Below are 115343 nucleotides of genomic sequence, written 5' to 3' on the forward strand. Positions count from 1 at the left end.
ATCAACGACGGTTAGCCCTGAAATAAACACATAGTGGTCATCGATTACCATGTGGCTACCGGGGAAGCTTGGGGTGGGCATGGTAGGGTCATTCATAAATGTGGGCATGCTAGCTCCTTCTAAATACTGATCACGCTTGCGGATAGTTAGGCAGGGTCTAAAAGTGATTATTTATTGTAAAGTGGCTGAGTGGATGTGACCAGCCCAGATAAGGAATAATACCCTAAACTTGGAGAACCTACATGACCACGAGAAAGCTGTACTCAAAGAAATTTGAGCTGGACGCCATAAGTCTTGAGTCGGAGCCGGGATATTCGTGAGCCCACGCGGCGCGAAGTCTGGGGGTCAACCCGAATATGCTGGAGCATCGGTTAAAGGAGCATGAATCGGTCGATGGGCAGGCTTTCAAAGAGAATGGCAAACTGATCGCTGAACAGTTTCTGAACCTATCGTCGCAGAGCGCGTTTACCCATGCCCAAGGACGTACGGGTCGGTGTAGATGAGCATCCTTAGTTAACCATCAGGCCAGCAGCTTTTCGCTTGAACTCAAACGAAAAGAACGTCGTTTTTTGGTCATCAGACACCTCACTTAAGGCGGCTATATTACCACTTTGGTCAATGTCCGAAAACATTGAAACAAAGCAGTTTCCAAGAGCCTAGAAAGCAATTCTTTAGAGAATCAAGAATCATCAATTGAGCCGATGTTAGTCAGTAAATTATTCCTCTTTATACGCTTCAACCAAGTGTGATTGCTGCCAAAGCCGGGCCACCAGCTCTTGAATAAAGGTGCGCACAATGAGCGAGGGGCGTCGGCCTGTTCGGGTAACAACACAAAACGGCGAAACAATCTCAACGAGATCAGGCAGCAGCGCTTTGAGTTCACCCCTCTCTACCCAGTGATTGGCGTAATAGTGGGGTAGATTGCCAATAAAGTGGCCGCTTAAAATTAATAGCGCTTGGGCTTCCATATTTGACGCATGGGCGCCTACTTCTGCATTGGGAAAGCTTTTAAGCTCTTGCAGGTTGGCGTATGGGCGCACCACAAACGGATGATTGATGACTTCTTCTACCGTTAGCTGGGCGCTATCGCGTGCAAACAGTGGATGCCGTTTAGCGCAATAAATCCTGTGCACCTCAGTGTATACTTGACGATGCTGCAAGCCTTCAATTTGTGCCATTTCCGGTAAGATGCCTAGCTGCACTTCACCATTGGCGATCTCGCCGATCAAGCGATCAGGACTACCCACGGTAATATTGAGTCGCGCTTTAGGGTTCTTGCGCAGAAACTCGCCAATCACACCCTGTAGGTCAAGATCCACATCCATAATGGTGTTATCAACCACGCCTAGACGCAGCGTGCCATAAACGGAACTGCGCAGCTCATTCATCTCGCTATCAAAATCGTCCACAGATGCGAGCAACACCTTGGCACGCTCATACACAATGGTGCCCCGCTCGGTTAGCTCAAACCCCTGCCGACCCCGGCGGCATACGGTAAACCCTACCCGCTCTTCAAGTGCGCGGATATGAAAACTGACTGCGGACTGGCTCATATGCAGCGCAGTTTGCGCACCCGCAAACCCTCGATGCTCGGTCACAGCATGAAATACAGAGAGACTTTTAAGATCAGCGGCAGAGAGTTTCATCGGCATGCTCTACGTTAGTGCAATTAACATCAATAAAACGGGTATATACATCCGAATATAACGATTTTATTGTTACATAATTCCTGATTTACTCAAAGAGTTGTTCAGCAGGCCTTTGCCGCTGATTCGAGTATCACTACCCTGAGGAGCATCCCCATGCAACGTATACCGACCATTATCGCTGGCCTTCTACTCAGCGCCAGCTTCGCCACTCCGGCCCACAGTGATTTACTCGACGACATTCGCTCAGATGGCACTTTTACCGTCGGCACCGAAGCGCGCTACGCTCCGTTTGAATACGTTGAAGATGGCGAAATTATCGGCTACTCCGCCGATATCATGAAACACATCATGGTAGAGCTTGAGGGCGTCGAGTTAATCCGCATGGACCTTCCCTGGCAAGGTATTCTGCCGGGCTTAGAGCGCGAGCGTTTTGACTACGTAATCACCTCGGTCACCGCTACCCCAGAGCGCATGGAACGTTATCACCTCAGCGCCCCAATTGCTGATGCCACCATGGCAATTCTTAAGCGAGCAGGCGAAGAGGGCATCAGCTCACCTGAGGATATCGCCGGCAAAGTAGCCGCTGCTCAGGTGGGTTCCGCACAGCTGGAAGCGCTAGAGGCATTAGCAGCACAGCTTGAGGAAGCGGGCACCCCCGTTGCCAACATCCGTACTTACACAGGTGTTGACGAAGCCTACGCTGAGCTGGGAACCGGCCGTGTCGATGTGGTGATCGCTAGCCTACCCAACCTGCTCGAAGCAGAGCGAACCCGCCCCGATGTATTTGAAGTGGTTGGCACTTTCGGTAATCCCGTTTATTTCAGCTGGGCGGGACGTAATGACGAAAAGAGCGCGACGCTTAATGCCTTTATGGATGAGCAAATTCGACGCCTCAATGAAGACGGCACTCTGGAAGAGCTACAAATAAAATGGTTCGGTGGCCCGATGGAGCTGCCTTTAGAACTGCCAGCGGCCGAGTAAAACGGCGCGGGGTTCGCTAAGCCGATCCACTTTTTTTTGCAGGTGCTACATGTTTGAGATTCTACTCAACCACTACCCTGTGCTGTTCAAAGGTTTGGCCACCACGTTGGTGGTCTCACTTTCCGCCATCGCATTAGGACTGGTATTGGGTGTTTTACTGGCCTTTGGTTTGACCAGCCGGTATCGCCTAGTGCACTGGCCCTGTGGGCTTTACCGCAGCTTTTGGCGTGGAACCCCCATCTTGCTGCAACTACTGCTGGTCTATTATCTGTTGCCTGAAATTGGCATTGAAATAGCGTCTATTTTGGCCGCCATTTTGACCTTAACGCTTAATACCGCTGCCTTTCAGGCAGAAATCTTTCGCAGCGGCATCAGCCATATTCCCACTGGGCAAATAGAAGCGGCACGCATGGCGGGTATCTCCGCTTGGCACACCCGAAGGCGCATTATTATGCCCCAAGTGTTTCGTCTTACCTTGCTGCCTTTAACCAACGAGGTCATCACAATTGTCAAAAATTCATCGCTGATCTCGGTGATCGCGGTCACCGAGCTGATGCGGGTCAGCGAACAAATCGCTTCACGCACCTTTCAGCCGCTAGAAACCTACCTTGCCGCTGCAGTGCTTTATCTCGCGGTCAACCTGGTGCTAGCACGTCTCAGCGCTTATTTAGAACGCCGCATGGTCGGCGGCCTAGCCACCGAATAGGGGAATGTCCGCTATGTTTGATATTGCCCTGCTATGGGAAGCGCGAGGCCTGATTCTGCAAGGCTTGTGGAACACGCTGTGGATCTGTTTTTTTGGCTGTCTACTCGCACTTTCTTTAGGCATGGTGCTCGCAGCACTACGGCTCACTAATCCGCGCATTTTCGGCTACCCAGTAGCCTGCTATGTAGAAGTGTGCCGTGGCATTCCGCTGCTCATCCTGCTGTTTTTACTCTATTACGGTGGCCCCAGTATTGGCCTTCGGTTAGATGCCGAGATCGCCGGTGTCGCGGGCATCGGCCTCTATGGCGCAGGTTACTTTGCTGAAATTTATCGTGGTGGCTTCAAGTCGATTCCTAAAGGTCAGCTTGAGGCGGCGCGGATGCTTGGCATCTCCCCTTGGCACGCGCTAATACGTATTCAGGTTCCACAAATGGCGCGTTTAATCGTACCGCCTGGTACCAATCAGTTGATCATTCTGGTGAAGGAATCCGCCCTTATCTCGATTATCTCGGTAGACGATCTGACCAAAAATGCCACCACAATCGTTAACCAGACGTTCCAAGTGATCGAGCCCTACCTGGCGGTCGCGCTGCTCTACTGGCTAATCATTGAATTGATTGCCCGCAGCGGCTATGCACTGGAAAAACACTTAGCCAATCGTCAACCGCGTCAACTGCGTCAACAAGGAGCTACCCCTCATGCCAATGGTTGAAACGCTCTCGCCGCCATCGCTTACCCGTCAAAAGACAATGGTTGAGGCACAAGGTATCAGCAAGCAGTTTGGCAATTTGGAAGTATTGACCACCATCGACTTCCGCCTCGCCTCTTCTGAAGTGGTCTGTGTAATTGGTCCTTCCGGTTCCGGCAAATCGACCCTGCTACGTTGCCTGGCATTTTTAGAGCCCTATGACCATGGCAGCGTCTACATCGACGGCCAACTATTGGGCTACGAAGACCGCGGCGGCAAGCGCGTCCGCACTAGTGAGAAGCGTGTAGACCAAGTGCGTGCCTCAGTCGGCATGGTGTTCCAGCACTTTAATCTATGGCCGCATCGCACCGCGCTTGAAAACGTGACCGAGGCGCTGCGCTTAGTCAACGGTTTGTCCCGTCGCGAAGCCGACGTAGAAGGCATGGCCATGCTAGAGCAGGTTGGCCTTGCCGATCGTGCCGGGCATTTCCCCGAGAGCCTTTCCGGCGGTCAGAAGCAGCGCGTAGCCATCGCCCGGGCGCTCGCCATGAAACCCAGGGTGATGTTCTTCGATGAACCCACCTCGGCGCTTGACCCTGAGCTGGTCGGCGAAGTGCTAGATGTGATGAAGAAGCTTGCCGCCGATGGAATGACCATGGTGATCGTCACCCACGAGATGGGCTTCGCAGCTAAAGTTGCCGACCGCGTGATCTTTATGGATCAAGGTCGCGTGGTGGAGAGTGGCCCGCCCACCACGCTGTTCCGACAGCCAAAAAGCGAGCGCCTTCAGCAGTTTTTGAATACCTGGCGCGAGCGCCATATTGATTGACGCAAGGGTTAAATGCATCGGTTAGACCACATTATAAATACATATGGAGAATCCTATGAGTTCTGAAACACGCTTTGATCACGCTCGCATTGAGCAACTGCCACGCAGCAACAGTGAGCCCTGCGGTCACAATCACACGTTAGAAAATCCGATCTCTACCGATGGCACCCCAGTGCTCGGCGAGCGCTACGAAGTTGCCGCACGTGGCGGCCGAGCAGTACGATTAAAAGCAGGGCAAACCATTAGGATCATCAACACTCACGGTACTCAAGTGTGCGATGCCTGGGCATTTAGCACCGACAATCTCAACGAATTTATGTCATGGGAACACGGTCGTGCTTGGTTGAGCGGGCTGATTCCCCACGTAGGCGACCCACTAATGAGTAATCGTCGCCGCCCGATCATGACGCTCACCGCCGACACCTCGCCGGGTATCCACGACACGCTAATGGCGGCCTGCGACCTGTTCCGCTATATGACCTTGGGGGTAGAGGGCTACCATGATAACTGCGCCGATAACCTGCGCTTGGCCATGCGAGCGATTGGCACTGAAGTATCCGAGGTACCACAGCCGTTCAATCTTTGGATGAATATTCCGGTTAACGCACAGATGAAAGTCGACTGGTGTCCACCGGTTTCCAAACCAGGTGACTATGTTGAACTACGCGCTGAAATGGACTGTGTTGTAGCCATGTCCGCCTGCCCACAGGACATCATTCCCATCAATGGGGCTGACTGTGTGCCAGTCGAGGTGCATTTCGAAGTTTACGAATAGAAAACATACATGGAGAGCCTGATGCAGACACACATCAACTACGAAACCGATTGCCCCATCATTGATATTGCAGCTATTGCGGCAGCAGTAAGCTCGGAACGTCTAGCCAATGACCTAGCAACGGTAGCTATGTTCGGCGGACGCTCGGATGGCGGTGTGGCCCGCCTGGCACTTGATCGCAACGACACCCGAGCGCGACTGTGGCTAATCGAGCAGGCCAGCGCGCTGGGGGCGAAGGCAAGCGTAGACGCAATCGGCAACGTGTTTCTTGATGTTCCCGGTAGCGAACACGAGCTGGACCCCGTGGTTACCGGTAGTCATTTGGATAGCCAACCGACGGGTGGTAAGTACGATGGCGCGCTGGGCGTACTGGCTGGGCTTGAAGCCCTGCGAGCACTTAAAGATGCGGGCTTTACTCTCCGCCGGCCGCTCTCTTTAGTGAGTTGGACCAATGAAGAGGGCGCGCGCTTCTCGCCCGGCACATCAGGCTCGGCGGTCTTTTGCGGCGTGCGCAAGCTGGATGAAACACGCTTGCTTGAAGACAGCGACGGCGTCAACCTTGGAAGTGCGTTAGATACTTGCTTGGCGGAACTGGACGCTGCGGGGGTGGCCCGTCGCCCGCTGGCAACGCCCATGCACGCTTTTATTGAACTGCATATTGAGCAAGGCCCTATATTGGAGCGTGATGGCGCTTCAGTGGGTGTAGTGGAAGGTATTCAGGGCGTCAGTTGGTTTCAAGTAACGGTGACGGGAAGCGCTAACCACGCTGGCACTACCCCGCGTGCCCAGCGCCGCGATGCATTCGAAGGTGCCTGCGCCTTGGCAACGGCGCTACGGAAAGCCACTTGGGACGATGAAGACCGCGTGCGTTTTACCATTGGCACGTTTTCGGTCAGCCCTGGATCAGTGAACACGATTCCTGACCAAGTCACCTTCAGTATTGATTTACGCCACCCTGAAACGGAGACCCTCAAAGCGCTGGAAGCCACGTTTAATCAACTTTCTCAGCAAACCTGGGCCGGTTGTCGCGCAACGCTGATCCCGCTATCACGGGTTGAACCGGTTGCTTTCCCGACAACCCTAACGGCACTACTTGATGACACCGCACACGAGCTGGGCATAACAGCACCGCACTTAGTATCCGGTGCTTTTCACGATGCCATCCATCTTGTCAAACACTGCCCAACGGCAATGATATTTATACCTTGCCGCGATGGCCTCAGCCATCACCCGGATGAGCATATCGAGCTAGACGATGCCGTTGTGGGCACTCAACTGTTAGCCGCCAGTTTGGCAAGATTGACCTGTTAAGAAAAGAGCAATGACCAGGGGCACAGACGGTGCCTTGAAGGGACTTGAAATTGCTCTGGTCAGGATTCACTTTGACGGTGGAGTTAGTAATCGCCCTGGCACCCACCACGGCCCACGAAAAATTCGCAATCAATCAACCATAATGCGCGGTCTGCATCACCTTACCCGGTTAGACCCGTTTGCCCAGCGGCACATTGCCGATATCGGCAATGTGCGCTTTTCATTTATCTACCACTTTGAGTAAGTTTCCAATGATATTGCCGCTTGCTACAGCGTCGTTCACCAAGCAAGTGTTATCCCGCTTAGCTCCGGTGGCGACCATTCAATCACCTACCCCATCTTGCCTGGTTTAGCAGCCGATGGTCCGGCCTGGTTGATCCATATCTATGCCCATGCTGAAACCTGGGACGAGTTTCATCGCTCGAAATTTCAGCACGGCGGCCCGGTTTAAGTTAATCAACTAAAACCATAAACTGCGATTCTCAGAATCGTCTATGTCCAATTTTCGGACACTCAAATCGTAACGCTTGCGAACAAACTAGCAACGCACAAACTCTGTAAATAGGTGGTTAAAGGCACTGATCAAAAGTTCCATTTACAGATAATCATTTCGTATCAGTTTTGTGCTTAAAGTTGTCGTTAATCGGTCAATATTTTGATAAAAAGGCATTTTTATATTACAAGTTACGTTCTAAGTATCTGATTTTAATTACTTATATAGATTTAGCTCTCTTACAAACGCACTGTAGCGGTACTCTCCGAAGGCAGTGGTCACAGGTTCGAATCTTGTCGAGCGCACCATATTTGCAAGGTCTTACGTGGAAGCGTGAGGCCTTTTTTATTGGCTGTACCCAAACGGTGCCCTGGGAGTGTTCAAAATTCTAAGCTGCTTTTTCTTAATCCTGAAGCTACGACCCCTGCCCTGAATGTGGAAACTCCCCCCTGTCGGGCACAGTTTTCACCAGCTCAACCAATCACAACTTCATCGTAAAGCAACCAACCACACTGAGTTCGTCTTGAGATTGAAAACGAAGTGATAAGATCACTATCGTTTCAATAAAAGCCAAATCGCTTGAGCATCGATTGCCTCCGTCCCTTTCGCCTAAAAGCGGTCGTTTTATGGCCATCAGACACCTCGTTTATGATGGCAATGCTACCACCTACGTTAGTGTCCGGAATTATCGAACCACTACAGTTGATCACTACACACTCACCAACACCCGGATTCGGCGCAGGAAAAGGCGGCAAGGCAGGCCTGCACATCCTGACGTTGCACGCTGATGCACTGGAACATCCCCGGATCACCTGACCAGTAGTGGTCTTGTCCGGAGCTACCAGGCGGTTGACTAATAGTTCGACGGAAAGAGTGCACGCAGTGCCTCATCGTCCCGTTCTTTCTTGAACGGGTGGTCAGCGCCGACCAGTCTTGCGCGACTCGCCGCTGGCCGGTCTTCGACAACCTCGAACCAACGCTTGATATTGGGAAATGCCGCCAGTGGATTATCATCGCCTGAAAATACACGACCCGCCATGCTGATCCAGCCCCAGGCAGACATGTCAGCGATAGAATAGTCATTCCCAACGATGTATTCCCGGCCGTTAAGGTGAACTTCCAGTACCTGGTAGTGACGTTCGGCTTCCCGACGATAGCGGTTAATAACGTAGGGTAGTTTTTCCGGCGCCGCGAGTTGAAAGTGCACCGCCTGACCGGAGAAGGGACCAAGACCCGTACCGATGAAAGAAAGCCAAGACAACAGTTCCCCGCGATCTTCTGGCGCGCTATTAAAGCGCCCGGTTTTCTCGGCGAGATACAGTAAAATGGCGGTGGAATCGAAAACACGCACGGCGTTTCCACCCGGGCCGTCAGTATCCACAATCGCGGGCACCTTGCCATTAGGGTTGATGGCGCGGAACTCAGAGGTGTGTTGCTCGCCCTTGCTGGTGTCGGTGGGTACTACCTCGTAATCCAGACCGGCTTCTTCCAAGAAGAGCGCGATCTTGGCCGGATTGGGGGTCGGATGGAAATAAAAACGGATCATTTAAGAAAGCTCCCGCTCTGGCTGGCTGAATTTTTTTGCGGCCAGAGTCTATTGTTGACCTAAGTTTTTGATCAATCGTTCTAAGAAAAGTTAGGTAACCAAATTCTGGGAGACCCGAGGCCAGCCAAAACTTCGGGAGTGTCCAGCCCGCGGAGCGTGCGACGGGGGAGCCTGACATTCAGTTCCCCTTAAACCCCGCGCCTAACGCATGCTACCGAGACATAGGTATTTGAGTTCCATGAACTCATCCAAGCCGTATCGTGAACCTTCCCGGCCAAGTCCGCTTTCCTTAATACCGCCAAAGGGGGCCGCCTCTGTAGAAATAATCCCGTCGTTGATACCGATCATGCCAGTTTCAAGAGCTTCAGCCACATGCCATATACGTCTTATATCATTACTGTAGAAGTAGGCAGCTAAACCAAACTCCGTGTTATTGGCCATGGCGATCGCCTGCTCTTCAGTATCAAACCGAAACAGCGGCGCCACTGGGCCAAACGTCTCTTCACTGGCTATCACCATTTCCTGCGTCACATCCGTAAGGATGGTAGGCTCGAAAAATGTCCCGCCAAGCGTGTGTGCCTGCCCTCCCAAAACGACTTTCGCTCCCTTAGTCGTTGCATCAGAAATATGCCGCTTAACCTTGTCCAGAGCTGCCTGATTGATCAACGGCCCCTGATGCGTCTCACCGTCGAGACCTGCACCTACAACCATCTTGCTGACAGCAATCTTTAGTTTCTCAACAAATGCGTCATAGACTCCGGACTGGACATAGATACGGTTGGCGCAGACACAGGTCTGCCCGGTATTGCGATACTTGGATGCCATAAGCCCGTTTACTGCCGCATCAAGATCCGCATCGTCGAAGACGATAAACGGGGCATTGCCGCCCAGTTCCAGGCTCACTTTCTTGACAGTGCCGCTAGCCTGGCGCATCAGCAACTTACCAACCGGCGTTGAGCCGGTGAACGATACTTTGCGAACGATCAGGCTCGTTGTTAACTCCTCACCCACCTCCGGCGCTCGGGCTTTAGAGCAGGTTATTACATTGAAAATTCCTGCTGGAACTCCCGCCTCCGCTGCCAGCACCGCCAACGCGAGGGCGCACAAGGGTGTATCTTCCGCAGGCTTAACGACAACAGGGCAACCCGCTGCAAGCGCGGGCGCTACTTTGCGAGTAATCATCGCCACTGGAAAGTTCCACGGCGTGATGGCTGCTACTACCCCTATAGGCTGCTTGATAACAATAATTCGCTTATCCCGACCGTGACCCGGAATAACATCGCCATAGGCTCGCTTGGCCTCCTCGGCAAACCACTCGATAAAACTCGCCCCATAGGCCACTTCGCCCCGTGCTTCCGCAAGTGGTTTACCCTGTTCGGCGGTCATCAGCCGTGCCAGGTCTTCCTGATGATGCATCACCAGATCAAACCATCGGCCAAGGATACCCGCACGCTCCTTGGCTGTTCGTGCGCGCCATTCCGGCCATGCAGCCTCCGCAGCTCGAATTGCCAACGCCGTGTCTTCCGCATCCATGTCCGGCACAGTGGCCAAGCACTCTCCATTGGCAGGATTGATAACCGAGAAAACTTCACCGGATTGGGCCTGAACCCAACTTCCGTTAACGTAAGCACTTTCACACAAGAGTTTCGGGTTCGCTAAACTAATAGTCATTACAGTCCTCACAAGGGAGATTCAACGTTTCCAAAGCAAATAGTTTTCAATCATGTCTGCTCCTGCAGCGATGATTCCAGGCCAGATTACGCGACCGACAAGAACCTCTCCTGAGTGGCCTGGTCAGCTCGCAGCTCGTCACTAGTGGCCTGATGGACAACCTGCCCCTTTTCCAGAATGTAGGCTCTCTGGGAATGTTTCAGTGCGAATCGAACATTCTGGTCAGTGAATAGTATGGTCGTAGTCTGACTAAGATCGTCAATCAACTCCCCGATCTGCTGCACAATAACCGGGGCCAGCCCCTCATTGGGTTCATCCAGCAACAGCAACCGTGGCTGAGTCATCAACGAACGAGCTACCGCCAGCATTTGCTGCTGTCCGCCAGACAAAGTAGCTCCGTCTTGGTCTTCTCGCTCTCCCAGCATTTCGTATTTCTTGAGGATATTATCCACTGTCCAGTGTGTGGCACTCCCCTTGCGCTGATACGCGGCCACTTCGAGGTTGTCTCGAACGCTCAAACTGGGAAAAATTCGGCGATCCTCCGGCACATAACCAATGCCTGAACGGGCAATTCGGTGCGGCGGAAAACCCTGAATTTGCTTGCCGTTGAAGATCACCTCACCAGATCTCGGAGGCGTTAAGCCAATGATACTTTTTAGTGTTGTACTCTTTCCGGCTCCGTTCCGGCCGAGTAGACAAACAGTCTCCCCCTCTTCCAGCCGAAGAGTAACGCCCTGAAGCGCCTGGCTTTCGCCATAGAACGTCTGGATATTGCGAACATCAAGAATCATGCGCTGGTCTCCCCGGTCACTTCGTCTTCTTCCTCACCCAAGTAGGCACGCCGAACCTCAGGATGGATCTTCACTTCCGCTGGAGTGCCTGCAAACAACTTTTCGCCACGGTGCATGACGAGAATACGATCCGCTAAATCGAAGACCACATCCATATCATGCTCGGTGATGAGGAACGTATAGTCGCCACTGTCTGCCAGACTTTTGATCAGTTTTGTGGTTCGTCGGGTTTCCTCCGGCGTCATCCCTGCCGTTGGCTCGTCTAGCAGAACCAATTTTGGACGCGTCGCCAGAACCATAGCTATCTCTAACAGACGCTTGTCGCCATAACTGATGACTTCGGCACGTCGATCCTTGAGGCTATCAACACCCAGGCGCTTGAGGAGTTCTTCCGCTTCCTGCTGGATGCCGGCGTTACGAGAGGCAATATTAAACAGCTTGCGACTGTGGCCGTGATAAGCCGACAACACCACTTCAACGTTCTCTTGGACCGTCATCTCAGGAAAAATGTTGTTGATCTGAAAAGAGCGTGAAATTCCCAATTTGCTAATTTTATGGGGTGGTAGGCCAGTGATGTCTTTACCGTCAAGCGTGATATTGCCCTCAGAGGGCTGCATCCGACCAGAAACCATGTTGTAAAACGTCGTCTTGCCAGCGCCGTTGGGGCCGATGATAGCCATGGTCTCCTTCCGTATGACGTCCAGATTGATGTTCGAAACCGCAGCGTTTCCGCCAAAACGTTTGGTAAGGTTTGATATGGTAAGAATTGGACTAGTCATTTCTTTATCTCCATCCACCAGTCAAGGACGGTACCTAGTAGGCCCTTGCGGAAGAAAATAACCATTAGGGCGAGGATAATACCGAGAACAAGCATCCAGGATTCTGTAAAGCTGGTTATCCAGGTCTCCAGCAGTACAAACACCGCCGAGCCAACGAATGGTCCCAAAAAGTAGCCTGTGCCACCCAGGATAGCCATCAGTATCGGTTCTGCAGACATCGACCAATGCAGCAGTTCAGGGCTCGCAACTCGAAGGAATGGAGCAATTAGACCACCGGCTAAACCAGCAAAAGAGCCTGCAATCACGAAGGCCACCAACCGATAAGTGCGCACATTCAGGCCGGCAAATGACACCCGCTCAGGATTCTGGCGAATAGCCCTCAGAATCATGCCGAATGAACTACTACAAACCAGATATAGCAACGCCGAGGCAATAACAACAATGGCTAGCACCACGTGATAGTAGACAGCTGGATTCGCCAGGGTCAGATCAAGCCCGAGCCCGAATGAGCCGAGGGAAAAGCCAGCTAGTCCGTCACTGCCATTGGTGACTGAGCGCCACTGGTATGCAATAGCAAAAACCATCATGCCAAAGGCAAGAGTCAACATGGCGAAATACACTTCATTCAGCCGAACGCAGAAAAAACCAATGATCAAGGCCAGTAGCGCGGAGACACCCATGGATACCAGCAGGCCGACGACGAACGGCCACTCCAGATGGATTAGCACTAGCGCCATCGCGTAGGAGCCGATACCGAAGAAGGCTGCATGCCCGAAACTCAGCATTCCTGTATAGCCAAAAATCAGATTAAAACTGGCTGCGAACAATCCTAAAATAAGAATTTCGGTAAAAATGAAAATGTAAAAGTAAGAGGCAATCCATGGCACCGCAATCAACCCGGCAATCACCAAAGCTAGCAACGCCCATAAAATCTTGATCTTCATGCCGCTGCCCCTTTGCCCATAATGCCATTAGGTTTGAACAGCAGAACCAGCGCCATTCCCAAAAATGGCAAAAGCATGTTTACCTCTGGAAAATAACGACCACCAAAGCCATGGATCAGCCCGAGAATAATGGCCCCGAGCAAGGCGCCTGGAAAGCTTCCAAGACCACCAATAACCACCACAATGAAGGATTCGATAATAATCTTGTCACCCATGCCAGGATCCAGTGCACGCATCGGTGCGGCAATTACACCGCCGACAGCCGCAAGCCAGGCGCCAAAGGCAAACACACCCGTCACCACCAGCCGGGTATTGATACACAAGACCTCTGCCATATCGCGATCCAGCGCGGCAGCACGCATGATTCGACCGATTCGGGTCCGGTTAAACAGGAGCCAGAGGCCAGCCAGTAGCGCCAGGCCCATAACAATCACAAACAGGCTGTATGTCGGTATGGAACTACCCATAATATCCATCGACCCGGCCAGCAGCTGAGGTGGTTGAACAACCTGAATTCCACTGCCCCAGATCATTCGCACGCTCTCGTTAATAATTAACAGAAGTGCGAAAGTGAGTAACAAACTGTCTGCTATATCTCTGGAATAGATATACCGTAATAAAAATCGGTCGATGAGAACCGCCAATATAGCCACGCCAAGCGGAGCCAATAGCAGCGCTGCCCAAAACGGCATTCCTACTATGTTGATCAGGGTAAATGCCAGGTATGCCCCCAGCATGTAGAGCGCTCCGTGAGCAAAGTTGATGATGTTTAAAACACCAAACACGATATTCAGTCCCACTGCGATAATGAACAGCAGAAGCCCGATATCCAGACTGTTCAGCAATGCTGATCCGATGCCAGACATGAATTACCTCATTTCGTTAGAGCCGGTTTCGTGGCGCCCTGCAAGGGCGCCACGGCAAGCATTTTGACAACCGTTAGTTCAGAGCTTGCAACCGGTCTCTTCGATAGAGCGAGCCACATCCTCGCCGTTAAAAATCTGCAGATCAGTCAGTGTGCGGATACCGTACTCAGGATGCATCGGGCCTGAAATGCCCCAGTTCGGACCAACCATTGCCTGATTATCTCCTTTTCGGAAAGTAACCGTTCCGTTCGGGGCTTCTATGCTCATACCACTAAGTGACTTTGCAACCGCAAGGCCATCGGTAGTGCCAGCTGTCTCCATTGCTTTTTTATAGGCATAAATCGCCGCATAGGCGCCTTCTGCGTTATAGCTAGGAGGGCCGTCGTAGGCATCGACATAAGCCTTAACGAAACGAGTATTGATGTCGTTATCATAACCATCGAACCAGTACCGAGTAGAAAGGTGTACGCTTTCTGGCATCTCGTCGCCCAGGGCCGATAGCACTTCGGTTGCTGCACCCACAGTAAAGAGCAGCTCGAGGTCTTTTTCAAAGAATCCGCGATTGTTGGCCTGGCGAACAAAGTTGACCAGGTCGCCACCCCAAACAGAGATAAGAACACCGTCGGCATCTGAATCCATCACTCGATCAATGAAGGGCGTAAAATCTTCAGCTCCAAAACGTGGGAAATTGGTCTCCGACATCAGGTTGACGTCAGGTTTGATCTGTGTGAGGTAGTTTCCGAAAAACTCCCAGGATTGGTGACCGAAAGCATAGTCAGGGCCGATAGTCGTCCAGTTAGTGGCATCAAGTTTTTCAGCCACCAGAGCAGCGGCCTTCATGTTCTGGGCAACGTTTACGCTAATACGATAGGTAAACGCATTGCACAGCTTTCCGGTTACATCGGGAGTGGCTGCATGGGTAATAATGAGTGGTTTCTGCAACTCAGGCATTGTCGGCACCATGCCCTGGGCTACACCGGAACTATCCAGCCCTACCAAGGCGTCAACACCTTCCGAGTACACTAATTTGCGGGCTGCTTGTATGGCCACCGACGCCTTACCCTGGCTATCTTCGTAGACCATCTCGACTTGACGGCCCAGAATTCCGCCAGAGGCGTTAATTTCATTGACCGCGAGGTTAATGCCCCTCTGGGCAAACTCACCATAGGTCGCAGCGCTGCCAGAGAGAATGTAGATTCCCCCTATGCGAATTGGCTCCTCAGCGTAACTGGTGCTTGCGGCACCCATCGCAGTGGCTGCGGTTATCGCAACTAGGATTTTTTTTACATGTGTTTTTATCATTGTAATGCCCTTTCATTATTGTCTTTATTTTTAATGGCTTAAAAACGTTCTACTTGCTATCGCAACCTCCTTCTGACCACGGTCAGACTTGATATGGGAACAGCGAGTCCCGGAGAATGTTTTTGCGGACCTTACCAGTAGCGGTTTTCGGCAATTCACCAAACACGACCTTCCTGGGCGCCTTGAAATGCGGCATGTGCTCTCTACAAAACGCTATGATGTCAGCGGATGTTATCTCTTCACTATTGTCAGTCAAACTGACAAAAGCACAGGGTACCTCCCCCCACTTTTCATCGGCTATTGCCACGACAGCAGCCTCGGAAACCTGCGGGTGCCGGTAAAGCACCTCCTCAACTTCAAGGCTGGAGATGTTCTCTCCGCCAGATATAATGACATCCTTGGCCCGGTCCCGAATCTCGACGTAGTGGTCAGGGTGCATGACCGCCAGGTCGCCCGTGTGAAACCATCCATGACTAAAAGCATCGGCTGTGGCTTCCGGATTTTTCAAATAACCCTTCATCACGGTGTTTCCCCGAATACAGATCTCACCCATGGCTTTGCCATCGGCAGGCACGTATTCACCACTCACCATATCGAGAACAGCAATCTCATCCAGCCCATGTGTGGAAACGCCCTGACGGGACATTTTCAATGCTCTTTGTTCCAGGGGAAGAGCCTGCCAATCGGGCTGAGGCATGCACAATGCGGATGGACCAAATGTCTCGGTCAAACCGTAGAGGTGAGTAATCTGAAAACCGATCTCTTCCGCTTTTCGAATCACACTGCTCGGGGGTGCTGCACCACCCAAAGCGAACTGGGTCGAACGGGACAGCTTCAGCTCTTCTCGCCCGAGCTCCTGCAGCAACATATTCATGACCACCGGAGCCCCACACATATGGGTTACTCCGTACGTCTCGATATGGCGATAGATGTTCATCGAGTCCACACTCCGGAGACACACATGGGTTCCACCTACGGCCGTTATCGCCCAGGTGTAGGCCCAACCATTACAATGGAACATCGGAAGCGTCCACAAGAAAACCGTCTCAGGAGTCATCTGAAACACCATGGCGTTTGTCATCGCGGCCAGAAAAGCACCACGATGGTGGTAAACCACGCCTTTTGGATTACCTGTGGTGCCCGATGTATAGTTCAGAGCAATAGCATCCCATTCGTCATTGGGGCGCTGCCAACAGGTCTCTGCACTCCCCTCTAGCAGAAAGCTTTCATAATCCTGTTGCGCAAGCCCGTCACTTTTGCCCGCTTTACTCTCGATAGAAATCAGCAGTGGCGGCACGTCTAGCCCCGAAACCGCTGCGCGCACCACATTCTCCCAGTCTGTGTCATAGAACAGTATGCGCGCCTCACCATGTTCTAAAATAAAGGCAAGCGTTGCGGCATCCAAGCGAATATTAATCGTATTGATGACGGCACCCGCCATCGGCACGGAGTAGTGAGACTCAAGCATCTCGTGGCTATTCGGGCTTAATATGGCGACCGTATCTCCGGGATTAACGTCCCTGCGCCGCAGCGCATCACTCATCTGGCAACAGCGTCGGTATAGCTCACCATAGGAAAGCACCAGATCAACATCGATTACGGCCTGCTTATCCGGATACACGGTTGCCGAGCGCTGTAGCAACGTAAGTGGTGTCAGCGCGGAAAAATTGGCGCGTGTTCTATCAAACTTTTTGTACTTATTCATGTTTCATCACTTCAGATAGCCCGAGCTGTTTATTCCCAAACGAGCGTCCGTTAGAGCTCGGAGCACTTCACGCAGAGCCTTGTCTCAACCATTCAGCCAACAATCGCAAATCGTCTCGCATCGGCGAGAGATATCCAGCCATTACTGACAGTAATCCCGTCGATTTTTAATCCACATCAGTCGGCTCCGGTTATCTCATAACAAACATGTCACTCAAACAACCCGAGTTTTTTAATATTCAAAGGGCCGCCCAACAAACGAGTCAGCTTAGACTTTGCCTGTTAGTTTCATGAATTCGCGTAAAATCGGGCCAATCTTTCCTGAATATTCGGGATCACGTTTAGAGAGTTCGTCGACTACCTCTAGCGATTTTAAGCGAAGAATTTCAACTGAATCGTTGTTCATGTAAACAATTTCGCCATTATGTTCAGTTTGAAAGTCTTTCATTCGCTGGAGATCGCGAATCATGAACATGCCAGCGGCTTCAAGGTGTGTGGCCAAAACTGCATCTTCGATCACGCGTTTGAAATCGTCTCCCAACTGATTCCAAGCTTCTAAAGAGAAAAACACCTCACTATTTTGATGCGCTGCTAGGTTGGGTTGAATGATATACTTGCTTACTTCTTGTAAGTTCATTCCCCATCCAGCGGAAATGCCACCCCAGTGAGCGCCGTCTACAACACCTGTTTGAAGGGCCTGATAAAGCTCACCACCACTAATAGACACAGGAGCTGCACCCATTTTTTCAAAAACTTGCGCAGAACTACCATTAGAGCGAACTTTAAAACCCTCGAAATCTTTTGGCGTTTCGAGACGTTTGTTACTATAAATTGCGGTGCCACCGTTCGAAATTGGTCCTACCTGGTAGATACCCCTGCTTGCGTAAGCCTCACGGATAATTTTAAGAGCCCCCATATCATGTAAGAAGAATTGCATCTCCTCCATAGAATCCCAAGTACCAAAATTACCGTTTAGATGCCCTGCCGCCGGGATATCTCCAACCCAATAAGCGGGATAAATCATCGCGCCCTCCAGCGTTCCACGGCGAACGCCACGCAGTACATCTCCGGTGGAAACGATGGAGTTTGGTTGATGTGTTTCAATTTCAAGCTCACCATTAGTAGCTTCTTTAATACGACGGGCAAACCCCTCGAAAAGAGGATCGTAATACCAGTTTCCAACAGGCCAGTGGGTTTGCATTCTCCACTTGATCTTCTGTTTTGGGGAAGCGATGACAGCCGGTGCTGAAAGACCAGTTACGGCAACAGCGGCAGCAGCCGTTGCACCAGTGGTCAGAAACGATCGGCGGTTTATGGTTTTTGTATTTTTCATGGCAACCTCTTTTAGTGCTTGCATTTATTTTAGGACTACGTGAGTATTTTAACGCCTTCAGTGATAATGCTCGGAAATGCCAATAAGAAAACGCCAAACAAAATCATTATCACAACAAAAGGAAGCACGCTTTTATAAAGCTCTAGAATGGGAGTTTTTGGGCTTAACGTCTTCAGATAAAATATGTTATATCCAAACGGCGGAGAAATATATCCTACGCACAAGTTAAGCTGGAATATAACGGCAAACCAAATTGGGTCAAAACCTAATTCAATAACAACTGGCATGAATATAGGCATGACCAACAATATAATACCAATAGGATCGAGAAACATCCCTAAAACAAATCCAGCTATTTGCATTATTACAATCAAAAGCCAGGGGGATAACTCAAGCGACAACAGGAAAGACTGTACAAAATTTATCCCATTGGCTGCCGAGTAAACTGATACAAATGCGCTTGCGCCAAAAATAATCCAGATAACCATGCCACTCATGGAGGCGGTTGAATAACTGACGTCTTTAATGAAACTCCAGCTAAACTCCCCGCGAACAGCAATAGCAATCAATACGGCAGCCGCACCAACCGCTGCGGCCTCTGTTGGTGTGGCCATGCCAAGAAAAATGGAAAGCAGTACAATCGCTACAATTGCAATTGGAAGAACAATAGAGCGCAAAGAGCGAATTTTCTCTATGAATGGGATACTTTCTTCCGATGCGGGGGCTTTCTCTGGCTGAAGGTTGGCGATCAAAATGACATAAGCCAGAATAACGAGCAACATTCCTATCCCAGCAATCAGCCCCCCCATAAACAATTTGCCGATCGAAAGGCCCGTAGTCATACCAATCACAATCAATGTAATCGAAGGTGGAATAAGTATTCCCAATGTGCCTGCCGCTCCAATAGTGCCTAGCACAAGCCTTTTGTCGTAATTGTGGCGTTCCATTGCTGGCATACCCACCATGCCTGTCGTCAATGTAGAAGCTGCACAGCTACCGGTCATAGCAGAAAGAAGAGAAGCAAACCCGGTTGTGCCAATCAGTAGTCCCCCGTTAAGTTTGCCAGACCACAGATAGAAGGCTCTGTAGAGATCAGAGGCAATCTTAGATTTTCCAAGTGAGACCCCCATTATCACAAACAGTGGGATGGCGGCTAAAGAAATTGACCACATACTTCCAAATGTTGCAGATAAAATAGGGAAAAGTCCGCTTGTTCCATTCATGATGACTGTAAAAATGACTGCAACTGAACCTAGAGCGAATGCAAGTGACACACCTGCAAGAATAAGAACGAGCAACAAGCCAAACATACCAGCGGTTAGCAATTCTGGAGACATGGACTTACCCTTCGCTTTGTTGTTTTGGTTTGATGAATTGAAGACTGGACGTGAAAATTCCGCTTAATCCCTGAATCAGGATCAACGCTGATCCAACTAATAGCGTCAAATTAACCGGCCACATGGGGTGGCGTAAAGCGCTAGCGTCCAGCTCATTGAACATCCAAGCATCTTGAAAATAAAACCAAGCTTCGTAGGTAAGAGCCATTGTCCATATCACAAGTGCAATATAATTAATGACATCAGCAAAGGCATTCCATCTAAGTGACCGAGTATTTAAGAAAATATCAACCCGCACATGACCCCCTTTTATAAGGGTATAAGCTCCAATTAAAATAAAATAACCAGCGAATACACGTTGTGTATAGCCTGGCGCCCACACAGAAGGAGCGTTAAAAACGTATCTGGCTATCACTTCGTAAACAACGATCGCCATGCCAATGAAGACAAAAAAACTAAATAGTTTTCCAACCGCTAGATTTATTGCTTCGATGATTTTTATGGGGTTCATATTCTGCTCTATTATTTTTGTGTGGCCCATTCATGTCAGCTGTCGCTGGGGACTAGCTCCACTGGTAATGGTTGAAATCCTCTCTCAACATTTTTTTACTTACCTTTCCTGTGGCTGTATGAGGCAGCGTTTCAACAAATTCGCACGCGTTTGGAATCCACCACTTTGGAACTTTTCCTTCCAGATAACTAAGCAGCTCGCCGGGTGTTAATACTGGGTTATTATCATTTGGGACTACAATCAAGAGGGGACGTTCACTCCAGTGCTGGTGGGCTATTCCAATCACAACCGCTTCGCGCACTCCAGGATGAGACATAACTACGTTTTCTATTTCGATAGAACTAATCCATTCCCCGCCCGACTTGATCACATCTTTCACTCGGTCTGTTATGCGCATGTAACCGTTAGGATCGATGGTTGCAACGTCACCGGTGTTGAACCAGTCGTGTTCCTGGGCTTTTCCATAATAGGCGCTGCATGTCCATGGGCCACGAATTTCAAGCACGCCAGTTGTATGGCCGTCATGAGGTAGGCTGTTGCCGTCTTCATCAACAATGCGCATTTGAACGCCAAACAAAGGCCGTCCAGACTTGAGGCGCTGTTCTATACGAGCGTCGTCTTGGAGCTGATGATGCCAAGATAATTGTCGATTGTAGCTGCCGATAGGGCTGAGCTCGGTCATTCCCCAGCCATTCTCCAGCGTGACGCCGTGGCTATCCATTTCTTCATACAGCTTGAGTGAGCCTGCTGCACCACCAGTAACGCCTCTAACAAGGCTGGGTATGCTAACGCCTGAGCTTTTCAGATATTGGTTAATGCCACTCCACAAGGTTGGCACAGCAAGTGAAAACGTAACCTTCTCTTGATTGATAAGGTCAACCATTGCGGAGGCGTCGGACACATTCGGGCCAGGAAGAACCAGTGCAGCGCCGGCCATCGGTGCGCTATATGGCATGCACCACGCATTAACATGGAACATTGGCACCATTGGCATTACTGCGTCTTCGGATGTGAGGCCTAGATTACTGGCCATATTTTGAGACATGCACTGCAAAACAATACTGCGATGACTGCCGAGAACACCCTTGGGATCACCCGTGGTGCCCGAGGTATAGCAGAGATTGCTGGCTCTATTTTCGTCTAGAAATGGCCAGTCATAGATGCTTTTTTCGCAAGCAAGAAGGCTTTCATAAGACTTCAGATTTGGTAATTTACTTATAGGTAAACTATCAGCAGAGCAAAGCGCTATCCAGTGCTTAACAGATGGAAGCTGATCCATCATATCCTCAATTACAGGAATAAATTGAGGATCAATGAAAAGCGCCTCGTCCTCTGCATCATTAATTATAAACTTGATTTGCTCAGAAAATAATTTCGGATTGATCGTATGGCAGATACGGCCGCTGCACGGAACAGCATAATGCAGTTCAAAATGCCGATTGTCGTTCCAGGCTAAGGTTCCCACTCTCGCATCTGCGTTCAGATTTAAGCAATCCAACGCATTTGCCAGTTTTGCAATTCTTACAAAAGCCTGATGATACGTCAGCCTACAGACACTGCCGTCTGCCCGACGGGAAATAAGCTTGGTATTCGCTGCGGTCGTTTGCGCATGACACATTATCGTTGTGATGCTCAGCGGAGCATCCATCATTAAGCCTCGCAAGATAGGCCTCCGGTTATAAATTTTGTTGGGCGACCGTATGTCACCACGGAACGATGGATAAAGTGATGTAATGAAGGTGTATTGAGCAGGATGCATGCCAGCTTGCCTCTGTTGACTCTAACAGAGGCTTCGGGAGAGGTTTTTTAGATCTAAGTAGGTGCGGGGTTGACCCCCATTTGTTTCACAATTGAAACTCTTGTCGCATTGGCTGGACGTGCGATTCACAACAGGGCTATGTTTTTGGACGCCATCAGCGAAGTCTGCGCCAGAGTGTCGAGCGGCTAATACCCAGTGCTTTTGCCGTTTTGGCCAAATCACCGTTATGCGAGTCGAGAACCTTTTGGATGTGCACAATCTCGGCCGCCTTACCGGAGGCTTTTAAGCTTTCTTTTGGTTTTTTTGAACTGAAAGATTGATTAAATGAGTCTGAAAATAACTCAGGAAAAAGGGCTTCTGTTGAATGGTTCTGGTTCGGAAACTGGCTCACTAGATGAGCTCGTTCGACGAGATTTTCTAGTTCGCGGATATTCCCTTTCCAAGGGTGTTGAACCAACTGAGGTGTGAGGGCCTTTAAAACCTGATTCGTTGCCTTCTCTTGGTCAACGTTGCCTTGGGCGAGGTTTTTCGATATTCGCATCATAAGAGAGTTAATGTCAGACGTTCGCTCGCGTAGGGGTGGAACGGAGACTCTGAGAATATTCAGTCGATAATACAGGTCTTCCCGAAAACACTTATTTATGATCTGTTTTTGAAGATCCTGGTGTGTGGCAGCAATAACCCGAATGTTGAGGGGGGTCGGTTCGGATGCCCCCAATCTAAGCACCTCTCGCTCCTGCAACACTCGAAGCAACCGAGTTTGGAGGTGAGTCGGCATGTCACCTATTTCATCAAGAAAGATCGTGCCGTTGTGCGCGGCTTCAAACAAACCCGGTTTACCTCCCTTTCGGGTTCCGGTAAACGCCCCATCTTCGTAACCAAAGAGTTCACTTTCCAGCAGCGTTTCAGGGAAGGCGGCACAATTGATGGCAACAAAGGGCATCTTCTGCCTGTAACTGGCATTGTGAATACTTTGTGCAAATAGCTCTTTGCCCGTTCCGCTTTCACCTGTAATTAGAACAGTGGAGTCTGAATGAGCGTAAAGTTTTGCCAGCTGAACGGCTCTTTTGAAGCGGCTATCCTGTCCTAATATCAGGTCAAAGTGATACTTTGCTATGAAGTGGCTGGGTCGGCTTTGAGAGCGTAACCTCCTCTCTGCGCGTTGAATTTCATTAATTTCCTGGCATGTCAGAATCGCTCCGTCGACCAACCCTTCTTCCAAGATTGGAATGACGCTGATCGCCAGCCGCTGGCTTCCCCGGATGCTCAAACGATTTTCAATGGCGGTTCCAGTGCTTAGCACCTTACTTATATCGACGTCCGGGAAATGCTCTGCAGCGGTTTCGCCGATGGCGATCGGTCGAATAAGTTTTAGCAAGTTGTTCATGCTTGTATTCACCGAGAACACTTTTCCCAGTGCGTCCAGAGCGATTACGCCCTCATTCAGGTGCTTCAATACGGAGTGAATACGCTGATGCTTCCATGTTTCTTGTGACCTGCTGTGGCAAATGGCAAGAGCCTCATCCAGCGTACGTCGCACAGCGTCCGCGTTAATTGCAAACACGCCCTCTGCCCCTGCAGCTTCTGCCAGGTCAACGACCGTGGGCGAGCCGATAATCACTCGATAGCCTTGCTCAACGAAAGTTTGAACTTTCTGGCGGGCATCTTCTAAAGATGTATAGACAGCCTGTGACACCTCGACGGTGAACAAGCTGGACAGCTCATCCAGGTCTTTCAATGTGTGCTGGTGGGTCAGAATACCTGCCTTAGTGCCGCGCTCTTTAGCCAGGTTAAGGGCTCGAATCAAATCGTATTCACCCATTCTGAAAGACAAGATGGTTGTTGAGATTTTCTTACGCAAAAATTCCGCAGATGCGCCAGAACAAAGCAGAATATCCGCCTCCTGCTCATATTCTATGGCTCTAGCCGTCTCTAATAATTTATCAACCGATGTTTCTACAATGCGTATTTCCGCCTGCTGTTCATAGCGGGGCATTATTTCCTGGAGGATTCGCGTCAGCTTGCTGGGCTTGCCATCGAATGTGAGGTGGTTGATAAGGGTAACGATCAGTGGTTTGCGTTTTGCAAAAGCCATGTTTAATTCTTTTGGTCTTGGATTTAGGCTCCATTCTAGCTGCAGTGCGAGTATTTCAAAAGTGACTTTAAACGTTTCATTGATGAACCATCAATATTTTAACTTACTATTCTAGTCTTTCAACTGATTGCAGAAGCTTGAATTTAAACAAAAATATAAATCTTGGCAGATGGCACCGTACTTGCAGGAATCCAAGGTATGGAAACATGATTTCAAAGAGAGTAGCTAATGAACATTTCGCAGAATAGCTTAGCTTCACAACAGGATATTCCGGAGGCACCACAGGGTTGGCAGCAAAGCCTAGAACGATATTTCTCAAATGTCGTTTTAAATGGCAAAGCTACTATCACTGATATGAAGCGTCTTTCTGGCGGCGCCATTCAAGAGAACTGGCTGCTAAGTGTTCTTGTGCAAGGCGGTGATTCCGCTGGCGAGAATAGGTGGGTTTTACGGACAGATTCTTCATCTGTTGTACAGGTGAGTATGTCTCGCGGGCATGAATACGCTGTTCTCAATGCTGTTTACGAAGCCGGTGTTCAAGTGCCTGCGCCTTTGTGGCTCTGTAGTGATTTGGATGTTATTGGGCGTGAGTTTTTTGTGATGCAGGCTGTGGATGGCACGGCCACTGGTCACCGTTTAGTGAAAGACGATTCACTGGTCCCGGATCGCTCCGCCCTCTGCCGTGAGCTCGGACGAAATCTGGCAAAGCTTCATACCATACGCCCCCCTAGAGAGTCGCTCGCTTTTCTACTTGCCCCAGGAGCTGACCCAGTAAGATCAATTATTGCGCAGTATCTTGATTTTTTGGATGAGCTGCCTCAAGCGTTCCCTGTTATCGAATGGGGGTTACGTTGGTTGCACACAAACAAACCGAATCCCATCGAACCCTGTCTTATCCACCGTGATTTTCGAACCGGTAATTTCATGGTTGATCAGGGATCTATTTCTGGGATTCTGGACTGGGAGTTTACTGCTTGGGGAGATTGGCGCGAAGACATTGGATGGCTAACCGCAAAGTGTTGGCGCTTTGGCAATAACGCCAACGTGGCCGGAGGGATTGGGAATGTGAGCGATCTGATGGCAGGATATTCCGACATATGCCCACGTGAAATATCGCCGGAAGAACTTCGCTACTGGCAAATTATGGCACACGTTCGGTGGGCCATAATTGCTGTTCAACAAGCTGAGCGTCATCTATCAGACCAGCAACATTCGCTGGAGCTTGCGCTAACAGGGCGCCTGGTTCCGGAGCTTGAACATAATATTCTGACCTTGATTGGAGATTACTGATGAATCGTCCGGATGCGCCGGAGCTGCTTGCTGCCGCTCGTGAAACACTTATGAACGATGTTTTTCCATCGATTCCCGAACACTTACGTTATGAAGTACGCATGATCGCCAGTGCTATGGGAATTGCGGCTCGCGAAGCTACGGCTCAAAGTCAGACTGAGGCCGCGCTATTTTCCAGGGTTCTGCCGGAGTCTATTGCTGGTAGCACTTCATCTTCAGACGACGCGCGCCGCACCATAGCGAAGGCTATTCGAGCCGGTGTGTTTGATACCCCCGGGGCCCAGCAAGAAAGGCTACAGGTAGCTTTAGCGAAGACGGTCTACAACGCGCTAATGATCAGTAATCCGAAAGCCGCTCAATCATCGAGAGGGCAGCGATAGTGACGTCGCATTCAAAAGATTATGCAGATTCAGGGCGCCGCCGGTTGTACCTGATTCGGCATGGACATGTGAGTTACTTTGACGACTCGGGTCGCCCACTGGATCCTCGCAGTGTGCCATTGTCAGCTGACGGTGAAGCCCAAGCGTTGGCTCTGAGTGATGTTCTAAAAGACGTAACCTTTGATAGAGCCATCAGCTCTGACTACCCAAGAGCCATACAAACACTTGAGATGGCGTTATCAGGAGCTCCCACCCATGTTTCCACTGAAACAACTCCTGAGTTAAGAGAGGTTCGTGGGGGCCGCCTCAGCCAAATACCGCGCGATGTTTACAGCACGGAAGTTGCCGGAGCGTATCACTTGTCTCTTCAGCCTGAAGCAGGTTTTTTGCGGGGCGAGCGATGGAACGATTTCGGCGAGAGAGTTTTGGCCTGGTTTCGCTTGATACTTGCTGATTCGCAATGGCAGAACCTTGTGATCGCCAGTCACGACGCGGTGAACCGTGTCCTTATTTCATGGCTGATGAATGGAAATTTATCCGCACTACCTCTTCTTGAGCAAGATCACGCCTGCATTAATATCGTCGATATTGATCGCTCTGGCGATGACTCTTCAATAACGGCGTATTTGCGTCTACTGAATTTTACACCCTACAACCCCCTCAAGACTGGCGAACGTTCGACTGTGATGGAGCGTTTGGCTCAGTCCATGTCGCGGATGTGAAATTCAATAAAGTATTAGCGCACCAATAATTAATGGATCAAGCGATCAGGAGATCAACATGAATTTCGAATTGAGTGACGACATCAAAGCATTGCAAGCAAAGGTACGCCGCTTTATTACTGAAGAAGTGATGCCTATGGAGTCTGATTCGCGACAAACGCCACATGGGCCAACCGAAGCTCTACGCGACGAGCTGGTTGCCAGTGCGCGTAAACACGGGCTGCTTACTCTTCATGCCTCGCAGGAGATGGGTGGTGCAGGGCTGTCCCATGTTGCAAAGGCAGTGATTTTTGAAGAGGCCGGATATTCCCCTTTGGGCCCTACGGCGATGAACATTCACGCGCCAGATGAGGGTAACGTGCATCTGATGGACGTAGTGGCGTCGGAGGAGCAAAAAGAGCGCTGGCTTCGCCCTATGGTTGAAGGCAAAACGCGGTCTTGTTTTGCGATGACTGAGCCCGCACCCGGCGCAGGATCTGACCCTTCAATGCTGGAAACAACAGCGGTTCGTGACGGCGATGACTACGTTATTAACGGCGAAAAATGGTTTATCACAGGTGCGAAAGGGGCCAGCTTTGCAATCATAATGGCCAAAACAGAAGATGGCAATGCGACCATGTTTTTAACCGACACCAGCCGCCCCGGGTTCATTGTTGAACGGCTGATGGACGTTATGGACTCCTGCTTTACTGGCGGGCACGGGGTTGTTCGCTTCGAGAATCTACGAGTACCAGCAACCAACATACTTGGCGAATTGGGAAAAGGGTTTCGCTACGCGCAAATCCGTTTGGCGCCTGCGCGCCTTACGCATTGTATGCGTTGGCTGGGAGCTGCGCAGCGGGCCCACGATGAGGCGTGCCAGTATGCTCGGACACGACAATCTTTTGGCAAGCGTTTAGGCGAGCATCAGGGCGTTGGGTTTATGTTAGCTGACAATGAAATGGATATGTTGACCACACGTCTCTCGATCTTGCACTGCGCCTGGGTATTAGACAAAGGTGAGCGCGGTAATCGCGAGTCCAGCATGGCAAAAGTCATCAGTTCTGAGGCTATTTGGCGAGTAATCGATCGAAGTGTTCAGATCCTTGGGGGACAGGGTGTTTCAAGCGAAAACATTGTAGAACGAATTTTTAAAGACGCTAGGGGTTTCCGAATTTACGATGGACCAAACGAAGTGCATCGGATGAGTTTGGCGCGAAAGATTATTGCTCGTGAGGCGGATAAGGCAGAAAGATAATCATGTCTGATATTAATCATCTTTTTAGCATGGCGGGCAAACGTGTATTGGTCACAGGTGCATCAAGTGGGCTTGGGCGACATTTCGCGCGAACGCTGGCACGAGCGGGTGCAAGAATTGCAGTTGGGGCGCGACGGACGGATCGGCTTCAGACGTTAGTCGAGGAAATTCGCTCTGATGGGGGTGAAGCGATCGCATTGGCTTTAGACGTATCGTCACGCAAGTCCGTAATTGCCTGTCTTGACGCTCTTAACGATCAGTTCGGCGGGCTAGACGTTGTGGTTAATAACGCGGGAGTCAGTGACACTAAGGCGGCCCTGGATTACACCGATGACGATTGGGACAACATTTTACAAACTAACCTCAAAGGTGCCTGGATGGTCGCCCAAGAGGGCGCGCGCAGGATGGTCAAAAACGGCGGTGGTAGTATCATAAATGTCACTTCGATTTTGTCCAGCCGTGTGACAGCTGGTGTCGGCCCTTATTGCGCTGCCAAGGCTGGGCTGGCTCATTTAACTCGCTCGTTGGCCCTAGAGCTTGCACGTTACGGCGTGCGCGTTAACTCGCTAGCACCGGGCTACGTTATGACTGAGATAAACCGGGAATTGCTGGAAAGCGATGTCGGCGAAAAACTGAAAAAACGGATTCCAGCGCGTAAGTTCTGCGAAGTTCAAGATTTGGATGGCGCTCTATTGTTGCTTGCTTCTAATGCAGGGAGGGCAATGACAGGCTCTGAGATTGTTGTTGATAACGGTCACGCCTGCTCAGGATTATGACGCTGATACCGATCCTACTCGACTAGTTAGTTTGAAAAAGTTACGCGTCACTTATGCTTTTTTCATTAAGAGTTGTTGGCACCTGTGAATATTATTCGAATACAGAAGGGAGGGTATGCTTTCACTTAAAGCCATTTCGAAATATTACACAGCCAGCAGAATTTGAACCTGCGCATCCTATTGCGTGGCGAAACTCGCAAGTGCCCAGCCATCACATCTCGTGATTGATGGTAGTGACCGATCTGGTTTTCTCATTGCACAAACGGCCAGTGGCCAGTCTGTATCTTGCATTAGCTCCGGGCAATTACTATGCACTGCAGCTTAATTCAAATTCAAAAGGGTGTGTCCTTACCCCTTCCATTGGAAGGGGTTTTTTAACGACCTAACAAAGTGTAGTGGTTCAATGATTACCGCCACCTATTAATAAACTCCACAGTCGCAGGATTAACATGCTGCGGATCAGATGCGCTCAAGAAATGCTGACCGCCATCAACGATTTTTAACTGCGCGTCTGCTGATTGACTAAATCGCCTAATCCCATCTTGAGCATTGGCGACCGAATACACCGCATCAGCGGTACCGTGGATCCAAAGAACAGGACAGGTGACGCTGCCGACCCGTGCGTGCAGACTGTCTCGGTCACGAAGATTAATGGAGGATATACGCAAGCGTTCACGCCCCGCATCCCCTTTGTAGTTCCGTCGGTACTCATCAAGCCAGAATGCGCGATCCTCTGCGGTCACCGTATCGCCCAGCCCAGCGTCGAGAACGCCCACAACGAATTCGTCCGGTACCGTCCAGTCATCAGCAACCGGTTCCGCTAGAGCATCGATGGCCGGGGTACAAAATTCTATTCCGTTCCAGCAACCCAACTTACGGCTAAGTTGACTCTCACTATCCATCGATGTGCCGAGCGGAATGATCCCCTTGATCCGGTCTGGCGCAAGCATCGCTGTCTGCGCAACAATCCAACCGCCCTGCGAAGTTCCCAGAGCAAATGCTTCAGCGATACCAAGAGCATCGAGTACTTGAAGATTCGCGATTGCGCTGTCCCAATACGTGAATTGTCGATATTCCGGATAGGTTTTGCCATGGCCATAGGGTTCGATGGCAAGAAGATTGGCCACTTTCATCAGCTTTGAATCTGCAAATTGTGGCCTGAACAACTCCACTGACGTCGTGAACGAATTGTTCATAATAAGCGTCGGTAACGAGGGATCGTACGGCTTACCAAACCTGTAGCCAACTTTTGAACCGCCCAGATGGGAAATATCAATTGTTTTCATAACTTCGGTCATTTGCGATTCCTTTTTTATCGGTTTTGGACTCTGGCATTTAGACTTTTAGCGTAAGTGAGAGCGGATTATCTTGCCGATTGAGTGACAGTCGAATTAACCTAAGAGTCGAACCTGAGATATGCCAAGCATCAACGAGGAACTGACAATTCGATTCTGACTCGCTTTAACCTTCCCGCGGATGCCCGGCATAGAGCGCCACTTTCGCTTCAGACACTTCCAACTCTCTTTTCGTAAAATATCTACGTTTTTGACGTGAGATTAAGCATTCTACTTCGTCAGTACCGTCACTCTTGAACGTTGTCTAGTCGCCTCACGTTTGGAGGTAATTCTTGATTTGTCGGCCCATCGAATAAGTGAAAGTGACGTCACCATAGAGCACTGAGGGTGTCTTAAGTGGCAATACGGGAGCAAGACTGGCAGCCGGGTGACCCTCAGGGAAGTCGAACGAAATATCGTCAACCGTTGCTTCGTAAAGGTCGGCCACAAAGGGGAGAGGAAGTTCAATTAATTCGCTTATGGCTGCAGCACCGCCTTCAGGGCGTGGAAACTCCCGGTGAGCGTAGTAATTGAGGTGCCCCCCTAAAGTTCCAGCCGGAACATCCGTCACTAATGCTCGCGCCGTTATGACGTCCCTGTTATCGACAGCTAGCGTGGATACAAGGGTCCCGTCGACGGTTTCGATTCTTCTGACACCATGCATTGCCGGGATTCCAGCCACCTCGCGCGCATATGCCAGGACGCGCGGTGAGCTATTCCAGTAGTATGCGAAAAATCGACCCGGGATTGGGAACGTGCCCTCTGCAGCCAGGCTGTCGTGGCCGTCGATCTCTACCGTCAGGTATGTCAGGGAGAAAGTCCCAAACCCACTTGTGTTGCTCGCGTCGATCTCATACATATTCATCTGAACAAGGTTGTTCGGATGAGGTTTTAAACCGTCTGGAAGCACAGCCTTGAGAGCCTCTGGGTTGGCTTTGTAACCAATAATGAGCATTCTAGCGCCGCGGATTAGTTGAGGCGCTGGGGGAGTCCATATAGACGCAGGCATGCCGCGATATGGAGTGCTTGTATCAGACATTATTTACTCCTTTTGAAGCTTGGATGAAAGCACTTTCCCACAGCCGCACAGTTTCCCGAGAGTTTTCCACCATCGGGTAATGTCCGGCGTTATCAATAGCCACCAACGTGCCTGAACTCAGTGAGGATGCCGTATTTGAAAGATATTCAGCTGTCACGAATGGGTCACTGTCGCCATAGGCGAGAGTGACCGGGGTAGAACAGTTTTTTAACGTGTTAAAGAAATCCGCCTTAGTCCAGTTCTCAAGATAAGCTTCCCAAACAGATTGATTCATCGTCGCTCGCGAGTACCCGACGATGTTGTCCAATTGTTCTGCAGTCAAGTGTGGTGCGAGGCCCCTTAATACAGGGCTTGGGTCTGCCCATGCTGACTTAAAGGATTCATAGGTCGCCTCATCCAAGGGAGTTCCTTGGGGGGATACGGGAGTCAGCGCTACGACGGCAGAGACTCGTTCCGGCGCGAGGGTCGCCACTCGCAACGCCGTTGCCCCGCCCATTGAGTGGCCGAGAATATCGAAGTGATCCCACCCTAGTGAAGCAGCAGCAGCCAGTGCTGACGCTGCCATTCCTTCCATCCCGTCGGCGAGCGTGGCTGAGCGATTGGACCCATACCCGGGGAAATCGAAGTAGGCGTAGGTGAAACGTGTATGGTCAATCAACGCGCGGGTGTCGAGCCAGACTTTACTGTCCAGCGCCCACCCGTGTAAAACAAGGACGCGTTGCGCTCCTGAACCTTCCACTGCTGCGATGCCGTTCACTGATAGCTCCCCTCTTCTTCTTTTTGATTATTGTTTTCAAGTATTGCTCTTATCGTAGGTTGACTAAATACGATGCGCCGAATTGTGTTGTTCACACGTTCGCAACTGTTTAACAGATGACCCTAATGAGCTAAGTTTAGGTTTACTCGTATGTCAAACAATCTGTGCTATCCATACTTACTATTAATAATCAGGGTTCAGTAGGCCTAAAAATGCATATTGTAGTGGTCAACTAATCCCGGACAGTATTTTAAGTTTTTCTTCCGCAATTACGGGTGGCATGCCGTCATTGAAGGTATGAGGGCGTTGCCGGTTGTAGTAGTTCATCAAGTAGTCGCCAATATCCTTCCTTGCATCAGGAATCGAGCGGTACCCAAGTGAAGAGACCCATTCGCTCTTCAAGCTTCGGAAGACTCTTTTCATCGGGGGCATTGGCCGACAGGTCAGTGCAAAGGCAATTACGCCAATCCCAGCACGGGTCAGGCCAATACGATGTTCATAAGCATAGTAGACTGAGTGTCCCAGCAATTTCCCCGGCGACTCATGCTTTGCTCAATGCAATAACGCCAGAGCCGCTGACGGAATAATCGACTGGCATACTGACTGCCCTGGTCGGAGTGAAACAGAACCCCAGTTGGCTTTCCTCGTTGCTCGTAAGCACGATCCAGCGCCTTTACACCAATTCAGCATCAGGCCGGTAGACAGTGCCCAGCCAACAATACGGCGGGCGTAAAGGTCCAGAACGACTGCCAGATAGCTCCATTTCTGGCCAGCCCAGATGTATGTGATATCGCCGTACCAGTCCTGGCCTGGGCGACTGACGCTGAACTCATGATTCAGTCGATTGGGAATGTCCGGCCTCACCACTGTTGCCTGTTTGTATGCATGCGGCCCTGGCTGTTTGCAGATCAGCCTCAGTTCACTCATTAGTCGACGGAACTTGAAGCGTCCAATCAAAACGCCTTCGTTGTTGAGCATGTTGGTGATCATCCGGCTTCCTGCCGAGCTACGACTCATGCGAAATATCCGGTTTACATCAGCTCGCAGAACCACTCGTTCGGCATCTACTACAGACCGCCTGCGGCGATAGTCGTAATAGCTGGACCGAGATACATCAAACGCTTTGCAGACCATCTCAACCGGCTACTGCTCACTTAACTGGTCTATCAGCGCGTACGATTCATCTCGTCCGACATCAAGAGAGCGGCCGGAGTGCCGGACCAAACCTTTTTTAGTATCGACTTCTCCCGTTCCAGCCGCTCACAACGGGCTTCCAATTCCTGAATTCGCTGCTGTTCCAGGGTCAAAGCTTTGGATTTTGGGGTGATGCCGCAACGCTCCTCAGAGAGCTGCATTACTGATCGCCTCAAGGCATTTTCGCCGACATCCAAAGAGCGGCTGGCTTCGGCAATAGAGTACTCTTGGTTAAGCACCAGACAGGCGGCTTCCTGCTTGAACTCCGGCGTAAAAGATCGTCTTTTTCTGGTCATCAGACACCTCGCTTATGGCAGCAATATTACCACCTACGTTGGTGTCCGGAATCATTGAACCACTACAAAGAGAGTCGAAGAATACTCTTCGAGATATGGGATAATCGCTTATCCTCCAGCACTTGATCTAAACCAAGCAAAGCGCATCGAATCGAGCATTCTGTACTTAAATCCGTGTATTTACACAGCATCTACTTGGGGAAATTAGGTACATGGAAAGCGCTGTTTTCGGCATTGATAAAGGTCCGCTTTGAGAACCGAGCGGCTAATTTATGGGATCAATACCACACTATCTCGCGACCGGTCATCTTAATTGTCGCCGAACAGCGGGGGTTTGGAACCGATTCTATAAAAAAAATCCTCACAGTTTCTCTCTAGCGGCAACACTTTTTATGCTCTGAACTGGTTCTACAGCGCCAACTCCCGCACAGAACTAGGTATGGTCCGGGAGCTAAAAAGCAGGCAGTCTGATGAAGCCGCAAAATAAAACGAGTCGGTTATGATCCAGAGTTATCAAAATGACCTCCGCCTATGAAACTCCGGTGATGGCCCATGCTATCGAGTTCCATGGACTTGCGCTGGAAGGGCATCATCACCGCGGCGTAGACGACGTGCGTAACATGGTGCGCTTATTGCCCTTTATGGATTGGACGTTAGAAGCGGAATTGTTAACCCCACCGGGAGAAGACCTGTGAGGATCGTTTGTATTTCCGACACCCACAGTCTGCACAGGCAAATACCGGAAATTCCGGACGGCGATGTTTTGGTTCACGCCGGTGACAGCCTGGGGCAAGGCACGCTAGAAAACGTGAAAGATCTAAACGAGTGGCTGGGCACCCTGCCCCATCGACACAAAATCGTGATTGCCGGCAATCACGACTGGGCGTTTCAAGAAACGCCGGCGCTGGCTCGGGAGGCACTGACGAACGCCGTCTACCTGAAAGACAGTGGCATTGAAATCGAAGGCGTTCGGTTTTGGGGCTCACCGTGGACACCCACCTTCATGGATTGGGCGTTTATGCTCGAGCGAGGTAAGCCGCTGTATGACAAATGGACGCTGATCCCTGACAACACCGATGTTCTGATCACCCATGGCCCGCCCAAAGGCTTTGGCGACGAGGCAAACCTAGGGTTCAAGTGCCAGAACGTAGGGTGTGATCAACTGCTGGACCGAGTCCGACAGCTCGCCCTGAAAGCGCACATTTTTGGCCACATTCATGAGGGGTATGGGGAATACTGCCTGGGTAAAACCCGATTGGTTAACGCGAGCACCTGCACTGTTCGGTATCAACCATGCAATGCTCCCGTGGTTTTAGAGCTTTTTTCCAGCGGACATTTGTCCTATGAGGAAGCTCTCGTTGATGTGGGAAAAGCACGGCTCGATGAACCCAGTATTCGAGTGGGCCTGAACGACCTGTGAAGCTACCTATGATGGGCAGAAGAGGTTATAGATGACGACGGAAGAGTTATTGCGCAACTGAGCGCATTGCCTCCAGATACACCTGTGTTGGTCGAGGGCTACGAAACCGAGTTTGATAGGATTGTCGATCTGATACCCCAAAAGATTATCCGGTACCGGAATGCTCAGGGGTGGGATGGAGAGTATCAAGCGACGGACAATTTCTCCGATCCAGAAACTGGGGCGCTTCAAGCTATTGTTGGAGAATATTAAAGTTTGAGAATTCACAATAATGTTTGATAAAAATCGCCAAAACCCGCGTCTCTCAAGGAGCTGGTAAGCTGCCAGGTACTCAGAGCGCCCAAAAAACTATCAAGCATTAGGTGGAAATACCGGCTGTTGTCCGCATTGCACTGCCGTGAATTTATCAAACTTTAATATCATCGGACACGTGTGACAGCTGTGCCTCCCGGTCTCATGGTCAACACACGGGCACTACGTTGCTCTTTAAAACGCACATAACTAGCTCGTATGTCCGTTTTTACGTACAATTGAGCTTGATCCCTCCTCGATGTGCACTATACTGCACTTACATGCCTATTTTGTACGTCTTGGTGACCAATGCCCAAATCAATTGAAGCTCAAACCTACCAAATCCGTCAGGTGAACGATGCGCTAAAGGCTACTGGCCGCCTGATCTCTATCGCTCGCAAACACCGTAAGTGGAGTCAGTCCCAGCTGGGCGACCGCCTTGGCGGCGTAGACCGCAGGCACATCAGCGCTATCGAAAAGGGAGATCCCAATGCGGAATTCGGACTGGTGGTCAGTGCCTTTTGGTTGCTGGATATCCAAGCACTCGCTACGTTGCCGCCACAGAGGAATCAACCATTGTCGGATAGGATCAAGAGCCTTTTGAGTGTGATGGATGCCACTAACTCTGACGACACAACGCTCCTGAGAAGGACTAAACGAATGCTGGGTTCGACAAACACAGAGAAGAAGGTGGTTAACAATGATTTCTGATGAGGCGTACCTTTGGCTCTATCTTCCCGGGGAAACCAGCCCCGTAGTCTGTGGAGTGGTTGCCTTCGATGGGGTTGAGCACCTATTCCGGTACGCCGCCAGCTATCTGAATCGTGAGGCGGCCATCCCTCTGGCGCCGCCTAACTGCCTTCTCGGGGAGCTCACAGACGCGCCTATTCCTCTGGACTTCGAACTGAACAGCGTTATTCGGGATGCCTCTCCAGACGCCTGGGGCCGTAACGTCATGATCCGAGAGTATGCAAACGCACCCGGGCATAAAGAAAGCGACCTCGGTGAAATTGATTACCTGCTCCGGGCAGGCCCGGATAGGATTGGTGCTCTCGATGCCACCAGCGATCCGAGGCAATACATCCCTAAAGCGAGCCAAGCCCCGCCTCTGGAAGACCTTCTTGAGGCCGCTGACCGCATTGACCAGGGGCTTCCCTTGGAGCCCCATCTTGACGTAGCTCTGAATCACGGCACTAGTGTTGGAGGTGCCAGGCCGAAAGCGCTGCTCCAGGATGACGGAGAGTATTGGATCGCCAAATTCGGATCCAGCAAGGACGCCACGGACATGGTCGGCATTGAAGCGGGCGGCATGCAACTGGCCGAAAAGGCCGGAATCAATGTGGCAGACACCCGGGTGGTTGGGGTTTTAAACAAACGCGTTATTCTGGTTCGACGATTTGACCGGGTGGTGGCACCCGGAGGCACACGCCGACGGATCATGCTCAGCGCCATGACACTGCTGGGTCTCGATGAGTATGCAATCAGAGCAGGCTACTCTAGTTATCTTGATCTGGCGGACATATTGAGACAATACGCTTTGGATTTTCAGCGCGACGGTACTGAGCTGTTTCGTCGCATGGTGTTCAATATCCTGATCGGCAATATCGATGACCATGCCCGCAATCACGCCTGTTTTTGGAATGGGTACACCCTGGAGCTGACACCGGCCTACGACGTTTGCCCACAGCCCAGGTCGGGTATCTCTGCGGATCAGGCGATGACGGTGGGACTTTGGGGACGAAAGGCTAACCTACAGAATGCGATCAGTGATTGCGCCCGATTTGGGCTTGGTGAACAAGAGGCGTTGGACCTGGTGCGGGTCATGCATGATGTTGTCCGGAACCACTGGCTCAGTGTCTTCACTGAGGTGGGCGTGCCCAGGGCCGATCTCAACTACCTCTCTCAAGCGACTATTCTCGGCGAATCGATCTTCTACAAACTGGTGTCCGATGATATTAAAGTTTGATAAATCCTCGGCAGTGCTAAACAGACAGCAGCCGGTATTTCCGCCTGATGTTTGATAGTTTTTTGGGCGCTCTGAGTACCTGGCAGCTTACCAGCTCCTTGAGAGACGCGGGTTTTGGCGATTTTTATCAAACATTATTGTGAATTCTCAAACTTTAATATTCTCCAACAGCTGCAGTGATTCGAGGCCGTAGAGAATCAAGAAGATAGTGTTATGACCAGCCGCTCATTCTGTCAATGTGGCGGCTAATCATCTTGAAGTCCTCCAAATCGCCGTTGAGCAATCTATCAATCGGGCGGTGTCCGGAAAAAACAGGGTGCGCGTTTGGTTTCGCCATGAACCCGTAAACGCCCAGAAAACATAGCTATTCGACTTTTTAGCTCAGAGAAGCTGAAAGTAAAAATTCACTGCAATTAATTCTGTAGCGACGTGATCTGCCCATAGTCAGCCAGTAACCTTTCTTGCCGGTTCTCATTACTTTACTTAACAACTTCGCATATATAGTACAAGTTGAGCTGGTGAAGCTGAACCGGTGCTTCAGCGGCCAAGACCCTTGGCGAAAATGCGACACCTGAGACCAGACAATTTTTAGAGTCGCTTAGCCCTGTATTTCGGCAAATTCATCGAGAAGTAGCGATTTGGGCAGAACTCAAATTGGGCTGTCACCGCCACAGTAATACTGGACCTGTCCGCCAAGGTACGCCTGTTCATCGATCTCTTACGTGAAACGCTACAACCTAAAGCGGATGAGCTGTCCTTGAGGCAAGCTAAATAACTCAACAGGAGCGCGACTCGGAGGGGAAGGGGGTAGCTCTTACTGTTGATAACAGCGAATTTTATCGCACAGGGAATACAGCATCTTTTCCATCTTTTCTTCCCAAAAGGCTAAAGGCACCCTGTACTGATTGAGAAATAATTAGAAACCTTATATTTCAAGCTAAAATAAAAATACAAATTTCAGATAAATTAGAATTAATTGAGTCCGTAATTATCGAATCGATATCAAACCTTAAAAGTCCTGTCTTCATAGACTCCAAGAAAACTATTTCTGCATATTCATCGAAAAAATTTGCACTCGGATCATTCAGTACATATTCCAATTATTTGAGAGATGAAAAACACCTCTGCTCATTATTTGAACTACGCATGTATATTGAGTAATCAGCTGCCGAACTAGCTGCAGTTAACAGGACTGACAATCATGTTCACCGTATAAAAGAAGCTTTAGATGTAATGGAAAATGAAATAAATGCAAGAAGTCCTGATAGTGAGAGTAGCATTATTGCAGATATCAATTTTCATAAAACTCTAGTTGATGCTAACAACAACTCTTACTTCCAAAAATTAATTATATTTCTCGATGAAAACTTCAGAATAAAAATCAAAAAAGGAAATGCGAACAGTGCAAAAATAAATAATATATCCGAAAAGGTATAAAAGGAGCATACTTGCATATACAAAGACATAGTTAAAAAAGATATTACTGTGGCAAATAGCGCAATTCGTCGACATGTTTTTAATTCGGCAAGCAGACTTAATTTAACTGTAGAGCTAATAATGCTAAAAATTAATATCTTTTTCACGGATCGCAATCCTTCGTATTCGCGTGTCTTCGGAGCACAGCAAGGACAAATTCAAAAAGGGTGTAAGACCTGCTGGCGGGCTGGGTCAGTCGCCGCTGTAATATACAGTTCAAAAACCCTTGATTGCGCTCAAGCGCATACCCTGCGTTAACTGCGCCTCAAATTAAACTGTTAAACTAATTTAAAAGCCGTTTTAAGAATTAGCCAGTCGTTTCAATACGGCAGAGGTCAGAACTTAAAATATGTCCTTTATCTTTACATATTGACGTGAGCAATTGCCGCACAGGTGATAAACTTTCAGTCTCAAAGTGTAAGGATTCCTTAAATGGCCCCCTACCGAACGATTTTGAGCTTTTTGTTGTTGTTCATCTTGAGCTTTGCCGCTCAAGCGTCGTCGATTCTGACTATCGGCCAGGAAGCGATTCGGTTAACAGATTTTCGAGTTGAGTATTTCACTGACGATTCGCAGTCGCTGAGCTACGAGGAAGTTCGTAAGCAGACCTTTCAGGAGACGACCAGCAGCACGTCGCTTGGTGCCAAGGCGGCAGTGACCTGGTTCCGTTTTACTCTTCGCAATTCGAGCCTGAAGGCAAGGGCTCTTCTTCTGCACTTGCCCAGTGCTTATCACGCCCGTTCAGTCGATATTTTTCAAGAGCGTTCTCAAAATCTGATTGACCAAGCATCGGTTGACCTTAACGATGCCAGTGACCATCTCCTTATGTACCAGGGAACGGTGGTCTATCCGTTCACGGTGCCTCTGGGAGAAACCGTGGTTGTTTACGTTCGCAGCCATGTTTATTCGCACCAATGGTTTTCATTGGAAATCTATGACAATGCGCGATCTCGCCAAGCACTCGTTGGTGGTCATCTGGACATCGCGTTGTTGGTGGGCATATTGTTGGCAATGGTTTTGTACAACGCCCTTTTGTACTTCGCCACCAGCAAAAGCGAGAACATTTTCTATTCTTTGTATCTGATATCAGGCCTGGCTTGGATTGCGCTCTCCTACGGGCTGCTTGGCAAAGCATTCAATATCTACGGCGATGCCGTTTTCGTGTTGAATCTGGCGCTTATCACCATGCCGATTTTTCTATTGTTGTTCATGATGTCGATTTTCGAGACTGAAGAGTTTTACCCCACCGAACACCGCGTGCTGCAGGGCATGTTGGCGTTGTTGGCCATCACGCTAGTATATGGCTTGTTTGATGCTGTCGGGGCACTGAAACCCGCAGCCAGCCTCGCGGTGCTATTAATGGTGGTGACCTTTTCGGTCGGTATCTCGTTGTTGCGTAAAGGTCACCCCTTGGTGAAGTACTTTCTTGTCGGCCACACTTTTTTTGTGGTGTTCAACGGGATTGCCGTGCTGTATTACAAAGGCCTGGTCGCGCCGAATTACATAAACGGCCATGGTGTCGGGATTGGCATTGTGCTGGAAGCACTAACGCTGGCGTTCATCATCTCGTACCGGATAAAAGTGCTGGAGAATATCCGCTCCAAACAGAATGAATTCAAACAGCAAGCGGCGACCGACCCGCTCACTCAACTTTATAACCGCCGACAAATTGTGTCTGAGGGTGAATATATAGGTGAAAAGGCGAGAGCCGCCGGGGAACCCTTGTCTGTTATCGCACTTGATATTGACCATTTCAAAGCGGTGAACGATGAACACGGCCATCATGTTGGCGACTCGGCATTGGTGGACATAGCCGGCATTTTACGACAATACAGCCGGGATACGGATCTGGTCGCCCGAGTTGGCGGCGAGGAGTTTGTGATTCTTTTGCCCGGCGCTGACCATGCGGAAGCCCGGAGTTGTGCCGAACTTATCCGTAGGGGCGTTGAAAGGCATGTTGTTGATGCCGGTGATGGGTTAGACGTGCGTATTACCGTAAGCATAGGCGTGGCGGAAGTGGATACCGCCATGGAATCGGTTGAGAGTGCCGTCAATCGAGCGGATAAGGCATTGTACGAAGCCAAGGCCTTAGGGCGAAATCGGGTGTGCTGTTCTGAGGCGGTTGCCGGCGGGGCGAGTTTTTAAGATAAGGAACAGATTTAAGACCCGTCCTTGTCCTTAGTCAAGTGGCAACTTTTAGCGCCTTCCACTAAGCCTTCTTCCTTTTTTACTTCGCAAACTATACATTACTCGCAAACTGGGGACAGATTTGAAATCTGTCCCCTATCCCTTGACAGCTGAGCCTCACCATGACGAACGTTCATAAACCTGACCTGATTCTGGTTGGTGTTACGCTGCTTGCTGCCACCAGCTGGATATTCTCTAAAGAAGCTATATTGCTGATGCCGCCGTTGTTGTTTATGGCGCTGAGATTTTTGATCGCAGGTGGCTTTTTAGCGGTTTTCGCTTACCGGTCACTGGCACGTTTGAGTGGGGATCAAGTCAAACGCGGCGTGGGTGTTGGCCTGGTGTTCGGCGTTGCCATGAGTTGCTGGGTGATGGGCCTGTTTCATGCCAAAAGCATGGGTGAAGGGGCATTTATAACGAGCCTGGGCGTGGTAATTGTTCCCATTATTGCTCGCCTCCTTTTTAAAGAGGCACAACCTGCCAGCACTTGGTTTGCCATTCCCGTCGCGGTAGCCGGGCTGGCGTTTCTGTCGCTTGGTAACGGTTTTCAGCCAGAGCCTGCGCAGATTTTTTTCGCAATGGCCGCCTCTATTTTTGCGCTGTATTTTACATTGAACACCCGCGCTGCAAATCAACGTACTGCCGTTAACCGGCATGGCAACACCATCGCAAAACAGCGTATTCCAGCACTGCCGCTGACGGCTATTGCGCTGCTTACCGTCGGCTTGGTGACGTTGGTGGAATCGCTGGTTACAGAACCCTGGCAGCCAACGTTCAGTGACCCGCCACCGCTTCTGATCTGGTGGATTCTTGCCAGCGCAATTGTGGGCACCGCAGGGCGCTTTCTTGCCCAAACGTATGCGCAGAGCTTGTCTACGCATAGTCACGGCGCCGTTATTCTGGTGATTGAACCGGTTTGGGTGTCTTTGTTCGCAGCAGGATGGTTTGATGAAATCATGACCCCAGTTCAGCTGGCCGGCTGCGGTTTGATTTTTGCGGCATTGATCGTGAACCGCTGGGGCGTGCTCAGCTCAGCTATTCGAGCTTCGCTGAGAAAGAGGCGGAATTAGGGCTGGGCGAATTGAAAAGCGGGGACGGATTTTAAATCCGCCCCCTGTCTTGGGCTAGCCAAGCGGCACCGCGGACGCCACTGGAGTCGCCGTGTGTCGCTTGACGTATGGGTGTTTCGCACTCACTCCCTAAAACATACGCCGGTAAACGCGTTGCCAACTCGTCGTAAAGGCTCGGTACGTTTGACATGCCGCCGCCCAGTACGATGACGTCTGGGTCCAGCAAGTTGATGACTGCCGCCAGGCCGCGGGCCAGGTGATCTGCGTAATCGTCGAGTGAGCGGACAGCGCGGGGATCGTTTTGAAAACGCTCAACGATGTTTCGGGCATCCAACTGCTCATCCCACAGCAAGCGATGTGTCAGGGCCAGCCCGGTGCCAGACAAGAAAGTTTCGTTGCAGCCAAAGCGGCCACAGAAGCACGGGCGCTGGTTTAGTTCTGCTTGTGGTGTCCATGGCAGTGGGTTGTGGCCCCATTCGCCCGCAAGACCGTTAGGGCCGCTGAGCAGTTGGCCGTTAACGGTGATGCCAGCGCCACAGCCGGTGCCCAGAATGGCCGCGAACACGACTTTGTAGCCTTGCCCCGCGCCATCGCTGGCTTCCGACAGGGCCAGACAGTTGGCGTCATTAGTCAGGCCAACCGGGCGTTGCAGCAGGTGGGTTAGATCAGCGGCCATGGGTTGGCCATTAAGCCACGTCGAGTTGGCGTTTTTGACCAGGCCTGTCAGGCCCGAGACGGAGCCGGGAATGCCCACACCTACAGGCAATGAAGCTCCGCCGACCCGCAATTCAGCGGCTTCGACCAATTCTTTAATGGAATTCAGGGTGGCTTCGTAATCTCCCTGAGGGCTTGCGATGCGAGCGCGGAAGTGAATTTTGTTGGCGCCGTCTAACAAGATGACTTCGGTTTTTGTTCCACCAAGATCGATGCCTACCCGCCAGCGGCTGTTCATGGGCTTATCACTCTGCTTTGTCATTTCCGGAATGGTTACAGGATTCTGCGCGGAGCGCAAAAAATCTGATACCCTGTCGGTCCTTAGTTGCGAATCGATCGTAAGTAAGTGCGAAAACATATTTTAATACTGACCGCCAAGGCTTATTTCATGAGAATTGTCATTCGTTATTTTTTCCGCACTTTGCGGCTTATTCTGACCCCGCTTGTACTGCTCAACGAGCAAATCGGAGGTGGCAAACCCGTGCAGCGTAACGCCCAAGAGCAACAGAAAGTAGACGAAGCGTGCCGGGACCTGGCGCTGTATCAGTTCAGAACCTGCCCGTTCTGCGTCAAAGTTCGTAAAGAAATCAAACGCATGAGTTTGAATATTGAACTGCGTGACACCCAGCATAACACTGAGCACCGCGCTGAAATTTTAGCCGGCGGCGGTGCCGTGAAAGTACCCTGCTTGCGGATTGCCAAAGCGGACGGCAGCCACCAGTGGCTGTACGAATCCAACGACATTAACGCTTGGCTGAAGCAGCACTTCGAACCGGGCTGATTCGCTAAACCGCTCTTCCCGCACGTCCGTCGTGCCACGGCGGTGGTTCAAAAGCCACCGCCGACTGCTTTGTACAAATCCACGCTTGCCAGCAGATGATTCAGCCGCGCTTCGCTGCGCCGTACTCTGGCATCGAACAACGTGCGCTGGCTGTCTAGCAGGGTGATCAGTTCTTCTGCGCCCTGGCGATAGCGAACTTCACTCAAGCGCAGAGTTTCTTCTGCCTGCTGTTCAATTTCCGCCAGTCGCTGTTCCTGTTCCCGGAACAGATTGATGCGCGCCATGGCGTCTCCCGCTTCTAAAAACGCGCTCAATAGGGATGAGCGATAGCTTTGTACCAGGGCAACCTGGCGCGATTCGCTGAGCGCCACATTGTTGCTTCGAGTACCACCGTCGAACAGGGTTTGGCTAAGGGCGAGCAAACCACTGGCCGTAGTCAGCGGACTGGATAGGCTAAGCAACCCATCGGAAGAGAGTCCCAGGGCCGCGCTTAATGACACCGCCGGCAAGAGCGCAGCTCGGGCCTGGGCGATGTCGGCGTCGGCCGCCTGCAAGCGGGCTTCGACGGCGGCAAGGTCTGGCCTTCGGGTGATCAGCTCTGCCGGCGAGCCTGCATTGATGTCCGGAATACGGATTTTTCGTAGCTCACCCTTTAATTCACTCCTTAATTCACCGCCGGATTGGCCTAAGAGTTCTCCCACGAGTACATCTACGGGTGCATCTTGGGATGCGTTGACGCTTTCCATCCAGGGCGGCTCGCCACTAAGCACCTGCAGTGCCGCTTCGCTCTGGCGCAGGCCATACACTAGCGTGGGCAAGGCGTTACGCAACACCAGCACGGTTGTGCGTTGGCGAGCTAGTTCGGAGCGGTCGGCAACGCCGTTGCGATAGCGCGCATCCACAATGCGCAAGGTTTGCTCTGCCAGTTCCAGGTTTTGCCGGGCGATGTTCAGGCGCTGGCGTAACTCCAACAGTTGAAACCAGTTACTGGCCACTGCACCGGAAAGACTGAGCTGCGCGGCGGCGAAATCAAACGTGCTGGCATCGCGGCGGAAGCTAGCGGCGTCTTCTGCTGCGCCCAGCCTGCCCCAAAGATCCACCTCGTAACTGATCGATGTGGATACTGATGTGGAGCCACTGCTTAGCCAGTCACCGCCGCTTGGGCGCCTCGTCTGTTCGCCGGTACTACCGCCTAAACCAATGCCCGGTAGCAGGCTGGCGCCGGCGTTCTGCAGCTGTAAATCGGCTTGCACCAGATTCTCGGCCAGAATGGCCAAGTCTGGATTGGCCGCCCGCGCTTTTTCAATCAACGCTAGCAGGTTGGGATCGCCATATGCCTGCCACCATTGTTCGTCAGTGACAGCGGGCCCGGTGAAAGCTGTTGAGTTCAGCTCTGGTGCCCAAGCCAACACATGCAGAGATGCGCCGTTCATCGGCACCGACGCCGGTGTGGCCACCTGAGTAGCACAACCTGCCAGGGCAAGGCCGGCCGTTAACGTGCACACACACAATGCCAGCCGCCGTTTAGGCTTTGCTGCAAGGCTCCGTGTCTGTTGTGAGCGATGGATCATAAGATTACTCCGCGGCCAGGGCCTGAACAGGGTCCAGATGAGCCGCTTTACGCGCGGGCAAATAGCCAAACAGAAGCCCGGTACCGAAGGCGCAGCTGAACGCCAGCACCATGGGAAATACGGTGACCACAACGGGTGTGTCAAACCAGCCTACGATTTGGGTTGCCGCTATGCCAAGGATGACGCCGATAACGCCACCAATGGCCGACACCAGCCAGGCCTCGGTTAAGAACTGCTGAAGAATATTGCGGGTGCGAGCACCCGTAGCCATGCGTATACCAATTTCCCGGGTGCGCTCGGTCACGCTCACCAGCATGATGTTCATGACGCCAATGCCACCCACCAGCAGCGAAATCGCGGCGATAGAGCCTAACAGCCATGTCAGGGTGTCTTGGGTGTCTGACACGGTATCGATCAGTGACGCCATATTGCGGATCTGAAAATCTTCGCTGCCATGGCGCGTGAGCAACGTGCTGTGCACTTGGTCTTGCACCGCGTTCATGTCGGCGGAGTCTGCTACCGCAACGGTGATGTTGCGCAGATGTTTCTGGCCAAATATACGCAGGTTGGCGGTGGTGTACGGCACCAGCACAACGTCGTCTTGGTCTTGCCCCCAAGGGGATGCCCCACGTTCATCCATTACGCCAATGACCTGAAACAAAACGTTATTGACCATCAGGTAGTGGCCCAACGGGCTTTGTTCGGGAAATAGAGATTCGGCCACGGTTTTGCCCAACACCGCCACCGCGGCGTAGCGGTTTTCGTCGACTTCGTTAAAAAAGGTACCGGCGACGACGGGCCATTGCCGTGCGGCGGGAAATTCGTAGGCTGTGCCATTAACTTCGGTCTGGTGATCGCGATTGCCAAAACGCAGGGTTTGGCCACCTGTGACTTCCGGAACCGCCGCTCGAATCCCGGGTATGTCTCGGATGGCGTGGTAGTCAGACGGCACCAGGGTAGTGACGCTCCAACGTCCACCCCTCTGGTCTGGGCCACCAGGGCGCACCAAGAGTAGGTCGCTGCCCATGGCGCTGATTCTGTCAACAATGTCTTGGCGTGCGCCTTCACCGATCGCCAGCATGGTGATCACCGACGCTACGCCAATCACAATGCCCAGCAGGGTCAACGCCGTGCGGAACAGGTTTGTACTGAGGGAATGCACCGCGCTTTTTAGCGCCTCAAACCAACCGGAAGCGCCGCTGACGTCGGTTGTTTTGTGCGCAGCCAGGGGGTGTTCTGACGCAACAGCGTTGTTCTGAACGGCGCCGGTATCGTGGGTAATCAGCCCGTCAGCAATGGTGATCCGGCGATCTGCCGTCTGGGCGACTTTGGCGTCGTGGGTAATTAGAATAACGGTGTGACCGCGGTCTGACAGGCTTTGCAACAGCCGCATAACGTCTTTGCTGCTGACGCTGTCAAGGGCGCCGGTTGGTTCGTCCGCCAGTATAATTTGACCGCCATTCATCAACGCGCGGGCAATGGATACCCTCTGCTGCTGCCCGCCCGACAGTTGGGCTGGGGTGTTGAGCAATTTATCGCTTAACCCGAGTTCCCCAAGCAGTACGGTAGACCGCTCCCGGCGCTGTTTTTTACCAAGGCCGGCGTAGATGGCCGGTATTTCGACGTTGTCTAACGCGCTTATGCCGGGCAGCAGATTGTAGCTCTGAAATATAAACCCGAAGGATTCGCGGCGGGCACGAGCTAGGTCGTCGCGTTTGAACCCTGACACGTCTTTGCCCTGAAACAGATAGTGCCCGGAGCTTGCCACATCCAGACAGCCAAGGATGTTCATCAAGGTGGACTTGCCAGACCCGGATGCCCCCATAATGGCGACAAATTCCCCTGCTTGAATGCTCAAATCTATGCACTTGAGCACAGGCACTTGCAAGTCGCCCGCGCCGAAGGTCCGGGTAATCTGGCGCAATTCAATCAGTGGCGCTGTCACCGTGAGCCCCCGCCCATGCCCGAAGACGCTGCTTGCCTTGAGGGTGCTCCGCCTGTGACCACCAGATCGCCATCGGCCAGACCGTCGCGAACCTCGGTATAAATACGGTTGCTGATACCTACTTCAATTTTGCGTTCTACCAGTTCGCCGGAACTCTGTTGCAGCCAAACCTGACCGCCCGCAACGGTCGCCGCGGGCACCCGCAATACGTCCCTCGCCTGTTCCACCACAAAAAATACCTGCGCCGTCATGCTTGGCAATAAACGCCCTGCTTCATTAGGCACGCTGAAAAATGCGTTGTATAACACCACGTTGTTGAGCACTTCGGGCGTGGGTTCGATGTAGTCAAGCTGGCCATAAATCTGCTTGCCAGGTTCGCCCAGAGTGGTGAAATACACCTTGTCGCCCGGGGCTAGCCTGCCCACGTCTGCTTCGGACACTTGGGCGCGGACTTTCATATTAGACAGATCGGCAATGCGCATCAGCACGGGTGCTTGCTGTGATGTGTTCAGGGTTTGGCCCTGGCGAGCTGTGATGGATACGACGGTACCTTCCATGGTGGAATAAATGCGGGCGTAATCCAAATTGGCTTCTTCCGCGCGCAGGGTAGATGCCGTTTGTTCCAGTTGCGCTTGCAACATGGCTAGCTGAGCCTGAGCAGACGCCAGCGAAGCATCGGCAATTTGCAGGTTTTCCCGGGTGGTGGCGTCTTCACGGAACAGATTGGTTTGGCGTTGGAACTGTATGTCGGCAAGAGTGAGCTGGGCTTTGCGATCGGCCAACTGAGCCTGTTGATTTTTTAGTTGGGCACGATTAGCGTCTACCCTGGCCAGATAGATGGTCGGGTCAATTTCTGCCAGAAGCTGATCTTTGCTGATTTGTTCGCCCACTCTGACGTGAATCACGTCTAGCAGCCCGGACACCTGCGCGCCCACATCCACAAAGTTGCTGGGTTCCAAAACGCCGGTGGCGCTCACCAAAACGTCTATGTCGCCTCGGCTGACGGCTGTGGTGGTCACGTCAGCTGTGTTATTACTTGCCGCGTAAAAGTGGCGATACGCCCAAAAGGCACCACCCGCAATTACAGCAACAAAAATTATAACGACAAGAACACGAGAAAAAGACAACCTCGATGAATCCACAACTTCAAACCTCAATAATCGTAAGCAAGCGGCATAGCCTAACTTGATTGGCTTAAATAACCAGACATTAGGCGAGCATTTACGGATTATTTACGATGGTGCTGGTGTTTTAGCTGACGGAACCAGAAATCAACGGACTGGGGGTCGGCTTGATGGACTAGAACGGGATCAAACAGGGGCAGCAAGCCGGATTGTTGCAAGTGGGAAGCCACGGCGATACCAAAGCCACAGAACTGACTGTAATTGCGATCGCCCAAAGCCAAAACCGCAAAGCAGGCGCCTTGCCATGGCTGTAAGCTATTGTTTTCAATGAGCCAGCTGTTTCCGGTGCGGGGCGCGTCGCCATTACCGCTGGTGCTGGCGACTACCAGCAATCCCCGTTTTGCTATCGGGCACCCGGCTAGCTGGTTGAGCTCCACGATCTGCGCGCAAAAGCCACATTGTTCCAGCCGCTTACAGGTTTTTTGGGCCAGAGCCCGTGCGGTGCCGGTTTCAGTAGCATAAGCGACCAGGTAATCCACGCTTTGCGCAAGGGCGTGGCTCAATTGCCACTTTAGCCGTTGATAATAAACAGCAAGCATAGCGGCATACGCTAGCAACGCAGCACTGGCGACCCATTGGCGGGCAGCAGACAGCAACTCCAGTTGCCAGACCCAAGCCGTCGCTGCAAGCATTACAACAATGCCTGCGGCGGCGAGCGACTTCACAACGGCAACACCTCGAGCGTGGCGCTGTAACCCAGCGAACGGGTAGCGCCCTCAACGTTCTTACCGGGTTGTTGGGTTTCCACTTCCAGCCAGTACATACCGGCCTCAGGCCAGTCTACGGAGATTTCACCAAGGTTATTGGTGGTCAAATTCATTGCATTCACCTGGTCACGGTAGCGTATGCCCGCGCGAATCAGCACAACGTTTAAATCAGTCGCCGGTTTTCCGTCCATTAGGAAACGGAACTGGGCTGTTTCACCCGCAAACAAGTCATTGGGGTGGGTGATGGGCTGCATTTCCAAGCCTACGCCGCTGGAATTGAATGTGTTTGTGGTTGGCGCTCCCAGGCTTGCGAAGGTTTGCATGCGCCGGTCTATTTCACGGATTTTCACGTTGCTGGCAGCCGCCGGGATGTCTTTAAGCTGCTCCGCCGTGCCGCGCCAGCGCTTCTGTTCGCCGTTCATTTCATAGCTCGCGAAGACACCCTGATTATGAATCTGCAGTGTGTAAGTGCCCTGTTGACTTAGCTCTACGTCAAAGACCGAGCGATAGCGCCCGCGGGCTTGGTTGACCGCTTCCAAGCTTTGCTGCTGAGGGCCGATAATTTCCAGACCCGACAAGTTCATGGCATGGTGCTCGAAATAAAACAGACTATTGGAAATAGCGGCGTCTACGGTTAGCCAAGCGCTGTCGCCGGACAATACCGTTGCAGAAGGCAGCATCCATGCCCGGTGAGCATGAGCTGGCGCGATGATTGCGAGCATAAGCAACGCAAGCGCGCCCCTGCGGGCAAGCTGTTTTAGTGTCATGATTTCATCCTGTTGTGTGCGATAAATGGCTTTCTATGGCCCGTTACGGTTTTAGTGAGAGCTCTATCAAGCCCAGTTCGTCACTGCCTTGCGCCCTGGAACGGCTTTCCTGAACGATGGGCCAATTAAACGGCAGCTTCACCAGTTCGCGCCCACCCACTTCCCGCGCTGCTTCAATCACCAACTGATAAGACCCTGAAGGCAGTTGAGCCAGTGCTTTGTGGCTGCCATCAAAGCGAATCTGATGGTGGCCAGCAGGGCGGGTAGCACCGGTAAAGCCGTCTGCGGGGAAACTGAGGTTACGGCCACTGCGGCGCCACCACTGACGCAGGTCTTTCAGCCATTTGCTGCCTTCGTTGTTTGCCGCATCGTGATCAAACCACAGCGCCAGGTTTGCCTGATGGCGCTCGCGATCGTTTTCCACCCATACGGCGACGTAGGGGCGATGGTATTCCGCTACCTGCAAAGCCGGTATTTCAACACTAACGCTAAGCTCGGATGCCGCTGTGGGCGCAGCGGCAAGCAGTAATAGCGGCACCAATGGCAAAAACGACCTGACGATTACGCAACGTGTGTATGCCATATCAATCCTTTACTCCCTGTATTAATGAACGAAAACCACAGCCAGCAGCAGTGGCAGCAGAACACCCAATCCAACCACCGGCCACACCGAGATTCGCTCCCGCGCATGCAGACCCAATACCGCCAGGCCTGTAAGGCAGAACACCAGGCAAATTACCGCGAACACATCGATAAACCAGAACCATACCGGGCCGGCATTGCGGCCCTTGTGCAAGTCGTTAAGCCAAGCAATCCAGCCCCGGTCGGTGGTTTCGTAAAGCAGCTCACCGGTGTTCAAATCCAAACTCAACCATGCGTCGCCTCCTGGCTTAGGCAGCGACACATAAAGCTCGTACTCGCTCCATTCAACCGCACCCGGTTTTAGCGCCAGCCCTTGTTCACGCTTTAACCAGTGATTCAACGCTATGGGCAGGACCGCTGAGTCAGCTTTTTGAGCTTCTACCACTGACGCCAGAACAGCATCAGGCGCTATGCCCTCTACAACCGTTACAACCGGCGTGCCGGGTATTTGCCCTGCGTGGTTCAACGTGACGCCAGTGATAACGAACAGCAGCAGGCCAAACAGCGCCAAAGCTGAACTGACCCAGTGCCAGCGCAGCAAATGCTTCAACCAAACGCTCGTCGCCATGGCCCTTGTACCTCCGCCGAATTCAAGAGTGCGCCACTATAAACACCAAAAAACTTAATGAGAAGTACTCGCTAAAGCAATTACGAATTATTTACATTAAATATACAAATGAGAATTATTGCTATTGATAATTTATTAAAGCTTAGGTACCTTCACTTGCCTCTAACGCTAACGAGACACGTTAGCATCCGCAAAAACTTACAAGGACGCTTGATCTGTGAAGACGCTTACACCTTCCCTGCTCTCTATTGCCATTGTTTCAGGCACTGGTGCCGCACATGCGCAACAGCCGATACAACTGGATACCATGGTGGTTAGTGCCTCCGGCATTGAACAAAAAATAACCGACGCACCAGCCTCGATTACCGTCATCAGCAAAGAGGAGCTTGATCGTAAGCCCTATGTCACTTTGTTAGATGCGGTGCGGCAGGTAGAGGGCGTAGACGTAGGCGAAACAACCGACAAGACCGGCCAGGGTGGGATTAGCATTCGCGGTATGGGTGCGGACTACACGTTGATTCTGATTGACGGCAAGCGCCAGAATAACGTGGGCGATATTTATCCGAACAACTTTGGCGGTAACCAGTTCAATCACATTCCGCCGAAGGAGATGATCGAGCGCATCGAGATTATTCGTGGTCCGGCATCTACCTTGTATGGCGCAGATGCTCTGGGTGGTGTTATCAACATCATCACCAAGAAAATCGGCGATGCCTGGCACGGATCTCTTTCTCACAGCCGCACCGTTGAGACCGACAGCGATTTTGGCGATGACGACACCTCAGAATTCACACTTTCCGGGCCAATCATTGCCAACAGACTGGGCGTTGGTTTGCGTGGTTCTTGGTACAACCGTGACGCGTCTAATCCGGGCTATGAACCGGGCATTGACCCAAATGGCAATCCGGTATCCCGGGAGCTGGGCTTTGGCAGCGGCGGGCGCACGGTAAATAATGAAAACCTGAACCTGGGTGCGCGAGTAACCTATCGCTTGGCCGACAACCAGGATCTGACCCTGGACTATGAAACTTCGCAACAGGAGTACGACAACAAGCCGCAAGACAATAACAATCCTCTGGGCACAACCGACAGTGTTAACCGCTTGCCCCGCGCCGGTTATGCGCTGGAACAGCAATTCAACCGGGAACAGGCATCCATTCGCCATCAGGGCCAATGGGCTTTTGCCAACAGCGATATCACCCTGCACCGTATTGAAACGTCTAACGATGGCCGTACACTGCCACTAACGGCATTGGAACGCCTTGAGTACGACCGCCTGGTCACAAACGGCGCGAGCGACGCGAATATTGAAGCGACCTTCCTGCCCCGCACCAAACGGATTCTGGAAACTCGCCAAACCACCGTCGATGTCAAACTTGACTCGCTGGTTGGTGACCATCTGCTGGTGTACGGCGGCCAGTACCTGGATGCGGAAATGGAAGACGGAACGTTCGGCATGACCGGCAGCGGTTTTAGCGGCGGTAAAACCCAGCCCCATCGCCAATGGGCAGCGTTTGTGGAAGACAACTGGGAAATGACCGATGACTTCACGCTAACGGCCGGTGTGCGTTATGACGACCATAATATTTTTGGTGGCAATACCAGCCCCAGAATTTACGGTAACTGGGAGCTTAACCCGTCATGGGCGATCAAAGGTGGCGTAAGCACCGGTTATAAAGCACCCAAAGCGAGCGACTTGTTCCCGGGTATTACCGGTTTTGGTGGCCAGGGCACGCGGCCGTTTGTGGGAACACCGGATCTTGAATCTGAAACCAGTGTGAACAGCGAACTGGCGGTGTATTACAACCACTCGCAAGGCCACAACATCAACGTGACGGTGTTTGCCAACCGCTTTAAAGACAAGATTGAGTCTGGCGGCAGTATTCTGCACTGCGATGACCCAGCCGCAGACGCAAGTGACTGCGCACCACTGGCAAAAGAGTGGAATGACGTTCTGGGCAACGGCTATACCTTTGGCCAAAAAGTAAACGTCGACAAGGCCGATATAAACGGCATTGAAGTTGCGGGCCGCTATTACATTCTGGACGCGCTGTCGCTAAAGGCCAATTACACCTACACCGACGCGGAAATAAAAAGCGGCGCAGACAAAGGCAAACCATTGAGTGGCACCGCCAAGCACATGGCAAACGCTACGCTGGACTAGCAGGTTACGCCAAGCTTCAACACCTTCCTGACGACCGAATTCCGTTCCAAACGCTTTACCAACAGCCCAAGGGGCTGGCCGTCAGACCTTGATTACCCGGAATTCTACAAGAATTACACCATCTTCCACCTGGGCGCGAGTTACAGGGTGACCAAGAACCTGGAGCTGAATGGTCGCATCAATAACCTGCTGGATGAGGATTTTACCAGCTACCAGACGGTTTACACCACGTCAGACGGTGGCGTTACTTATGAGCCCAATTACATTGATGACTACAACGTGAAAGCCAAAGCACGTAATTTCTGGCTGTCGGCAACGCTCAGTTTCTAAAAGCGTTATAGCGGCAGCATGATAGGGGACAGATTTCGAATCTGTCCCCGGCTTGGCGCCCTCTGCTTGTCTAGCCAGTCATATCTTCTATAATCGGCTGCTCACTTTTTCTATCAGGCTTGCTATGCGAACCACCGTTGATATCACCGTAGAAACCCCCGGCCTAGCCGTGGATATTTTGAGTGAGGCTTCCGGCCTGCCGAAGCAGCGTATCAAAGACGCCATGGCGAAAGGCGCGTGCTGGTGGACCTTGAAGGGTAAGATTGTGCGGCTGCGCAAAGCCAAGCGTGACGTTAAAGCTGGCACCCGCATGCAGCTGTACTATGACGAGGCAGTTCTGACGCGCAAGGCGCCAGAGGCTGAGCTGCTGGAAGACAAGGGCCACTACAGTGTGTGGTTCAAACCCCACGGGCTATTGGCACAGGGCTCACAATGGGGTGATCACTGCAGTTTATTGCGGGTGGCCGAGGTGCAATTAACCCGACCCTGCTTTTTGATTCATCGCCTGGACGCCGACGCTGCAGGTTTGATGCTGATTGCTCACGATTCAAAAGCTGCGGCTGCACTGTCACAGTTGTTTGCCGGGCGCACGATCGTAAAACAGTATCTGGCAGACGTAACGGGCGTGTTGGATGTGAAGGAGCAGACGATTGACGGGGACATTGACGGTAAGGCCGCGATTAGTCATGTGAGTACTTTTTATATCAATGCCGGCTCCATCAATACCAACGCCCTCAATTCCAACTCCATCAATGCCAGCTCCATCAATACTAAGGCCGAGGATACTGAGGCCAGCACTTCAAGAGTGAATGTGCGCATTGAAACCGGGCGAAAACACCAGATTCGCCGCCATTTAGCGAGTATTGGCCACCCGATTGTGGCCGACAGGCTGTATGGCTCAGCCGCTGGGGTACCCTTGCAACTGCTGGCGTATTATCTGCAATTCAACTGCCCGCTGACGAAGTCAAAAATGACCTTGGAGTTGCCGGAACGGTTGAAGCAGCTGGGCTTAGAAACCCTGCAAAAGTTCCCGAAAGGAAGCTCTTTACAGGAATCTGCTGACGCGAAACGTAGTTAAACCTGATAGAAATCCCGATACCACTGAACAAACTGTTCAACACCCTGCTCTAGCTGGGTTTCGGGTTTGTAACCGACATCATTGATCAGGCCATCGACGTTGGCGTAGGTTGCGACCACGTCACCCGGCTGCATGGGCAGCAGATTTTTCTCGGCTTTTTTACCGGTACACTGCTCGATGGTTTCAATAAACCGAGCCAATTCCACCGGATTGTTGCTGCCGATGTTGTAGATGCGATAAGGCCCACGGCTGGTGCTGGGATCTGGCTGCGCGCCGCTCCATTGGGAATTCGGTTGCGCTATTTGATCCAGAGTGCGAACCACGCCTTCTACAATATCGTCGATGTACGTGAAATCGCGTTTGTGATGACCGTGGTTGAATACGTCAATCGGCTCGCCGGCCAGAATTTTCTTGGTGAAGATAAACGGCGCCATATCGGGCCGGCCCCAGGGACCGTATACAGTGAAAAAGCGCAGCCCGGTGGTGGGAAGGTTGTACAGATGGCTGTAGGTGTGGGCCATTAGCTCATTGGCTTTTTTCGAGGCCGCGTAAAGGCTAAGCGGGTGGTCTACGTTGTCGTGCACCGAGAACGGCATGGCTTCGTTGGCGCCATAAACCGAGCTACTGGACGCATACACCAGATGCTGCACGTCGTTGCGGCGGCAGCCTTCCAGAATATTCATAAAGCCCACTAGGTTTGCGTCTACATAGGCATGGGGGTTTTCGATGGAATAGCGCACCCCGGCTTGGGCCGCCAAATGCACCACACGCTCCGGTTTGTGTTTTTCAAAGAGTGCGGCCATAAGGTCACGGTCGGCGATATTCTGGCGCACTTCCGTAAAGCCGGCTTTGTCCGTTAGCCGTGCCAGGCGAGCTTCTTTCAGATTCACATCGTAGTAGTCATTCAGGTTATCAACCCCGATGACTTCGTCGCCACGATCCAGCAGGCGTTGCGCAAGATGGAAACCAATAAAACCGGCGCTACCGGTGACCAGAATTTTCAACAGACTTTCTCCTTAAAAAACCACTCCGGCGCTGACAAACGGACCATCTATTTCCACGTCGAAGCGGTCGTCACCGTCTTCGTAATCCACCGCCATTTGGCGATAGCCGGCGCGCAACTGCAGCACTGACAACTGATACTGGCCGTACACGTTAAAATCGTGCAGAGAGTCACCGCTGTAGGCAATAGCATTGCCTACGACGCCAACACTGACACCGCTGAACGGCAGATCAAAACGCGCTGCAAGATAGCCCATGGGCACAACAGCGTTGGCTGTTGTCCGGCTACTCTGGCCATTACCCTGCACCAGCAACTCGCCGGAGAAGTCCCGCGCAGTCAGGCCCAGGTCCAGATTGACCCAGTTATCCAGTACTTCGTAGTACAGGGTAAGGTCAAGCTGTTCCAGTTCCAGATCAGAGCGTACGTCTGAGCCGTCGCTAATACCATCGAAGTCACCGCTCAAACGGCCGCGGGCAGTCTGGTCAATATTGACATAAGCCACGCGCACATTGGGCAGCAGAGGGACCGGGTGTTCCAGATACAAGCTCAGCTGATTGCTGCTTTCACCGTCCAGATTGAGCTCGTCTTTGACGTCCACCGAGCCACCATTGGCTGCAACGTCACCAGACAGTTCCGAATCCCAGTAACCTATCTGAGCCCCAAGCCCGAACACGTCTGCTTGCGCCGCAGGCGCTACTAGAACGGCTGATCCGACCAAAATCGTAAATAATCTGCGCATAGCTGATGTTCCGTATTTTTGAACCAGTATCAGTCGAACGACATACCCAAACGGCGGCCTACTTCTTCGTAGGTTTCAATCACGTTACCAAGGCCTTGGCGAAAACGGTCTTTGTCCATTTTATTGCGGGTTTCGGCATCCCATATGCGGCAGCCATCGGGGCTGAACTCGTCGCCCAGCACAATCTGGCCATGGCTACGGCCAAATTCCAGTTTGTAGTCAACCAATAGCATGCCGGCGTCTGCAAACAGGGTTTTAAGCACGTCGTTTACTTTATAGGTCAGCGTTTTCATCTGTGCCAGCTCGTCAGCCTTGGCCCAGCTCAGGGTTATCGCCAGTGATTCGTTGACCATTGGGTCGTGCAATGCGTCGTTTTTCAGGAACAGCTCAAAGGTGGGCGGGTTCAGCTCCAGGCCCTCTTCTACGCCAATACGGCGGCACAGGCTGCCGGCGGAGATGTTGCGAATCACACACTCGACCGGAATCATGTCGAGCTTTTTCACCAGGCATTCAGTGTTTGAAAGCAAGCCTTCAAAGTGGGTAGGAATGCCCGCAGCTTCCAGCTTTTCCATAATGAAGGCGTTGAACTTGTTGTTCACCATGCCTTTGCGATTCAGCTGCTCTACTCTCTCGCCGTCAAAGGCCGAGGTGTCATCGCGGAATACCAGTACAAAACGCTCAGGATCGTCAGTGGTGTGCACCGATTTGGCCTTGCCAGCGTAGAGTTCTTCGCGCTTTTCCATGGGATTCTCCAAAAACAGGCCAGCCTAAGCCAGCCCGGTTATCATTAATAAAGCCCGCGGTTACTGAAAAAGCCTGCGGCTGTTAATAACGCTCATGGCCGCTAATAAAGATAGTCAAACAGGCGATTTAAAAGCGCGGAAGGTGTTTGTTCACCGCCGTCATTAACGGCGGTTTCCGCACTAACCTGCACCGTCTGTTCGCCGCGGGTAACGTTCACCGTATGGGTGTGGCGCGGAACTTCGTTATCGCTAAACCAGCTGAACCAGTTGAACCAGCCCGACTCGCGCTCGTCGGCGCTGCGATAGTCTACCTGCAGCCAGCCTGCACTGCGGTTCAGGTCTATGACGGTCATATCGGATTCTTTTAATGCGCGGCTGACTTCCGCCCAGGCGCGACCGTAATCGAGCTGCATTTCGATGGCACTGGCTTGCTCGTTTTTGGATATCAGTTTTACCAAGGGTTTGCTGGTCATACCCGAAGCCGCACGCGAGAAAGATTTTTTCTCTTCCCCGGCTTTCAAAAACTCGCCCATATCGGCCAGAACCCGTTTTTGCAGTTCCAGGTCAGCGGAGTCTGGAGCAAGGGTGGTATCCCAGTTCAGCAAAGCCTCGGGCTGATCAGCTACCTCTATATTGCGCACCTGAATTTCCGTGGATTTACGGCGAACACCGGGTGCAATGCGTACCTGCAGTAGTACTTTGGGTTCGCTTGCGCTGGCTTCACCCTCAAGCTGCACCAGTTCACGAGCGCGAAGACTGAAGTTCACCAATTCGCTCTGCTGCAAGCCAAGCAGCGGACTGTCGAACGCAACGCCCAGGCGTCGGTCAGACATATACGCGGTGACTGCGGGCCACAAGCGACCTGGAACGTCGTTCACCAACAGCCAGGCGCGGCCGTCTAGCGTTTCTACCGCATAATTCTGATCCAGAATTTCAGAGGTCATGTCCGGCGGCGTTGGAATGCCGTCCGGGTAAAATTTGCCCGCGTTAGCCAGGTTAATATCACGCACTGGCATAATCTGGCGGAAGCGGGATTCGTCGGCACTTGCGGGCAGCTCAATGGTTTCACCCTCAGGCGCACTGACGTAATCCGCGGAACGGTCCGACAACACACCGCAGCCTCCCAAGCCTGCCAACAGTGCAAAGCCGGCGGCGGTGGCCAGGGGTTTACAGGCCACGGTCTTAAAAGACGCGGTGCACCTTAAATAACGGGTTCTGGAGAGAACCTGCATGGACTTACTCCGGTATTGGAACGGGTTCAGCACGCTCAGAGTACGCCTGAGGCTTTCAGGGCATCTTCCACTTCGCCATGGAATGGTTCGCTGAGTACAGTCAGTGGCAAGCGCAAGCCGTCACCGATCATACCCATGCGTTGCAACGCCCATTTTACCGGAATCGGATTGGCTTCCAGGAACAGTTTGCGATTCAGGGGCATCAGCAGTTCGTTCAGACGTTCGGCTTCTTCACGATTGCCCGCAACGGCAGCCGTGCACAACTCGGCCATGGCCCGGGGGGCAACGTTGGCCGTTACCGATACGTTGCCTTTGGCGCCGGCCAGCATCAGTTCCATGGCGGTTGCGTCGTCACCCGAATAAACGTCCAAACGGCCTTCTACCGCTTGAATTAACTCAGCGCCGCGGGGAACATTGCCGGTGGCATCTTTAATGGCGATGATGTTGGGAATATCGGCTAGGCGAACCACAGTTTCGTTCAGCATGTCGCAGGCGGTGCGGCCAGGGACGTTGTAAAGCATTTGCTTCATCATCGGGACGGCTTCGGCGATGGTGCGGAAATGCTGGTACAGGCCTTCTTGGGTTGGCTTATTGTAATAAGGCACCACTAACAGGCAGGCATCGGCTCCCAGCTTGTGGGCCGCAGACGTAAGCGCAATGGCTTCGCGGGTACTGTTGCCACCGGTTCCGGCAATTACCGGAATGCGACCATTCACCCGTTTGATGATGTGGCCGATGGTTTTACAGTGCTCTTCCGGGTCCAGAGTCGCAGACTCGCCGGTTGTGCCCACGGCAACGATGCCATGAGTGCCATTTTCAATGTGAAAGTCCACCAGTTTGTCCAGGTGCTCCCAATGAATGTCTCCATTTGGGTGCATAGGTGTGACCAGTGCGACAAGGCTACCCGTAATCATAAAAGCTCCGTCCGAATAAAACCGTTATGTTAATGTTGGCTACGAACTGACACAAGGGAATTAAAGGAGATGTCATGCCATCCGTAGAACTGAACAAAACCATACCTGACTTTGAAGCGGCTGCTACCGGCGACCAGACGGTTCGCCTGGCCGATTTACGCGGCCGCAATGTGGTGATCTATTTTTACCCGAAAGACGACACCCCCGGCTGTACCACCGAGAGCCAGGACTTCCGCGACAACATGCAAGCCTTCACCGAACATGACACCGAGATTTTTGGCGTGTCCCGCGATGGCTTGAAATCCCACGACAATTTTCGTGGCAAGTTCGAACTGCCGTTTCACCTGATTTCCGACAAAGACGAAAAGCTCTGTGCTTTGTTCGACGTCATCAAGCTGAAAAAACTCTACGGCAAAGAATACATGGGTATTGACCGCAGCACCTTTCTGATCGACGCCAAAGGCGTACTTCGCCACGAATGGCGCGGCGTAAAAGTGCCGGGCCATGTCGATGAGGTGCTCACCGCAGTCAAAGCTCTGTAGTCGTTATCTGCCGTTAGCGATTGGTCGGTGCCGGAGGTAACTCTCTCACCGGCCAGGCGGCCACTACCGCTTTTAGCATTGTGGCCAGCGGGATGGCAAAAAATACGCCCCAGAGCCCCCAGATCCCACCGAAAAACAGAACCGCGACAATGATGGCCACCGGGTGCAGGTTGTTTACTTCAGAAAACAGCACCGGCACTAACACGTTACCGTCCAAAGCCTGAATGACACCGTAGGCCACCATTATCCAGATAAACTGGCTACCCCAGCCAAAAGCAAACAAGCCGATAATAGCCACTGGCACCGTGACAACGGCGGCGCCAATATAAGGAATGACCACGCTCAGACCCACCAGCAAAGACAGCAAGGCGGCGTAAGGCATACCCAAAATCTTGAAGGCTATATAGGTGGTGGTTCCAACAATCAGGATCTCGAGGGCTTTACCACGCACGTAGTTAGCGCACTGGAGATTCACTTCATGCCAGATTTTGCGCATGGTTGCACGCTGCGGTGGCAACATGCGAGCAATAGAATCCAACAGAACGTCGCGGTCTTTCAGGAAGAAAAACACCAGTATGGGCACCAGAACAGCGTATATCAGCAGCGCCAACAGGTCCGGAATGCTGGACAGTGATGCTGTCACCAACCACTGGGTAGCCTGCCCGACTTCGGTCGACACCTGCTGGTAAATAGTCGCTACGGCATCCAGCGACACCAACTGCGGGTAGCGCTCGGGTAAGAGTTCCAGATAGGACTGTAATTCACCGATAATGCGCGGGGTTTCTCGGGCCAGATTGGACAACTGGGTCCACACCAGCGGCATAAGGCCGAAAATGGCGCCGGCCAAAATGCCGAGAAACAGCAAGAACACAATCAGGATAGCCAGCGGTTCCGGCACTTTCCAAGCCAACATCTTGGTCACCAGACCCTGAAGAATAAAGGCAACGATCAGCGAAGCAATGGCCGGGGCCAGCATAGCGCCAAACCAGATGACGAACATAGTGCCGATAATCAGCATCAGCCCAAGAATGACGGCTTCTTCATCTGAAAAGTATTTGTGAGCAAATCCTCGTAATATTCTAACCATTACCGGCTCTGCCTTACTGAATCGCCGCAGCGGATAACAAAACGGTACTGGCTGCCGTCAACGGCAGATTCCACCAGCTGATGGGCAGACAAGGCAATAAACGCCGGAATGTCTCTGGCTGAACCAGGATCTGTAGCAACCACTTCCAGCTGTTCGCCGGGGGCCATGGTGTTCAGTTCGAGTTTGGTTTTTAGCAGAGGCATCGGACATTGCAGGCCCGATACATCCAGAGTTCGATCAGCCATGTTAAACGTTAACCCGTAACAGCGTTTGATTAATGAGCCGGCATTATGCCGCCAGTGTTATTGTATTGCATTACAATCATTGGTTATGTGACGCTCAGGATATTCCGACACAGGATAGACCCAGAACATGAACAGCCTGAATGGCCACCTTCGCTTCAATACCCTGCTTTGTGCGCTGCTGGCACTGACGTTAACCGCCATAAGTGTCAGTACAGGCGCTGCTGCCCAAGGACAGGGTAGCACGCTGCCCACCATTGGCGGCACCGGTGGCGGCCTGATTGCAGGCCAGCAGGAAGCCGATATCGGCCGCCAGGTCCTGGTGTCACTGCGACGCTTTGCTCCACAGATTACTGACCCTTTGGTGTATGACTACCTGAGCTCCATTCTTTACCGCCTGGTGCCAGCGGCGCCGCTACAGAACCGTGACCTGACGCTGGCGCTGATTGACGACCCTGCCATCAATGCTTTTGCGGTGCCCGGCGGCATTGTGGGGGTAAACGGCGGTCTGTTTCTGTTTGCCCGCACCGAACAACAGTTTGCATCGGTGCTGGCCCACGAGCTGGCCCACCTTAGCCAACGCCATTTTGCCCGCCGCCTGGAACAGCAGCAAGCCAGCACCCCACTGACCATCGCCGGCCTGATTGCCGGTATTGTACTAACCGCTGTGACCCAGTCTGACATTGGCATTGCCGCCATTGTCGGTACTCAGGCCCTGGCGATTCAGAACATGCTGGAATACAGCCGCGCCAATGAGCAGGAAGCGGACCGAGTCGGGCTGGACATTCTTGCCAATGCCGGGCTAGACCCGCGGGGAATGCCGGAAATGTTTGAAATTATGACGCGGCAAAACCGCTTGCAAGGCAACCGCGTGCCAGAGTACCTGTCTACCCATCCGCTAACCCAAAGCCGGGTTGCTGACACTCAGAACCGCGCAGAACAATACCCGTTAAAGCACATCGAAGACAGCCCGGAATACCATCTGATACGGGCCCGCCTGCAGGTGCATTATGCGGTCTCTGCGGCAGCTGCTATTGACAGTTTCAGGGCGGCTCTCAACGAATCAAAAATTGCCGGCTCTGGCAACAGCCTCGGCAGCAACGCCAGCAATACGGCCATTCGCTATGGGCTGGCGGTGGCTTATATTAAAGATGGTCAATACCCTGAGGCCGAGACTCTGCTTAATCAGCTATTGCTGGCCAATCCAGGGCGCATTACTTTTCAGGTGACCCTGGCACAAAGCTTGATTGCCGCCAGGCGCCTGACCGAAGCTCGGGCGCTGCTGGTGCGGGCGTTGGCCCGCAACCCGGGCAACTACCCGATTACCCACACGCTGGCACAGCTGGAACTGGCCTCGGATAACGGCGCAGCGGCGGCGGAACTGCTGTCGCAGCTGGCTCGCAAAAAACCGCAACAGGAACACTTGTGGTTTAAGCTGGCAGAAGCCGAAGGCATGGCGCGCAATATTGTGGGAGTGCACAGGGCAAGGGCGGAATACGATGCATTAATGGGCGACCTGGAATCGGCCCAGCGCCAATTACGCCAAGCCCAGGAAAAACTGACAGCCGGCTCGCCCATGCGCCAGATTGTCACCGAACGCCTGAGCGCCATTTCGGCCGAGCTTAATGTTCGGCGTAATGGCTGATAGAGAGAACTCCCGCCACCGCAGCAAAAACCCGCAGGGGGCCTGAGGTCAAACCCTGTCAGGCGTTGCCGACGGCCTTCAAATTCATATTGGCTGTAAAATCCAGCATGCGCTGTAAAGGCCGCAGAGCGTCTTCACGCAGGGCTTCGTCTACCATCACTTCCTGATTGCTGGTCTGGCCCTTTGGCGCCTCCAGCACGGCCAGCAAGTTTTCTAGCCCATTCATAGCCATCCACGGGCACTGGGCGCAGCTGCGACAGGTCGCACCGTTACCGGCGGTGGGCGCTTCAATCAGGATTTTGTTAGGCGCCAGCTGCTGCATTTTATAAAAAATGCCGTTGTCGGTCGCCACAATAAAGCGTTCATTCGGCAAGTTTTGTACGGCGTTGATCAGCTGTGAGGTAGACCCTACAACGTCGGCCAATTCCACTACCGCATCCGGTGATTCCGGGTGTACCAATACGGCAGCATCGGGGTAAAGCGCCTTCAGATCTTCCAGGCCCCGGTGCTTGAACTCTTCGTGCACAATGCAGGAGCCGTTCCACAGCAGCATATCGGCGCCGGTGGTTTTCTGCACCCAATGGCCCAGGTGTTTGTCTGGCGCCCACAGGATTTTTTCACCGCGGGCGTCCAGCAATTCGACAATGGCTTGGGCGCAGCTTGAGGTGACTACCCAATCGGCGCGGGCTTTAACCGCCGCCGAGGTGTTGGCGTACACCACCACAGTGCGGTCTGGATGTTCATCGCAGAAAGCTGAAAACTCATCCACCGGGCAACCGACATCTAGCGAGCAGGTGGCCTCAAGGGTAGGCATTAAAACGGTTTTTTCCGGATTCAGGATTTTAGCGGTTTCGCCCATAAAACGAACGCCGGCTACCACCACGGTAGACGCGGGATGTTGATTGCCAAATCGGGCCATTTCCAGGGAATCGGCTACACAGCCACCGCTTTCTTCAGCCAAGCGCTGAATGTCTGGGTCGGTGTAATAGTGCGCCACCAGAACAGCGTTTTTTTCCTTTAGAGCAGCCTTGATGCGAGCTTCAAGCCGCGTTTTTTCTTTAGCGCTGAGGAGCTTGGGCTCCGCGGCGTGGGCCAGGTATTCCTGAACACGGATACGGTCTTCAGCTTTCGTCATGTACGGCTTCTCTCAATTGCTTTCTGGCAGTAACCTTCGGCAACCGAGTATATCATTTCAAACTCCGGTGTATCGCCTGGCAGCAGGGCAAAAAACGACGGAAAACACGTGAAGACGCCGGGCGTGATGAGTCAGAGGTGAAAAAAGAGAAAAAAAGACAAAAAAAGATCTGCTTTGCAGCAGATCTTGAATAATGGTGGGTCGTGATGGATTCGAACCATCGACCAATTGGTTAAAAGCCAACTGCTCTACCAACTGAGCTAACGACCCTAAATTGCTCACTGAATAACAAACAGCCTGTTGGTCGGCGTGCTTGCGTGTTGGAACTGCTTTAAACCACCGCAGCACTGCAACACTTCAGTGCTTACCATCGAGAATCTCTATAACCGCAATCTGTACTAACACACTGCGCTTGCAAGACCCTGACGGATGTTTGGTGGGTCGTGATGGATTCGAACCATCGACCAATTGGTTAAAAGCCAACTGCTCTACCAACTGAGCTAACGACCCCGAGCGAGGCGCACATATTAATGATTTTTCAGGCGTGATCAACCCCTTGCGCCCGTTTTTTTCATTTTTTCCAAACACTGAGCTTCAATCGCCGCTGCTTTGGCCGTCAAGATAGCTCTGAGCCAGCTTCGCTGCGCTGCTGTCCGGGTAGTTTTTTACCACCGTTTGCATTCGCCGACCGGCCTCTTCCTTTTCGCCCAGCCGGTCTAGAGTAACCCCAAGCTTGTAAGTTGAATCTGGTGCTTTGCGGTGGTCGGCAAAGCGCGTGGCAACAATACTGAAGGCCTGCTTGGCCTGCTCTAGCTGGGGTTTTACCAAATAGACTTCACCGAGCCAGTAATAGGCGTTCACGGTTAGGTCACCTTCAGGATAAGTATCTAGAAACTCATAAATCTGGGTGATCGCCTGATCGTATTTTTTCTGGTTACGAATCAGATCAACAATACCGTTGTAAGCTTTGCTTTCTTCAGCAGAAGGCTGACGATAGTCTTTCGCCTGCACGCTGGCAGGTGCGGGCGCAGGTGCGGCAATGGCGGCCGCCTGAGCCTGCTGCTGCGCTGCAGTCAGCTTCAGAATACGCTGGTCAAGATCAATGTAGCGATCGCGGCCCTGTTGCTCCAGGCGGTCTACCAGATGGCGTTGCTCTTCCACCTCACCCTGCAAGCGTCGCACATCTCCCTGCAACTGCTGAAGCATGTAAAACAGTTCTGCACTCGCTTGATTATTGCCGGCCTGACGGCTGGCCTCAGACGTGTTGTTCTGAAATGCCGGTGTCGACGACTGTGCCAGCACCACTCCTGCCTGCGTTACCGCAAGCAGGAGGGTGGCAGCCGCCATGAGCTTTTTAGTCATGGGCGTACCTGTTGGATACTAAAAGTTCCTGTAGATGCTAACAGCAACGGTTAACGGAAAATCAGCTCTACCCGACGGTTCTGGGAACGGGCGCTGTCGCTCATGCCTTGCACCGCTGGCTTCTCTTCACCATAGCTGATGGTTTCGAGCTGGCCACGGGACGCGCCATTTACAATCAAAAAGCGCTGCACTGCGTTAGCACGGCGCTCGCCCAGAGCCAGGTTGTATTCACTGGTGCCACGATCGTCCGCATGGCCTTCCAGGCGTACGTTCATTGACGGGTTGGCAGACAGGTAACGCGCATGGGCAACCAGTACGTCACGAGATTCTGCATTGATTTCAGCGGTGTCAAAATCAAAGTAGAACACGGTAACGCCACGCAGTGCCATTTGTTGCGACTGCTGTTGTGCGGCCATACGCTCTTCATCGCTCAGCTGTTCCGACGATACGCCGTCACGAGTGCCATCGCTGTAAACAGTGGAGCCACCTTGCTGGTCTACTGCTGACACGTCTGAACCAAAACTGGCGTCTTCCATCTGGTCGCCCGTGGAGCTACAACCGGCAATGAGGCCGACCGAGAACAGCATGGCAATAGCTTTGGACTGAACTGAAAACTTCATGAGCATTTCCTTGTAGTCAATGGGTTAAAAATGAGTAGTCAATGGTTTGCAACATGGTAGTAAATTGATCAAAACTGCGTTCACTTCATAACTCACCGGCTGACCTTATTTAGGCCAGACAGTTACCGAGGCAGCGGGCCCCACGCCGGCTCACGGACATCACCTTCGGTAGCGGGCAAGCTATAGGCTGCGCCGCCATCCGCCGAGATAACCGTCAACACGCTGGCACCACCCTGACGAGTAGCGTAGATCAGCATGCGTCCGTTGGGGGAGACACTGGGTGATTCATCGGATTCGGTGCGGGTAAGCACGGTTTCTTCCCCGCTTTTAAGATTGGTGCGCGCAATGTGAAACCCGTTGCTGCTCTGGTGCACGTAATACACAAACTCGCCTTTATTGTCTGGCCTCGGGCGCGCATTGTAGCGGCTACCGAAGGTGATCCGACGCGGCTCACCCTTGCCTTTCTGACGGTAGATCTGCGGGCCACCAGAGCGGTCAGAGGTAAAGAAAATTTCATCGCCGCCGGCACTGAAGGTGGCTTCGGTTTCAATGGCCCAGTGGTCAGTGAGCTTGGTCAGATCACGGCTGGCCAGATCCATCCGGTAGATGTCAGCATTGCCGTCTTTGGACAAGGTCATCAATAGGGATTTGCCGTCGGGAGACCAGGCCGGAGCCGAGTTCAAACCACGAAAATCAGCTATTTTCGTACGTTTTCCGCTGGCCAGTTCATGCACATAAATCGCCGGCTTGCCGGTTTCAAACGAGACATACGCCAGGCGACTGCCATCCGGCGACCAGGCCGGCGACAGAATCGGTTCAGCGCTTTCAAGGCGAACCCGCGACCGCTTACCATCAATGTCGCTGACCTGCAGGCGATAACGAACCTTATCGCCAACATTTTCTCGAGTGATATACGCCAGTTGCGTCGAAAAAGCCCCCGGATCGCCGGTAATGGCTTCATAAACCCGGTCACTGACGTAGTGTGCCAGGGTCCGCATATTACCCAAAGGCGCACCCGCGCTTTCGCCCAAAATGCGTTCCTCGCGGTTCACATCAAACAGCTCATAGCGGGCTTCGAGACGATCACCCTGACGGGCCAACTGGCCAACCAACACATAGCGCTGGCCCAGCAGTCGCCAATCACGGAAGTGCACCTCAGAGCGCTGCGACGGCAGGCTGAGCATTTTTTCCGCTGACAGAGTGCGGAACTCACTGCTCATGGTCAGATCGGACTGCACAATGTTGGCCAAGGTATCGCCCGGCGGTATGGCGCCACTTTCGGCAAACGGCACGATGGCGATCGGCAGCGCCGAAGCGGCGCCTTCGGTGATGCGGATAAGCAGCTCAGCGCGCAGTGGCAAGCTGGTCGATAACAACAAAACCAGCGTCAGCGTCACGCGCAGCGTGTTTGTAAACGTCGAAGACCACGTCATATTCAGAACCTGTGTCATGTTATTGTCTGTGTTCCAGTATTAACGGCTCGGTGTAAACTCGATCGTAAACCGACGAAAGTAACGCTCAAACGTATCTCGATCATTAGGCACCGGGTAGCGGTTTAATGAACGCACCGCACTCAGAGCTGAGTTATCAAATGCCATATTCCCACTGCCCCGCACCAAAGTGACGCCAGTTAACTCACCGGTAGGCAATAGCGAAAGCTGCAACTGTACTTTCATACCCTCTGTGGTGGATGACGGGTAGTACCAAACCTCAGTTACACGAGCGCGAATCAACTCCTGGTACTTTTCTGCATCGGTCAGCATTTGCGCTTCCTGCGCGCTGGCGGCGGCGGCCTGTTGTGATTTGCGCGCTTGGTCAGCTTCGGCGTCTGTAGCCTGTTGCGCCAATGCTTTTAAATTTTGCTCACGCAGTCTGCGCTCGGCTTCTACGCGTTTCTGCTCGGCCTGATCCTGAACTTGCTTTTCGCGCTTCTGACGTTCCGCTTCTGCCTTTTTGCGCTGCTCTTCCAGCTGCTTTTGCTCCTCGGCTTTGCGCTTTACTTCCTGACGCTCGCGCTCTGCCTGCTGTTCTGTTTTCTGCCGGGCCAACTCTTTGGCTTTAGCGTTGGCTTTCAGCTTCGCAGCCTCTGCTGCCTGCGCTTTGTTTTCAGCCTGCGCACGGGCTTTTTCCTGTGCCTGTTCCTCGCGTTTCTGTTCTGCCTGCTGTTGCACGCGAGCGTCCGCTTCCTGTTTCTTCTTTTGCTCTTCGATCTTACGTTGCTGCTCCACCTCACGCTGTTGTTCAACCAACTTGCGATCTTCTACCAAGCGCTTTTCGGCTTCATCAGGCTGGTCCACCTCGGTTACGGCTGACGCTGGCCGTGGCTCGGGGCTGATCAACCGGGCAGAAATGCTGCGCGGTGGTGGTTCGTAGTTAGAGCTGCTCCAGCTCCAGCCGCTTATGGCTATCACCAAGATCGATAGGTGCAAGCCAACGGAAAACGCCACCGGCGATTTCCAGGCTGGCGTTCCAGCATTATTCTGGTCGCGTTCTCGTCCGCTCACCGCAAACCCGCCTGCACTGCCATCATGGTTTGTCCAAGGGCGCTTCAGTAATAAGCCCTATATTGGCTGCGCCGGCCATTTGCAGTGCCGACATCAAGCGTACTACCGTGCCATAACGTACTTGTTCATCGCCACGCACCAATACTTCGCTGTTGCTGCGCTGAGACAAAATTTTGGCGACTTCTGACTGCAGTTCTTCCAACGCCATCGGGTCACTACCGCGATCACCCACTTCCACGTAATAAGCGCCGTTGCTGTCTACCGATACAATAATCGCTTCCACGTCTTTGTCGGCTTGGATCGGGTCGGAACTGGTTTGCGGCAAGTCCACTTTTACGCCTTGGGTCAGCATAGGCGCAGTTACCATAAAAATGACCAGCAGCACCAACATCACGTCGATGTAGGGCACCACGTTGATTTCAGACATTGGTTTGCGCCGGCTTTCCGGCATCATCCCCATACCTTTCATAAGGTTACACCTTTACCTTCAGCGAATTAAGATTCACGATGCAGCTCTGTCGCCGCTGTGAACCCGGCGGTGCAATATGCTCGAAAACTCTTCCGCAAAGGTTTCGTAGTTTTTCAACAAGGCATCGGAACGCGCGGCAAAGCGGTTGTAGGCGATAACCGCAGGAATAGCGGCAAACAAGCCCATGGCGGTAGCAATCAAGGCCTCGGAAATACCGGGTGCCACGGTGGCAAGGGTTGCCTGCTGCACCTGAGCCAGCCCGCGAAAGGAGTTCATAATGCCCCAAACCGTACCGAAAAGGCCCACGTAAGGGCTGGTTGAACCCACCGTTGCCAGAAATGGCAAGCTGGCTTCCAACCGTTCCTGCTCGCGGGAAAAGGCAACTCGCATAGCGCGCTGGGCGCCATCCATTACTGCGTCTCCGTCTTGGCTTTGCTGGCGCAAGCGGGAAAACTCGCGAAAGCCAGCACGAAAGATAGATTCCATACCGGAAAACGGCGTGGGTTCGGCAGCTACCTCACGGTACAGCTGGCCCAAGTCCATTCCTGACCAGAACCGCTCTTCAAACGCCAGCCGCGACTGCTGGGCTTGACGAAATACCTGAACGCGCTGGAGAATCAGCGCCCAAGACGCTACCGACGCCAGCAGTAATAACAGCATCACCAACTGCACTAGCACACCGGCGTTGGAAATCAGATACCAGACCGAAATTTCAGATTCCACCTTCTACTCCCGGTTATTTTGATGATTCTTCAGAAAACTCTTTAATCTATGTTTGGCCAGTATTTCAAATAACGTTTTTAACAAATCTTCAAGCGCTTCTAAAGCGGCTTCGCACTCTGCGACGACTGGCCCTATTGCACCTGCTGCTCGAGCAGGCTGGTCATATTAGCGGGTAAACGCTGGAGCCGACCCGTGTCCATGGTGACGCAAGCAACGGTGACACTGGCCTCGCACAACAACGTCTGATCGCACTGGCGCACGACTTGTTCGCGAAGCTTCATCCACACCCTACCAAAGGAAATTGGTACAGCGCGAACTTCCAGCATGTCATCAAGCTTTGCAGGGGCGCGGTAATACAGCTCCATACCCTGCACAACATAATTGACGTTATCAACCAAGCCGGCACGCAGACCAATGCCATGGCTGCGAAGCCACTCGGTGCGGGCACGCTCCATGTAGTTCAGATAGTTGGCGTGAAAAACAATGCCGCCGGCATCAGTGTCTTCAATGTAAACCCGTATGGGTAAAACAAAACTGTTACTGATAAGTTCAGTCATCAGCGGCCGCTCCGGCCTGACGCGTTGAATCTTCGCCCTGCATTTCTTTGCCTATTTCGCCTTTTACTTCACCCCGTACCACGCCGAAATGCTGGTAAGCGTGGTTAGTGACCATGCGCCCGCGAGGGGTGCGCAGCATAAAACCCTGTTGAATCAGAAACGGTTCCAGCACATCTTCAATCGTGCCGCGCTCTTCGCTGATGGCAGCGGCCAGACTTTCAACTCCCACCGGGCCACCGTCAAACTTTTCAATCATAGCCAGTAACAGACGCCGGTCCATGTGATCAAACCCCTGATCGTCTACTTTCAGCATGTTCAGCGCCAAGTCGGCGATGTCAGCGGTAATACGGCCATCTGCGCGCACTTCAGCGTAGTCCCGAACCCTGCGCAACAAGCGGTTGGCGATACGCGGTGTGCCGCGGGAACGGCGCGCCATTTCAAACGCACCGGCCTCATCAATATGCACCGACGACAGCCGCGCCGAACGCAGAATAATATGGGTCAGGTCGGCGTTGTTGTAAAACTCCAGACGCTGCACGATGCCAAAACGATCCCGCAAGGGCGACGTCAATAGACCTGCTCGGGTGGTGGCGCCTATTAAGGTAAATGGCGGCAAATCGAGCTTGATCGAGCGCGCCGCCGGGCCTTCACCAATCATAATGTCGAGCTGATAGTCTTCCATCGCCGGATACAGAATTTCTTCAACCGCTGCGCTCAAACGATGAATTTCATCAATAAACAGCACGTCGCCGGCTTCAAGGTTGGTCAGCATGGCCGCCAGATCACCGGCTTTTTCCAATACCGGACCAGAAGTGGTTTTGATCGCCACGCCCATTTCATTCGCTATAATATTGGCCAGAGTGGTTTTACCCAGCCCGGGCGGACCAAATATCAGTACGTGATCCAGCGCTTCCTGACGGTTGCGGGCTGCAGAGATAAAAATATCCATCTGCTCGCGTACCGACGGCTGACCTACGTAGTCCGCCAGCAATGAAGGACGAATAGCGCGGTCCTGAACGTCTTCGTAGTCGGCGGTTTTGGCCGAAATCAGGCGATCAGATTCGATCATTGTGTAAGCGGCTCTTTTGTCATGACTGTTTAAAAGCGTGGCAAGTGTACAAAGGTTGTGCAGAGTGTCACGTTACGCTGACGCAAGGTTCGGCGCCAGTGCCCTGCACATTAAAGCCGTGTCATACCGTTGGTATCATGTTGCGCAGCGCCATGCGAATCAGCTGTTCGTTGGTCATGCCCACTTCGGCAATACGGCTGATGGCCTTAGCGGCTTCCTGGGGCTTGTAACCCAGCGTTATCAAGGCCGCTTCGGCTTCTTCGCGGGGGTCGTTCGCCGCTGGCATGCCGTTAGCAGGCAACGTTGCACCATAAGCGGACGCGGCCGTCAGTTCAAATTGCCCTTCCAGCTGACCTATCCTGTCTGTCATCTCGATCAGCAGGCGCTCGGCGGTTTTTTTGCCCACACCGGGCAGTTTTACCAGGGCGCTGGTGTCTCGCGCCTGCACGCTGCGAATAAACTGGTCGGCGCTCAACCCGGACAGAATGCCCACTGCCATTCTGGGACCCACACCATTCACTTTTATCAGCAGGCGAAACAGGTCGCGATCCAACTTGAAGGAAAAACCGAACAGGCTTTGAGCGTCTTCGCGAACAACAAAATGAGTGTGTAGTGTGAGTTCCTGCCCCGGATCGGGCAAGTTAAGGAAAGTAGAGAGGGGGATATCAATCTCATAACCCAGCCCCTGACATTCAACAATCGCCTGGGCCGGTTTTTTTTCCAGCAAAATGCCGCGGATACGACCAATCACATCAAAGCTCCTGGCACGGGTGCCGGTTAGGTGTCGGTTATTGCTGCCGCATTCGCCCGCTGCGGGCTTTGCCGCCCTGCCCGGCTACGCGCAACAGGCTCTGATTCATGTGAGCGTGGCAAAGCGCTATGGCGAGTGCATCGGCGGCATCCTCTTGAGGCTTGCGCGAGAGGCTCAAAAGCACCTGCACCATATGCTGCACCTGAGCTTTTTCGGCGCCGCCTGACCCCACCACCGCCTGCTTTACTTGGCGCGCCGAGTATTCGTGCACTTCCAGACCGCTAGTGGCTGCGGCTACGATAGCCGCACCGCGGGCCTGCCCCAGTTTCAGGGCAGAATCCGGGTTGCGAGCCATAAACACCTGTTCTATGGCAAATTCTTCGGGGCGAAATTCCGCAATCAGCGTGACCAGACTTTGAAAAATCACTCGTAGCCGCTCCGCCATGGGCTTTTCACCCACACGGATGCAGCCACTGTCGATATATTCAGTATGCCTGCCCTCGACACGGATAATACCGTAGCCGGTAATGCGCGAGCCGGGGTCAACGCCGAGGATTATGGGCACGGATCAGGCGTTACCGTCGACGTTGCTGTTGTCGACGATACGGTCAGTGTCCGCAATATTGCCCTCGACAGCCTTAGCCGATTTGCGCAGGCGAATGTGCAGCTCACGCAGCTGTTTTTCGTCCACCGCACCCGGCGCTTGGGTCATCAGGCAGGTGGCGCTCTGGGTTTTCGGAAACGCAATCACATCGCGAATGGAACTGGAACCGGTCATCAGCATCACCAGGCGGTCCAGGCCAAAGGCCAAGCCACCGTGGGGCGGGCAACCAAACTTCAGTGCGTCCAGCAGGAAGCCAAATTTGGCGCGCGACTCTTCTTCGGTAATACCCAGAATGCGGAACACTTCCTGCTGCATCTGCTGATTGTGAATACGGATGGAACCGCCGCCTAATTCGGTGCCGTTCAAAACCATGTCATAAGCGCGGGACAGCGCGGCGGCCGGGTTGGCTGCCAGCTCTTCCAGTGAACACGAGGGCGCGGTGAACGGATGGTGAATAGCGGTCAGGCCGCCATCAGGCAATTCTTCGAACATTGGAAAATCCACTACCCACATCGGCGCCCATTGACAGGTCAGCAGATTCAGATCGTGGCCGACTTTGATCCGCAGCGCACCCAGGGCTTCATTCACCACATTGGTTTGATCGGCACCAAAGAACACGATGTCGCCGTCCTGGCCGCCAACGCGTTCAATAATCGACAGCGCAACGTCCTCACCAAGGAACTTAACGATAGGCGATTGAAGCCCTTCAGCGCCTTTGGCCAGCTCGTTGATTTTGATGTAAGCCAGGCCGCGGGCACCGTAAATGCCGACGTACTTGGTGTATCCGTCAATCTGCTTGCGGCTGAGTGAGCCACCGTTGGGCACGCGCAGTGCAGCAACACGGCCTTTGTCATCGTTGGCAGGGCCAGCGAACACCTTGAAGTCTACGTTGGCGACCAGGTCGTCTACGCTTTGCAGTTCCAGCGGGATACGCAGATCCGGTTTGTCGCTGCCATAGCGGTTCATAGCTTCGGAATACGGCATGCGCGGGAAGTCTGGCAGCTCTACTTGCATGACGTCTTTGAACAGGGCGCGAATCATGCCCTCGTTCAGATTCATCAGGTCTTCTTCGTTCACAAACGACGCTTCGACGTCTATCTGTGTGAATTCTGGCTGGCGATCAGCACGCAGGTCTTCATCACGGAAGCATTTGGCGATTTGGTAGTAGCGGTCGATACCGGACACCATCAGCATCTGTTTAAACAACTGCGGCGACTGCGGCAGCGCGAAAAAAGAGCCTTCGTGGGTGCGGCTGGGCACCAAATAATCACGGGCGCCTTCCGGAGTCGCACGGGTCAAGATGGGGGTTTCCACGTCCATAAAGCCGTTGCTGTCTAAATAATTGCGGATGTAGCTGGTAACCCGCGAGCGGAAGCGCAGGCGATTCAGCATTTCCGGACGGCGCAGGTCTATAAAGCGGTAGCGCAGGCGAACGTCTTCGCCCACATCAACGTGTTCGTCAAGTGGAAACGGCGGCGTGGCGGCAGCGTTAAGAATAATCACTTCTTTGCCCAACAGTTCAACCTGGCCGGTGGCCATGTTGCTGTTTTCGGTACCAGCGGGACGACGACGCACACGGCCGGTAATTTTCACCACGTATTCGCTGCGGACTTTTTCCGCCCGGGCAAAGCTTTCGGGAACGTCTGGGTCTACCACTACCTGTGAAAGTCCGTCCCGATCGCGCAGATCCAGAAAGATAACCCCACCGTGGTCACGGCGGCGATGTACCCATCCGCAGAGTGTAACTTCCTGATCGATGTGAGATTCGTTGATCTCACCGCAATAATGACTGCGCATACCGGTTCCCGTTATATGTAGTGTCTGATGTTTAAATTTGGCTGTTTAGAGTTGTGCTTGGCGTTGGCCCGGCAAAGTCGGGCAAGCAGCCGTGCGCGCGAGCTGTCAAGTTGGTTTTGGCACGCAAAATGAGGCGCGAACGATACTGCAAAAGTAGGACATTATAAACAGAATGGTGGTGAAAATCAGGCCCGTTTGAAGGCCAACGTTATTGTCGACTTACAGTTAAGTGACGCAGCCTCGGTAGCTGGCTAGAATATGCAGTTCGAACCCTACCTGGAGTCGCTATTTTGTCGTCCCGTGCTGAGCAGAAAAGCCGTACCCGCCGCGCCCTAATGGACGCTGCCTTGGCTCAGTTAAGCGCAGACCGCAGTTTTGGCAGTCTGAGCCTGCGTGAAGTGACGCGCCAAGCCGGGCTTGCACCTACGTCGTTCTACCGCCATTTCACAGATCTGGACGAACTGGGCATGACTCTGGTGGACGAAGGCGGCGTGGCATTGCGCCAGCTGATGCGCCAGGCTCGTCGACGCATCGTTCGCAACGGCGATGATGGCAGCGCAATCGCGACCTCTATTGATACCTTTATGGAATATTTGCAGGGCAACGCTAATCTGTTCCGCTTGATGCTACGGGAACGCACCGGGCTGTCGGAGCATTTTCGGACGGCGATTAAAGCCGAGATTGATCATGTGGCAACGGAACTGGCGGTGGACTTGCGCCGCTTTGCCGCCGCAGAGGGCCGCCGTCTTGCAGAGCCCAAATTGGTGGCCGAGGCTATGGTGGCGCTGGTTTTCAGCCAGGGAGCGGAAGCGCTGGATGCCAGTACAGAGATTCAGGAACAGCTGAAAGTTAAACTGAAGGTTGAGCTGAGAATGGTATTGTTAGGCGCTCAAGAGATGGGCGCCAGAGGCTAAAGCGGCCTCTGAACAGCCTGCCAACCTATCCTACAACTCCGTACAACTTTAGCTCTGTACGACTTTAGCTCTGTACAACGTTAGCTTTGCAGCTTGGCTGCGACTGGTGCCAGCTGTTCGCGGACGCGGGCAAGCCCTGCGTCATCGTAGGCCACTGGTGCTTGCTTACCCCACACTGGCGCGGGCCAGGCCGGATCGCCCTCGAAGCGAACGATATGATGCAGATGGAGCTGCGGTACCATATTGCCCAGCGCCGCTACATTCATTTTGTCGCCGGCAAACAACACCATCATGCCGCGGCTGAGTTCAGACGACTCCCACAACAAGCGCTGCTGATCGGCTTCATCAAGCTGGTAGATCTCGCCAATGCCGGCCCGCATTGGCACCAGAATCACCCATGGCCAGGTGCTATCGTTCATTAAACGAAGCTCACACAAACGGCTGCGCCCTAAGCTTAACGTGTCAGCCGCCAGGCGTTCGTGAAGATTAAAGCCGTTGATGCTTGCCATGTTGCTTCCTGTTATTCGCTGTGGAACTGGTTGCGGCCGCGGCCGATGGCGTAATACAACAGGCCGTGGCGTTCCAATATTTCCGGCTCGTAGAGGTTGCGGCCGTCAAATACAACGGGATGTTTGATGTTTTCGGCAATGGCCTTGAAATCTGGCGAGCGGAATTCTTTCCATTCGGTACAGATCGCCAGCACGTCGGCACCTTTAATGGCCTGTTCTTTGGTGCCGCACAGGGTCAGGCGTGCTTCGTCGCCATAGATACGCTGGGTTTCTTCCATGGCTTCCGGGTCAAACGCCTGCACGGTAGCGCCGGCTTTCCAAAGGTCTTCCATCAGGGTGCGGGCCGAAGCTTCGCGCATATCGTCGGTGTTGGGCTTGAACGCCAGGCCCCACAGACCTACAACCTTACCCTTCAGATCGCCACGGAAATAGTGGCTGATTTTGTCAAACAGCACGTGCTTCTGGGCGTAGTTGACGGATTCCACCGCGTTCAGAAGCTTGGCCTCGTAACCGATGCTTTCAGCGGTGCGGGCCAGAGCCTGCACGTCTTTGGGGAAGCAGGAACCGCCGTAACCGCAGCCGGGGTAAATAAAGTGGTAACCAATACGTGGGTCTGAACCAATACCGCGGCGCACCGCTTCAATGTCGGCGCCCAGGCGCTCGGCCAGGTTGGCAATTTCGTTCATAAAGCTGATTTTGGTCGCCAGCAGCGCGTTAGCGGCGTACTTGGTCAGCTCGGCGGAACGGATGTCCATGTATACCATGCGATCGTGACTGCGGTTAAACGGGGAATACACTTCCCGCAGCATGTCCGCGGCACGGTCACTGTCGCAGCCGATGATAATGCGGTCCGGCTTCATGAAATCGTTAATGGCCGCGCCTTCTTTGAGGAATTCCGGATTCGACACCACATCGAATTCCAACTCCAGACCGCGGCTATCCAGCTGCCCACGCACTGCCGCTTTAACCTTATCGGCGGTGCCGACAGGTACGGTAGATTTATCAACCACTACCGTGTAATCGTCCATGTACTGGCCGATGGAGCGAGCGACCGCGGTGACATATTGCAAATCTGCCGAGCCATCTTCGTCTGGGGGCGTACCCACGGCAATAAACTGCAAGCTGCTGTGTCTTACTGCTTTTTCAGCGTCGGTGGTAAAGCACAAGCGCCCGGCTTCGACCGTATGCCGCACAATGTTTTCCAGGCCAGGCTCGTAGATGGGAATCTGACCGTTTTCCAGCTTCGCGATCTTGGCCTGATCCACATCCATGCACAGCACGTTATGGCCTACATCCGCTAGGCATGCGCCCGTTACCAATCCTACGTAACCGGTGCCAAAAATCGTTATATTCATAAATCGTTTCCTGCCGTTCTCAATAAATTAAGGGTAACTGTGGATTTTTACCAACCCGGTTCTATTGCTCGCGCTTGCGCGTTTGCCAGAGGCCTTCCCACGCCAGCGCGGTGCCCACAATGGTATCCAGATTGTCGTGATCCGGCTGCCAGCCAAGGGTGTGTTTGATCAACTGGTTATCCGCCATCAGCGCCGCGGGGTCGCCCGCTCGGCGGCCACTGCGCTGAACCGGGAAGTCGACTCCGGAGAGGCGTTTGACCACGCTGATGACTTCATCAACGGTGAATCCGCGTCCGTAGCCGCAGTTCATCACCTGTGACTGACCACCACGGGCCATGTAATCCAGCGCCATGACGTGGGCCTTGGCCAGGTCTTCCACATGAATATAATCGCGCACGCAGGTGCCATCGCGGGTGTCGTAGTCGGTGCCGAAGACACTCATGCCTTCGCGCTGGCCGGTCGCGCATTCGCAGGCGACTTTAATCAGGTGGGTCGCTTCCGGCGTGGCTTGGCCCAGAAGGCCTTCGGGGTTGGCACCGGCAACGTTGAAGTAACGCAAAATAACGTAGTTCAGTGCCGATGCCGCGGCCAAATCCATAATCATCCGCTCGCTCATCATTTTAGAGGCGCCGTACGGATTGATGGGTACTAACGGCAGGTCTTCGGTGAGCACGGTCTGCTCTGGTGTGCCGTAAACGGCAGCGGTGGACGAAAACACCATATAAGGCGTTTTATGGCGTTCAACCGCCTGCAATAAATTCAGGGTATTGCGTGTATTATTGGCGTAGTACTTCAAGGGATTGCTGACCGATTCCGGCACCACAATGTTGGCCGCAAAGTGCAATACGGCTTCAAACTGATGCTGGCTGAATACGGCGTCAATGGCCTCTGCGTCTGCCAGGTCGCCCACCACAAGTTCGCCGGCGGTAACGGCCCAGCGATAGCCGGTGGAAAGATTGTCGAACACCACAATGTCGTGGCCGGCAGCAGCCAGCTGGCGCACAACGTGGCTGCCAATGTAGCCGGCACCGCCGGTAACGAGAACTTTCATGTCCATTTACTCCGTTTTGGCTAATTGGCGCCTGAGTTCGCGCCGATGGCTAAAAAAGTCACTGATAATACGACTGCAAGGCTCTGCCAATAAACCGCCACGGGTTTCAACACGCCAGTTAAGGTGAGGCTCATCAAAGGTACGCCGGGCCGATTCCACTGCGCCGGCTTTGGGTTCGGTAGCACCGTACACCACCCGGCTGATACGACTGTGAATAATCGCGCCCACACACATGGTGCAAGGTTCCAGTGTAACGTAAAGCGTAGCGCCGCTTAAACGGTAATTGTTCAGGTAGGTCGCGGCCTGGCGCAAGGCGCAGATTTCGGCGTGGGCGGTAGGGTCACAGCTGCTGATTGGCTTGTTAAAACCCGCGCCCACTTCCTGGCCATCAATCACCACTACCGCCCCCACCGGCACCTCGCCCAGAGCGGCGGCCTGTGCCGCCAGCGCCAGAGCTCGGTTCATCCAGTATTCATCGTTCGCGGACGATGGAATCACGGGTTCAATCACATTTCCTCCTGTGCCCGGCGCTACGCCAGCATCGCAAACCAACCACCACCCAGAACGTGACCGATGAGTGCCAAGGCGACATGATAGCCTAAATTCTGCCATTTACGCGGCCACAGCCCCCTAGATATAATGCCGCCAGAAATTGGGCGGGAGTCCTGTATCAATATTGGACGATCATCAACAAATAGGAACCCCTCTTGCGAATCCTCTTTAATCACAACATCTCTGGTGCTGCGGACCTGATCGACCTGATGCGTCGCGCCCGGCCAGACCTTCACGTTATCGCGACCCATGAGCGGCGCGACACCCCGATCGCCCTGGCAGCGGACAAGCTATTGCCTGAGCCCGCCGAAACCCGGCTGATGAGCCCAGACGCCTATGCCGACTGGCTATTACAGGTAGCGCTTACAGAGAGGGCAGACGTGGTTCTACCTTATCGGCGACGTGAGGAGCTGGCCGGGTTTCGGGACTGGTTCACCGCGCGTGGGATCCGGCTACTGACCGCCTCAGACTCGAACACGATGGGGTTTCTCGAGGAGAAGCCGACATTCCTTTCCCGAATGGAGACGGCTGGCGTTCCGGTCACTCCGTTCAGGCGTTTTGAGGGAGCAGAAGAATACGGACGTCTGCGCGGGGAAGGCGAACTCTTCCCAGATCACCCGGGCCCGCTGTGCGTAAAGCCCGCGTCCGGCATTTACGGGGCCGGCTTTCGGATAATTCGAGACGAACTGCCTGCCATGACCCCACTTTCCGGCCTATCGGCGCTGGAACTGCCGGACGTTGCCTTTCGGGCATTGCTCGGAGCGCTACACCGGCCAGAGCCAATGATGCTGATGCCGTTTCTGGAGGGCCCGGAACGAAGCGTCGATTTCTCTTGCCATGACGGGCATCTGCTCGGGACGGTGACCCGGATCAAAGCGGGGACTTCACAGCGGCTCCTTCATGACACCTACGGAGAGGAGCTAGCCCGATTCGTCGCACAGACATTCAGACTGACAGGCATACTAAACCTACAAACAATTGAGGACACGGCCGGAACGCAAAGGCTGATGGAAGTGAACACTCGCGCCTCAGGTGGGATCGGAATGACCGGGCTAACAGACGTTAACCTACCTGCACTCTTGCTTGACTCCATCGCCGGAGTAAGACCCGAACTCCCGGCGCGGGTTGCCAGAGAGGTACAAGCGGGGCGGCGCGAGCTGTTCTGGGGAGTTTAGGCGCGAGCTGTTCGGGGGAGTTTAAAGGAGCGCCCGGCTATTTACGGCCGGCGGTCCAGCGGAATCCCCAGTCGTATTGTTTGTCCAACGCCTTATGGCCACTGAAGAAAGTGACCTGCCGGGAGACGCGCACTTGACCGTTGTGATTGTCTATGCCGACCACGGCACACATGCTGCCGTCTTGTTCGAACTCGTTCATCCGGATTTCGACTTCTGGCTGCCCGGGAACCAACACTCGAACAATGCCGTCCGTTTCCTTCCAATTCGGGACGCCTTCGTAAATAAATGCGTAAACAAGAACGCGCTTGATATCTGCCCAACGGTCCCCGTTAATCTCAAGCCACTCTCCGTCTGAAGTGGAGCCAGTACGATCATCCCCGAGCAATCGCACAAAGGGAGCCTGCTGGAAGTCACCGAAGCCATTGCCAAGCGCCTGAATGACATGTTTTTTCCCGTCTCGCGTCTCTACGAACGCGCCCAGGTCAAGGTCGATCGCGACCGAGCCTCTGGAGAAAAAGCCGGTCTTTTTCTGGGTCTGGCTTTGATTCCAGTTCAGGTTGATCTGCATTTTCCCAAAACGGCCACCCTCTTTCGTCAAAGAAACCGTGTTGTTCTGCTTGGTCAGACTCACTTTCGAGAGATTGACCGGACTTGTTGACGGCGGGGGAACGGGAGTCGGGGCTGGACGTGAAGCCGGGGCCGGAGTCGGAATGGGAGTAGGCGCCGGGGGTGGAGGAGGCGCGGGTGTCGGAGCAGGCGCGGGTGTCGGAGCAGGCGTCGGGGTAGGAGCATGGGGCGACGGTTCGGCAATCTCAACGCCAAGGTGTTTCGCCAACGCGGAGAGCCCACCGTTGAACCCCTGCCCAACAACCCTGAATTTCCAGGCTCCATTGCGCTGGTAAAGCTCGGCCAAAATAAGCGCCGTCTCTGTCATACCCGCGCAGGGAATGGCACCCCGTACTCCGCCCGCATCCAGTGTGATCTCAGGAACTCGGGAAAAAGAGGCTCGATTCTCGTGAATCGTGGCCGTGAACACCACCTTTTCTACCCCGGCTGGAACTTGGCCAAGCCCCACAGTAAAACGGGACTCGCCGTATTCAGAGCCAGTAAACGCCACAGCGCCCTCGGCAACCGATGGCTGCCCGTAGAAACACATATCCCCATCTGACCGAACTTTGCCTGACGCAGTGACCAGAAAAGCGGACACATCAATATCCGCACTCGGTATTGTGCCATGGCGGATCAGAACGGTTAGGTCATTCGAGGTAAGGGGCGCGTTTGCGCCAGGGCCTAGGACAGTCATCAGGAACTCCTTAATAAACCGGTGCGGGCCACCCCAAAATGGCGACCCGCCCCCGAACTAGCCGATGTTCACGCCGTGTGCCGTGGCCAATGGCCCTAGGCCGCCCGCAAAGCCGGCGCCAATTGCTTTCATTTTCCACTCTTCGTTATGCCGATAGATCTCACCAAAGATCATAGCGGTCTCGGTTGAGTAGTCTTCGGAGAGGTCGTACTTCGCAAGTTCAGCGCCGCCGTTCTGATTGAGAATGCGCATAAACGCATTGCTAACCTGGCCAAAGTTCTGACTTTTCTTTTCGGCTTCGTGAATCGTCACTACGAAAACCAGCTTTTTTACGTCCGCCGGGATTTTTGACAGATCGATCTTGACTTGCTCGTCGTCACCTTCACCTTCACCGGTGCGGTTGTCGCCGAGATGTTCAACAGCGCCGCCAAGCCCAACCAGATTTCTGTAGAAAATAAAATCCTCGTCGGAACGCACCTTGCCGTTTTCACCGCAGATAAACACTGACGCGTCCAAATCAAATTCTGTGCCGTCAGTAACGCGCGGATCCCAGCCAAGACCAACCAGGATGGAAGTGAGACCCGGAGCCTCTTTAGAAAGCGAAACGTTGCCACCTTTACTAAGAGAAATTGCCATGTCGTTTTCCTTTGCGAAATGTAAGTTGTAACCCGCCCAAAGCAGACGGGTAAAGATTACAGGTTGCTACCAAACTCTTTGTACATCGTTATAAACAGTTGTACATCAAGGGGCCGCGACCCCAACGAATGCGTCAGCCACTCCGCTGTACTGAGCGAAGGTGAACAGCAGATACGAAACCGCCATGATCCCGCCAGCAATGCGGCCAATTCGACCGACAAACAGCAGGAAGAGCGCGAACACAAACGTTACGGCAAGAACGATCAGCAGGTCAAACTGGCCGAACCGTGGATCGATCACCAGCGGTTTCACTACCGCCGTAATCGCCATCACCGACAGGATGTTGAAAATATTCGATCCAACAATCCCGCCAATGATCATATCCGACTGCCCCTTACGAGCCGCCGCTACGCAGGCGGTGAGCTCAGGCAGGGAGGTCCCGAATGCAATCACGGTCATCCCGATCACCGCTTCAGGAACGCCCAGAGCGAATCCGCCGGCAACCGCTCCTTGAACCAGCACTTCCGACCCGATCACGAGCGTTGCAATTCCGATCGTGACCATAACAAAAGGATTCCCGGGACTCGCGTCTTCGCCCTCCTCGTCTTCGTCAACTTCGATTTTACTTGCTTTGTACTGGTAGGTCACATACGCAACAATGGCGAAAACCATCGCCAGACCTGCCCAGCGGGGCAGGAGCCCGGCCCAGACGGCTGCAGCCATAGCGACAGTCGCCAGAATCATCACCAAGGTGTCGACCTGAGCTTTTTTACGGTCAAACACGATCGGAGCGATCATTGCTGAAATACCAATCACCATCAGCACGTTCGCGATATTGGACCCGATCACGTTGCCAACCGAGATGCCTGCGAAGCCGCTGATGTTTGCGTTCACCGATGTAAACAGCTCCGGCGCCGACGTACCAAAAGCAACAATGGTCGCCGCAATGAACATCTTCGAAAGACCCGACTTTTCAGCAATGCGTACCGCTGAATCGATCGTGAGATCGCCACCTTTAACAAGAAGCCATACCCCAAAGAAAATAGCACCCAGCGCAATGACCGCGAGCTGATAGGTGGTTAATCCGTCCATTTATGATTCCGTTTTTCTAAAAAAATGAGGGCGGCATGAGCGCCGCCCTCGGTGAATGGCTGATTAAAGATCGAAATCGGCGGGTTTTAGCCCAAGCTCCACACAAATCTCTCGCACGACAGCTTTTTCGTCATCATCGAAGGTTCCGTCTGACGCACCGATCGCGCAGGCAACACGAACCATAACTCTGCCTTGCTCTTCGTTATCACGAAGGCGGCCAATCACTTTAAGCGCCTCGGCCTTGCCGATCGCCGAATCGAAATCAAAATTCGCGACCACTTTTTCGAAGAAGGCAATCACGTCGGTCATGGCAAAGTGCTTGAGTTCGTCCGAATTCCGCATGTACCCCGCCATCTTCTGTTTCTCGTCAGAGGATACGGTTCCATCCGCCGCCGCTACCAAGGCACAGGAGGCAACAACAGCCTCCATAAAGGTGCGATTGCGGAACTTCGACACTTCCGCCGTCAAGCGGGCGTGAGCTTCATTACTTTTGTCTTTCAACCAGTTCAACATAGTTAAGTTCCTGCTAGATGACAGATTTCGAAACGCCGACCAGGTCGTCTACAGTGCGGCCGGTAGCCTGAACTCCGTGGGCTGTCATGCTCCAGCCGTCGCTGCCTTTTGACAAAGACGCCATAACAACGCCGGTGTGTGCACCATGCTCGCGCAGCGTGTATGAACAAATTTCGCGCTGGTTGGTGTCGTCTACCAGACGCGCAACGGCGTTATCGACCTCATTGAATGTCTGGCCGCGAAAGCTGTTGACAGTGAACACAAGGTGCGCAGCTTTTGCGTCCAGGCGGGACAGATCGACCCGGATCACTTCGTCATCGCCGTCGCCTTCACCGGTCAGATTGTCGCCGTCATGGGTGATAGCACCGTTTGATGATTTGAGTTTGGTGAAACAAACTCTGTCAATTTCGTTCTTCGCGCTGTCAAAGACCAGTACGCTTGCGTCCAAATCAATGGACGAGGCACCTCCGCCAAACAGCTTCGACAAGAAGCCGCCGCTGCTTTTCACCGGATCCCAACCCAGCCCCATGAAAACACGGGACAGTCCCGGATTGTCTTTTGACAAACTTATTGCCTGGCCTTTCGATAAAGAAATACTCATTTTTTAATCCCTTTTATGGCTTTGAAAAACAGTACAATTTTCTGCATCTGTTGTGCAATGCTTTTTCCATTCCTTAATTAATCCTAATTTAACCTTTTAACCGGTACCGGTTTCTCGCTGATAACGAGCGTGCCCATAAGAGTGACATCCGAACCGATCCGCGCGCGCCAGTGTGCGGCGTGCCCAAGCGGCATGGGTCGCAGGCTCGCACATGACTCCACCAATCTGGAACACGGCACGCGCATCCCGATCAAGGATTGCTTTGGCTGCGCGAAGGTCCTCCTCCGATACGGAGAACGCGCCTTCAATGATCGGGACCTGGGCCGGATGGATCGCGGTTTTTGAAACGAATCCCATTTGCACATCGCGTTCCACCTCACGGCGCAACGTCTCCGTGTCTTCAATGATGTCAAAGACCGGAGCGGAAACGGGAATCCCGGCCGGGATAAGGATCGACGCCGCCATCGATAAAAACCAGCCAAGCGGCCCCTCGTAGGCCGTCATGCCACGCACTCGGCGCAGCGCCATCGAGCCTAGAAGATCGTTTCCACCAATCCGAACCGCGGCAATTCGGTCCGGCCCCGCCCTCAGCAGTAAATCCCGAAATTGAATCAGCCGGGCCGGATCGAAAAATTCCGGCGTCTCAAGCGTTGGCATGAGCTTCAGGGTGGTTCCTGACAACAGCGAAATCCAGTCCGGGGCGGTTTCAGGCCGAGCCTTTGGCAGAACGAAACCGTCAATCTGGGTTATGCCGTCAATTGCCCGAAGCCGGCACGCCATATCATAAGACCGAGGCCGGATGAAAACCTGTGGCCGGCTATCAACGTTACCAAGACGGGTCTTTAGCAGTTCCGTCAAGGTTCGGATGCCTTTCTCAATGTCTTCCTCACGCAGCGCGTCCTCCAGGCAAAGAACAATCGATGAGGCTGGCGACGGTGCCAATCCTGACACTATGTCTGGCACCTTCGGATGTATGGCGGGCATGTAAAGGGTAGCCCCCAGCCTATAGGCCGCGAACATATGGGACCCAAAATCAGTCATTTAGTTTCCCTGATGAGTGTAATCGCCCGGTAAGGCCCTGTGAGCTCAGGCGCCGCAATAAGATCGACCCCGTCCTGACGGCAAAGATGAATGAGCGCTGCAAGGTCTGGGTCCTGGCTGAGCGATCGAACCAGAACGCAATCGGGCCGGCGCCGCAGAACCGCCCTTGTGGCCTCTGCGATTCCTGGTTTGATACGGTTGCGGTTCTGCACCCCAAACCGCTTGGCAACTGCCGCAACGGTGCGATCCGCCTCGGTGCGGAACCGGGCAGCCGCGGACAACTCCGCCTCTGGGTCCAACTCAACCCTGTCCGCCAGCGACGACAACGCCACATCCACCCGGTCGACAAACGAGCGCGATAGGTCAATGTCAGCAAGGTGATCCAGCACAATGCAGCCGTGATAGTCCCCGGGACCTATCAGGTCGGATCGGAGGATAGAGCGAGAGATAAGGCCTGACACGTTACCGCCAAGAATGCCGGAGGGGATCAGCCAGTCCTCGCGGGATCCGCAAAGGTTTGCACGACCGCAAGGATCAGCAATCACAGCGAGCATTGGCTCCCGATCGGTGAGAGCACGCCAAGACTCCGTCAGCTCTGCCGTGATTGCCCCTTTGCCGGTCCAGCCGTCAACGAAGATCACCCCGTCAACAGGTCGCCGCGCAAGAACGTCCCCCATGGCCACCTCGTCAAGGCCCCGATCGCGGATGATCGATATCCCGAAATGGCTGACGTCGGCGCCCAATCGTGCCAGATCGCGCTTAAGCAGCACACCATAAGGAACACCGGCCCGAACAAGGCTGCACAGGGTGATTTCCCGGTTCAAACGGCCCTGCTGAACCAGCTCAAGAATTTGCCCCGCGAGGGAACGGATGTCGCGCGCGAGCCGCGGCACTCCAAGCCGGCAAGACGCCTCGAACAGCGATAGGTAACGAGCATCCGGACGCCGCTCTTCGGAGATCATTTCCGAGTAATGGGTCACACCGGCCTGAATTCGACGCTCTTTCTCCTCCACCGGGGTGGGTTCAAGCGCAACCGGCTTCAACAGAAATTCAACGTCTTCCGGCCGGTAGCTGCCTGAAAAAGGGCGTTTTTCGGTATCCGTCAATGGGCGGTTCAAAGTGTTAGGTCCTCATTGGACATTTGCGCCACGAGGTCTGCAATCTGTGACCCGGACGGAGTCATGATGAAATCGCAAAGGCCCATGAACGGCAAGTCCGTCAGGCTATCTCCGATGCCGATGAGCGGTGCCCCGCTGTCGTCTCTGATGTTTTCTAACAGATGCCGACAGGCGGCCCGCTTTGAGATCTCTGTAGGCGTGAACGAGAGATTATTGCCATTTGCGTGTTGCCGCAGACCGGACAGATCAAACCGACTTGAGAGGAGCTCCGCTGCTGCACTGATTCCGATTCGAACGTCTTCCGCTGCAGACGCGTTCATCTTCACGCAGAAATAGACCGGTGCGCCGTACTCTTCGACGATCCAACTACGAGCTGCAGTTCCAAACTCCGCGTCAATAAGCGCAGACATGTCGCGCAGCAAGGCTTCTGCGCTGCGCCCAATGTGCGCCGTGTGCGCGAGCCAATCCGGTTCTGCAATGCCTTCGCCGTTCAAAATTACCGCCCCATTGGCCAGAATAGCCCGCCGGGTACCAAAATCGAGATGGACCCGGGAAAAAGCGTCGGTGCTACGGGCGGTCACCGGAATCACCACCCCGGTTGCCCTCAGCGCCGAGAGCAGGCCCTGCTGCACCGGGTTCATGTGGCCATGGTGGCCGTTGGTCGCGGTAGTTACCCGCGTAAGGGCCTCGCCTTGGGGATGTTTGTGAAAGGATCGAAAAAGAGTGTCGTCAAGATCCGTCAAGTAGATACATTGGCCCATTAGGTCTCGAACTCCGTCACTTGGCCGGCTCCGTTAATGATGTGTCCGCGCCCAAGATAGGCCCGGAGCGTTGGGCAGATTCCGTCATCGCCTGTTTCGGTCATGATGATGACTCGAGCGCTGGGGCGTTCGGGGACATTGTGCAGATACATCGGTACGCCTACCCGGTAATGATCTGGAAACACCACCTTGTGCCGGATAACCTCTCCATTAAGGATCGGCGAACGGGTGGTGGCGACGAACGTTACATCCGCCCCTTCCTGCTCAAGGCGTTCCGCCAGCAGCATCGGGCCCCAAACGTGCTCGCCGGTCCCGATCACAAGAACGGAGTCACCTGCGGCCACCGCCGGCAGACCGGCCGGAATCAAGGGCCTTATCAGGTCGATCGTCGGTTCAACAATTGGTTCCATCTGAAGCCCTAGCCGCGGCGCATGAAACAGCGGATTCGGCACAGGATTCGGGTTCGGAACCCAGGCCGGTCGTGCTGCGTCCCCGGCCCAGATCGGGACAGCCGGAAGCGTTGCTTTAGCATCTTGCTCCCACCGCCATTCCCCTCGAACTAAAGAGAACGCGTCCACCGGGATTCCAGGGCAGAGCTCCGCGATTGCCTCGGCGGCACGTCCTTTGGACCAGTCGGTCAGGGTCAGAAGTAGGACACGTTTAACGTCTACCCCACCGTCATGAACCGCCTTGAACAAAGCTGCAAAGGTATTTCCGGTGGTCGTCTCGTCATCCACAAGAACCAGAGTTCTTGCAGGCCCGCTTAAAAGCTCGCACGACGTTGGCGCCATCACATGATGTGCGGTGGCGTGACTGTGCCCTTCCGAAAAGCTGACCCATTCCCGACCCGCTACCGGGTGGCGGGTGGTCGACAGGTAGAGCAGGTCCGCTTCGGGCCGTCGCTCCCGGAGCCGTCGAGCCGCGGCCGCTCCAATTCCAACGGCAGTCTCCGCGTAACCCATCACCAAAAGAGGGCCGCCAAGAAACCCATCGGGAATCTGATCAACGATTCCGTTAACCGCATCAAAATGGTCCCGTGGTCTGACGGGGATATGGCGCCCCAGTACAGTAGATACAAAAAGAAAGCTGCGCTTCGGGTTGATTCGCTCCGCAATCCGGAATAGTTCGCCGTCTGTCGGAGCGGCGATGGTCCGCAGCTCAAGAACCCCAGTGGTCAGAGGATGTCGCGTGATAACCGGTGTTTGTTGCATCCGCTCAGTCGTCCCTCCCCGACTTATCGGACCGGCTCGACGTTTGCTGGTCGCTCTGCAGCCATTCATCGTGACCGGCATCGCTTGCCGGGGATGACTTTGAGGATGAGGAAGGCGAAGACGACGGGACATTATCCGCACGCCCAGGCGTATGGCGGGCGCGCAACTCTGTTAACTTACCGGACGCGCGCTTAAAGACACGGCGCGCTATAAACGCCAAGCCTAAAAGAAACACCAATATAACGATGTTGAAAATGGGGATATGACGGTACCCAGGCTCGACCGGCCAGGCTGAGGTCGCATTCGGGAACATCGAAAAAAGCGGGAGCCGCCAGCCGTAATGGCGGACGGCAACTGCCGTGCCATTCTCTTCGCGGGCAAAAACAGCCGCTTGCGTCTGAAGATTCGCGGAGTTGATCTTAAAATAAAGCCATGCGTCTTCGTTACGGAACACGCGGACGTTGTCGCTGCCGATCAGCCGGGTTTGAATCATGTAAACGTCTCGGGTTCCCACCTCAACATCGGTGCGCTTGACCTCAACGCCAACCACCTCGACGACGGAGACACGCGGCAACACATAATGCAGGGCCAGACCCATAACGATCAGGCAACACCCGATCAGGATAATTTTGAGTTTCTTCATATGCAGTTCCCTGGAGTCCTATTTTGCTCTGACAATTTTTGGGACTTCGGCCTGACAGACTGGCGTCGGTTAGCCGCTCACGTGCAACTGTTGACTGCTTAATCGCGTTAAACACGCCAGACACGCTTAGCCCATTGTAAACCTGAGTGAGTGTGTCACAGCGGCGCTGTCCGGTCTCGCTGGAGTTTACTAGACTGCATGAAAAGCTGTTGCAGATATTGGGCAAACAGGCAAAAAAAACCGACACAGCTGTGTCGGTTTTTTATCATGCGATTTGTCTAACCCACACTACTCCCATTCGATGGTCGCTGGCGGCTTAGATGATACATCGTAAGTCACCCGTGATACGCCGCTGATTTCATTAATAATGCGGTTAGACACGGTTTCCAGCAGCTCGTAAGGCAGGTGCGCCCAGCGTGCGGTCATGAAATCGATGGTTTCTACGGCGCGCAATGCAATCACCCATTCGTATCGACGGGCATCACCTACTACGCCTACCGATTTCACCGGCAGGAAGACCGCAAAGGCCTGGCTGGTTTTGTGGTAATAATCGGCGCGGTGCAGTTCTTCCAAGAAGATGGCGTCAGCGCGGCGCAAGATGTCGGCGTAATCTTTTTTCACTTCGCCAAGAATGCGCACACCCAGGCCCGGGCCCGGGAACGGATGGCGATACACCATATCGTAAGGCAGGCCAAGCTCAAGACCGATGCGACGCACTTCATCTTTGAAAAGTTCCCGCAACGGCTCTACCAATTTCAGCTTCATGGTTTCTGGCAGGCCACCCACGTTGTGGTGGGATTTGATCACGTGGGACTTGCCAGTTTTGGACGCAGCCGATTCGATCACGTCCGGATAAATAGTGCCCTGGGCCAGCCAGTTTACATTCTGGATGCGGGTGGCTTCTTCATCGAACACGTCGATGAAGGTGTTACCAATCACTTTGCGCTTCTGTTCGGGATCGCTGACGCCCTTAAGGTTAGTCAGGAAGCGTTCCTCGGCGTCGGCGCGAATGACTTTTACACCCATGCTGCTACCAAACATGTCCATCACCTGGTCGCCCTCGTTCAGGCGCAGCAGGCCGTTATCAACAAACACGCAGGTTAGCTGATCGCCAATGGCTTTGTGCAGTAGTGCCGCGGTCACCGAGGAATCTACCCCGCCAGACAGGCCCAGCAGCACTTTATCGGTGCCGACCTGTTCGCGGATCTTTTGCACGGCGTCGTCGACGATCTTAGCCGGCGTCCACAGGGCTTCGCAACCGCAGATGTTCATCACGAAGTGTTCCAGAATACGCTTGCCCTGCAAGGTGTGGGTCACTTCCGGATGGAACTGCAGACCGTAAAGATGGCGCGACAGATCTTGCATGGCTGCAATCGGCGCGCTTTCAGTAGAGGCCAGAAGTTCAAAACCGTCGGGCATGGCAACCACTTTGTCGCCGTGGCTCATCCACACGTCCAGCAGAGATTCGCCGGTTGCAGTCAGGTGGTCAGTGATGCCTTGCAGCAGAGGGCCCTTGGCGCGCACTTTTATCTGGGCGTAACCAAACTCGCGTTTTTCCGAGCTGGCCACCCGGCCGCCCAGCTGCTCTGCCATGGTTTGCATGCCGTAGCAAATGCCCAATACCGGAATACCACGATCAAACAGGCCATCAGGCGCCCGCGGGCCACCCAGCTCGGTGACCGACTCAGGACCACCGGCCAGCAGAATTCCCTTGGGGTTGAACGCGTCGAGCTCTTCAGCCGTGATGTCAAAAGCGCGTACTTCGCAATAAACACCGATATCTCGAACCCGGCGGGCAATCAGCTGGGTGTACTGGGAACCGAAATCTAGAATCAGGATGCGGTGATCGTGAATGTCGTGGGCCATGGAATCCTCGGGGAAATTAGCAATGCGGCCCCAACAATGGGGCCGCATAAAAACAACCTGTAATCAGCTAACGCGGTAGTTCGGTGCTTCCTTGGTGATGGTCACGTCGTGAACGTGACTCTCGCGCATACCGGCACCGGTGATGCGCACAAACCGAGGTTTGTTGCGCATATCAGTCATGGTGGCACTGCCGGTGTAACCCATCGAGGCACGCAGGCCTCCCATCAGCTGATGAATAATATTGCGCATCGGGCCTTTGCACGCCACGCGACCTTCAATCCCTTCGGGAACCAGCTTTTCTATGCCTTTGCTGGCGTCTTGGAAATACCGATCGCTGGAGCCCTGACCCATGGCGCCGATTGAACCCATGCCCCGATAAGCCTTGTAACTGCGGCCCTGGAACAGTTCGATTTCGCCCGGGGCTTCGTCGGTGCCGGCCAGCAGGCTGCCGATCATCACACAGTGGGCGCCGGCCGCAATGGCCTTGGCAATATCACCGGAGAAGCGCAAACCGCCGTCGGCAATCAGCGGAACGTCACTGTTTTTCAGAGCCTCAGCCACGTTGGACACCGCTGAAATCTGCGGCACACCCACACCAGCCACAATGCGGGTGGTACAGATAGAGCCCGGGCCGATGCCCACTTTCACCGCATCTGCGCCGGCGTCAACCAGGGCAAGGGCGGCCTCAGCTGTGGCGATATTGCCACCAATCACCTGCAGTTCGGGGTAATGTTCCTTGATCCAGCGCACACGATCGAGCACACCGCGAGAATGACCGTGGGCCGTATCCACCACAATCACATCAACACCGGCTTCCGCCAGAGCGATCACGCGAGCTTCGGTATCGCCACCAGTGCCTACGGCCGCGCCAACCCGCAGGCGGCCCTGATCGTCTTTACTCGCCAGCGGGTAGTCTTTGGACTTCTGGATGTCTTTTGCTGTGACCAGTCCACGCAACTGGAAGTTATCATTCACTACCAGAACTTTCTCAATACGGTGGCGGTGCAGCAGTTCTTTCACTGATTCCAGATCAGCGCCTTCTTTCACCGTAACCAGCTTTTCCTTCGGCGTCATGATGTCACGCACGAGCGTGTCCATGCTGCTTTCAAAACGGATATCCCGGCCCGTTACAATGCCCACCAGTTCGCTGCCGTCGACTACCGGGAGGCCAGAAATATTATTGGCCATGGTAATTTCCACCAGCTCGCGTACGGTGTTCTCGGGTTTGACCGTAATCGGGTCTTTTACCACGCCGCTTTCGAATTTTTTCACCTTACGCACCGCGGCGGCCTGCTGCTCGGCGCTCATATTTTTATGCATAATGCCAATGCCGCCTTCCTGGGCCATGGCAATCGCCAGCTCTGCGTCTGTTACTGTGTCCATGGCCGCCGACACCAGCGGAATATTAAGTGTGATGGTTCGTGTCAGGCGAGTGCGAAGATCGGCTTCGTGGGGCAGAACCTCGGAGTAACCGGGCACCAACAATACGTCATCAAATGTGAGAGCTTCTTCGGCAATTCGCAGCATTGGGATCGGCCTTTTGAACGTGCTAAATTTAAACCTTGGCAAGGGCATAGCAAGTGCCACTGCAAAGTAGAATTCTTAATCAAACTATTATAAAGATCTGTTGCAGCCCAGTAAACCGCACAGTTTCCCACCAAAGGTTGCATGCATCTGAATTTTAAGCAGTTTACATCCAATTTATTCGGCTATTGCGTATAAAAATATGGGGAGTTTTCGGTGAATGATGCCTTTCAGGACACCCGCCCGCGGGCGCTCAGCGTTAGCGAGCTGAATCATCAGGCCCGTCACCTGCTGGAAACCAGCTTTATGCAGGTTTGGGTTGAAGGCGAATTGTCGGGGTTTTCACGCCCTTCTTCCGGGCACTGGTACTTTTCTCTGAAAGATCGTAACTGCCAGATTCGCTGTGCAATGTTCCGCAGCGTTAATCAGCGGGTTCGCGCGGCGCCAAAAGAAGGCGAACTGGTGCGAATTCGCGGCAAAGTGACCTTGTACGAGAACCGCGGCGACTTCCAGATTATTGTCGAGCATCTTGAGCCAGCCGGCGCAGGCGCCCTGCAGCAGGCGTTTGAAGCGTTGAAGTTAAAGCTCTTCAACGAGGGCTTGTTTAGTACCGAGCGCAAAAAACCCATACCCGCCCTGCCCCGGCATATTGGCGTGGTTACCTCCCCAACCGGTGCTGCGATTCACGACATACTCACGGTGCTGGCTCGGCGTTGCCCGGGAATCCCGGTCACACTTTACCCAACCGCAGTGCAGGGCCAGGCCGCAACCGCAGACATAGTCGTTGCCATCGGCCGGGCTGTTGCCCACAATCGCGCGGACGTGCTTATTATTGGCCGCGGCGGCGGATCATTGGAAGATTTGTGGTGCTTTAACGAAGAGGCCGTAGCCCGCGCCATTGCCGCCTGCCCGATAGCCACCGTCAGCGCCGTGGGGCACGAGGTAGACACCACCATTGCCGATTACGTAGCCGATTTGCGGGCGCCGACACCGTCGGCAGCGGCAGAAAAAATATCGCCAGATCAAAGCATCTGGTTACGCCAATTACAGGCCATCAGCGAGCGCCTGCAGGCTGCGATGGGGCGCCAACACACGGCGCTAGAAAACAGACTACTGCAGCTTTCCACGCGATTAAAAGATCCGCGCCGCAGCCTGCAGGAAAAAGCGCAGCGCCTGGATGGGCTGGATCTTCGCCTGAGCCGCGCAATGGCGCAGCTGACTCAGCGTTTGCACATGCGTACCGACTATTTGCAGCAGCGCCTGGCCATGCAATCACCTAACAGGCAACTTGCCAGCGCCAGCGAACGTGTGTTGCGGGCAACAACAGGCTTGAATCTGGCCATTCAGCAAACGCTTAAAAGCCGCCATGAGCAACTGGATTACACAGCGCAAACCCTGAATCTGGTCAGCCCGCTGGCCACTCTGGGACGGGGCTACGCCATTGTGAAAGACCACCAGGGCAAGATTGTGCGGCATGCCGGGCAGCTTGAAGCTGGCCAGGCTATCAGCGCCCGAGTGGCCAGCGGCACTGTTCACGCCCGGGTCACGAGTTGCGATGAATCTTAACGCAGTGCACCACATGTTTTATGAAGCATAGCAACGCTTAAAATCACCTCGTTTTGTCGTGTGACTGCTTTCATTCCGGCTTGCGCCAGCAAATCTACTCCCATGGTCTACTGGTTGCGTAACGAAAACGGCCTAAAGTGGTTCACAAGTACACGAATAATAAATATTGATACTGTGAGGTGGTACGGATGGATTACAACGCAGAATTTACACGCTCAATCAGCAGACCCGGCGATTTCTGGCGTGAAAAAGCCGCCGACATCGAATGGATTAAATTTCCGCATACCATCTGGCAGGCCAAAGACAACGGCCACGGCGACTGGTTTACTGATGGCGAGCTGAACACCAGCGACATTGCCCTGGATGCCAACCTTCGCGCCGGCCGTGGTGAACAAACCGCTCTAATTTACGATTCACCGGTGACCAACACCCAACAAAGCTACACCTACAATCAGCTGACCGATGAAGTCGCGCGTCTTGCCGGCGCATTAAAGGCCCGCGGGATTGAAAAAGGCGATCGCGTCGTTATCTACATGCCGATGATCCCCCAGGCGGTTATCGCAATGCTGGGCTGCGCCCGTATTGGCGCGGTTCATTCGGTGGTGTTTGGCGGCTTTGCGGCTCACGAACTGGCCCTTCGCATTGACGATGCAACGCCCAAGGCACTCATTACCGCGTCTTGCGGCATCGAAGTCAGCAAGGTGATTGCCTACAAGCCTTTGGTGGACAAGGCTCTGGCACAAGCGAAACACAAACCTGAGCTGTGTGTTGTGTATCAGCGCGCGGAAGCAATAGCCAACCTGCAAAGCCCCAGAGATGTGGACTGGAGCGCACTTGTTCGCGACGCCGAGCCAGCAGCCCCGGTCGCCGTCAAATCGACCGATCCGCTGTACATTCTTTACACCTCCGGCACCACGGGTAAACCCAAAGGTGTGGTGCGGGACAACGGCGGCCACGCCGTGGCACTGAAATACAGCATGAAGCTGGTCTACGACGCCAGCCCCGGTGATGTGTTCTGGACCGCATCGGATGTGGGCTGGGTAGTGGGTCACAGCTATATTATTTACGCGCCACTGTTTGCCGGCTGCACCACCGTACTGTATGAAGGCAAACCGGTTCGCACCCCAGACGCAGGCGGTTTCTGGCGCGTGATCCAGGATCACAAGGTCAATATTCTGTTTACCGCCCCGACCGCTTTTCGCGCGGTGCGCAAAGAAGATCCGGAAGCAGATTTTTTAAAGAAATATGACATCCGCTCGCTGAAGCGCATCTACCTGGCCGGCGAGCGCCTGGACCCGGCCACCTACGACTGGCTGCGTGAGCACACTCATTTGCCAATCCTTGACCACTGGTGGCAAACCGAGACTGGATGGGCCATTTGCTGTAACCCCACCGGTATCGAAATGATGACCACTAAACCCGGTTCCGCCACCATGCCGTCCCCCGGCTACGATGTTCAGATAGTTGATATACGCGGCAATCAGATGCCAGCGGGTGAACAGGGCCAAATCGCGATAAAACTGCCACTACCACCGGGCTGTTTGCAAACCGTTTGGGGTAATGATGAGCGTTTCCGTGAAAGTTATCTCGACGCTATTCCCGGCTTTTACAGCACTGGTGACGGTGGCTTTGAAGATGAAGATGGTTATATTTTCGTTATGGGCCGCACCGACGACGTCATTAACGTAGCCGGCCACCGGTTATCTACCGGTGAAATGGAAGAAGTGGTGTCGTCTCACCCGGCGGTCGCTGAATGCTGCGTAGTCGGCGCCCATGACGATATGAAAGGCCAGATTCCGATCGGGCTGGTACTGATAAAAGATGGCGCCACCATTGACCATGACGAACTGGAAGACGAGCTGGTAGAAATGATGCGTGACAAAATCGGCGCCATTGCCTGCTTTAAGCGGGCCATGGTGGTTGACCGCTTACCTAAAACACGTTCTGGCAAGATTCTGCGCCGGGTTTTACGCCAGATTGCAGACGGCGAGGCCTACAATGTACCGAGCACCATTGATGACCCGTCCATTCTGGAAGAAATCAGCGACCAGTTCCGGCCTCGGTAAATTTTCCAAAACAGCGCCCGAAAGGGCGTTGACGGCGCCTTCGCTGGGTCTATACTGGGGTGGCAGTATCTAAGCCCCTACGGGGGGAAATCAGAAAAGCTCCGTTCATAGGAGCTCATGTGAAATACAGGAAAGATCGATGTCTGAGACCACAACTGGCCACGTGAAGTGGTTCAACGAAGCAAAAGGCTTTGGCTTTATTGCCCAGGAAGACGGCAGTGACGTGTTCGTTCACTTCAGTGCCATCAACGCAGACGGTTTTCGCACCCTGGCCGAAGGCCAGAAAGTGCAGTTTACTGTAACCGACGGCCCTAAAGGCCCGCAGGCAGAGAACGTAACGCCTGTGTAATAAGGGCTGTCGCTGATAAAGCGTGACCAGTCAGAAAAACGGGCCGATGATTCACCGGCCCGTTTTTTATGGCTAATATTAAGATCAGACGCTTAACACTTCATCGACCGCGTTTGCGCCAGCGTGAATACCGGGCACAACCTGAGCCACCGCATTCAATAATGCCTGTAAGGTCGCCGACGTGGTGTCTTCCGCCAAGGCTGCTGCGCTGCACGCCTGGCCGTTGGCCTGCAAACGAATACACGCCATGGCATTGGCCGAAGTGCCTGCGCCCAGAGCGAATTCGTCATACGCCTCTACCGCCAGGGTAATGGAAAAACGCTGGGCCAGCGCCGCTGCCACGGCTTCCACCGCACCTGAGCCATAACCTTGCAGCGTTACTGGGCTGTTTTCGTTACCGATCACCAAATCTGCACGTACCCCTTGTTCGTTGCGATGAAGATCGTAAGTGCGTAACGCCCAGTCTGCCGGCACCGCAAGGTAGCGAGCTTCAAACAGGCGGTGAATGCTCACCGAATCGATCTCGCCGCCGTTGTTTTCCGCTTCACGCTGCACCACTTTGCTGAACTCAATTTGCAGCCAACGTGGCAAGCTAATGTTGTAATCCCGCTCTAGCACATAAGCCACACCGCCCTTGCCAGACTGGCTGTTGATGCGCACCACCTCGTCATAGCGACGGCCCAGGTCGAACGGATCAATCGGCAGATAGGCCACATTCCAGGCATCGCCTTCTTTACGCTGAGCCAGACATTTGCGGATAGCGTCCTGATGGCTGCCAGAAAACGCGGTGAATACCAACTCACCCGCGTATGGGTGGCGTGGATGAGTCGAAATCTCGGTGCAGGCTTCAACCACCTCGGTAATGTCAGCCATGCCGGACAAATCCAGGGTTGGGTCAATGCCCTGTGAATACAGGTTCATCGCCATGGTCACCAGATCCATATTACCGGTGCGTTCGCCGTTCCCCATCAGCGTTCCTTCCACCCGATCAGCGCCCGCCATGACCGCCAGTTCGGCCGCGGCTACGCCACAGCCCCGGTCATTGTGAGTGTGCACGCTGATGCTCAGATGTTCGCGGCGCTGAATGGTGTCGCAAATCCACTCGATCTGATCGGCAAACACGTTGGGCGTGGCCATCTCTACCGTGGCAGGCAGGTTAATAATGACCGCTTGGCCCTGGTCCGGGCGCCACACTTCCGTCACTGCATCGATGACTTCAGCGGCAAAATCCAGCTCGGTACCGGTGAAGCTCTCTGGCGAATACTGAAAGGTCCATTGGGTGTTCGGGTAACCGGCGGCCAACTCCTTCACCAAACGCGCACCCTCTACTGCAATATCACGGATGCCATCACGGTCTAACCCGAACACCTGCTCGCGCTGCACGGTAGAAGTGGAGTTATAAACGTGGACAATGGCTTTTTTGGCACCTTCCAGCGCTTCGTAAGTACGCTTGATCAGTGCCGGCCTGGCCTGGGTCAACACCTGAATCTTTACATCGTCAGGAATACGCCCTTCTTCGATAAGCTTGCGGCAGAAATCAAAGTCCGGCTGGCTGGCTGCAGGGAAACCGATCTCGATTTCCTTGAAGCCCAGCTTTACCAGCAAATCAAACATCCGCTGTTTCTGGCTGACCGACATAGGTTTTACCAGAGCTTGGTTGCCATCGCGTAAATCAACCGCGCACCAGGTAGGCGCCCGCTCAATCATACGATCGGGCCAGCGCCGATTGGTTTTAGCGATGGGCTTGAAGGCGGCGTATTTACGATGATCAAAAGCCATACAATGGTTTCCTTTTTGCGTGTGCAGATTGCCGGTTACAGAACACAAGATTACACAAAAAAACGCCGCAGGTGATTGCTAATAGAGGCTACAAACCGGACTATAGAGCCATTAAATATTGTTAAAACTGAGGTTTGTGGCAGAAAATGCTTAAAAAATTCGAAACCCTGATCGCACTGGACAAAACCGACCGAAAAATTTTGGACCATCTGCAAAAAGACGGTTCACTCACCAACCAACAGTTGGCCGACAAAGTCGGGCTATCGCCGTCGCCCTGCCTGCGCCGGGTACGTGCGCTGGAGCAAAACGGCGTGATTGTGCGCACGGCAACCATTCTTAATCACAAAAAACTCGGGCTGGCGCTCACCGCCATCATTCTGATTGGCATGGACCGCCACACACCAGAACGTTTTGCCGCGTTTGAGGAGGCCGTCAGCGCCTATCCGGAGGTGCTGGAGTGCTATCTGATTACCGGCCACGACGCAGACTACATGCTGAAAGTGGTGGTGCCGGATATGGACCATTACCATCACTTTCTGTTGAACCAGATAACCCGCATTGCCGGGGTGAGCGGCGTGCATTCAAGCTTTGTGCTACGCCGGGTTCTGGATAACACGGCCCTGCCCTTAGGCTATTTGTCCTGACCTTGCGGGCTGTGCGCTTTTACGCCCGGGCAAACCCAACTTTACCGGGCGGGTGTCTGTACCTGCCTGTTGCGGCTCCGTACAATAGACGCCATTATTTTTGAGGCTGCGGCCTCTCCATGAATCACTCCTGACGGAACCCAAAATGCGAGCCAGCCGTTATCTGATTGCCACCCAAAAAGAAACACCCGCCGACGCCGAGATTATCAGCCACCAGCTGATGCTGCGTGCCGGTTTGATCCGCAAACTGGCCGCCGGCCTTTATACCTGGCTGCCCATGGGCCTGCGTACCCTGCGCAAAGTTGAGCGCATTGTGCGCGAAGAAATGGACCGCAGCGGCGCACAAGAACTGCTGATGCCAGCGGTACAGCCAGCAGAACTGTGGCGGGAATCTGGCCGCTGGGACGAATACGGCGGCGAACTGCTGCGCATGAACGATCGCCACGGCCGCGAGTTTTGCTTTGGCCCTACCCACGAAGAAGTGATTACCGACCTGATCCGCAACGAGCTGAAAAGCTATAAACAGCTGCCTGCCAACTTCTTTCAGATTCAGACAAAATTCCGTGATGAGCGTCGTCCCCGTTTTGGCGTGATGCGTGCACGGGAGTTCATCATGAAAGACGCCTATTCATTTCACATCAGTGCTGAATCACTGGACGAAACTTACCAGCTGATGCACCGCACCTACTGCGCTATATTTGATCGCCTGGGCCTGGATTACCGCCCCGTGCAGGCAGACTCCGGCGCCATTGGCGGCAGTGGCTCCCAGGAATTTCACGTGTTGGCCTCCTCTGGTGAAGACGCCATCGTGTTCAGCACCGGCAGCGACTACGCGGCGAATATAGAAAAAGCCGAAGCCATGGCACCCGCCGGCGAGCGCCCCGCACCCACCCAGGCGATGACCGAAGTGGCGACGCCGGGGCAACGGACAATTGCCAACATTACCGAGTTTCTGAAAGAAGACGTCACCCAAACCGTTAAAACGCTGCTGGTGAAAGCCGAAGCTGAAGCCGGTGCCGAAGAAGGCAGTGACCCAGGATTGGTGGCGCTGGTTCTGCGCGGCGACCATTCCCTGAATGAGATCAAGGCAGAAAATCTGGCCGGCGTGGCCGACCCGTTGACGATGGCCACGGATGAGGAAATTCAGCACGCCACCGGCTGCGCACCTGGCTCGATTGGGCCGGTAAATTTGCCGGTGCCGGTGATTGTCGACCGCAGTGCCGCGCACTTAGCTGATTTTGTATGCGGCGCCAACAAGGATGACGTGCACCTGACCGGCGTAAACTGGCTACGCGACCTGCCACTGGGACGGGTGGAAGACTTGCGCAACGTGGTGGAAGGCGACGCCAGCCCGTGTGGCCAGGGCACCCTGGAAATTCGCCGCGGTATTGAAGTGGGCCATATATTCAAACTGGGCAACAAATACAGCAAGGCACTGAACGCCACTGTGCTGGACGAAAATGGCAAAACCGCCACGATGTCTATGGGCTGCTACGGCATTGGCGTGTCGCGGATTGTGGCAGCGTCAATCGAGCAAAATCACGATGACCGCGGCATTTTATGGCCCGACGCTATCGCGCCCTTCCGGGTTGCCGTGGTGCTTCTGAACGGCCACAAATCACCTGCGGTGGCCGAAGCCGGTGAAAAACTCTACCAACAGCTGCAACAGGCTGGTTACGACGTGCTGCTAGACGACCGCAACGAGCGGCCCGGGGTAAAGTTCGCAGATATGGAGCTGACCGGCATTCCCCATCGTTTTGTGGTGTCTGACCGTGGGCTGGAAGCCGGTACTCTAGAATACAAGGGCCGCAGCGATGCCGATAAACAGGACGTTGCCCTGGCGGATGCGATTTCCTTTCTGAAGAGTGTTTCGCCGCTTTAAAAACAAAACGCGTCATTAAAAAACCCTGGTCGCCGAAACGCACCAGGGTTTTTTTATTCGTGACCGATCGGTCTGACTAATTGATGGCCGGCTGTGTGAGAGGCTCCTGCTCTAGCTCAACGTCAAAGCGTGCCTGAACAGACTCGCGAATTTCCTGAGCCAACGCAAGCAGCTGTGTACCGCTGCCGCCGCCGTGGTTGATTAACACCAGAGCCTGGGAATTGTGCACGCCCACCCATTGGTTGCGGTAGCCTTTCCAACCACACTGTTCAATCAACCAGCCCGCCGCCAACTTCATGCCCTGACCGTGTGGTAGTGGATAAGCCACCAGGTCTGAAAAACGACTTTGTAGCTGATCAAACACCCTTTGGCAGACCACCGGGTTTTTAAAAAAGCTGCCAGCGTTTGGCAGGCGCTGCGGGTCTGGCAGTTTGCGGCGGCGAACGGCCATGACCGCCTCGGCCATATCTTCAGCGTTTAATTTTGACACCGGCGTATCGCCAAAATAAGCCGCCAGCTCGCCGTAACCCAACTGGAAAGGCCGGTTGCGGGACAGGCGCAGATGCACGTCCAGAATCAGATACCGTTCGGGCTGCTGTTTAAACAGGCTGTCACGGTAGGCGAAATTGCACGCTTCGGCACTTAAAGTAACTGACTTTCCGCTACTGCGATCCAGAGCGGTGACGCACACCAGCGTATCTGCCAATTCCACGCCGTAAGCGCCAATATTTTGTACCGGTGCGCCGCCGCAGGTACCCGGAATCAGCGCCAGATTTTCGATCCCGCGATAGCCGCTGCGGGCAGCGTACAAGACCGCGCCATGCCAGTTTTCCCCAGCACCCAGCACCAGCGTGGCCCCCTCAATGCTGATATCACGCCAGTGCCGTCCTGCCAGAGCCATATGTACAACCAGGCCCTCAATGTCGGCGCGAAACACCAGGTTACTGCCACCGCCGACAATCAGCACCGGCAGATTTTTTTCAGCCGCCCAAGCCAGCGTGGCGCCAACCTGTTCACGATGGGTAATGCGGGCGAAATAGCGGGCACTGGCCGCAATGGCCAAAGAGTTATAGGGCGTTAAATCTACCCTTTCCCGTATTTCTGGCAGGGTTTTCATCCCAGCTTCCCGCGAATATCATTCAGCAGACCTTCACCGGCTTGGTGGATCAGTTCGAGCACATGTTGAAAGCCATCGTCTCCACCGAAATACGGATCTGGCACTTCTTGGTCGTCAAAATCAGCAAAATTCAAAAACAGCCGGGGCACGGTGCCGCCGTTCTGATGCCAGATTTCTTTCACGTCTGCCAGATTCTGGCGGTCCATCACTAATACATAGTCAAAACTGTCCAGGTCTTCAACCTCGAACTGACGCGCTCTCAGGCCACTGATATCAATCCCGATTCGACCGGCCGCGGTCACCGCGCGCTGATCTGGGCCTTTGCCAATATGCCAGTCACCGGTGCCGCAAGAATCAATACGTACCTGCTGTTCAAGGCCGGCGGCCGCTACCTGTTTGCGAAACACGCCTTCGGCGGTGGGTGAGCGACAAATGTTACCCAGACACACAAATAAAACGTTAACAGAGGCTGCCATTAATTTATCTCCTGCTTGTTCAAAAAAGCCCTTACCCGTTGCAGATCCGCTTCGGTGTCTACCCCGGCTGGCGGACTGACGGCCGCCAAGTCAACATGAATGCGAGCGCCGTTATAAAGCGCACGCAACTGTTCCAATGCTTCCACCTGTTCAGCGGGCGCCGGTGGCCAGCGCACAAAATCGGCCAGTACGCCGGCGCGATAACCATAAATGCCGATGTGGCGAAAATAACCAAAATTGTCCGGCAGATCCCGATTTGCAGTGCGGTTTGCCCCGACCGCCGTAGCGGCGTCCCAGCCATCACGATACCAGGGTATAGGCGCGCGGCTGAAATAATGTGCCATCCCCTGCCGGTCGAAAACCACTTTCACTACGTTGGGATTAAACACCGATTCCGCATCGTGAATGCGCTCGCACAGAGTGGCAATGGCCGCTTCAGGGTGCAAGTCCAGATTGTCTGCCACCTGATTAATCAACACGCTGGGGATCAGTGGTTCATCCCCTTGTACATTGATTACCCGGTGGTCTTCGTCCAGATTCAAGGCCTGTGCCACTTCAGCCAGACGGTCGGTACCGCTGACATGGCCAGCCAAGGTCATGACAACTTCGGCACCAAAGCGCTCACAGGCTTGCTGTACCCAAGCGTCGTCAGTGGCAATCACCACTCGCCCGGCGCGGCTTTCCTGTGCTCGCTGCCACACATGCTGAATCATCGGCTGGCCGCCAATGTCTGCCAAGGGTTTGCCCGGCAAGCGGCTTGACCCGAAGCGCGCCGGAATCACGACGGTAAAGGGCGTGGTAAAGGGCATTAATGGCTCCTCGCTCAGCTTTTATGCAGGCGCTCATCGGTGCTCAGGGTGCGGGCTTCGGTGGCCAGCATCACCGGAATACCTTCGCGCAAGGGAAACGCCATGGCGTCCAGAAAGCACAACAGTTCGGTTTTTTCACCGTTGAGCTTGAGCTCGCCTTTACATACCGGGCACGCCAGCAGTGCCAGCAGTTTTTTATCCATGATGGTGGTCTCGTTCTGTTGCAACGGAAGCAGCCGCCAGCGGGCCGCTTTTATTCGGGTGCAGCTGGCGCCAACCGGCCAACTGGGTTAGCAGCCGACGGCCAAATTCGGCGGGCAACTGGGCTTCAATCATCAGAGCGTAACCGTTGTCGGGTGCAAAATCCTGGCACTTCACCGCATCTTTCGCGGTCATCACCAGCCACTCACCGGCGTCGGTTTTCAGGTCACCCGGTTTAAAACGGTGATGGTCGGCAAAAGCCCGCGGCCTTACCTCAGCGCCCAGGGCGCTGAGAGTGGCAAAAAATCGCGCCGGGTTCCCGATACCCGCCACTGCCAGCAGCTTTTGTCCCGCCAACTTTGTCAGCGGCACCTGCGCACCGCTGGCCAGGTGCAGAAGATGCATCGGGCTAAGGTTCATGGTGTAGATTGCCTTATGTTGCACGCCGGCAAATTGGCTGTGGCGGCGAACGTGCGCTCCGGTAGAGCCATTAAGAATAATATAATCGACCGATTTTAACCGTTCTGCCGGCTCCCGCAGCGGCCCCACAGGTATGCTAGCGCCATTGCCCAAGCCGCGGCTGGCGTCGAATACGGCCAGTTCTATATCACGGGGCAGAGCGTAGTGCTGAAGACCGTCGTCGCACACCAGAACATCGCCTAATCTCTGATCAATGGCGTAGTGCGCTGCACGCAGCCGTTGCGGATCTACCACCACCGGGCAGCCAGTGGCCCGTGCCAGCATAACGGGTTCATCACCGGCGATACTGGCGTTGCTATCAGCATTCACAAAAAGTGGATATTGCCTGGACTTGCCACCGTAACCGCGGCTAAGAATGACCGGATGCCAGCCTGCGTTGCGCAATTGCGTTACCAGCCAGGCCGTAAGCGGCGATTTACCGGTGCCACCGGCTGTAATATTACCCACCACCACCACCGGAGCCATTAACGCCGGGGCCCGATCTTTCAACGCTTTGCGCCTGCGCAATGACGCAATGCGCCGGTATAGCCAGGCCAGTGGCGCCAGAAATCTCAGCGGGCGATTTTGGCTATACCACAACCGGTCTACTAGCGAACTCATACCCGCTTACCGCTGGTCATGCGTGCTCGCTAAACTGCATCTGATGCAGTTGGGCGTAGGCGCCGCCCTGGTCCAGCAACTCCTGGTGGCGGCCGGATTCCACTATGCGGCCATTGTCCATCACCAGTATGCAATCGGCGTTTTCAATGGTTGACAGGCGGTGAGCAATCACCAAGGTGGTACGGCCTTTCATCACCGTTTCCATAGCGTTCTGGATGTAGCGCTCAGATTCGGTATCCAGCGCCGATGTGGCTTCGTCCAGAATCAGAATGGGGGCGTCTTTCAGCAGCGCCCGAGCAATGGCCAAGCGCTGGCGCTGACCCCCGGAAAGCATAACGCCATTGTCGCCAATCATGGTATTCAGACCCTCGGGCATGCGATCAATAAATTCCAGAGCGTGCGCTTTGTCGGCGGCGTCACGAATGGCCTCAGGGCTGCAATCGCGCAGCGCGCCGTAGGCAATGTTCGCCGCTATCGTATCGTTAAACAGCACCACGCTCTGGGTAACCAGGGCAATCTGCGCGCGCAGTGCCTGCAGCGTAAAGTCTTCCAGCAAGTGACCATCAATACGAATTTCGCCGTCGGTGTAATCGTAGAATCGCGGTAACAGGCTCACCAGGGTAGATTTGCCGCTGCCACTGCGACCAACCAGAGCAACGCTCTGCCCCGCCGGAACCGTCAGCGAAATATTGTTCAACACATTGTCAAGCTGGTCGCGATAGCTGAAGCCCACGTCACGAAACTCGATGTCGCCTTTAACCCGCTGCGGGGCAAAGATGCCGAAGTCCAGCTCCGACCGTTCGTCCAGGGTTTCAAACACATCGTAGGCTGCCGCAAGACCCTTCTGGATCTTCGAATGCACGGAAGTCACTTGGCGAATAGGCTTGGCCATCGTTGTTGCTGCGGTAATAAAGGCAACCAGTTGACCGGTGCTCATTTCGCCGCGAATCGTCGGCGACAACATGGTCCACACCAGCGCCGCAATCGCAATTGCTACCAGAACCTGAATCACAGGCACACTGATGGCCTGGGTAGATGACATCTTTAAGCTTTGCTTCAGATTGCTTTCGCTGACCTTCTGAAAACGCTTGCGTTCAAAGTCTTCACCGCCAAAGGTGCGCACCACCCGATAACCACTGATCGATTCCGACGCAACGTGGGTAATGTCGCCCATGGAGCCCTGAATGCGTTTGCTGATTTTACGGAAGCGCTTGCTGGCGTAGCTGACCACTGCACCGATCAGCGGCCCGACCGCCAGAAAGACCAGCGTGAGTTTCCAGTTGGTATACAGCATGTAGCCCAGCAACCCAACAATGGTGAGGCCTTCGCGAAAGGTAATGGTGATAGCGTCAGTTGCGGCTTCAGCCACTTGTTCCACGTTAAAGGTCAGCTTCGACACCAATCGGCCGGCCGCGTTGTCATCAAAGTAGCGCGACGGCAAGGTTAGCATGCGGTCAAAGACATCGGTGCGCAGGGCATTGATGACGTTACGACCCACGTAACTGATGAAATATTGGCTCATGAAGGTGCCCAGGCCGCGAAACGCAAACACCCCAACAATCAGCAGAGTTAAAATCAGCCGATTCTGATCGGTCGGATTTTCAATGGCCTTGATGACGTATTCCATGGCCGCCGCCATGCCGGTCGACGCCGCGGCGTAGATAACGTTGCCGATTATCGCCAGGGTAAACGCTATCCAAAACGGTTTCACATAGCGTAGAAGGCGCTTGTAGGTGTGCCAACTGCCCTCTGGAATCTTACCCGGGCCTTCAGACTCTGGGCCTGAGGAGATTTTTGGGATTGTCGGGCCTGGTGAATTTGCTGCACTCACTGGGGTTGGGCCTCACGTTCGGTGGTAATGCTGAGTTTGGCGAAACCCAGGCGACCGGCCGCATCCATCGCCCGCACCACAAACTCGTGGGGAGTTCGGGCATCGGCGGTAATAATGAACGGCAATGATGTGTCTGTGTTGGCCAACTCCCGAATGCCTCGCTCCAGGGTTTCGCGGCGGTTGTTCACCAGCGGTTTGTCGTTCAGCAGGTATTGGCCATCAGCGCTAATCACCACATCAATCTGTTCCGCTTCTGCCGGCGGCGCCGGATTACCGCTGGCTTGCGGCAATTCCACCTGAAGATGGCTTTCCCGGGTAAACGTTGTCGATACCATAAAAAAAATCAACAACAAAAACACCACGTCGATCAGCGGTGTCAGGTCCATAGCCACATGCTGGCTGCGCTGGCGCTTGAACTTCACTGGGCTCAGGCTCCTTCTACGTCAATTTCGCGGTCGCCGTGTACCACTTCCACCAGCTTGATGGCCTCTTGCTCCATGTTGACCACCAGGGCATCTACCCGGCGAATAAAATAGCGATGGGCAATCAACGCTGGAATGGCCACACTGAGGCCAGAGGCTGTTGTTATAAGGGCCTCGGAAATACCGCCAGCCAGATTGCCAGCATTGCCGACACCGGCCAGCTGAATTTCCGCAAACACTTTGATCATGCCAATGACCGTACCCAGAAGGCCCAGCAACGGCGTTATGGTTGCAACGGTGCCCAGTGGGTTCAGAAACCGCTCGAGCTGGTGAACCACCTGACTGGCTTCGTGCTCGATACTTTCTTTCATTACCTCACGGCCGTGCTTGGCGTTCAGCAAACCGCTGGCAAGCACACGCCCCATGGGTGACGACGCTTGCAGGGTTTTCAGACGCCTGCCGTTCAGCTCTTTTTTCTTGATCCAACGCCACAACTCGTTCAGCGCTTCTGGCGGCGCGATCCGGCTGTCACGCAGGCTCCAGAAACGTTCAAGGATGATGGCCAATGCCAACACAGAACAAAACAGTATGGGCACCATCAAAATGCCACCGGCTTTTAAAAGCTCGAACACGCTCGGTCTCCTGGTCAATTACAAGCCGCGCTACTTTAGCATAGCTGTAGGCATTTTTAGCATAGCGACTATTGTGTGATGTTGTGCAACCGTTCGAGACACTGCGCCCGTGCCAGGCCAGGGCCACTGATCCAGAACGGCGCGTTTTGCTGCATCTGGCGGATAGCCAGCCCAGCAGATTTTACCGCCATAACCACCGCTCCGGCGCAGGCAGTGTTGATTTGACGGCTACCCTCTAATTGATAACGGCGGGTTACCTGCGGGTGTGGGTGGCCGTAGCGATGGAGGTAGCCGGCGGTATAAATGACCGTATCGGGCGAAAGAGCCTGAACCAGAGCGTCAGAAGACGACGTTTTACTGCCATGGTGAGGCGCCAACAACACCCGGATAACGGCGTCATCCGCCTTTTGCGCCGGTTGATCATTTAGATAACTCAGGTATTCGGCTTCTTCCCTAACGGTAATATCACCGGTTAGTAGCCACTCGATCTTCGAGTCCGGGTCACGAATGCGCAGCACGCAGGAAGCACCGTTGCCCTCTTTGGCGCGATCTGAGCGCCAAAAATTCAGTTCCAGTCGCCCCAGCATCAGAGTTTGCCGCTTGCAGTCTGTCACGTTTCTGACCAGCCCGGCCTGCGCCAGGCGATCGGCTATTTCAATCGATTCACCGCCGATCAAGCGCGCTGGCGGCAATTCGGTAACAAGCTGCTCCAGACCACCGCTGTGGTCGCCATCGGCATGGCTCACCACCAGCGTATCCAGGCGCTGTACCCCCAACGCCCGCAAGTTCGGCAATATCACCGACTCTACCGCCGAGAACACACCAGGAATGGCTGGGCCAGTGTCATACAGCAATGTCTGCTGCTGATGGCGTACCAGAACCGAAAGGCCCTGGCCAACATCCCATACAATCACCTGTGGCAGAGGTACGAGGCGATTACCAACCGGCACCTGAAGCCACACGTGCGACACTGACCAAAGCCCCAGTGATAACACCAGCGTCAGGCGAAAGCCCCGTTGCGGATACCACAAAGCCAACAGTACGACCGCCGCCAACCCGATGGCAGCGGCAACACCCAGCTGAATTGTCGGGCTGCCCCAGCCCCCCAGCCACTGCAATCCTTGCCATAAAACCCCCAATACGGTGTCCAAAAGCAGCGTCACCCCCACGCTACTGGCGGGTACAAGCGCCACTAGCAAAGCGCCACACAACAGCAGCGGCATAACCACCATCGACACCCACGGAATGGCAAAAAGATTGGCCACAAACCCCGCCAGCGGCTGGTTCTGGCCCATTAACAGCAGCCCTGGCCATAATCCGGCGAACATGGCAGTCTGCGCCAGCACCAGCGCCAGCACGCCCTGAACCATGCCAAGGCGCCCGGAGAACACCAGTATCAACACCGCAACCGCACAAAACGACAGCCAGAAGCCGGCGTCCAACGGCGAAAATGGTTCGGCAATCAACACCACTGTCAACGCCAGCAGCAGGCTGCGCCAAGGCGATATATGCCAGCCTTGCAGCAACGCCCAACCCAGCACAGCGATCATTAGCAGCGCGCGCCGGGTGGGCACCGTAAAGCCGGACATCAACGCGTAGGCCAGGCAGCCAATCATCACTGCGCCAAACGTCAGGCGCCGCCTGGCACGTTCAGATAAAATGGATTCGGGTACTCGCACTGCACACCGGCGCGCCACACCTCCAATGCCCAAGGCCACCAGGCCCAGATGCAAGCCCGAAATCGCCACCAAGTGAATGGTGCCGGTGGCTTTCAGAGTGTCCCAGTGGGCGGGGGTCATGGCGCCGCGATAGCCAATCAGCAAAGACGCCAACAACGGAAAGTGCCTGGCTTCGCCAAATTTCGCCGTCACCCAGTCCAGCAGGCGGCGGTGCTGGTAGCGGTAACGGCAGTGCAAGCCGCATTTAATACTGGCATCCGACACGACCGTGCGCACACTTCCGGTGGCGCGGTAACCGTGACGGAACAGCCAGTCTTCATAGCGAAAACCGGTCAGGTTCAAGCCACCGTGGGGGCGTTTAAGCACAACCGTTATAGTCAGGGTGTGACCGGGTAACTGGTCCGGATGGTCGCCGTACCAGGCCAGACGCAAGCGGGAGGGTAAAGCGTGCGCCGGCAGTGGCGCTTGCGCGTTATGCTGGTAAGCGTTTTCCACTAGGCAGAAATCAAACTTTAAACTGTCAAAACTGCCCCGAGCGGGAAGACTGCAAACATAACCGGACACCTCCAGCGGCACCTTTTCCCATGACGCCGGCAGGCGCTCATGCAGGCGCTGACTGGAGTGCCATGAAGCCCAGGCGGTGCCCGCTAGCAGCGCCGCAAACAGAATAAACGCCGTGCGACCCCAGCGCTGAGGGAGCAACAGCGCCAGCACGCTGCAACCTGCCATCGCTGCAAACAACCATTGCCACGCTGGCAACACCGACAACCGATACAGTAAGATAACGCCGCAACAGAACGCGATTAGCAAAGGCCCGACCATAAAGCCTCGCGGGTTGCGAGACAGCGGGCGGTTTGAGCCGCCACTGAAAAAATCGCCGGACATTCCTTGTCCTCCTGAGTTATAGCACCGGCGTTGTCCCTAACACCGGTCGTTTAAACGTCTATAGGCAGAACAACTTCTTATGCCAAAGAGGTTCATGAAACGCTATTTGCCGTCTCCGGAAAAGGTGAGGCAAATGAAATCGCTGAATTTTCTGGGCGACATCGTACAAGAACCCAATCTGTGGCATATCAACCGCCACAGTGTGGCCCGTGCGTTTCTGATAGGCGTGTGGTTCTGCTTTATTCCGATGCCTTTCCAGATGCTTGCATCGGCGCTGTTCGCGATCTGGTTCAACGCCAACCTGCCGCTGGCGGTGGTGCTGGTGTGGATCAGCAACCCGGTTACCATGCCCCCGATTTTCTACTTCAACTACAAACTGGGGGCCTGGATGCTGAGCAGGCCACTACTGGATTTTGAATTCTCGCCGTCACTGGCGTGGATCAGCGAACGCCTGCTGGATATTGGTATACCGCTTTACTTGGGCTCGCTGGTTGTGGCTACGGTGTCTGCCTGCTTCGCTTATTTGATCATTCAGTTGTTATGGCGCAGAAAAGTGCGCGCCAACTGGCGTCTGCGCCAGGGGCAACGCCGCCACTAGCCTTCGTTTACCAAACGCCCCTGCTCCAGCCGCATCACCCGCCCCAGACTTCTCGCCATCGACATATCGTGTGTGACCATCACAAACGCCATACCAAATTGATCGCGCAGCGATTCGATCAGTGCGCGCACACCGGCACCGGTGTGCTCATCAAGATTACCGGTGGGTTCGTCCATCAAAACACAGTCGGGCTCGTTCACTAGGGCCCGGGCTATGGCCACGCGCTGACGCTCACCGCCAGATAGCTCGCCCGGCTTGTGGGCCAGGCGTGCGCCCAAGCCCACACTGTTGAGCAGAACAGCGGCCTTTTTACGCGCTGCCGCCACGCTGATACCGCCCAGCACGCATGGCATCATCACGTTCTCAAGCGCGGAGAACTCCGGCAGCAAATGGTGAAACTGGTACACAAACCCAAGATGCTTGTTGCGAAAGCGCGCCCGTGCGGCTTCCGAAAGCTTGTAAATTTCCTGACCACAAATTTCGATATGGCCCGTTGACGGTCGGTCCAGCCCGCCTAACAAATTCAGTAGCGTGGTTTTTCCGGAGCCGCTGCTACCAACAATGGCGATGGTTTCGCCGGCGGTGATTTGCAACGAGATGTCGGAAAAAATCGTCAGCTTTTCCGGACCCTCGTTATAGGTACGGGTCACTTGATTGCAATCAATGACCCAGTTTGCGGTGTTGGTCGTTACGTCTTTTATACTTTTGCTCATAGGTTGGCTCTATTCATATCTAAGCGCGTCTGCCGGGTCGATACGAGACGCACGCCAGGCCGGGTAAATGGTGGCCAGCAGGCTCATGGCCAAACCACTACCGCTGATGATCATGACGTCTTCCCATAGCAACTGGGACGGCAAGTAACTGATGAAATACACGTCAGCACTGAGGAACTGATGGCCCAGTGCGACCTCCAGCCAGCTGATGAACCCGCTGATGTTGAGTGCACCCAGAATGCCCAGCACCGTGCCCACCAGCGTTCCGAAAATGCCGATAACCGCGCCCTGCACCATGAAAATACGCATGATGCGCGCGGGTGTCGCGCCCATGGTGCGTAAAATGGCAATGTCTGCGGTTTTGTCGGTGACCACCATGACAAGAGTGGACACAATATTGAATGCCGCCACCGCCACAATGAACATCAGCAACAGGCCAATCATGGTTTTTTCCATTCGTATGGCCTGGAACAGGTTGCCATGGGTGCGGGTCCAGTCGGATATGTAATAGCGCCCTGAAAGCAGTTGCGCCGCTTGCTCGGCTACCCGCGGTGCAGCGAAGAGGTCATCGACCAGCAAACGGATGCCTTGGGCTTTGCCGTCTGTGCGCATCAGCTTGGCGGCGTCATCCATGTGTATCAGCGTGTAGCTACCGTCTAACTCAGCGCCCACGCTAAACACGCCTTTGACGGTAAAACGTTTCAATCGCGGCAATACGCCAGCCGGCGTTACCGACGCTTCAGGCAGCACCACGGTTATTTTGTCACCCAACTGCAGGCGCAGGCTGGACGCCAAAAAGCGCCCAATAATGATGCCGAACTCGCCCGACTTCAGATCGTCCAGGCTGCCCTGTTCCATGTGGTCTTCAATAATCGATACCGTTCGTTCCTGGTCTGGCAAAATGCCGTTCAACAGCACACCGCGCACCGCTCCGCCGCCGGTGACCATGGCCTGGCCCTTGATAAATGGGGCCGCCGCCAACACTCGCGGGTGCTTCTCGACGGCTGCGTCTACCGCTTCCCAGTTTTCAATCGTGCCGGAACCCTCGATAATAGCGTGGGGCACCATTCCCAGAATTCGCTGCTTCAGTTCGCGGTCGAAACCGTTCATAACTGACAGCACAATAATCAACACCGCAACGCCCAGCATCAAGCCGATCATAGAGGTGAGTGAAATAAACGAGATAAAGTGATTACGGCGTTTGGCAGCGATGTAGCGCAAGCCGATATAAAATGATAAAGGTTTAAACATAAAGCCTTGCCTGCTGCTGGCTGCGACTAATTCGTGATTGATTGAACCCAGTCGTGTTAATGCCGCGCCGGGAACTGCTAAACTTCATCCTACAAACGAACATCCGTATCGGAGCCCCAATGACCCAGCGCAACGATGACAGCGCCAATGCGAAGAAACAACGCGAACGGCGGAATTACTTCAGAATAAACGATCGGATTGGGTTGGAGGTGCACAAACTACCTCCCAGTACCCAAGACGATTTTAGTGCCTTCGGAAATACCCCGTTCACCAGCTTACAGGCAGAATTCAAACGCCTTGACCAAGACATCAGAACCCAACTTGCCGGCTTAAGCGAGCGCGACCGTGCATTGCAAAGCCTGTTAAAAGCGTTCAACTCCAAGCTGGATATTCTGGCGCGCATTATGGCCTTTGAGCAAAATCCGTTGCAACCAGAGCATTGGCACCAAGCCACGCTCAGCGAGGGTGGTGTTGCCTTTTTTAGCAACGATGAAAGTTTGCAGGTGGGTGACCATATTGCCATGCGCCTGACTCTGCCGCCGGAACTGTTTCAGCCCCGGGCCATTGGCGAAGTCGTAGGCGTTAACACTGAAGACCGCGACGGCACATGGATTCACACCCGCTTTGTGCGTTTGGAAGACAGTGATCGCCAACAGCTGGCGCGCCACATCATGCGCTGGCAAATTCGCCAGCGCCAGCAACCAAACACCGAAACTGTCGGGGCAAATGACCAATGCGCAAACTAAATTACGTTTTATCCATTTCTCCTGCGGAGTCACCCTGACCATGAAGACCCATCGCTTTTGGCGCCCATTGCTGCGAGCCGGCCTGTTGTCTGCCGCTCTGGTGACGACCTTGTCGGTGATGCCTGCCAGCACTCAGGAACTGTTCATTCCGCTCGGCCAACAGGGCACCCGCGATGCCATATCACTGCCACAGACCGGTATGAAAGCCGAAGGTGTGCGCGTGCGCTGGGGCTCACCCGAGTCTACCCGCGGCCCGGTAGGCCAGCCGCCCATCAGCCAGTGGCACTACCCGGCTTTTGTGGTGTATTTTGAGAGCGAGCGGGTTATTCGCGCGGTTGTAAAGCGCACGCCTTAGACAGATACAGAAAAGGCCGCAAAGTTTTGCCAGTAGATCCTGACGTGTCGGCGCTTTCCGTTAGAATGGTTTTTTCAATAGGGAAAAGGTACTGGCCCAGTGAAATCGAAGCCGTTATTGCCCGCAGAGTGGGCGCCGCAGAGTGCGGTGATGCTGACCTGGCCCCATCACAACACCGCCTGGGCCAGCCATCTGGTTCAGACAGAGCCGGTATTTATGGCGATTACGCGCGCGGTTTTGCGCTTCGAAGCGGTATTGATAAGCTGCGAAGACCCAGAGCAGGCGCAGCAATTGCAGGAACAACTAAACCATTATGTAGAAACCGCTGGCGTGGCATTCCGCGTACGGGTTCTGGTTGCGCCGTCAGACCACAGCTGGGCGCGCGACCACGGTCCTTTAACAGTGCTCACTTACCGCGACTCCTGGCTGGTCGATTTCAGTTTTAACGCCTGGGGCAATAAGTTTCCATGGGGCAAAGACAACGCCCTGACCAACAAGCTGCTCACGGCCGGTGCGTTTGACGGCAGCACACTGAAAAGCGTCAAATTCATTCTGGAAGGCGGCGCCATCGACACCGATGGCGAAGGCACTCTGCTGACCACCAGCCAATGCCTGCTAAGCCCCAGCCGCAATCCCGACTACAGCCGCAGCGCCATGGAGAGACTTTTTGGCCAGTTACTGGGCATTCGCCGAGTGCTCTGGCTGAATCACGGCTACCTGGCCGGCGACGATACTGACAGCCATATAGACACTCTGGCGCGGTTTTGCGCACCCGACCACATTTGTTATGTCGCCTGCCCTGATGAAAGCGACGAGCACTATGGCGCTCTTAGCACCATGGCAGAGGGCCTGCGCGAATTCCGCCAAGCCAATGGTGAGCCTTACCGTCTGACGGCTTTGCCCTGGCCAGACGCTATCCATGATGAAAAAGGCCGGCGCCTGCCGGCCACTTACGCCAACTTTCTGATCATCAACGGCGCGGTATTACTGCCGGTATACGATGTACCCCAAGATACCGCAGCGATCGCCACAGTGCAGAATCTGTTCCCGGACCGTGAAATAATCGCCATACCCTGTCGCCCGTTGCTGCGGCAAGGCGGCAGCCTGCACTGCGTAACAATGCAATTGCCTGCGGGCGTCGCGACCGAATAGCACCGCACCTGCTCTTTCTCTGGCGGCCGGCGTATTGCCCTGTACTCAGACATTTCACATAGGCAGGAAGTTGATCAGACTATGAACAAAGCGATAAATCAGATCGTCGACCAACTCAATGGCATTCTGCTGGGCAAAGACCAGCAGGTGCGCCTGGCGCTTTGCAGCCTCTTCGCAGGCGGACATTTGCTGATTGAAGACATTCCGGGCATGGGTAAAACCACGCTTGCCCACGCTCTGGCACACATAATGGGCCTGCGCTATCAACGCATCCAATTTACCAACGATTTATTGCCGGCAGACGTGTTGGGCTATTCGATTTACGACAAGGCTGCCGGCAGTCTTGTTTTTCATCCGGGGCCGATTTTTGCCCAGTTGATTCTAGCCGACGAAATAAATCGCGCATCGCCGCGAACCCAAAGCGCTCTGTTGGAAGCAATGGAAGAACGGCAGGTGTCGATTGAAGGAGAAACCCGGCCCCTTCCCCAACCGTTTTTTGTGATTGCCACCCAAAACCCCATCGAGCAAGGTGGCACGTTTGCGCTGCCAGAAAGTCAGCTTGACCGGTTTCTGATGCGCCTGCACCTGGGCTACCCTGATTCCCGGGCAGAACGCCAATTACTGGAGGGCGAAGACCGCCGCAGCATGACCCAGCGCCTTTCCACCCTGTTGGCTGAAGAGCAATTGACGCGCATTCAACAAACGGTGCTGCAGGTCAGCACCAGCCCCGCGCTGCTCGACTACGTACAGCGCTTGCTGGAAGCCAGCCGTAACATTCCGGGCCTGCTTTACGGCCTGTCTCCGCGCGCCGGTCTGGGCCTGCTGCGCGCAGCGAAAGCCTGGGCGCTGATGCAGGGCCGTGATCACGTGCTGCCAGACGACGTACAAGCAGTGTTTGCGGCGGTGGCAGAGCATCGCCTGGAACAGGGCGAAAGCGGCAAAAGCCAGGAACGGGTGCAACGCTTGCTGGCTGGCGTATCGGTGCTTGGCGACTGAGTCAGTTGGCTGCCTGGCGGCTGAACCGATAGAGCAGGCGTATCAGCAGAATTGGCCAAAACAACTGGCAAGCGTACCGGCTATTCATGATAGCCTTCGTATCTTCCTATTGAACTTTCTATACTTTTCAAACTTTCTAAACTTTTTAGACTCGTTAAAATCCGTGCCGCCGCCATAACGAGCTGCGGGCACAGTGACCATACTCGTATTAAGTGAGAACAGCATGAGCACCAGCACACATTCCCGCCTAATTATTCTAGGCTCCGGCCCTGCCGGCTATACCGCTGCCGTTTACGCGGCCCGCGCCAACCTGAAGCCAACATTGATCACCGGTATTGAAGTGGGTGGCCAGCTGACCACAACCACAGACGTCGACAACTGGCCCGGTGACAACGACGGCGTGCAAGGGCCAGAATTAATGCAACGGATGTTGAAACATGCGGAACGTTTTGAAACGAAAATCATTTACGACACGGTTAATGAAGTCGACTTGAACCAGCGTCCGTTTCGCCTCAAGGGTGACAGCGGCGAGCACACCTGCGATGCACTGATCAT

General features: G+C 53.8%; 109 protein-coding genes, 2 tRNA genes and 3 pseudogenes (2 of these 114 cut by a window edge). 38 read left to right on the forward strand and 76 right to left on the reverse strand.

The window, feature by feature from the left end:
- Together ABA45_RS10540 and ABA45_RS10545 are read right to left on the reverse strand one after the other, a co-directional pair.
- A protein-coding gene (locus ABA45_RS10540; protein WP_048385959.1) for a RidA family protein crosses the window boundary here: on the reverse strand, positions 1–108 show its 5' end (the start). It extends 291 nt beyond the left edge of the window; only the first 108 of its 399 coding nucleotides appear in the window; the start codon lies at positions 106–108; its stop codon lies beyond the left edge, outside the window.
- A 608-nt stretch (positions 109–716) separates the two neighbouring features.
- Positions 717–1646 (reverse strand): LysR family transcriptional regulator, encoded by a 930-nt coding sequence (locus tag ABA45_RS10545; protein ID WP_014871530.1) that lies wholly within the window; start codon positions 1644–1646, stop codon positions 717–719.
- Positions 1647–1802: 156 nt separating this feature from the next.
- Between ABA45_RS10545 and ABA45_RS10550 the strand changes: the two genes are divergently transcribed.
- The 7 genes and pseudogenes from ABA45_RS10550 (at position 1803) to ABA45_RS19400 (ending at position 7390) form a co-directional block, all read left to right on the forward strand.
- Entirely contained in the window at positions 1803–2630 is an 828-nt protein-coding gene (locus ABA45_RS10550; RefSeq protein ID WP_048385963.1) for a transporter substrate-binding domain-containing protein, read from the forward strand.
- A gap of 49 nt (positions 2631–2679) precedes the next feature.
- Positions 2680–3336 (forward strand): amino acid ABC transporter permease, encoded by a 657-nt coding sequence (locus ABA45_RS10555; protein ID WP_048385965.1) that lies wholly within the window; start codon positions 2680–2682, stop codon positions 3334–3336.
- 13 nt (positions 3337–3349) lie between these two features.
- On the forward strand, positions 3350–4048 hold the full coding sequence (locus ABA45_RS10560; protein ID WP_084708325.1) for an amino acid ABC transporter permease: 699 nt from the start codon (positions 3350–3352) through the stop codon (positions 4046–4048).
- On the forward strand, positions 4035–4853 hold the full coding sequence (locus ABA45_RS10565) for an amino acid ABC transporter ATP-binding protein (RefSeq protein ID WP_048385967.1): 819 nt from the start codon (positions 4035–4037) through the stop codon (positions 4851–4853). The genes ABA45_RS10560 and ABA45_RS10565 overlap by 14 nt, the downstream gene beginning before the upstream one ends.
- A 55-nt stretch (positions 4854–4908) precedes the next feature.
- Positions 4909–5628 carry a DUF1989 domain-containing protein gene (locus ABA45_RS10570; RefSeq protein ID WP_048385969.1) on the forward strand — a complete coding sequence of 240 codons (720 nt, stop codon included), beginning with the start codon at positions 4909–4911 and terminating at the stop codon, positions 5626–5628.
- 21 nt (positions 5629–5649) lie between these two features.
- Positions 5650–6939, forward strand: coding sequence for a M20 family metallo-hydrolase (locus tag ABA45_RS10575; protein WP_053076172.1), 1290 nt, complete (start codon positions 5650–5652; stop codon positions 6937–6939).
- Between the two features lie 10 nt (positions 6940–6949).
- Positions 6950–7390 (forward strand): annotated as a pseudogene (locus ABA45_RS19400) (arginase family protein).
- Positions 7391–8285: 895 nt separating this feature from the next.
- On the opposite strand, the gene ABA45_RS10585 reads toward ABA45_RS19400, so the two are convergent.
- From ABA45_RS10585 to prpR, 13 genes are all read right to left on the reverse strand, one after another.
- The gene (locus tag ABA45_RS10585; RefSeq protein ID WP_048385971.1) at positions 8286–8978 is read right to left on the reverse strand and encodes a glutathione S-transferase family protein; all 693 of its coding nucleotides are present in this window, start codon (positions 8976–8978) and stop codon (positions 8286–8288) included.
- A gap of 201 nt (positions 8979–9179) precedes the next feature.
- A complete protein-coding gene (locus ABA45_RS10590; RefSeq protein ID WP_048388981.1) occupies positions 9180–10643 on the reverse strand; it encodes an NAD-dependent succinate-semialdehyde dehydrogenase in 1464 nt (487 codons plus the stop codon).
- A 92-nt stretch (positions 10644–10735) separates the two neighbouring features.
- Positions 10736–11440, reverse strand: coding sequence for an ABC transporter ATP-binding protein (locus ABA45_RS10595; protein ID WP_048385973.1), 705 nt, complete (start codon positions 11438–11440; stop codon positions 10736–10738).
- A complete protein-coding gene (locus ABA45_RS10600; protein ID WP_048385975.1) occupies positions 11437–12219 on the reverse strand; it encodes an ABC transporter ATP-binding protein in 783 nt (260 codons plus the stop codon). The genes ABA45_RS10595 and ABA45_RS10600 overlap by 4 nt, the downstream gene beginning before the upstream one ends.
- Positions 12216–13163, reverse strand: a complete 948-nt coding sequence (locus tag ABA45_RS10605) for a branched-chain amino acid ABC transporter permease (RefSeq protein ID WP_014871541.1) — start codon at positions 13161–13163, stop codon at positions 12216–12218. Before ABA45_RS10605 ends, ABA45_RS10600 begins: the two co-directional genes overlap by 4 nt.
- Positions 13160–14029, reverse strand: coding sequence for a branched-chain amino acid ABC transporter permease (locus tag ABA45_RS10610; RefSeq protein ID WP_014871542.1), 870 nt, complete (start codon positions 14027–14029; stop codon positions 13160–13162). Before ABA45_RS10610 ends, ABA45_RS10605 begins: the two co-directional genes overlap by 4 nt.
- Positions 14030–14107: 78 nt before the next feature.
- Positions 14108–15331 carry an ABC transporter substrate-binding protein gene (locus ABA45_RS10615; protein WP_048385977.1) on the reverse strand — a complete coding sequence of 408 codons (1224 nt, stop codon included), beginning with the start codon at positions 15329–15331 and terminating at the stop codon, positions 14108–14110.
- Positions 15332–15413: 82 nt separating this feature from the next.
- Entirely contained in the window at positions 15414–17036 is a 1623-nt protein-coding gene (locus tag ABA45_RS10620; RefSeq protein ID WP_048385978.1) for an AMP-binding protein, read from the reverse strand.
- Positions 17037–17303: 267 nt separating this feature from the next.
- Positions 17304–18368 carry a TRAP transporter substrate-binding protein DctP gene (gene dctP / locus ABA45_RS10625; RefSeq protein WP_198146956.1) on the reverse strand — a complete coding sequence of 355 codons (1065 nt, stop codon included), beginning with the start codon at positions 18366–18368 and terminating at the stop codon, positions 17304–17306.
- 35 nt (positions 18369–18403) lie between these two features.
- A complete protein-coding gene (locus ABA45_RS10630; RefSeq protein WP_048385983.1) occupies positions 18404–19705 on the reverse strand; it encodes a TRAP transporter large permease in 1302 nt (433 codons plus the stop codon).
- 4 nt (positions 19706–19709) lie between these two features.
- Entirely contained in the window at positions 19710–20216 is a 507-nt protein-coding gene (locus ABA45_RS10635) for a TRAP transporter small permease subunit (RefSeq protein ID WP_048388983.1), read from the reverse strand.
- 52 nt (positions 20217–20268) lie between these two features.
- Positions 20269–21879 (reverse strand): long-chain fatty acid--CoA ligase, encoded by a 1611-nt coding sequence (locus ABA45_RS10640; protein WP_048385985.1) that lies wholly within the window; start codon positions 21877–21879, stop codon positions 20269–20271.
- Between the two features lie 250 nt (positions 21880–22129).
- Complete coding sequence (gene prpR, locus ABA45_RS10645) at positions 22130–24070, reverse strand: propionate catabolism operon regulatory protein PrpR (protein WP_053076175.1); 1941 nt, start codon at positions 24068–24070, stop codon at positions 22130–22132.
- Positions 24071–24298: 228 nt separating this feature from the next.
- Here prpR and ABA45_RS10650 point away from each other — a divergent pair, with 228 nt between their 5' ends.
- The 5 genes from ABA45_RS10650 to ABA45_RS10670 are packed head-to-tail and all read left to right on the forward strand — an operon-like array spanning position 24299 to position 28475.
- A complete protein-coding gene (locus tag ABA45_RS10650; protein ID WP_048385987.1) occupies positions 24299–25360 on the forward strand; it encodes a phosphotransferase family protein in 1062 nt (353 codons plus the stop codon).
- Complete coding sequence (locus tag ABA45_RS10655; protein ID WP_048385989.1) at positions 25360–25740, forward strand: DUF6285 domain-containing protein; 381 nt, start codon at positions 25360–25362, stop codon at positions 25738–25740. The genes ABA45_RS10650 and ABA45_RS10655 overlap by 1 nt, the downstream gene beginning before the upstream one ends.
- Positions 25740–26462 carry a histidine phosphatase family protein gene (locus tag ABA45_RS10660; RefSeq protein ID WP_227506008.1) on the forward strand — a complete coding sequence of 241 codons (723 nt, stop codon included), beginning with the start codon at positions 25740–25742 and terminating at the stop codon, positions 26460–26462. The genes ABA45_RS10655 and ABA45_RS10660 overlap by 1 nt, the downstream gene beginning before the upstream one ends.
- Positions 26463–26520: 58 nt before the next feature.
- Positions 26521–27699, forward strand: a complete 1179-nt coding sequence (locus ABA45_RS10665) for an acyl-CoA dehydrogenase family protein (protein ID WP_048385991.1) — start codon at positions 26521–26523, stop codon at positions 27697–27699.
- Entirely contained in the window at positions 27699–28475 is a 777-nt protein-coding gene (locus ABA45_RS10670) for an SDR family NAD(P)-dependent oxidoreductase (protein WP_264753038.1), read from the forward strand. Before ABA45_RS10665 ends, ABA45_RS10670 begins: the two co-directional genes overlap by 1 nt.
- Before the next feature lie 407 nt (positions 28476–28882).
- On the opposite strand, the gene ABA45_RS10675 is transcribed toward ABA45_RS10670, so the two are convergent.
- The 4 genes and pseudogenes from ABA45_RS10675 to ABA45_RS10690 form a co-directional block, all read right to left on the reverse strand.
- Positions 28883–29773 (reverse strand): alpha/beta fold hydrolase, encoded by an 891-nt coding sequence (locus ABA45_RS10675; protein ID WP_048385995.1) that lies wholly within the window; start codon positions 29771–29773, stop codon positions 28883–28885.
- Positions 29774–30083: 310 nt separating this feature from the next.
- Positions 30084–30848: an acetoacetate decarboxylase family protein gene (locus tag ABA45_RS10680; protein ID WP_048385997.1), complete on the reverse strand. Its 765-nt coding sequence runs from the start codon at positions 30846–30848 to the stop codon at positions 30084–30086.
- Positions 30841–31605 (reverse strand): alpha/beta fold hydrolase, encoded by a 765-nt coding sequence (locus tag ABA45_RS10685; RefSeq protein WP_048385999.1) that lies wholly within the window; start codon positions 31603–31605, stop codon positions 30841–30843. Before ABA45_RS10685 ends, ABA45_RS10680 begins: the two co-directional genes overlap by 8 nt.
- Positions 31606–31833: 228 nt before the next feature.
- Positions 31834–33095, reverse strand: a pseudogene (locus ABA45_RS10690) (IS3 family transposase).
- Between the two features lie 518 nt (positions 33096–33613).
- On the opposite strand from ABA45_RS10690, the gene ABA45_RS10700 reads away from it, so the two are divergent.
- The 7 genes and pseudogenes from ABA45_RS10700 to ABA45_RS10735 all read left to right on the forward strand — a co-directional run bounded on the left by ABA45_RS10700 (position 33614) and on the right by ABA45_RS10735 (position 41505).
- Positions 33614–33790 (forward strand): hypothetical protein, encoded by a 177-nt coding sequence (locus tag ABA45_RS10700; protein ID WP_227506009.1) that lies wholly within the window; start codon positions 33614–33616, stop codon positions 33788–33790.
- A complete protein-coding gene (locus ABA45_RS10705) occupies positions 33787–34515 on the forward strand; it encodes a metallophosphatase domain-containing protein (protein ID WP_084708327.1) in 729 nt (242 codons plus the stop codon). The genes ABA45_RS10700 and ABA45_RS10705 overlap by 4 nt, the downstream gene beginning before the upstream one ends.
- 600 nt (positions 34516–35115) lie before the next feature.
- Positions 35116–35517 carry a helix-turn-helix domain-containing protein gene (locus ABA45_RS18590; RefSeq protein WP_084708328.1) on the forward strand — a complete coding sequence of 134 codons (402 nt, stop codon included), beginning with the start codon at positions 35116–35118 and terminating at the stop codon, positions 35515–35517.
- Positions 35507–36772, forward strand: coding sequence for a type II toxin-antitoxin system HipA family toxin (locus ABA45_RS10720; protein WP_048386005.1), 1266 nt, complete (start codon positions 35507–35509; stop codon positions 36770–36772). Before ABA45_RS18590 ends, ABA45_RS10720 begins: the two co-directional genes overlap by 11 nt.
- Positions 36773–37948: 1176 nt before the next feature.
- Positions 37949–38209: pseudogene (locus tag ABA45_RS10725) on the forward strand (FCD domain-containing protein); the annotation flags it as partial.
- Positions 38210–38680: 471 nt separating this feature from the next.
- On the forward strand, positions 38681–40393 hold the full coding sequence (locus tag ABA45_RS10730; protein WP_048386010.1) for a sensor domain-containing diguanylate cyclase: 1713 nt from the start codon (positions 38681–38683) through the stop codon (positions 40391–40393).
- A 164-nt stretch (positions 40394–40557) separates the two neighbouring features.
- Positions 40558–41505, forward strand: coding sequence for a DMT family transporter (locus ABA45_RS10735; RefSeq protein WP_048386012.1), 948 nt, complete (start codon positions 40558–40560; stop codon positions 41503–41505).
- 31 nt (positions 41506–41536) lie between these two features.
- On the opposite strand, the gene ABA45_RS10740 is transcribed toward ABA45_RS10735, so the two are convergent.
- Positions 41537–42457 (reverse strand): ROK family protein, encoded by a 921-nt coding sequence (locus ABA45_RS10740; protein WP_048386014.1) that lies wholly within the window; start codon positions 42455–42457, stop codon positions 41537–41539.
- A gap of 150 nt (positions 42458–42607) precedes the next feature.
- On the opposite strand from ABA45_RS10740, the gene ABA45_RS10745 reads away from it, so the two are divergent.
- Positions 42608–43000 carry a glutaredoxin family protein gene (locus tag ABA45_RS10745; RefSeq protein WP_048386016.1) on the forward strand — a complete coding sequence of 131 codons (393 nt, stop codon included), beginning with the start codon at positions 42608–42610 and terminating at the stop codon, positions 42998–43000.
- Positions 43001–43047: 47 nt separating this feature from the next.
- Here ABA45_RS10745 and ABA45_RS10750 read toward each other — a convergent pair whose 3' ends face one another.
- From ABA45_RS10750 to ABA45_RS10780, 7 genes are all read right to left on the reverse strand, one after another.
- Positions 43048–44505, reverse strand: a complete 1458-nt coding sequence (locus ABA45_RS10750) for an efflux transporter outer membrane subunit (RefSeq protein WP_227506010.1) — start codon at positions 44503–44505, stop codon at positions 43048–43050.
- Between the two features lie 70 nt (positions 44506–44575).
- Complete coding sequence (locus ABA45_RS10755) at positions 44576–46516, reverse strand: MacB family efflux pump subunit (protein WP_048386021.1); 1941 nt, start codon at positions 46514–46516, stop codon at positions 44576–44578.
- A complete protein-coding gene (locus tag ABA45_RS10760) occupies positions 46513–47535 on the reverse strand; it encodes an efflux RND transporter periplasmic adaptor subunit (protein ID WP_227506011.1) in 1023 nt (340 codons plus the stop codon). The genes ABA45_RS10755 and ABA45_RS10760 overlap by 4 nt, the downstream gene beginning before the upstream one ends.
- 209 nt (positions 47536–47744) lie before the next feature.
- Positions 47745–48365, reverse strand: coding sequence for a flavodoxin domain-containing protein (locus ABA45_RS10765; RefSeq protein WP_048386025.1), 621 nt, complete (start codon positions 48363–48365; stop codon positions 47745–47747).
- Positions 48362–49174, reverse strand: a complete 813-nt coding sequence (locus ABA45_RS10770) for a DUF4198 domain-containing protein (RefSeq protein WP_048386027.1) — start codon at positions 49172–49174, stop codon at positions 48362–48364. The genes ABA45_RS10765 and ABA45_RS10770 overlap by 4 nt, the downstream gene beginning before the upstream one ends.
- A 43-nt stretch (positions 49175–49217) precedes the next feature.
- A complete protein-coding gene (locus tag ABA45_RS10775) occupies positions 49218–49757 on the reverse strand; it encodes a DUF2271 domain-containing protein (RefSeq protein ID WP_048386029.1) in 540 nt (179 codons plus the stop codon).
- A 21-nt stretch (positions 49758–49778) separates the two neighbouring features.
- Positions 49779–50384: a PepSY-associated TM helix domain-containing protein gene (locus ABA45_RS10780; protein ID WP_048386031.1), complete on the reverse strand. Its 606-nt coding sequence runs from the start codon at positions 50382–50384 to the stop codon at positions 49779–49781.
- A gap of 217 nt (positions 50385–50601) precedes the next feature.
- Here ABA45_RS10780 and ABA45_RS10785 point away from each other — a divergent pair, with 217 nt between their 5' ends.
- From ABA45_RS10785 to ABA45_RS10790, 3 genes are all read left to right on the forward strand, one after another.
- Positions 50602–52548 (forward strand): TonB-dependent receptor domain-containing protein, encoded by a 1947-nt coding sequence (locus tag ABA45_RS10785; protein ID WP_198146960.1) that lies wholly within the window; start codon positions 50602–50604, stop codon positions 52546–52548.
- A gap of 147 nt (positions 52549–52695) precedes the next feature.
- Positions 52696–52878, forward strand: a complete 183-nt coding sequence (locus ABA45_RS19785; protein WP_406564631.1) for a hypothetical protein — start codon at positions 52696–52698, stop codon at positions 52876–52878.
- Between the two features lie 124 nt (positions 52879–53002).
- Positions 53003–53956, forward strand: coding sequence for an RluA family pseudouridine synthase (locus ABA45_RS10790; RefSeq protein WP_048386032.1), 954 nt, complete (start codon positions 53003–53005; stop codon positions 53954–53956).
- Here ABA45_RS10790 and ABA45_RS10795 read toward each other — a convergent pair.
- The 5 genes from ABA45_RS10795 to dapA all read right to left on the reverse strand — a co-directional run bounded on the left by ABA45_RS10795 (position 53953) and on the right by dapA (position 58587).
- Complete coding sequence (locus tag ABA45_RS10795) at positions 53953–54960, reverse strand: NAD-dependent epimerase (RefSeq protein WP_048386034.1); 1008 nt, start codon at positions 54958–54960, stop codon at positions 53953–53955. The two genes, ABA45_RS10790 and ABA45_RS10795, sit on opposite strands and share 4 nt — an antisense overlap.
- A gap of 12 nt (positions 54961–54972) precedes the next feature.
- Positions 54973–55698, reverse strand: coding sequence for a TIGR04219 family outer membrane beta-barrel protein (locus ABA45_RS10800; RefSeq protein WP_048386036.1), 726 nt, complete (start codon positions 55696–55698; stop codon positions 54973–54975).
- Positions 55699–55727: 29 nt separating this feature from the next.
- Positions 55728–56441 carry a phosphoribosylaminoimidazolesuccinocarboxamide synthase gene (gene purC, locus ABA45_RS10805; protein WP_048386037.1) on the reverse strand — a complete coding sequence of 238 codons (714 nt, stop codon included), beginning with the start codon at positions 56439–56441 and terminating at the stop codon, positions 55728–55730.
- A 101-nt stretch (positions 56442–56542) separates the two neighbouring features.
- Entirely contained in the window at positions 56543–57673 is a 1131-nt protein-coding gene (bamC, locus tag ABA45_RS10810) for an outer membrane protein assembly factor BamC (protein ID WP_048386039.1), read from the reverse strand.
- 35 nt (positions 57674–57708) lie between these two features.
- The gene (gene dapA / locus ABA45_RS10815; RefSeq protein WP_048386041.1) at positions 57709–58587 is read right to left on the reverse strand and encodes a 4-hydroxy-tetrahydrodipicolinate synthase; all 879 of its coding nucleotides are present in this window, start codon (positions 58585–58587) and stop codon (positions 57709–57711) included.
- Positions 58588–58661: 74 nt separating this feature from the next.
- Between dapA and ABA45_RS10820 the strand changes: the two genes are divergently transcribed.
- Positions 58662–59129, forward strand: a complete 468-nt coding sequence (locus tag ABA45_RS10820; RefSeq protein WP_048386042.1) for a peroxiredoxin — start codon at positions 58662–58664, stop codon at positions 59127–59129.
- Between the two features lie 13 nt (positions 59130–59142).
- Here ABA45_RS10820 and ABA45_RS10825 read toward each other — a convergent pair whose 3' ends face one another.
- On the reverse strand, positions 59143–60216 hold the full coding sequence (locus tag ABA45_RS10825) for an AI-2E family transporter (protein ID WP_048386044.1): 1074 nt from the start codon (positions 60214–60216) through the stop codon (positions 59143–59145).
- Positions 60216–60461, reverse strand: coding sequence for a sulfurtransferase TusA family protein (locus ABA45_RS10830; RefSeq protein ID WP_048386045.1), 246 nt, complete (start codon positions 60459–60461; stop codon positions 60216–60218). Before ABA45_RS10830 ends, ABA45_RS10825 begins: the two co-directional genes overlap by 1 nt.
- Before the next feature lie 127 nt (positions 60462–60588).
- Between ABA45_RS10830 and ABA45_RS10835 the strand changes: the two genes are divergently transcribed.
- Entirely contained in the window at positions 60589–62103 is a 1515-nt protein-coding gene (locus tag ABA45_RS10835) for a M48 family metalloprotease (protein WP_053076177.1), read from the forward strand.
- A gap of 58 nt (positions 62104–62161) precedes the next feature.
- On the opposite strand, the gene nadA is transcribed toward ABA45_RS10835, so the two are convergent.
- The 14 genes from nadA to aspS all read right to left on the reverse strand — a co-directional run bounded on the left by nadA (position 62162) and on the right by aspS (position 73694).
- Positions 62162–63238 (reverse strand): quinolinate synthase NadA, encoded by a 1077-nt coding sequence (nadA, locus tag ABA45_RS10840; RefSeq protein ID WP_048386047.1) that lies wholly within the window; start codon positions 63236–63238, stop codon positions 62162–62164.
- Positions 63239–63432: 194 nt separating this feature from the next.
- Positions 63433–63508: transfer RNA gene (locus ABA45_RS10845), tRNA-Lys, on the reverse strand.
- A 164-nt stretch (positions 63509–63672) separates the two neighbouring features.
- Positions 63673–63748: transfer RNA gene (locus ABA45_RS10850), tRNA-Lys, on the reverse strand.
- 84 nt (positions 63749–63832) lie between these two features.
- Positions 63833–64600, reverse strand: a complete 768-nt coding sequence (ybgF, locus tag ABA45_RS10855) for a tol-pal system protein YbgF (RefSeq protein WP_048386049.1) — start codon at positions 64598–64600, stop codon at positions 63833–63835.
- A gap of 50 nt (positions 64601–64650) precedes the next feature.
- Positions 64651–65220 (reverse strand): peptidoglycan-associated lipoprotein Pal, encoded by a 570-nt coding sequence (gene pal / locus ABA45_RS10860; protein ID WP_048386052.1) that lies wholly within the window; start codon positions 65218–65220, stop codon positions 64651–64653.
- Positions 65221–65342: 122 nt separating this feature from the next.
- Complete coding sequence (gene tolB / locus ABA45_RS10865) at positions 65343–66653, reverse strand: Tol-Pal system beta propeller repeat protein TolB (RefSeq protein ID WP_227506012.1); 1311 nt, start codon at positions 66651–66653, stop codon at positions 65343–65345.
- Positions 66654–66692: 39 nt separating this feature from the next.
- Positions 66693–67667, reverse strand: a complete 975-nt coding sequence (tolA, locus tag ABA45_RS10870; RefSeq protein WP_048388997.1) for a cell envelope integrity protein TolA — start codon at positions 67665–67667, stop codon at positions 66693–66695.
- Positions 67668–67746: 79 nt separating this feature from the next.
- Complete coding sequence (gene tolR, locus ABA45_RS10875) at positions 67747–68193, reverse strand: protein TolR (protein ID WP_041635260.1); 447 nt, start codon at positions 68191–68193, stop codon at positions 67747–67749.
- Positions 68194–68226: 33 nt separating this feature from the next.
- Positions 68227–68916 carry a protein TolQ gene (gene tolQ, locus ABA45_RS10880; RefSeq protein ID WP_048386057.1) on the reverse strand — a complete coding sequence of 230 codons (690 nt, stop codon included), beginning with the start codon at positions 68914–68916 and terminating at the stop codon, positions 68227–68229.
- Between the two features lie 131 nt (positions 68917–69047).
- Positions 69048–69473 (reverse strand): YbgC/FadM family acyl-CoA thioesterase, encoded by a 426-nt coding sequence (locus ABA45_RS10885; protein ID WP_048386059.1) that lies wholly within the window; start codon positions 69471–69473, stop codon positions 69048–69050.
- Complete coding sequence (gene ruvB, locus ABA45_RS10890) at positions 69466–70542, reverse strand: Holliday junction branch migration DNA helicase RuvB (protein WP_048386061.1); 1077 nt, start codon at positions 70540–70542, stop codon at positions 69466–69468. The genes ABA45_RS10885 and ruvB overlap by 8 nt, the downstream gene beginning before the upstream one ends.
- Before the next feature lie 121 nt (positions 70543–70663).
- Complete coding sequence (gene ruvA / locus ABA45_RS10895) at positions 70664–71293, reverse strand: Holliday junction branch migration protein RuvA (protein WP_048386063.1); 630 nt, start codon at positions 71291–71293, stop codon at positions 70664–70666.
- A gap of 37 nt (positions 71294–71330) precedes the next feature.
- The gene (ruvC, locus tag ABA45_RS10900) at positions 71331–71858 is read right to left on the reverse strand and encodes a crossover junction endodeoxyribonuclease RuvC (protein ID WP_007352044.1); all 528 of its coding nucleotides are present in this window, start codon (positions 71856–71858) and stop codon (positions 71331–71333) included.
- A 3-nt stretch (positions 71859–71861) separates the two neighbouring features.
- Positions 71862–73694 (reverse strand): aspartate--tRNA ligase, encoded by a 1833-nt coding sequence (gene aspS / locus ABA45_RS10905; protein ID WP_048386065.1) that lies wholly within the window; start codon positions 73692–73694, stop codon positions 71862–71864.
- Positions 73695–73984: 290 nt separating this feature from the next.
- Between aspS and fabR the strand changes: the two genes are divergently transcribed.
- Positions 73985–74608 (forward strand): HTH-type transcriptional repressor FabR, encoded by a 624-nt coding sequence (fabR, locus tag ABA45_RS10910; RefSeq protein WP_048386067.1) that lies wholly within the window; start codon positions 73985–73987, stop codon positions 74606–74608.
- A gap of 80 nt (positions 74609–74688) precedes the next feature.
- On the opposite strand, the gene ABA45_RS10915 is transcribed toward fabR, so the two are convergent.
- The 4 genes from ABA45_RS10915 to tadA all read right to left on the reverse strand — a co-directional run bounded on the left by ABA45_RS10915 (position 74689) and on the right by tadA (position 78033).
- Positions 74689–75117, reverse strand: a complete 429-nt coding sequence (locus tag ABA45_RS10915) for an HIT domain-containing protein (protein ID WP_048386069.1) — start codon at positions 75115–75117, stop codon at positions 74689–74691.
- 11 nt (positions 75118–75128) lie between these two features.
- Positions 75129–76472 carry a UDP-glucose dehydrogenase family protein gene (locus ABA45_RS10920; RefSeq protein WP_048386072.1) on the reverse strand — a complete coding sequence of 448 codons (1344 nt, stop codon included), beginning with the start codon at positions 76470–76472 and terminating at the stop codon, positions 75129–75131.
- A 61-nt stretch (positions 76473–76533) separates the two neighbouring features.
- The gene (galE, locus tag ABA45_RS10925; protein ID WP_014871614.1) at positions 76534–77523 is read right to left on the reverse strand and encodes a UDP-glucose 4-epimerase GalE; all 990 of its coding nucleotides are present in this window, start codon (positions 77521–77523) and stop codon (positions 76534–76536) included.
- 6 nt (positions 77524–77529) lie between these two features.
- The gene (gene tadA, locus ABA45_RS10930) at positions 77530–78033 is read right to left on the reverse strand and encodes a tRNA adenosine(34) deaminase TadA (protein ID WP_084708329.1); all 504 of its coding nucleotides are present in this window, start codon (positions 78031–78033) and stop codon (positions 77530–77532) included.
- A 197-nt stretch (positions 78034–78230) separates the two neighbouring features.
- Between tadA and ABA45_RS10935 the strand changes: the two genes are divergently transcribed.
- The gene (locus tag ABA45_RS10935) at positions 78231–79250 is read left to right on the forward strand and encodes an ATP-grasp domain-containing protein (RefSeq protein WP_048386074.1); all 1020 of its coding nucleotides are present in this window, start codon (positions 78231–78233) and stop codon (positions 79248–79250) included.
- 37 nt (positions 79251–79287) lie between these two features.
- Here ABA45_RS10935 and ABA45_RS10940 read toward each other — a convergent pair whose 3' ends face one another.
- From ABA45_RS10940 to guaB, 12 genes are all read right to left on the reverse strand, one after another.
- Positions 79288–80553, reverse strand: a complete 1266-nt coding sequence (locus tag ABA45_RS10940; RefSeq protein ID WP_048386076.1) for a TerD family protein — start codon at positions 80551–80553, stop codon at positions 79288–79290.
- Positions 80554–80610: 57 nt separating this feature from the next.
- Complete coding sequence (locus tag ABA45_RS10945) at positions 80611–81189, reverse strand: TerD family protein (protein ID WP_014871618.1); 579 nt, start codon at positions 81187–81189, stop codon at positions 80611–80613.
- A gap of 105 nt (positions 81190–81294) precedes the next feature.
- Entirely contained in the window at positions 81295–82281 is a 987-nt protein-coding gene (locus tag ABA45_RS10950; RefSeq protein WP_048386078.1) for a calcium/sodium antiporter, read from the reverse strand.
- Between the two features lie 63 nt (positions 82282–82344).
- Positions 82345–82794: a tellurite resistance TerB family protein gene (locus ABA45_RS10955; protein ID WP_048386080.1), complete on the reverse strand. Its 450-nt coding sequence runs from the start codon at positions 82792–82794 to the stop codon at positions 82345–82347.
- Between the two features lie 13 nt (positions 82795–82807).
- Positions 82808–83395, reverse strand: a complete 588-nt coding sequence (locus ABA45_RS10960; RefSeq protein ID WP_014871621.1) for a TerD family protein — start codon at positions 83393–83395, stop codon at positions 82808–82810.
- Positions 83396–83491: 96 nt separating this feature from the next.
- Entirely contained in the window at positions 83492–84436 is a 945-nt protein-coding gene (locus ABA45_RS10965; RefSeq protein ID WP_048386082.1) for an HpcH/HpaI aldolase/citrate lyase family protein, read from the reverse strand.
- A complete protein-coding gene (locus ABA45_RS10970) occupies positions 84433–85554 on the reverse strand; it encodes a cysteine protease StiP family protein (RefSeq protein ID WP_048386084.1) in 1122 nt (373 codons plus the stop codon). Before ABA45_RS10970 ends, ABA45_RS10965 begins: the two co-directional genes overlap by 4 nt.
- A complete protein-coding gene (locus ABA45_RS10975; RefSeq protein ID WP_048386085.1) occupies positions 85551–86315 on the reverse strand; it encodes an HAD family hydrolase in 765 nt (254 codons plus the stop codon). Before ABA45_RS10975 ends, ABA45_RS10970 begins: the two co-directional genes overlap by 4 nt.
- The gene (locus tag ABA45_RS10980; RefSeq protein WP_048386087.1) at positions 86315–87526 is read right to left on the reverse strand and encodes a phosphoribosyltransferase domain-containing protein; all 1212 of its coding nucleotides are present in this window, start codon (positions 87524–87526) and stop codon (positions 86315–86317) included. Before ABA45_RS10980 ends, ABA45_RS10975 begins: the two co-directional genes overlap by 1 nt.
- Before the next feature lie 4 nt (positions 87527–87530).
- Positions 87531–88169 carry a DUF1523 family protein gene (locus tag ABA45_RS10985; RefSeq protein ID WP_048386089.1) on the reverse strand — a complete coding sequence of 213 codons (639 nt, stop codon included), beginning with the start codon at positions 88167–88169 and terminating at the stop codon, positions 87531–87533.
- A 288-nt stretch (positions 88170–88457) separates the two neighbouring features.
- Positions 88458–90035, reverse strand: coding sequence for a glutamine-hydrolyzing GMP synthase (gene guaA / locus ABA45_RS10990; protein WP_048386091.1), 1578 nt, complete (start codon positions 90033–90035; stop codon positions 88458–88460).
- A gap of 63 nt (positions 90036–90098) precedes the next feature.
- On the reverse strand, positions 90099–91562 hold the full coding sequence (gene guaB / locus ABA45_RS10995; protein WP_048386093.1) for an IMP dehydrogenase: 1464 nt from the start codon (positions 91560–91562) through the stop codon (positions 90099–90101).
- 213 nt (positions 91563–91775) lie between these two features.
- On the opposite strand from guaB, the gene xseA reads away from it, so the two are divergent.
- The 3 genes from xseA (at position 91776) to ABA45_RS11010 (ending at position 95540) form a co-directional block, all read left to right on the forward strand.
- Entirely contained in the window at positions 91776–93125 is a 1350-nt protein-coding gene (gene xseA, locus ABA45_RS11000) for an exodeoxyribonuclease VII large subunit (protein WP_048386094.1), read from the forward strand.
- 188 nt (positions 93126–93313) lie between these two features.
- Positions 93314–95191: a propionyl-CoA synthetase gene (locus ABA45_RS11005; RefSeq protein ID WP_048386096.1), complete on the forward strand. Its 1878-nt coding sequence runs from the start codon at positions 93314–93316 to the stop codon at positions 95189–95191.
- 139 nt (positions 95192–95330) lie between these two features.
- Entirely contained in the window at positions 95331–95540 is a 210-nt protein-coding gene (locus tag ABA45_RS11010; protein WP_007352080.1) for a cold-shock protein, read from the forward strand.
- Between the two features lie 84 nt (positions 95541–95624).
- Here the strand turns inward: ABA45_RS11010 and leuA are convergent, their stop codons facing one another.
- Positions 95625–97319, reverse strand: a complete 1695-nt coding sequence (leuA, locus tag ABA45_RS11015; RefSeq protein WP_048386099.1) for a 2-isopropylmalate synthase — start codon at positions 97317–97319, stop codon at positions 95625–95627.
- A 146-nt stretch (positions 97320–97465) separates the two neighbouring features.
- Here leuA and ABA45_RS11020 point away from each other — a divergent pair, with 146 nt between their 5' ends.
- Positions 97466–97963 carry an Lrp/AsnC family transcriptional regulator gene (locus tag ABA45_RS11020; protein WP_048386101.1) on the forward strand — a complete coding sequence of 166 codons (498 nt, stop codon included), beginning with the start codon at positions 97466–97468 and terminating at the stop codon, positions 97961–97963.
- Between the two features lie 145 nt (positions 97964–98108).
- Complete coding sequence (locus ABA45_RS11025; protein WP_048386103.1) at positions 98109–99845, forward strand: proline--tRNA ligase; 1737 nt, start codon at positions 98109–98111, stop codon at positions 99843–99845.
- A gap of 76 nt (positions 99846–99921) precedes the next feature.
- On the opposite strand, the gene murB is transcribed toward ABA45_RS11025, so the two are convergent.
- The 9 genes from murB to ABA45_RS11070 all read right to left on the reverse strand — a co-directional run bounded on the left by murB (position 99922) and on the right by ABA45_RS11070 (position 108977).
- Entirely contained in the window at positions 99922–100962 is a 1041-nt protein-coding gene (gene murB, locus ABA45_RS11030; RefSeq protein WP_048386105.1) for a UDP-N-acetylmuramate dehydrogenase, read from the reverse strand.
- On the reverse strand, positions 100959–101438 hold the full coding sequence (locus ABA45_RS11035; protein WP_048386107.1) for a low molecular weight protein-tyrosine-phosphatase: 480 nt from the start codon (positions 101436–101438) through the stop codon (positions 100959–100961). The genes murB and ABA45_RS11035 overlap by 4 nt, the downstream gene beginning before the upstream one ends.
- Positions 101438–102247: a 3-deoxy-manno-octulosonate cytidylyltransferase gene (gene kdsB / locus ABA45_RS11040; protein WP_048386109.1), complete on the reverse strand. Its 810-nt coding sequence runs from the start codon at positions 102245–102247 to the stop codon at positions 101438–101440. Before kdsB ends, ABA45_RS11035 begins: the two co-directional genes overlap by 1 nt.
- A 14-nt stretch (positions 102248–102261) precedes the next feature.
- Positions 102262–102450: a Trm112 family protein gene (locus ABA45_RS11045; protein ID WP_048386111.1), complete on the reverse strand. Its 189-nt coding sequence runs from the start codon at positions 102448–102450 to the stop codon at positions 102262–102264.
- Positions 102443–103528, reverse strand: a complete 1086-nt coding sequence (lpxK, locus tag ABA45_RS11050; protein WP_048386113.1) for a tetraacyldisaccharide 4'-kinase — start codon at positions 103526–103528, stop codon at positions 102443–102445. The genes ABA45_RS11045 and lpxK overlap by 8 nt, the downstream gene beginning before the upstream one ends.
- A gap of 16 nt (positions 103529–103544) precedes the next feature.
- Positions 103545–105284: a lipid A export permease/ATP-binding protein MsbA gene (gene msbA / locus ABA45_RS11055; protein WP_198147158.1), complete on the reverse strand. Its 1740-nt coding sequence runs from the start codon at positions 105282–105284 to the stop codon at positions 103545–103547.
- A 71-nt stretch (positions 105285–105355) separates the two neighbouring features.
- Positions 105356–105781 carry an ExbD/TolR family protein gene (locus ABA45_RS11060; protein WP_014871642.1) on the reverse strand — a complete coding sequence of 142 codons (426 nt, stop codon included), beginning with the start codon at positions 105779–105781 and terminating at the stop codon, positions 105356–105358.
- Between the two features lie 5 nt (positions 105782–105786).
- Positions 105787–106413: a MotA/TolQ/ExbB proton channel family protein gene (locus ABA45_RS11065; RefSeq protein ID WP_014871643.1), complete on the reverse strand. Its 627-nt coding sequence runs from the start codon at positions 106411–106413 to the stop codon at positions 105787–105789.
- A gap of 68 nt (positions 106414–106481) precedes the next feature.
- Positions 106482–108977: a DNA internalization-related competence protein ComEC/Rec2 gene (locus ABA45_RS11070; protein ID WP_048386115.1), complete on the reverse strand. Its 2496-nt coding sequence runs from the start codon at positions 108975–108977 to the stop codon at positions 106482–106484.
- A gap of 79 nt (positions 108978–109056) precedes the next feature.
- Between ABA45_RS11070 and ABA45_RS11075 the strand changes: the two genes are divergently transcribed.
- Entirely contained in the window at positions 109057–109575 is a 519-nt protein-coding gene (locus tag ABA45_RS11075; RefSeq protein WP_048386117.1) for a DUF2062 domain-containing protein, read from the forward strand.
- Here ABA45_RS11075 and ABA45_RS11080 read toward each other — a convergent pair.
- Both ABA45_RS11080 and ABA45_RS11085 read right to left on the reverse strand, forming a co-directional pair.
- Positions 109572–110288, reverse strand: coding sequence for an ABC transporter ATP-binding protein (locus ABA45_RS11080; RefSeq protein ID WP_048386118.1), 717 nt, complete (start codon positions 110286–110288; stop codon positions 109572–109574). The genes ABA45_RS11075 and ABA45_RS11080 overlap by 4 nt on opposite strands.
- A gap of 9 nt (positions 110289–110297) precedes the next feature.
- On the reverse strand, positions 110298–111539 hold the full coding sequence (locus ABA45_RS11085) for a lipoprotein-releasing ABC transporter permease subunit (RefSeq protein ID WP_048386120.1): 1242 nt from the start codon (positions 111537–111539) through the stop codon (positions 110298–110300).
- A 119-nt stretch (positions 111540–111658) separates the two neighbouring features.
- On the opposite strand from ABA45_RS11085, the gene ABA45_RS11090 reads away from it, so the two are divergent.
- The 5 genes from ABA45_RS11090 to trxB form a co-directional block, all read left to right on the forward strand.
- Complete coding sequence (locus ABA45_RS11090; RefSeq protein ID WP_048386122.1) at positions 111659–112285, forward strand: PilZ domain-containing protein; 627 nt, start codon at positions 111659–111661, stop codon at positions 112283–112285.
- 40 nt (positions 112286–112325) lie between these two features.
- Positions 112326–112640 (forward strand): hypothetical protein, encoded by a 315-nt coding sequence (locus ABA45_RS11095; protein WP_053076178.1) that lies wholly within the window; start codon positions 112326–112328, stop codon positions 112638–112640.
- Positions 112641–112739: 99 nt separating this feature from the next.
- Complete coding sequence (locus ABA45_RS11100; RefSeq protein ID WP_084708331.1) at positions 112740–113792, forward strand: agmatine deiminase family protein; 1053 nt, start codon at positions 112740–112742, stop codon at positions 113790–113792.
- Between the two features lie 81 nt (positions 113793–113873).
- Complete coding sequence (locus ABA45_RS11105; protein WP_048386124.1) at positions 113874–114788, forward strand: AAA family ATPase; 915 nt, start codon at positions 113874–113876, stop codon at positions 114786–114788.
- 223 nt (positions 114789–115011) lie between these two features.
- Positions 115012–115343, forward strand: the start of a protein-coding gene (gene trxB, locus ABA45_RS11110) for a thioredoxin-disulfide reductase (protein ID WP_014871653.1). Its footprint extends 622 nt past the window's final position; only the first 332 of its 954 coding nucleotides appear in the window; it begins with the start codon at positions 115012–115014; its stop codon lies off the right edge, out of view.

It is taken from the genome of Marinobacter psychrophilus (genome assembly GCF_001043175.1).
Taxonomy (GTDB): Bacteria; Pseudomonadota; Gammaproteobacteria; order Pseudomonadales; family Oleiphilaceae; genus Marinobacter; species Marinobacter psychrophilus.

Excerpts from the sequence above, each read along its gene's own strand:
- ABA45_RS10945 (WP_014871618.1), bottom strand. The coding sequence starts at position 81,189 with ATGGCAATTTCTCTTAGTAAAGGTGGCAACGTTTCGCTTTCTAAAGAG.
- ABA45_RS10975 (WP_048386085.1), bottom strand. The coding sequence starts at position 86,315 with ATGGGCCAATGTATCTACTTGACGGATCTTGACGACACTCTTTTTCGA.
- ABA45_RS10675 (WP_048385995.1), bottom strand. The coding sequence starts at position 29,773 with ATGACCGAAGTTATGAAAACAATTGATATTTCCCATCTGGGCGGTTCA.
- ABA45_RS11045 (WP_048386111.1), bottom strand. The coding sequence starts at position 102,450 with ATGGATAAAAAACTGCTGGCACTGCTGGCGTGCCCGGTATGTAAAGGC.
- lpxK (WP_048386113.1), bottom strand. The coding sequence starts at position 103,528 with ATGAGTTCGCTAGTAGACCGGTTGTGGTATAGCCAAAATCGCCCGCTG.
- ABA45_RS10560 (WP_084708325.1), top strand. The coding sequence starts at position 3,350 with ATGTTTGATATTGCCCTGCTATGGGAAGCGCGAGGCCTGATTCTGCAA.
- murB (WP_048386105.1), bottom strand. The coding sequence starts at position 100,962 with ATGAAAACCCTGCCAGAAATACGGGAAAGGGTAGATTTAACGCCCTAT.
- dctP (WP_198146956.1), bottom strand. The coding sequence starts at position 18,368 with ATGAAAAATACAAAAACCATAAACCGCCGATCGTTTCTGACCACTGGT.
- ABA45_RS10610 (WP_014871542.1), bottom strand. The coding sequence starts at position 14,029 with ATGTCTGGCATCGGATCAGCATTGCTGAACAGTCTGGATATCGGGCTT.
- ABA45_RS10600 (WP_048385975.1), bottom strand. The coding sequence starts at position 12,219 with ATGACTAGTCCAATTCTTACCATATCAAACCTTACCAAACGTTTTGGC.
- ABA45_RS10940 (WP_048386076.1), bottom strand. The coding sequence starts at position 80,553 with ATGACTGTCCTAGGCCCTGGCGCAAACGCGCCCCTTACCTCGAATGAC.
- nadA (WP_048386047.1), bottom strand. The coding sequence starts at position 63,238 with ATGACGAAAGCTGAAGACCGTATCCGTGTTCAGGAATACCTGGCCCAC.
- ABA45_RS10565 (WP_048385967.1), top strand. The coding sequence starts at position 4,035 with ATGCCAATGGTTGAAACGCTCTCGCCGCCATCGCTTACCCGTCAAAAG.
- ruvB (WP_048386061.1), bottom strand. The coding sequence starts at position 70,542 with ATGATCGAATCTGATCGCCTGATTTCGGCCAAAACCGCCGACTACGAA.
- ABA45_RS10730 (WP_048386010.1), top strand. The coding sequence starts at position 38,681 with ATGGCCCCCTACCGAACGATTTTGAGCTTTTTGTTGTTGTTCATCTTG.
- ABA45_RS10570 (WP_048385969.1), top strand. The coding sequence starts at position 4,909 with ATGAGTTCTGAAACACGCTTTGATCACGCTCGCATTGAGCAACTGCCA.
- ABA45_RS10820 (WP_048386042.1), top strand. The coding sequence starts at position 58,662 with ATGCCATCCGTAGAACTGAACAAAACCATACCTGACTTTGAAGCGGCT.
- dapA (WP_048386041.1), bottom strand. The coding sequence starts at position 58,587 with ATGATTACGGGTAGCCTTGTCGCACTGGTCACACCTATGCACCCAAAT.
- ABA45_RS11080 (WP_048386118.1), bottom strand. The coding sequence starts at position 110,288 with ATGAGCAAAAGTATAAAAGACGTAACGACCAACACCGCAAACTGGGTC.
- ABA45_RS18590 (WP_084708328.1), top strand. The coding sequence starts at position 35,116 with ATGCCCAAATCAATTGAAGCTCAAACCTACCAAATCCGTCAGGTGAAC.
- ABA45_RS10980 (WP_048386087.1), bottom strand. The coding sequence starts at position 87,526 with ATGCAACAAACACCGGTTATCACGCGACATCCTCTGACCACTGGGGTT.
- kdsB (WP_048386109.1), bottom strand. The coding sequence starts at position 102,247 with ATGCCCTTTACCACGCCCTTTACCGTCGTGATTCCGGCGCGCTTCGGG.
- ABA45_RS11070 (WP_048386115.1), bottom strand. The coding sequence starts at position 108,977 with ATGTCCGGCGATTTTTTCAGTGGCGGCTCAAACCGCCCGCTGTCTCGC.
- ABA45_RS10655 (WP_048385989.1), top strand. The coding sequence starts at position 25,360 with ATGAATCGTCCGGATGCGCCGGAGCTGCTTGCTGCCGCTCGTGAAACA.
- guaB (WP_048386093.1), bottom strand. The coding sequence starts at position 91,562 with ATGCTGCGAATTGCCGAAGAAGCTCTCACATTTGATGACGTATTGTTG.
- pal (WP_048386052.1), bottom strand. The coding sequence starts at position 65,220 with ATGAAGTTTTCAGTTCAGTCCAAAGCTATTGCCATGCTGTTCTCGGTC.
- ABA45_RS10605 (WP_014871541.1), bottom strand. The coding sequence starts at position 13,163 with ATGAAGATCAAGATTTTATGGGCGTTGCTAGCTTTGGTGATTGCCGGG.
- ABA45_RS10585 (WP_048385971.1), bottom strand. The coding sequence starts at position 8,978 with ATGATCCGTTTTTATTTCCATCCGACCCCCAATCCGGCCAAGATCGCG.
- leuA (WP_048386099.1), bottom strand. The coding sequence starts at position 97,319 with ATGGCTTTTGATCATCGTAAATACGCCGCCTTCAAGCCCATCGCTAAA.
- ABA45_RS10965 (WP_048386082.1), bottom strand. The coding sequence starts at position 84,436 with ATGACTGATTTTGGGTCCCATATGTTCGCGGCCTATAGGCTGGGGGCT.
- ABA45_RS10720 (WP_048386005.1), top strand. The coding sequence starts at position 35,507 with ATGATTTCTGATGAGGCGTACCTTTGGCTCTATCTTCCCGGGGAAACC.
- prpR (WP_053076175.1), bottom strand. The coding sequence starts at position 24,070 with ATGGCTTTTGCAAAACGCAAACCACTGATCGTTACCCTTATCAACCAC.
- ABA45_RS10595 (WP_048385973.1), bottom strand. The coding sequence starts at position 11,440 with ATGATTCTTGATGTTCGCAATATCCAGACGTTCTATGGCGAAAGCCAG.
- ABA45_RS10950 (WP_048386078.1), bottom strand. The coding sequence starts at position 82,281 with ATGGACGGATTAACCACCTATCAGCTCGCGGTCATTGCGCTGGGTGCT.
- ABA45_RS11090 (WP_048386122.1), top strand. The coding sequence starts at position 111,659 with ATGACCCAGCGCAACGATGACAGCGCCAATGCGAAGAAACAACGCGAA.
- ABA45_RS10620 (WP_048385978.1), bottom strand. The coding sequence starts at position 17,036 with ATGAATAAGTACAAAAAGTTTGATAGAACACGCGCCAATTTTTCCGCG.
- ABA45_RS10615 (WP_048385977.1), bottom strand. The coding sequence starts at position 15,331 with ATGATAAAAACACATGTAAAAAAAATCCTAGTTGCGATAACCGCAGCC.
- ABA45_RS10800 (WP_048386036.1), bottom strand. The coding sequence starts at position 55,698 with ATGCGCAGATTATTTACGATTTTGGTCGGATCAGCCGTTCTAGTAGCG.
- ABA45_RS10830 (WP_048386045.1), bottom strand. The coding sequence starts at position 60,461 with ATGGCTGATCGAACTCTGGATGTATCGGGCCTGCAATGTCCGATGCCT.
- ABA45_RS11010 (WP_007352080.1), top strand. The coding sequence starts at position 95,331 with ATGTCTGAGACCACAACTGGCCACGTGAAGTGGTTCAACGAAGCAAAA.
- ABA45_RS10825 (WP_048386044.1), bottom strand. The coding sequence starts at position 60,216 with ATGGTTAGAATATTACGAGGATTTGCTCACAAATACTTTTCAGATGAA.
- ABA45_RS11105 (WP_048386124.1), top strand. The coding sequence starts at position 113,874 with ATGAACAAAGCGATAAATCAGATCGTCGACCAACTCAATGGCATTCTG.
- ABA45_RS10885 (WP_048386059.1), bottom strand. The coding sequence starts at position 69,473 with ATGACTGAACTTATCAGTAACAGTTTTGTTTTACCCATACGGGTTTAC.
- ABA45_RS10650 (WP_048385987.1), top strand. The coding sequence starts at position 24,299 with ATGAACATTTCGCAGAATAGCTTAGCTTCACAACAGGATATTCCGGAG.
- ABA45_RS11095 (WP_053076178.1), top strand. The coding sequence starts at position 112,326 with ATGAAGACCCATCGCTTTTGGCGCCCATTGCTGCGAGCCGGCCTGTTG.
- ABA45_RS10630 (WP_048385983.1), bottom strand. The coding sequence starts at position 19,705 with ATGTCTCCAGAATTGCTAACCGCTGGTATGTTTGGCTTGTTGCTCGTT.
- ABA45_RS10550 (WP_048385963.1), top strand. The coding sequence starts at position 1,803 with ATGCAACGTATACCGACCATTATCGCTGGCCTTCTACTCAGCGCCAGC.
- ABA45_RS11035 (WP_048386107.1), bottom strand. The coding sequence starts at position 101,438 with ATGGCAGCCTCTGTTAACGTTTTATTTGTGTGTCTGGGTAACATTTGT.
- ABA45_RS10960 (WP_014871621.1), bottom strand. The coding sequence starts at position 83,395 with ATGAGTATTTCTTTATCGAAAGGCCAGGCAATAAGTTTGTCAAAAGAC.
- ABA45_RS10555 (WP_048385965.1), top strand. The coding sequence starts at position 2,680 with ATGTTTGAGATTCTACTCAACCACTACCCTGTGCTGTTCAAAGGTTTG.
- ABA45_RS10665 (WP_048385991.1), top strand. The coding sequence starts at position 26,521 with ATGAATTTCGAATTGAGTGACGACATCAAAGCATTGCAAGCAAAGGTA.
- guaA (WP_048386091.1), bottom strand. The coding sequence starts at position 90,035 with ATGGCCCACGACATTCACGATCACCGCATCCTGATTCTAGATTTCGGT.
- ABA45_RS10835 (WP_053076177.1), top strand. The coding sequence starts at position 60,589 with ATGAACAGCCTGAATGGCCACCTTCGCTTCAATACCCTGCTTTGTGCG.
- ABA45_RS11005 (WP_048386096.1), top strand. The coding sequence starts at position 93,314 with ATGGATTACAACGCAGAATTTACACGCTCAATCAGCAGACCCGGCGAT.
- ABA45_RS10920 (WP_048386072.1), bottom strand. The coding sequence starts at position 76,472 with ATGAATATAACGATTTTTGGCACCGGTTACGTAGGATTGGTAACGGGC.
- bamC (WP_048386039.1), bottom strand. The coding sequence starts at position 57,673 with ATGCAGGTTCTCTCCAGAACCCGTTATTTAAGGTGCACCGCGTCTTTT.
- ABA45_RS11020 (WP_048386101.1), top strand. The coding sequence starts at position 97,466 with ATGCTTAAAAAATTCGAAACCCTGATCGCACTGGACAAAACCGACCGA.
- galE (WP_014871614.1), bottom strand. The coding sequence starts at position 77,523 with ATGAAAGTTCTCGTTACCGGCGGTGCCGGCTACATTGGCAGCCACGTT.
- ABA45_RS10635 (WP_048388983.1), bottom strand. The coding sequence starts at position 20,216 with ATGAACCCCATAAAAATCATCGAAGCAATAAATCTAGCGGTTGGAAAA.
- aspS (WP_048386065.1), bottom strand. The coding sequence starts at position 73,694 with ATGCGCAGTCATTATTGCGGTGAGATCAACGAATCTCACATCGATCAG.
- ABA45_RS10545 (WP_014871530.1), bottom strand. The coding sequence starts at position 1,646 with ATGAAACTCTCTGCCGCTGATCTTAAAAGTCTCTCTGTATTTCATGCT.
- ABA45_RS10740 (WP_048386014.1), bottom strand. The coding sequence starts at position 42,457 with ATGAACAGCCGCTGGCGGGTAGGCATCGATCTTGGTGGAACAAAAACC.
- ABA45_RS10735 (WP_048386012.1), top strand. The coding sequence starts at position 40,558 with ATGACGAACGTTCATAAACCTGACCTGATTCTGGTTGGTGTTACGCTG.
- tolB (WP_227506012.1), bottom strand. The coding sequence starts at position 66,653 with ATGACGTGGTCTTCGACGTTTACAAACACGCTGCGCGTGACGCTGACG.
- purC (WP_048386037.1), bottom strand. The coding sequence starts at position 56,441 with ATGGAAAAGCGCGAAGAACTCTACGCTGGCAAGGCCAAATCGGTGCAC.
- ABA45_RS11075 (WP_048386117.1), top strand. The coding sequence starts at position 109,057 with ATGCCAAAGAGGTTCATGAAACGCTATTTGCCGTCTCCGGAAAAGGTG.
- ABA45_RS10575 (WP_053076172.1), top strand. The coding sequence starts at position 5,650 with ATGCAGACACACATCAACTACGAAACCGATTGCCCCATCATTGATATT.
- ABA45_RS10985 (WP_048386089.1), bottom strand. The coding sequence starts at position 88,169 with ATGAAGAAACTCAAAATTATCCTGATCGGGTGTTGCCTGATCGTTATG.
- tolR (WP_041635260.1), bottom strand. The coding sequence starts at position 68,193 with ATGAAAGGTATGGGGATGATGCCGGAAAGCCGGCGCAAACCAATGTCT.
- ABA45_RS10770 (WP_048386027.1), bottom strand. The coding sequence starts at position 49,174 with ATGACACTAAAACAGCTTGCCCGCAGGGGCGCGCTTGCGTTGCTTATG.
- ABA45_RS11025 (WP_048386103.1), top strand. The coding sequence starts at position 98,109 with ATGCGAGCCAGCCGTTATCTGATTGCCACCCAAAAAGAAACACCCGCC.
- ybgF (WP_048386049.1), bottom strand. The coding sequence starts at position 64,600 with ATGACTAAAAAGCTCATGGCGGCTGCCACCCTCCTGCTTGCGGTAACG.
- ABA45_RS10680 (WP_048385997.1), bottom strand. The coding sequence starts at position 30,848 with ATGTCTGATACAAGCACTCCATATCGCGGCATGCCTGCGTCTATATGG.
- ABA45_RS10955 (WP_048386080.1), bottom strand. The coding sequence starts at position 82,794 with ATGTTGAACTGGTTGAAAGACAAAAGTAATGAAGCTCACGCCCGCTTG.
- ABA45_RS10915 (WP_048386069.1), bottom strand. The coding sequence starts at position 75,117 with ATGGCAAGCATCAACGGCTTTAATCTTCACGAACGCCTGGCGGCTGAC.
- ABA45_RS10700 (WP_227506009.1), top strand. The coding sequence starts at position 33,614 with ATGACCTCCGCCTATGAAACTCCGGTGATGGCCCATGCTATCGAGTTC.
- ABA45_RS10775 (WP_048386029.1), bottom strand. The coding sequence starts at position 49,757 with ATGGCATACACACGTTGCGTAATCGTCAGGTCGTTTTTGCCATTGGTG.
- ABA45_RS10790 (WP_048386032.1), top strand. The coding sequence starts at position 53,003 with ATGCGAACCACCGTTGATATCACCGTAGAAACCCCCGGCCTAGCCGTG.
- ABA45_RS10780 (WP_048386031.1), bottom strand. The coding sequence starts at position 50,384 with ATGGCGACGAGCGTTTGGTTGAAGCATTTGCTGCGCTGGCACTGGGTC.
- ABA45_RS11085 (WP_048386120.1), bottom strand. The coding sequence starts at position 111,539 with ATGTTTAAACCTTTATCATTTTATATCGGCTTGCGCTACATCGCTGCC.
- ABA45_RS10745 (WP_048386016.1), top strand. The coding sequence starts at position 42,608 with ATGAGAATTGTCATTCGTTATTTTTTCCGCACTTTGCGGCTTATTCTG.